Origin of the sequence: Gluconobacter japonicus, assembly GCF_015244665.1 — a bacterium.
Lineage (GTDB): Bacteria > Pseudomonadota > Alphaproteobacteria > Acetobacterales > Acetobacteraceae > Gluconobacter > Gluconobacter japonicus.
This window is the reverse complement of sequence record NZ_JABCQN010000008.1, coordinates 1-104,499: the sequence shown is the minus strand read 5'-3', so window position 1 is coordinate 104,499 and position 104,499 is coordinate 1. Positions and strand designations below refer to the sequence as shown.

At 58.2% G+C, this 104,499-nt stretch carries 107 protein-coding genes and 4 pseudogenes; 56 read left to right on the top strand and 55 right to left on the bottom strand.

Features of this window, described 5'->3' with window-relative positions; all coding sequences use genetic code 11:
• Positions 1–219, top strand: a 219-nt coding sequence (locus HKD32_RS15295) for a PIN domain-containing protein (RefSeq protein WP_337905551.1), incomplete at its 5' end; no start/stop codon positions are given.
• A 225-nt stretch (positions 220–444) separates the two neighbouring features.
• Here the strand turns inward: HKD32_RS15295 and HKD32_RS13530 are convergent.
• From HKD32_RS13530 to HKD32_RS13505, 6 genes and pseudogenes are all read right to left on the bottom strand, one after another.
• Positions 445–1,266 (bottom strand): annotated as a pseudogene (locus tag HKD32_RS13530) (IS5 family transposase); the annotation flags it as partial.
• Positions 1,267–1,330: 64 nt separating this feature from the next.
• Positions 1,331–2,104, bottom strand: a complete 774-nt coding sequence (locus tag HKD32_RS13525; RefSeq protein ID WP_145995811.1) for a hypothetical protein — start codon at positions 2,102–2,104, stop codon at positions 1,331–1,333.
• Between the two features lie 468 nt (positions 2,105–2,572).
• A complete protein-coding gene (locus tag HKD32_RS13520) occupies positions 2,573–3,778 on the bottom strand; it encodes a GIY-YIG nuclease family protein (RefSeq protein ID WP_062105648.1) in 1,206 nt (401 codons plus the stop codon).
• Positions 3,778–5,871, bottom strand: coding sequence for a DEAD/DEAH box helicase (locus tag HKD32_RS13515; RefSeq protein WP_194258258.1), 2,094 nt, complete (start codon positions 5,869–5,871; stop codon positions 3,778–3,780). Before HKD32_RS13515 ends, HKD32_RS13520 begins: the two co-directional genes overlap by 1 nt.
• Complete coding sequence (locus tag HKD32_RS13510; protein ID WP_194258257.1) at positions 5,864–8,578, bottom strand: class I SAM-dependent DNA methyltransferase; 2,715 nt, start codon at positions 8,576–8,578, stop codon at positions 5,864–5,866. Before HKD32_RS13510 ends, HKD32_RS13515 begins: the two co-directional genes overlap by 8 nt.
• 312 nt (positions 8,579–8,890) lie before the next feature.
• Entirely contained in the window at positions 8,891–12,031 is a 3,141-nt protein-coding gene (locus tag HKD32_RS13505) for an error-prone DNA polymerase (RefSeq protein WP_194258256.1), read from the bottom strand.
• Positions 12,032–12,055: 24 nt separating this feature from the next.
• Here HKD32_RS13505 and HKD32_RS13500 point away from each other — a divergent pair, with 24 nt between their 5' ends.
• A complete protein-coding gene (locus tag HKD32_RS13500) occupies positions 12,056–12,283 on the top strand; it encodes a hypothetical protein (protein WP_194258255.1) in 228 nt (75 codons plus the stop codon).
• Here HKD32_RS13500 and HKD32_RS13495 read toward each other — a convergent pair.
• From HKD32_RS13495 to HKD32_RS15475, 5 genes are all read right to left on the bottom strand, one after another.
• A complete protein-coding gene (locus tag HKD32_RS13495; protein WP_228119039.1) occupies positions 12,268–13,797 on the bottom strand; it encodes a Y-family DNA polymerase in 1,530 nt (509 codons plus the stop codon). The two genes, HKD32_RS13500 and HKD32_RS13495, sit on opposite strands and share 16 nt — an antisense overlap.
• On the bottom strand, positions 13,682–14,473 hold the full coding sequence (locus tag HKD32_RS13490; RefSeq protein ID WP_194258254.1) for an ImuA family protein: 792 nt from the start codon (positions 14,471–14,473) through the stop codon (positions 13,682–13,684). Before HKD32_RS13490 ends, HKD32_RS13495 begins: the two co-directional genes overlap by 116 nt.
• 742 nt (positions 14,474–15,215) lie before the next feature.
• Positions 15,216–15,512: a chromosome partitioning protein ParB gene (locus HKD32_RS13485; RefSeq protein WP_194258253.1), complete on the bottom strand. Its 297-nt coding sequence runs from the start codon at positions 15,510–15,512 to the stop codon at positions 15,216–15,218.
• Positions 15,509–16,171, bottom strand: coding sequence for a ParA family protein (locus tag HKD32_RS13480; RefSeq protein WP_099287553.1), 663 nt, complete (start codon positions 16,169–16,171; stop codon positions 15,509–15,511). Before HKD32_RS13480 ends, HKD32_RS13485 begins: the two co-directional genes overlap by 4 nt.
• 339 nt (positions 16,172–16,510) lie before the next feature.
• Positions 16,511–16,633, bottom strand: coding sequence for a hypothetical protein (locus HKD32_RS15475; RefSeq protein ID WP_264784651.1), 123 nt, complete (start codon positions 16,631–16,633; stop codon positions 16,511–16,513).
• On the opposite strand from HKD32_RS15475, the gene HKD32_RS13475 reads away from it, so the two are divergent.
• From HKD32_RS13475 to HKD32_RS13445, 7 genes and pseudogenes are all read left to right on the top strand, one after another.
• Positions 16,632–17,009: a hypothetical protein gene (locus tag HKD32_RS13475; protein WP_194258266.1), complete on the top strand. Its 378-nt coding sequence runs from the start codon at positions 16,632–16,634 to the stop codon at positions 17,007–17,009. The genes HKD32_RS15475 and HKD32_RS13475 overlap by 2 nt on opposite strands.
• On the top strand, positions 17,006–17,851 hold the full coding sequence (locus HKD32_RS13470; RefSeq protein WP_194258252.1) for a phosphoadenosine phosphosulfate reductase domain-containing protein: 846 nt from the start codon (positions 17,006–17,008) through the stop codon (positions 17,849–17,851). The genes HKD32_RS13475 and HKD32_RS13470 overlap by 4 nt, the downstream gene beginning before the upstream one ends.
• A 201-nt stretch (positions 17,852–18,052) precedes the next feature.
• Positions 18,053–18,313 (top strand): hypothetical protein, encoded by a 261-nt coding sequence (locus tag HKD32_RS13465; protein ID WP_194258250.1) that lies wholly within the window; start codon positions 18,053–18,055, stop codon positions 18,311–18,313.
• 114 nt (positions 18,314–18,427) lie between these two features.
• Positions 18,428–23,536 (top strand): DEAD/DEAH box helicase family protein, encoded by a 5,109-nt coding sequence (locus tag HKD32_RS13460; RefSeq protein ID WP_194258249.1) that lies wholly within the window; start codon positions 18,428–18,430, stop codon positions 23,534–23,536.
• A 95-nt stretch (positions 23,537–23,631) separates the two neighbouring features.
• A pseudogene (locus HKD32_RS13455) lies at positions 23,632–23,913 on the top strand (type II toxin-antitoxin system VapC family toxin); the annotation flags it as partial.
• 545 nt (positions 23,914–24,458) lie between these two features.
• On the top strand, positions 24,459–25,547 hold the full coding sequence (locus HKD32_RS13450) for a Hint domain-containing protein (protein ID WP_228119038.1): 1,089 nt from the start codon (positions 24,459–24,461) through the stop codon (positions 25,545–25,547).
• A gap of 128 nt (positions 25,548–25,675) precedes the next feature.
• Positions 25,676–26,634, top strand: a pseudogene (locus HKD32_RS13445) (IS481 family transposase).
• On the opposite strand, the gene HKD32_RS13440 reads toward HKD32_RS13445, so the two are convergent.
• From HKD32_RS13440 to HKD32_RS13425, 4 genes are all read right to left on the bottom strand, one after another.
• Positions 26,623–27,060 (bottom strand): hypothetical protein, encoded by a 438-nt coding sequence (locus tag HKD32_RS13440; RefSeq protein ID WP_194258246.1) that lies wholly within the window; start codon positions 27,058–27,060, stop codon positions 26,623–26,625. The pseudogene HKD32_RS13445 and the gene HKD32_RS13440 sit on opposite strands and share 12 nt — an antisense overlap.
• 311 nt (positions 27,061–27,371) lie before the next feature.
• On the bottom strand, positions 27,372–28,265 hold the full coding sequence (locus HKD32_RS13435) for a peptidylprolyl isomerase (protein ID WP_194258244.1): 894 nt from the start codon (positions 28,263–28,265) through the stop codon (positions 27,372–27,374).
• Positions 28,266–28,451: 186 nt separating this feature from the next.
• Positions 28,452–28,865, bottom strand: coding sequence for a hypothetical protein (locus tag HKD32_RS13430; RefSeq protein ID WP_228119037.1), 414 nt, complete (start codon positions 28,863–28,865; stop codon positions 28,452–28,454).
• Positions 28,862–29,116, bottom strand: a complete 255-nt coding sequence (locus HKD32_RS13425) for a type II toxin-antitoxin system prevent-host-death family antitoxin (protein ID WP_016738627.1) — start codon at positions 29,114–29,116, stop codon at positions 28,862–28,864. Before HKD32_RS13425 ends, HKD32_RS13430 begins: the two co-directional genes overlap by 4 nt.
• A 205-nt stretch (positions 29,117–29,321) precedes the next feature.
• On the opposite strand from HKD32_RS13425, the gene HKD32_RS13420 reads away from it, so the two are divergent.
• From HKD32_RS13420 to HKD32_RS13345, 16 genes are all read left to right on the top strand, one after another.
• Entirely contained in the window at positions 29,322–31,184 is a 1,863-nt protein-coding gene (locus HKD32_RS13420) for a ParB/RepB/Spo0J family partition protein (RefSeq protein ID WP_194258242.1), read from the top strand.
• A 188-nt stretch (positions 31,185–31,372) separates the two neighbouring features.
• Positions 31,373–32,053: an LPD29 domain-containing protein gene (locus HKD32_RS13415; RefSeq protein WP_063905502.1), complete on the top strand. Its 681-nt coding sequence runs from the start codon at positions 31,373–31,375 to the stop codon at positions 32,051–32,053.
• 72 nt (positions 32,054–32,125) lie between these two features.
• Positions 32,126–32,533, top strand: a complete 408-nt coding sequence (locus HKD32_RS13410; RefSeq protein WP_194258240.1) for a hypothetical protein — start codon at positions 32,126–32,128, stop codon at positions 32,531–32,533.
• Between the two features lie 196 nt (positions 32,534–32,729).
• Positions 32,730–32,858, top strand: coding sequence for a hypothetical protein (locus HKD32_RS15470; protein WP_256445653.1), 129 nt, complete (start codon positions 32,730–32,732; stop codon positions 32,856–32,858).
• A gap of 54 nt (positions 32,859–32,912) precedes the next feature.
• Positions 32,913–33,263, top strand: a complete 351-nt coding sequence (locus HKD32_RS13400; protein ID WP_194258238.1) for a hypothetical protein — start codon at positions 32,913–32,915, stop codon at positions 33,261–33,263.
• 25 nt (positions 33,264–33,288) lie between these two features.
• Positions 33,289–33,789: a hypothetical protein gene (locus HKD32_RS13395; RefSeq protein ID WP_194258237.1), complete on the top strand. Its 501-nt coding sequence runs from the start codon at positions 33,289–33,291 to the stop codon at positions 33,787–33,789.
• A 26-nt stretch (positions 33,790–33,815) separates the two neighbouring features.
• Positions 33,816–34,166 carry a single-stranded DNA-binding protein gene (gene ssb, locus HKD32_RS13390; RefSeq protein WP_099287186.1) on the top strand — a complete coding sequence of 117 codons (351 nt, stop codon included), beginning with the start codon at positions 33,816–33,818 and terminating at the stop codon, positions 34,164–34,166.
• A gap of 92 nt (positions 34,167–34,258) precedes the next feature.
• Positions 34,259–34,480, top strand: a complete 222-nt coding sequence (locus tag HKD32_RS13385) for a hypothetical protein (protein ID WP_061500341.1) — start codon at positions 34,259–34,261, stop codon at positions 34,478–34,480.
• Positions 34,477–34,647 (top strand): hypothetical protein, encoded by a 171-nt coding sequence (locus tag HKD32_RS13380; protein ID WP_169926422.1) that lies wholly within the window; start codon positions 34,477–34,479, stop codon positions 34,645–34,647. The genes HKD32_RS13385 and HKD32_RS13380 overlap by 4 nt, the downstream gene beginning before the upstream one ends.
• A 64-nt stretch (positions 34,648–34,711) precedes the next feature.
• Positions 34,712–36,205, top strand: coding sequence for a DUF3991 and TOPRIM domain-containing protein (locus tag HKD32_RS13375; protein ID WP_228119036.1), 1,494 nt, complete (start codon positions 34,712–34,714; stop codon positions 36,203–36,205).
• Positions 36,202–36,873, top strand: a complete 672-nt coding sequence (locus tag HKD32_RS13370; RefSeq protein ID WP_194258235.1) for a hypothetical protein — start codon at positions 36,202–36,204, stop codon at positions 36,871–36,873. The genes HKD32_RS13375 and HKD32_RS13370 overlap by 4 nt, the downstream gene beginning before the upstream one ends.
• The gene (locus HKD32_RS13365) at positions 36,870–38,918 is read left to right on the top strand and encodes an ATP-dependent helicase (RefSeq protein ID WP_194258233.1); all 2,049 of its coding nucleotides are present in this window, start codon (positions 36,870–36,872) and stop codon (positions 38,916–38,918) included. The genes HKD32_RS13370 and HKD32_RS13365 overlap by 4 nt, the downstream gene beginning before the upstream one ends.
• Positions 38,919–39,200: 282 nt before the next feature.
• Entirely contained in the window at positions 39,201–39,698 is a 498-nt protein-coding gene (locus tag HKD32_RS13360) for a MucR family transcriptional regulator (protein WP_062028019.1), read from the top strand.
• Between the two features lie 86 nt (positions 39,699–39,784).
• Complete coding sequence (locus tag HKD32_RS13355) at positions 39,785–40,156, top strand: hypothetical protein (protein ID WP_062028017.1); 372 nt, start codon at positions 39,785–39,787, stop codon at positions 40,154–40,156.
• A complete protein-coding gene (locus tag HKD32_RS13350) occupies positions 40,156–40,551 on the top strand; it encodes a hypothetical protein (RefSeq protein ID WP_194258232.1) in 396 nt (131 codons plus the stop codon). The genes HKD32_RS13355 and HKD32_RS13350 overlap by 1 nt, the downstream gene beginning before the upstream one ends.
• A 67-nt stretch (positions 40,552–40,618) precedes the next feature.
• Entirely contained in the window at positions 40,619–40,984 is a 366-nt protein-coding gene (locus tag HKD32_RS13345; RefSeq protein WP_194258230.1) for a hypothetical protein, read from the top strand.
• 12 nt (positions 40,985–40,996) lie between these two features.
• Here the strand turns inward: HKD32_RS13345 and HKD32_RS13340 are convergent, their stop codons facing one another.
• Together HKD32_RS13340 and HKD32_RS13335 are read right to left on the bottom strand one after the other, a co-directional pair.
• Entirely contained in the window at positions 40,997–41,590 is a 594-nt protein-coding gene (locus tag HKD32_RS13340; protein WP_062028011.1) for a nuclease-related domain-containing protein, read from the bottom strand.
• Positions 41,591–41,880: 290 nt separating this feature from the next.
• A complete protein-coding gene (locus HKD32_RS13335; protein WP_194258229.1) occupies positions 41,881–43,641 on the bottom strand; it encodes an AIPR family protein in 1,761 nt (586 codons plus the stop codon).
• A gap of 297 nt (positions 43,642–43,938) precedes the next feature.
• On the opposite strand from HKD32_RS13335, the gene HKD32_RS13330 reads away from it, so the two are divergent.
• From HKD32_RS13330 to HKD32_RS13305, 7 genes are all read left to right on the top strand, one after another.
• On the top strand, positions 43,939–44,754 hold the full coding sequence (locus tag HKD32_RS13330; RefSeq protein WP_228119035.1) for a hypothetical protein: 816 nt from the start codon (positions 43,939–43,941) through the stop codon (positions 44,752–44,754).
• Between the two features lie 741 nt (positions 44,755–45,495).
• A complete protein-coding gene (gene ssb, locus HKD32_RS13325; RefSeq protein ID WP_194258226.1) occupies positions 45,496–45,990 on the top strand; it encodes a single-stranded DNA-binding protein in 495 nt (164 codons plus the stop codon).
• A 28-nt stretch (positions 45,991–46,018) separates the two neighbouring features.
• The gene (locus HKD32_RS13320; protein WP_010505526.1) at positions 46,019–46,297 is read left to right on the top strand and encodes a hypothetical protein; all 279 of its coding nucleotides are present in this window, start codon (positions 46,019–46,021) and stop codon (positions 46,295–46,297) included.
• Positions 46,290–46,415: a hypothetical protein gene (locus HKD32_RS15465; protein WP_255308585.1), complete on the top strand. Its 126-nt coding sequence runs from the start codon at positions 46,290–46,292 to the stop codon at positions 46,413–46,415. Before HKD32_RS13320 ends, HKD32_RS15465 begins: the two co-directional genes overlap by 8 nt.
• Positions 46,416–46,567: 152 nt before the next feature.
• Complete coding sequence (locus HKD32_RS13315) at positions 46,568–46,744, top strand: hypothetical protein (protein ID WP_156476370.1); 177 nt, start codon at positions 46,568–46,570, stop codon at positions 46,742–46,744.
• A gap of 170 nt (positions 46,745–46,914) precedes the next feature.
• Positions 46,915–47,325, top strand: a complete 411-nt coding sequence (locus HKD32_RS13310; RefSeq protein WP_194258224.1) for a hypothetical protein — start codon at positions 46,915–46,917, stop codon at positions 47,323–47,325.
• A 186-nt stretch (positions 47,326–47,511) separates the two neighbouring features.
• Positions 47,512–48,180: a hypothetical protein gene (locus tag HKD32_RS13305; RefSeq protein WP_062028005.1), complete on the top strand. Its 669-nt coding sequence runs from the start codon at positions 47,512–47,514 to the stop codon at positions 48,178–48,180.
• Positions 48,181–48,383: 203 nt separating this feature from the next.
• Here the strand turns inward: HKD32_RS13305 and HKD32_RS13300 are convergent, their stop codons facing one another.
• A complete protein-coding gene (locus HKD32_RS13300; protein ID WP_063905739.1) occupies positions 48,384–48,740 on the bottom strand; it encodes a hypothetical protein in 357 nt (118 codons plus the stop codon).
• A 293-nt stretch (positions 48,741–49,033) separates the two neighbouring features.
• Between HKD32_RS13300 and HKD32_RS13295 the strand changes: the two genes are divergently transcribed.
• Complete coding sequence (locus HKD32_RS13295) at positions 49,034–49,321, top strand: hypothetical protein (RefSeq protein ID WP_194258222.1); 288 nt, start codon at positions 49,034–49,036, stop codon at positions 49,319–49,321.
• Positions 49,322–49,425: 104 nt separating this feature from the next.
• Here HKD32_RS13295 and HKD32_RS13290 read toward each other — a convergent pair whose 3' ends face one another.
• Both HKD32_RS13290 and HKD32_RS15290 read right to left on the bottom strand, forming a co-directional pair.
• Positions 49,426–50,901 (bottom strand): Fic/DOC family protein, encoded by a 1,476-nt coding sequence (locus tag HKD32_RS13290; protein ID WP_194258221.1) that lies wholly within the window; start codon positions 50,899–50,901, stop codon positions 49,426–49,428.
• A 7-nt stretch (positions 50,902–50,908) separates the two neighbouring features.
• Positions 50,909–51,124, bottom strand: a complete 216-nt coding sequence (locus tag HKD32_RS15290; protein WP_063905511.1) for an antitoxin VbhA family protein — start codon at positions 51,122–51,124, stop codon at positions 50,909–50,911.
• Between the two features lie 126 nt (positions 51,125–51,250).
• Here HKD32_RS15290 and HKD32_RS15285 point away from each other — a divergent pair, with 126 nt between their 5' ends.
• Positions 51,251–51,529, top strand: a complete 279-nt coding sequence (locus tag HKD32_RS15285; RefSeq protein WP_225198652.1) for a hypothetical protein — start codon at positions 51,251–51,253, stop codon at positions 51,527–51,529.
• 102 nt (positions 51,530–51,631) lie between these two features.
• On the opposite strand, the gene HKD32_RS13280 is transcribed toward HKD32_RS15285, so the two are convergent.
• The 5 genes from HKD32_RS13280 to HKD32_RS13260 all read right to left on the bottom strand — a co-directional run bounded on the left by HKD32_RS13280 (position 51,632) and on the right by HKD32_RS13260 (position 55,065).
• Positions 51,632–52,033, bottom strand: a complete 402-nt coding sequence (locus tag HKD32_RS13280; RefSeq protein ID WP_064275050.1) for a hypothetical protein — start codon at positions 52,031–52,033, stop codon at positions 51,632–51,634.
• Positions 52,034–52,050: 17 nt separating this feature from the next.
• Positions 52,051–52,824 carry a hypothetical protein gene (locus HKD32_RS13275; RefSeq protein WP_337905552.1) on the bottom strand — a complete coding sequence of 258 codons (774 nt, stop codon included), beginning with the start codon at positions 52,822–52,824 and terminating at the stop codon, positions 52,051–52,053.
• Between the two features lie 138 nt (positions 52,825–52,962).
• Positions 52,963–53,529, bottom strand: coding sequence for a hypothetical protein (locus tag HKD32_RS13270; protein ID WP_194258218.1), 567 nt, complete (start codon positions 53,527–53,529; stop codon positions 52,963–52,965).
• Complete coding sequence (locus HKD32_RS13265; RefSeq protein WP_062027993.1) at positions 53,529–54,371, bottom strand: P-loop NTPase family protein; 843 nt, start codon at positions 54,369–54,371, stop codon at positions 53,529–53,531. Before HKD32_RS13265 ends, HKD32_RS13270 begins: the two co-directional genes overlap by 1 nt.
• A 112-nt stretch (positions 54,372–54,483) precedes the next feature.
• A complete protein-coding gene (locus tag HKD32_RS13260; protein ID WP_064273029.1) occupies positions 54,484–55,065 on the bottom strand; it encodes a hypothetical protein in 582 nt (193 codons plus the stop codon).
• Positions 55,066–55,461: 396 nt separating this feature from the next.
• Between HKD32_RS13260 and HKD32_RS13255 the strand changes: the two genes are divergently transcribed.
• The 3 genes from HKD32_RS13255 to mobF are packed head-to-tail and all read left to right on the top strand — an operon-like array spanning position 55,462 to position 59,736.
• Positions 55,462–56,205 carry a BRO-N domain-containing protein gene (locus HKD32_RS13255; protein WP_064273030.1) on the top strand — a complete coding sequence of 248 codons (744 nt, stop codon included), beginning with the start codon at positions 55,462–55,464 and terminating at the stop codon, positions 56,203–56,205.
• A 10-nt stretch (positions 56,206–56,215) separates the two neighbouring features.
• On the top strand, positions 56,216–56,566 hold the full coding sequence (locus HKD32_RS13250) for a hypothetical protein (RefSeq protein ID WP_083956183.1): 351 nt from the start codon (positions 56,216–56,218) through the stop codon (positions 56,564–56,566).
• Complete coding sequence (mobF, locus tag HKD32_RS13245) at positions 56,563–59,736, top strand: MobF family relaxase (protein ID WP_064273031.1); 3,174 nt, start codon at positions 56,563–56,565, stop codon at positions 59,734–59,736. Before HKD32_RS13250 ends, mobF begins: the two co-directional genes overlap by 4 nt.
• A 38-nt stretch (positions 59,737–59,774) precedes the next feature.
• On the opposite strand, the gene HKD32_RS13240 is transcribed toward mobF, so the two are convergent.
• The 10 genes from HKD32_RS13240 to HKD32_RS13195 form a co-directional block, all read right to left on the bottom strand.
• Positions 59,775–60,554, bottom strand: coding sequence for a hypothetical protein (locus tag HKD32_RS13240; RefSeq protein ID WP_157091161.1), 780 nt, complete (start codon positions 60,552–60,554; stop codon positions 59,775–59,777).
• A 130-nt stretch (positions 60,555–60,684) separates the two neighbouring features.
• Positions 60,685–63,000: a type IV secretory system conjugative DNA transfer family protein gene (locus HKD32_RS13235; protein WP_194258217.1), complete on the bottom strand. Its 2,316-nt coding sequence runs from the start codon at positions 62,998–63,000 to the stop codon at positions 60,685–60,687.
• A 4-nt stretch (positions 63,001–63,004) separates the two neighbouring features.
• On the bottom strand, positions 63,005–63,445 hold the full coding sequence (locus HKD32_RS13230; RefSeq protein ID WP_194258216.1) for a hypothetical protein: 441 nt from the start codon (positions 63,443–63,445) through the stop codon (positions 63,005–63,007).
• Between the two features lie 11 nt (positions 63,446–63,456).
• The gene (locus tag HKD32_RS13225; RefSeq protein WP_194258215.1) at positions 63,457–64,605 is read right to left on the bottom strand and encodes a secretion/conjugation apparatus DotM-related subunit; all 1,149 of its coding nucleotides are present in this window, start codon (positions 64,603–64,605) and stop codon (positions 63,457–63,459) included.
• A complete protein-coding gene (locus HKD32_RS13220; RefSeq protein ID WP_194258214.1) occupies positions 64,602–65,096 on the bottom strand; it encodes a lytic transglycosylase domain-containing protein in 495 nt (164 codons plus the stop codon). The genes HKD32_RS13225 and HKD32_RS13220 overlap by 4 nt, the downstream gene beginning before the upstream one ends.
• Positions 65,093–65,512: a hypothetical protein gene (locus tag HKD32_RS13215; protein ID WP_194258213.1), complete on the bottom strand. Its 420-nt coding sequence runs from the start codon at positions 65,510–65,512 to the stop codon at positions 65,093–65,095. The genes HKD32_RS13220 and HKD32_RS13215 overlap by 4 nt, the downstream gene beginning before the upstream one ends.
• Positions 65,509–65,757, bottom strand: a complete 249-nt coding sequence (icmT, locus tag HKD32_RS13210) for an IcmT/TraK family protein (protein WP_194258212.1) — start codon at positions 65,755–65,757, stop codon at positions 65,509–65,511. The genes HKD32_RS13215 and icmT overlap by 4 nt, the downstream gene beginning before the upstream one ends.
• A complete protein-coding gene (locus HKD32_RS13205; protein WP_194258211.1) occupies positions 65,757–66,923 on the bottom strand; it encodes a type IV pilus twitching motility protein PilT in 1,167 nt (388 codons plus the stop codon). The genes icmT and HKD32_RS13205 overlap by 1 nt, the downstream gene beginning before the upstream one ends.
• Entirely contained in the window at positions 66,920–67,918 is a 999-nt protein-coding gene (locus HKD32_RS13200; protein WP_194258210.1) for a type IV secretory system conjugative DNA transfer family protein, read from the bottom strand. The genes HKD32_RS13205 and HKD32_RS13200 overlap by 4 nt, the downstream gene beginning before the upstream one ends.
• Positions 67,911–68,363 carry a DotD/TraH family lipoprotein gene (locus HKD32_RS13195; RefSeq protein ID WP_194258209.1) on the bottom strand — a complete coding sequence of 151 codons (453 nt, stop codon included), beginning with the start codon at positions 68,361–68,363 and terminating at the stop codon, positions 67,911–67,913. Before HKD32_RS13195 ends, HKD32_RS13200 begins: the two co-directional genes overlap by 8 nt.
• Before the next feature lie 143 nt (positions 68,364–68,506).
• Between HKD32_RS13195 and HKD32_RS13190 the strand changes: the two genes are divergently transcribed.
• The 3 genes from HKD32_RS13190 to HKD32_RS13180 all read left to right on the top strand — a co-directional run bounded on the left by HKD32_RS13190 (position 68,507) and on the right by HKD32_RS13180 (position 69,767).
• Positions 68,507–69,016, top strand: coding sequence for a hypothetical protein (locus tag HKD32_RS13190; protein ID WP_194258208.1), 510 nt, complete (start codon positions 68,507–68,509; stop codon positions 69,014–69,016).
• A 210-nt stretch (positions 69,017–69,226) separates the two neighbouring features.
• Positions 69,227–69,523: a type II toxin-antitoxin system RelB/DinJ family antitoxin gene (locus tag HKD32_RS13185; RefSeq protein WP_194258207.1), complete on the top strand. Its 297-nt coding sequence runs from the start codon at positions 69,227–69,229 to the stop codon at positions 69,521–69,523.
• Entirely contained in the window at positions 69,480–69,767 is a 288-nt protein-coding gene (locus HKD32_RS13180) for a type II toxin-antitoxin system RelE family toxin (RefSeq protein WP_273498699.1), read from the top strand. The genes HKD32_RS13185 and HKD32_RS13180 overlap by 44 nt, the downstream gene beginning before the upstream one ends.
• Positions 69,768–69,809: 42 nt before the next feature.
• Here the strand turns inward: HKD32_RS13180 and HKD32_RS13175 are convergent, their stop codons facing one another.
• From HKD32_RS13175 to HKD32_RS13130, 10 genes are all read right to left on the bottom strand, one after another.
• Positions 69,810–72,914 (bottom strand): ATP-binding protein, encoded by a 3,105-nt coding sequence (locus HKD32_RS13175; protein ID WP_194258206.1) that lies wholly within the window; start codon positions 72,912–72,914, stop codon positions 69,810–69,812.
• Between the two features lie 13 nt (positions 72,915–72,927).
• Positions 72,928–73,575 (bottom strand): hypothetical protein, encoded by a 648-nt coding sequence (locus HKD32_RS13170; RefSeq protein ID WP_194258205.1) that lies wholly within the window; start codon positions 73,573–73,575, stop codon positions 72,928–72,930.
• A 6-nt stretch (positions 73,576–73,581) separates the two neighbouring features.
• Positions 73,582–74,013, bottom strand: a complete 432-nt coding sequence (locus HKD32_RS13165) for a hypothetical protein (protein ID WP_015074963.1) — start codon at positions 74,011–74,013, stop codon at positions 73,582–73,584.
• Between the two features lie 103 nt (positions 74,014–74,116).
• Positions 74,117–74,650 carry a hypothetical protein gene (locus HKD32_RS13160; RefSeq protein ID WP_015074964.1) on the bottom strand — a complete coding sequence of 178 codons (534 nt, stop codon included), beginning with the start codon at positions 74,648–74,650 and terminating at the stop codon, positions 74,117–74,119.
• A gap of 10 nt (positions 74,651–74,660) precedes the next feature.
• Positions 74,661–75,854, bottom strand: coding sequence for a hypothetical protein (locus HKD32_RS13155; protein ID WP_194258204.1), 1,194 nt, complete (start codon positions 75,852–75,854; stop codon positions 74,661–74,663).
• Between the two features lie 67 nt (positions 75,855–75,921).
• A complete protein-coding gene (locus HKD32_RS13150; RefSeq protein WP_194258203.1) occupies positions 75,922–77,208 on the bottom strand; it encodes a DotG/IcmE/VirB10 family protein in 1,287 nt (428 codons plus the stop codon).
• On the bottom strand, positions 77,205–78,182 hold the full coding sequence (locus tag HKD32_RS13145) for a DotH/IcmK family type IV secretion protein (protein WP_061500999.1): 978 nt from the start codon (positions 78,180–78,182) through the stop codon (positions 77,205–77,207). Before HKD32_RS13145 ends, HKD32_RS13150 begins: the two co-directional genes overlap by 4 nt.
• An 11-nt stretch (positions 78,183–78,193) precedes the next feature.
• Entirely contained in the window at positions 78,194–78,823 is a 630-nt protein-coding gene (locus HKD32_RS13140; RefSeq protein WP_194258202.1) for a DotI/IcmL/TraM family protein, read from the bottom strand.
• Between the two features lie 127 nt (positions 78,824–78,950).
• Positions 78,951–79,997 (bottom strand): hypothetical protein, encoded by a 1,047-nt coding sequence (locus HKD32_RS13135; RefSeq protein ID WP_228119034.1) that lies wholly within the window; start codon positions 79,995–79,997, stop codon positions 78,951–78,953.
• Between the two features lie 99 nt (positions 79,998–80,096).
• On the bottom strand, positions 80,097–80,867 hold the full coding sequence (locus tag HKD32_RS13130) for a helix-turn-helix domain-containing protein (protein WP_194258201.1): 771 nt from the start codon (positions 80,865–80,867) through the stop codon (positions 80,097–80,099).
• Positions 80,868–81,030: 163 nt separating this feature from the next.
• Between HKD32_RS13130 and HKD32_RS15280 the strand changes: the two genes are divergently transcribed.
• The 9 genes from HKD32_RS15280 to HKD32_RS13085 are packed head-to-tail and all read left to right on the top strand — an operon-like array spanning position 81,031 to position 89,526.
• The gene (locus HKD32_RS15280) at positions 81,031–81,447 is read left to right on the top strand and encodes a hypothetical protein (protein ID WP_228119033.1); all 417 of its coding nucleotides are present in this window, start codon (positions 81,031–81,033) and stop codon (positions 81,445–81,447) included.
• 54 nt (positions 81,448–81,501) lie between these two features.
• Positions 81,502–81,888 (top strand): hypothetical protein, encoded by a 387-nt coding sequence (locus tag HKD32_RS13120; protein WP_194258200.1) that lies wholly within the window; start codon positions 81,502–81,504, stop codon positions 81,886–81,888.
• The gene (locus tag HKD32_RS13115; protein WP_194258199.1) at positions 81,885–82,427 is read left to right on the top strand and encodes a hypothetical protein; all 543 of its coding nucleotides are present in this window, start codon (positions 81,885–81,887) and stop codon (positions 82,425–82,427) included. Before HKD32_RS13120 ends, HKD32_RS13115 begins: the two co-directional genes overlap by 4 nt.
• Entirely contained in the window at positions 82,427–83,620 is a 1,194-nt protein-coding gene (locus HKD32_RS13110) for a hypothetical protein (RefSeq protein WP_194258198.1), read from the top strand. Before HKD32_RS13115 ends, HKD32_RS13110 begins: the two co-directional genes overlap by 1 nt.
• Position 83,621: 1 nt before the next feature.
• Entirely contained in the window at positions 83,622–85,160 is a 1,539-nt protein-coding gene (locus HKD32_RS13105; RefSeq protein WP_194258197.1) for a hypothetical protein, read from the top strand.
• Positions 85,161–85,163: 3 nt separating this feature from the next.
• On the top strand, positions 85,164–87,506 hold the full coding sequence (locus tag HKD32_RS13100; protein WP_228119032.1) for a DotA/TraY family protein: 2,343 nt from the start codon (positions 85,164–85,166) through the stop codon (positions 87,504–87,506).
• 11 nt (positions 87,507–87,517) lie between these two features.
• A complete protein-coding gene (locus HKD32_RS13095; RefSeq protein ID WP_194258196.1) occupies positions 87,518–87,940 on the top strand; it encodes a hypothetical protein in 423 nt (140 codons plus the stop codon).
• 48 nt (positions 87,941–87,988) lie between these two features.
• Complete coding sequence (locus HKD32_RS13090) at positions 87,989–89,002, top strand: thiol:disulfide interchange protein (RefSeq protein WP_194258195.1); 1,014 nt, start codon at positions 87,989–87,991, stop codon at positions 89,000–89,002.
• A gap of 26 nt (positions 89,003–89,028) precedes the next feature.
• On the top strand, positions 89,029–89,526 hold the full coding sequence (locus HKD32_RS13085) for a hypothetical protein (RefSeq protein WP_228119031.1): 498 nt from the start codon (positions 89,029–89,031) through the stop codon (positions 89,524–89,526).
• 33 nt (positions 89,527–89,559) lie between these two features.
• Here HKD32_RS13085 and HKD32_RS13080 read toward each other — a convergent pair whose 3' ends face one another.
• Positions 89,560–89,859 carry a hypothetical protein gene (locus HKD32_RS13080; RefSeq protein WP_194258193.1) on the bottom strand — a complete coding sequence of 100 codons (300 nt, stop codon included), beginning with the start codon at positions 89,857–89,859 and terminating at the stop codon, positions 89,560–89,562.
• Positions 89,860–89,927: 68 nt separating this feature from the next.
• A complete protein-coding gene (locus HKD32_RS13075) occupies positions 89,928–90,251 on the bottom strand; it encodes a hypothetical protein (RefSeq protein ID WP_194258192.1) in 324 nt (107 codons plus the stop codon).
• Between the two features lie 572 nt (positions 90,252–90,823).
• Between HKD32_RS13075 and repC the strand changes: the two genes are divergently transcribed.
• Together repC and HKD32_RS13065 are read left to right on the top strand one after the other, a co-directional pair.
• Entirely contained in the window at positions 90,824–92,068 is a 1,245-nt protein-coding gene (gene repC / locus HKD32_RS13070) for a plasmid replication protein RepC (protein ID WP_194258191.1), read from the top strand.
• Between the two features lie 52 nt (positions 92,069–92,120).
• Positions 92,121–92,405, top strand: a complete 285-nt coding sequence (locus tag HKD32_RS13065) for a DUF2312 domain-containing protein (protein ID WP_061490889.1) — start codon at positions 92,121–92,123, stop codon at positions 92,403–92,405.
• A gap of 168 nt (positions 92,406–92,573) precedes the next feature.
• Here the strand turns inward: HKD32_RS13065 and HKD32_RS15460 are convergent, their stop codons facing one another.
• The 3 genes from HKD32_RS15460 to HKD32_RS13050 form a co-directional block, all read right to left on the bottom strand.
• Complete coding sequence (locus HKD32_RS15460) at positions 92,574–92,918, bottom strand: recombinase family protein (RefSeq protein WP_273498680.1); 345 nt, start codon at positions 92,916–92,918, stop codon at positions 92,574–92,576.
• A gap of 151 nt (positions 92,919–93,069) precedes the next feature.
• The gene (locus HKD32_RS13055) at positions 93,070–94,149 is read right to left on the bottom strand and encodes an IS5 family transposase (protein WP_015075063.1); all 1,080 of its coding nucleotides are present in this window, start codon (positions 94,147–94,149) and stop codon (positions 93,070–93,072) included.
• A 16-nt stretch (positions 94,150–94,165) separates the two neighbouring features.
• Positions 94,166–94,567, bottom strand: a complete 402-nt coding sequence (locus tag HKD32_RS13050) for a recombinase family protein (RefSeq protein WP_456306031.1) — start codon at positions 94,565–94,567, stop codon at positions 94,166–94,168.
• 870 nt (positions 94,568–95,437) lie between these two features.
• Between HKD32_RS13050 and HKD32_RS13045 the strand changes: the two genes are divergently transcribed.
• Together HKD32_RS13045 and HKD32_RS15515 are read left to right on the top strand one after the other, a co-directional pair.
• A protein-coding gene (locus tag HKD32_RS13045) for an IS3 family transposase (protein ID WP_194258190.1) occupies positions 95,438–96,624 on the top strand; the annotation gives its coding sequence in 2 pieces (ribosomal slippage) (positions 95,438–95,696 and positions 95,696–96,624; 1,188 coding nt in all).
• A 244-nt stretch (positions 96,625–96,868) separates the two neighbouring features.
• Positions 96,869–96,983 (top strand): annotated as a pseudogene (locus HKD32_RS15515) (IS6 family transposase); the annotation flags it as partial.
• Between the two features lie 215 nt (positions 96,984–97,198).
• Here the strand turns inward: HKD32_RS15515 and HKD32_RS13040 are convergent.
• Complete coding sequence (locus HKD32_RS13040; RefSeq protein WP_194258189.1) at positions 97,199–97,765, bottom strand: hypothetical protein; 567 nt, start codon at positions 97,763–97,765, stop codon at positions 97,199–97,201.
• A gap of 443 nt (positions 97,766–98,208) precedes the next feature.
• On the opposite strand from HKD32_RS13040, the gene HKD32_RS13035 reads away from it, so the two are divergent.
• Positions 98,209–98,535 carry a hypothetical protein gene (locus HKD32_RS13035; RefSeq protein ID WP_194258188.1) on the top strand — a complete coding sequence of 109 codons (327 nt, stop codon included), beginning with the start codon at positions 98,209–98,211 and terminating at the stop codon, positions 98,533–98,535.
• Here the strand turns inward: HKD32_RS13035 and HKD32_RS13030 are convergent.
• From HKD32_RS13030 to HKD32_RS13020, 3 genes are read right to left on the bottom strand one after another with little or no spacing between them, the layout of a single operon-like run.
• Positions 98,532–99,197, bottom strand: a complete 666-nt coding sequence (locus tag HKD32_RS13030) for a hypothetical protein (protein WP_194258187.1) — start codon at positions 99,195–99,197, stop codon at positions 98,532–98,534. The genes HKD32_RS13035 and HKD32_RS13030 overlap by 4 nt on opposite strands.
• Positions 99,178–102,258, bottom strand: coding sequence for an HsdM family class I SAM-dependent methyltransferase (locus HKD32_RS13025; RefSeq protein WP_194258186.1), 3,081 nt, complete (start codon positions 102,256–102,258; stop codon positions 99,178–99,180). Before HKD32_RS13025 ends, HKD32_RS13030 begins: the two co-directional genes overlap by 20 nt.
• Positions 102,255–102,800: a hypothetical protein gene (locus tag HKD32_RS13020; protein WP_194258185.1), complete on the bottom strand. Its 546-nt coding sequence runs from the start codon at positions 102,798–102,800 to the stop codon at positions 102,255–102,257. Before HKD32_RS13020 ends, HKD32_RS13025 begins: the two co-directional genes overlap by 4 nt.
• A 229-nt stretch (positions 102,801–103,029) precedes the next feature.
• On the opposite strand from HKD32_RS13020, the gene HKD32_RS13015 reads away from it, so the two are divergent.
• Positions 103,030–103,170: a hypothetical protein gene (locus HKD32_RS13015; protein ID WP_194258184.1), complete on the top strand. Its 141-nt coding sequence runs from the start codon at positions 103,030–103,032 to the stop codon at positions 103,168–103,170.
• 82 nt (positions 103,171–103,252) lie between these two features.
• On the opposite strand, the gene HKD32_RS13010 is transcribed toward HKD32_RS13015, so the two are convergent.
• The gene (locus tag HKD32_RS13010) at positions 103,253–103,846 is read right to left on the bottom strand and encodes a recombinase family protein (protein WP_194258183.1); all 594 of its coding nucleotides are present in this window, start codon (positions 103,844–103,846) and stop codon (positions 103,253–103,255) included.
• A gap of 208 nt (positions 103,847–104,054) precedes the next feature.
• Here HKD32_RS13010 and HKD32_RS13005 point away from each other — a divergent pair, with 208 nt between their 5' ends.
• Positions 104,055–104,321, top strand: coding sequence for an AbrB/MazE/SpoVT family DNA-binding domain-containing protein (locus HKD32_RS13005; protein ID WP_099213473.1), 267 nt, complete (start codon positions 104,055–104,057; stop codon positions 104,319–104,321).
• The last annotated feature ends 178 nt before the right edge of the window (positions 104,322–104,499 follow it).

Here is a 104,499-nt window from a genome sequence, read left to right as displayed (position 1 = left end):
CTGATCGCGGCTCTACGCCTAGACGTGCGGCCTCTTGATCACAATTTGGCTCTAACGGCCGGATTGATGCGCGATGCGACCAAGCGGGTTGGTCTCAGTCACGGAGACCGCGCTTGTCTGGCGCTAGCCAAAAAAATGGGTCTCCCCGCGGTCACTGCCGATCGGGCATGGGCTGAAATTGCGGACGCAATCGGAGTTGAGGTGGTTCTCATTCGCTAGTCGTACGCAGTGTAAACCCTATGCAGGTTTTCTGTTCCACGGATACTTGCCCCCCAGGAGGAGCCGCTTGAAATAAGCGGACCTTCCGGTTTCGCCTCATATCCGACATTCAAATTATGTATTGGTCTCCCGAAAGCGGACATGTTTCTGCTGTCGCTTATAATTGAGATTAAATAACGGATTTATTACATAACGGCTTGCGCTTAGAGCCCTTTTGGAAATCCAAGGATGAGCGTTTCTGCGTAGCATGAGGCTTCCCATGGCGATGTGGATCATGGCCTCGGCAACGTCGATCCGTTGCTCGTAATCCTTCACAAGACGACGCCAGCGGATCCTCCAGCCGAAGGTCGGTTCAACGACCCATCGACGCGGTAGGACTTCAAACCCTTTCGCTGTATCTGATCGCCGGACGACCTCGACTGTGAAGTCGAGAAAAGCGGCCTTATCCATCAACTGGAGGCGATCATAGGTTCCATCGGCAAACAGGTGCTTCACCCAAGGCCAGCGTTTACGAATGGCATCAAGGATCATCTGTCCCCCTACGCTGTCCGAAATATCGGCTGTTGTCAGCCGGACCAAGAGAAGCCGGCCATCCGTATCAACTGCGATGTGGCGTTTTCGACCGACGATCTTCTTGCCTGCGTCATAACCACGCGTCTTTGCATGAGGCGCCTTGATACCCTGGCTATCAATGACGCTGCCCGATGGACTGGCTTCACGTCCTGCCGCTTCACGATCGAGCATCAGACAAATGCCATGAATGGTCTGGAACAGGAAACGGCGCATCAGCCGGCGAAACCACCAGTAAACCGTCTGCCACGGGCCAAAATGAACCGGAAGCATCTCCCAGCCGCAACCTGAGCGCACGAGATAGCACAGAGCATTGATGATCTCACGAAAATCGGTTGCCCGTTTCCGACCACGTCGGTTCGCAGGCGGCATCAGAGGCGCTAGGCGTTCCCATTCCTCATCTGTCAGGTCAGACGGATAGCGTTTCGTCCTGCGAGTAATATCGGCTATTCGGCCTCTCTGCTCGGGCGTCCACATCAAGAGCTTGAATCACGCGCGACACGCCCTGAAAACCCATCATGCTGAATTTCCAAAAGGGCTCTTAGGGAGCGCTTCCAATTAGTCTCCCACATTTTTTTAAAGCAGAAATCCAGTCACGATTTAAGAGGCCCGGAAGTAAACTAGTATCTTCAATCCATTTAGCTGTTTCCGGGCTAAATTTTTTGCAAAAATAAATGATATGATTAAATTCGTTCTGTAAATCCATTTTCACTATGGGATCTAAGTGTGCACATTTATTTCTTAAACGAATAATACGCTCCAGATCAAAATAGACATCTTTTCGCCTCGAAGGTCCCAGTTTATCAAAAACAGAATGAAAGCATTGTCTCCAATAAGGGTGGCTATTTGGGTTATCATAGGACGGTCCAAGCAGGGATAACCAGAAACCAAATGACAACTCAGATATTACGCCGCCGGACGTAACACCTTTAGCGCGCCTACTTGCAATAGCTATTGCATCATTTACGGCTTCTTTATAATTACCAACAATATTGTCGGACGCCTCCCATTTATTGTTCCCGTGTTTACCCCACCAATGGTCCGTCTTTAAATAATTGGACATCGCGGAATGCATGTGATTGCGGATGCTCAACTCGAACGGCTGCAAAGTTGCTAAAAACGCTGACGACAGCGCGAAATTCCATTCGTGCAACAAAATTGCATGACTATCGTCTACAGGAACCGGACATTTAATTCGGGATCGCCATGTAGCCAGTCTTTGATCATTTGCTATGGCTTTCCAATAATCTATTCTCTCGCGAGATAGAATTTTTTCAAACTCTGTTATCTCCGCCGGAGAAAAACATTGTGCCACAATTTTCCTCCTCGCATGGTATTGAATTAATGAGCGAAATTTTCTAGACTGTCAAACGTGGCCCCGGTTCACCTCTGCTTGCAAGTGTCCGGGGCTCCGCCAACATCAAAATAGAAATGCTTATTACGCTCTGAGGGCGTGCTGCTTTTTTGGGTCGTGCATGAAACTTTCTTTATGCATACCTAAAATTGTTGAGAAATTGGTTTGATAAGGTTGTGTCGTCAGACTGTCCACCATTGTGAAGCTACCCGTAAGTTTGAGCTTCTATTGCCGCTTCTCCCGTTTTTTTTCGAGAAGCGGACATTCCGTTCACCCCCCAGAGCTGCCTGAGAGACACCACGCAGGCGGCCAGATACCGTGATGAGCAACTGGGGCATTTAATGTGAAGATTTATGCAACGCACACGAAAGTGCATTTTACGTACGCGTGGGGTGAGCACCGTTAGAATTCGTGTCATCGCTCCACGCCTCAGTTCGGTACGATTTTCTGCGTCGCCACATCGTAGTGGAAGAGATGTAGCTGCCCGTCCTCGATCAGTTTAACGGCTTGGCCAACGTGTTCTGGCAGCACATAAAACCACTCTTTTGGCGAGATCTTCTTTCCAAGACGATCCACGACGAATAATTCGGCAGGGCGTGCGGATATAAAAAAGCGATGCAGAAGATCCTCAACTTTATGGCGGGAGAGGTTCTTGAGGCTGTATGTGGCGACGATATCCACTGGAGCTAGTAGAAATGTTGGATCGTTACGGGCATCAGCTACACGGCGGGCGACATCCTGACTGGTCACACCAATTTTGTGTAAGATCATCCGCTGCTCTCGAATGGCAGGATCCTCTGAGCGCGACCGGGCGACATAGATTGTGCCAGACAGTTCGAGTTGATCACTCTCCCATTCTGGATCAACCGGACCAAGACCCACCTTCTGCACGGTGCGCGCAGTCTTGTCTTCGGATAGCGACTTCCGGAAGGAAGACATTAAGGGATCGCTCTCTGTCCCGTTAGAGAAGATGACCCGTAACCGGTGATCCCGAGAGCCGCCGCGAGAGGTCATCTCAGACTTCTCAGCAATCATGGCGAGCAAACCGTTCCGGATGAAAAAATCCCCTTCTATGGGCTCAATAATGGCCCATTTCTTCACCGCTCTTACTTTTCGCTCTCCCGTCTCCAGAGCACGCTGTACGGCTTCAAAGCGCTCACGAAATTTCTCAAAATCCCGGCAGGGTACAAACTCAGCGCGATGATCGGGTATCACCCGTTCGCTTGAGGGGGTTGTGTGTTGGAAGGTGACGAGTGAGGGATCAACCTCCAGTTCGTCATCATCAAAGATATCATCGAGACTTTCCGGGATGGCCTCCTCAGGGACTTCGTCTTTCCACGAGCGAGGCGGGGCGATTGACTTTTCGTCCAGAAGTCCTAGGCGGTCGGCTGCTCGCATTTTCTCGGTTGGTGAAGTTTTTACAGCGCCCCAAGTCATCGCCAGCTTCATCTCGTCATGGGCAAGTGCCTCTGGGTCCGGCAAGCGGCCGTTCTGCTCGACAAAACGGGTAACGTCCAGCAACACCGCGACGCCACGATCTGTGGTGTTTCCACTTCGGGTACCACGTTGTTTGAGATCCAGAAGACCAAACTCGTCGTGTTCGCTGTAGATGTCATCCAGAGAGGGGCGCACCATTATTGTGCTGCCTCGCGTAGACGCTTGGCTTTTTCGGCTTTCAGCCAGGCAAGCGCTTCGGCCATGCGTTTCTCCAGTGTGTTAGCGGAGTTCACATTGGGCTCGCGGCCTTCTGTCGCGCGAAATGCTTTAATGCGCGGCCATAAAGTCCGTGCTTCGTCTCCACTCATATTCACACGCAAGGCAACCATGGCGGATTGCACATGCGCGAGGATCTCAGCATTCAACGATTTAGACGCGACTTCGAAGCGTTCCTGAAAGACGTTGATGCTATCAATCAACTCAATATCGATGTCCCGAACATTGATAAATTTCTTCACCATCTCCAGCAGAGTGTTCGGAGCACTGTCAGGTGTCTCCTCACCACCATCGTCCCCTTCGCCTGTTGTGGGGGCACCTTCGGTTGGTGGAGCACCAAGCACGGATTGCGCGCCCGTAATATCCTGCTCGGCTTGCTTGCGGGCCAATGTCAGGACGTTCATATGCGCAGCCAGATGCTGGCGAACGGATTCAGCCTCTTCTGTGTCCAACGTCTCGTAACGTCTTTCGATGATATCCGTCAGAACCATTTGCGTTGCGACTTCAGGGGCGGTCTCCGGTGAAAGCACACGGCGATCCATTTCCTGATAGGCCGTCGCCATCAGATCGTTCATGTCCTTTTCACAAATCGCCCGCGCGCGGTCTGTGGGTGGCTCCATGAGGCCTTTAATCCCGATGGTGACATTACCTTCATCATCCGTGCCAATCGGTGCACGAACATCCCCATCTTCCCGCCGGTAGAATTTCAGGTTCGGAGCGAGGACCTGCTCCATCAGCAATGAACCCGAGATTGCTTTCAGCATATCATTCACAGCATCAGTAACCGCGCCCGTTTCAACCCCGGGCTCAGCGACAAGGTTTGTGAACAAGGCGCGAGGCTTCCCGGGCGCATCACGGGTTGCACGACCGATGATTTGCACGATTTCAGTCAGGGAGGAGCGGTAGCCGATGGTCAGAGCGTGTTCACACCATACCCAATCGAAGCCTTCCTTGGCCATGCCAAGGGCGATGATGATATCAACTTTGGCTCTGTCAGCGTCATCATCACGCTTACCATCCGTTCCTCTAATTTCATGGGATAGAGCCGTCTTCACGTTGTTGCGGCCCGGACCATCATCCACTAGATCAGCAATCTTCAGAAGCCGTCCTTCTGCTGTGCGGACCAAATCAAAGCCGGTCTCAGGGTCTCGACCTTCATGCTTTCCCAAGAAATCGAGGATCCGACCCACCTCGTTGTATTTGTCATCAAATGCTTCAGATGAGCCGCGATGCGGGATATGGATAATCGTCTTTTGATTGGGGTTCAGAACGCCCTCAAGGCCGTTGATGTAATTCCCTTTATAGAAATCGTAATTGATGCCGAGTGCCTTGAGGAAGGCGTAGCTCTCCAATTGCTCGTAATAGCTGTAGGTAATCTTGGTGAAGCGGTCTTCGTCTTCCTCCCGGAGAACCGGATCTGAATCCCCACGGAAGTAGCTGCCCGTCATTGCCATGATATGGCATGCGTCACGGGTAATCAGGTTCCGCATAATAACGCCGAGGCGATTGTTGTCCGATGCCGAGACGTGATGGAACTCGTCTATCGCAATGAAGCACCGATCAAACGCTTCGATACCACTGGTCTCAATGACAGCATCAACGCCAAAACGGAATGTCGCATGGGTGCAGACCAAAACCTTTGCGTCGCTTTGTAGAAAAGCCTGAAACGCCTTGACCTTTTCTTTGCTCGCGTCATCGCCTGTCAGGCAGAGATTCCAGCGCGGCTCAACCTCCCAATTTGCCTCAAAGCCGTAGCTCATCAGATCGGTAGAGCGAAAAGAGCCACCGATTGACGTTTCAGGAACGCAAACGATCACCTTCTCCAGCCCCTGATGCAGCAGCTTATCAAGTGCCACGAACATGAGTGCGCGGCTTTTACCCGCAGCCGGGGGGGCTTTGAGAAGGAGAAACTGCGCGGCACGGGCATCGTAGGTACGAGCCTGCATCGGGCGTTGGCCTAATGCGTTCGTCTTGGCTGTTGACGTGCCATAGGTGACGTTGAGCATTTCAACCATGGGTCACGGCCTTTTTCTTTTTACTGGCAGTTTCTAGCGTTTTGATCTTGGCCGCATAGAGCTTGAAGAGTGTTTCTAGGCGTTCCGTGTCGTTGCGGAAGGGACGGCCGATATACATGCTCTCCAGTAGCTCATCGTTTTCTTTGTGCACGGCGCGAAGGTCGTCAGGCATTTTGTCCGGATCGTATAAGTCCGCGATCGTTTTGGGGTAGTGGGAGTAGCGGCATTTCAGGATGCGGCGTGCAGAGGCTGAGAGGGCTTCCAACTGCTTATCCGTGAACTTCGGGACTGGAAACGTATTCCAGCCGAGCGTGTTCGAATAGCGGAAATCGGATTTCAATTTGCCGCAGACAGTACCGATCCAGACGAGATGAAGACGGGACGCAATGAGCGCGATGCACCATTCAGGGGCGTCGTAGAGGACCTGATTGAGGTCCGATGAAATCACGTCAGCTCCCACTCGTTCCACTGGAAGGTACGGGCGGCGCTCTGAAGTAACGCGGGGGACGAGGATGGCGTGGTTTTTGGGAGCTAAAAGGTCACGGAATTGATGAGAGCGGGCGGCGAGTTTACGCCCTCCGGGATCTTTCATGCTGATACGAATATCGCGTGATTTTTCTATACGAGCGCTAATTATAGGAATTGAGCTCGCCTCAATTAGATCATGATCCATAATCCACAGGCAATAGCGTTCAATTCCTCGTACGACTTCCATGGAGCCCATAAACTTACGAATGAATTTCTCAGATCTTGGTTCAGATGCGATAAATTCTTCTCGCTCCTCGGAAGAAAGAATTAATGCACCACCTTCTGTTGGCTGGTTTCCACGAGGCATGAAAGGAAGGTTATATAAAGACTTGTTGATTCCAGTCACAAAAACATGGGGGCTGTCCACAAGGTAGGCATTTATATTCTCTACAATACTTTCAATAGATTCAGAAAATAGGCGTTTTTTTTCTTTTGAAAGTCTCCTAATCCCAATAATGGAACAAATGACGGCTGCCTTGGACGAGGCGTTATTACTCCATTTGAAATCCTTGTGCGCAAAAGAAATTTCCAGATCATCACTAAGAATATGCGGCCACAAAGCCGCAACAGATTGTCCTTGGCATATGGAGTTTGTTGATACGAATGCCGCTCGCACAGCATATTCACGCACAAAGCAGCTCGCTTTAAAAAACCATGCCGCTACAAAATCAAAGGCGGCAAAGCTCTTAACGTCTTTAGCAAAAACATAGGCCAAATCAGTTTTTTGTTCGCGGCTTTGAAAAGTTGACCCTAAAAACGGCGGATTCCCAGCAATAAAGACTTCCTCTTCTTTGACGGGCGGAGGGCAAATTTCTTCCCAATCAAGTCGGAGGGCATTTCCTGTATGAATGCGAGCAGCATCCCTCAATGGTAAGGCGGCAGGGCAACGCCCAAAAACGGCCTTAAAACTCGCATTGGCCTGATATTCAGCGATGAACAGCGCAAGTTTGGCTGTCTCAGCTGCAAAATCCGTGATTTCAATCCCGTAGAAATGGTCGATCTTGATACGCGAGAACATCTCGCTTGTGCCCATGGCATTACGGCCATCAAGCTCTTCCAGACGCTGCATGATGCGCGTCTCGCGTGCCCGGAGTTCTCGATAAGACACAACAAGGAAGTTCCCCGATCCGCAGGCGGGGTCAAACACACGGATGTGCGACATATGGCTCAGTGTTTGCTGAAGCGCGCGAGCACGATCCCAGCCTTTATGGATCTCCATGTCCAGATCATCGAGAAAAAGTGGCCCGATGACCTTCATGATATTCGGCACTGACGTGTAATGCATTCCCAGTTCAGAGCGTTGCTTGGGGTCCGCAACAGACTGGATCATCGAACCGAAAATATCCGGATTGATCTCACCCCAATCCAACCCACAGGCCTCACGCAGATAACCGAAAGCAGAGATATCGAATTTTGGCGCATCAATGGCGCCAGCAAACAGACCGCCATTCACGTAGTCCAGCTCACCGGTCCATGCGGGCAGACCTGTTCGCTCATGCTTGGGAAGGTTCATCGCCCGGAAGGCTGCAATAATCACCTTATGGGCTTCCTCACCTTTATCGCCTGCATAGGTGAAAATCAGGCGGGAGAATTGCTGCTCTGGAAAGATACCGACGTCTTCGGCAAACATACAGAAGATTAGCCGCATCATGAGTTGGTTCATCTCATGACGACGTGCATCTGTTCCCCAGTCGGGATTTGCCCTGATTAACGCGTCATAAAGCTTGGCGAGCTTACCCGTAGCCTTCACATCGACCGGGTTTTCCTCAACGGCGCGATATCGTTCTTTCCCCGCAGCGGGGAGGAAGAAGCCGAACTGATCCCCCAACTCTTTGAAGGCGCAATGAAGTGTTTCGCCCGAAGCAGTATGTTCCGCCGCAATCATCTCACCATCCGTTGCGAGCAGAATGGCGGGTTTGGCAGATTTCGTTTTCTTCGATGCTCTCAACTGCTCAAGAGTAGTGTCGCTCTTTCCGGTTGGGGCCGGTGCATAATGAAATCTCTTACCAAACAAGACCCCGCCCGGAAGTTCAGATTTATTGGTCGACCCGTTGCGAAGCTTTGAAATTGCCGCCTGTGAAGCATCTGTTGCTTCAGCAAACGAGAAGGGAAATTCGTCTGCATCAAAGGATGCCTCCACGATCTTGGATAGAGCGTCGTAGATTTCAGTCGGGTTCATGTCGGGCCTTGGGGTGCAGCAGAGTTCAGCAGGATCAAACAACTGGCGATATTACTGCAACCGTGTGTCACATATGACAAGGTAAGCCGGGACGTCAGGAGAAGGACGCCTATGTTTGTGTATCACTGCTTTTGGCTATACCGGCATGAGCCGCCCATGGACTTATGGATAGCCGTTTCACGGTCGCTCGCGTCCTGATGGACAGCCCTTCAGGCTGACCACAGGCGCGGCTCTGCCCACAAGTCCATAGGTTCAACACCAACAAGTATCTCTCTATTTTTCAAATAAGATCGGTCGACCCGATTACGCTTCCTATCGAAAGTCCCGTGCCTTCAGCAGCTCCGATCCCTGGAGCAATGGCGTTCGGTCTTCCAGACTGAGCACAACGACATGGATCACATCGCCTTCCTTCTGAAGCCTGCCCTTGCAGGCCAGCAGACGGGACGCGAGAAGAGGACGGCGGTATTTCTCCTGCACATCCTTCCAGACAATCAGATTGGCTGTGCCGGTTTCGTCTTCGATCGTGACGAACATCGTGCCGTTCGCTGTCCCTGGCCGCTGCCGCATCAGGACAAGACCTGTAAGCTGGATCCGGCGCCCATCCCGCAGGTAAGGCAAATCCGCACAGCGCACGATCCCCTCTTTTCGCAAGGCCTCCCTCAGGAAGGCGACGGGATGCCCATTCAGACTGAATCCGGTCGCCCGGTAATCTTCATGGACCGATGCCCGCTCTGACATCTGCGGCAGGGCAATTTCCGGCTCGATCACTTCCGGAAGTGGAAAGTTCCGGCCCCGATCCGCCGCTTCGAACAATGGCAAAGCCGTGTCCGCGAGCCCTTTGATTGACCAGAGCGCAGCACGGCGCATCTGTCCGAACACCCGGAAGGCATCTGCTTCTGCCAGACATTCCAGGGCCGAGACCGGCACATCGGCACGCCGCCACACATCGTCAATACTCTCATAATCCGGCATCCGAGACGCGATCAGGGCGGCACCATGGCCGTTCGCCAGCCCGCGCACCATCCTGAACCCCAGCCGGACCGCCGCGTACCGTCCATTCCGGCCGCGCTCCAGGGTGCAATCCCATCGGGAGGCATTGATACAGATCGGCCGGACCTCGACGCCATGGCGTTGCGCGTCCTGAACAATCTGCGAGGGCGCATAAAACCCCATGGGCTGACTGTTCAGCAGGGCGGCGCAAAATACATCCGGGTGATGGCATTTCATCCAGGCGGACGCATAGGCGATCAGGGCAAAGGAGGCGGCGTGACTTTCGGGAAAGCCATAGCTGCCAAAACCTTCGAGCTGGCTGAACGTCTGTTCGGCAAAGTCCTGCTCATAGCCATTGGCCAGCATCCCGTTCACCAGCTTGTCGCGGAACGGCGAGACCCCGCCTGTCGCTTTGAACGTGGCCATGGCGCGACGGAGCTGATCCGCCTCGCCTGGCGTAAAGCCCGCGCAGTGGATCGCGACCTGCATTGCCTGCTCCTGGAATAGCGGCACGCCCAGTGTTTTCCCCAGAATGCCGCACAGGGTCTCGGACGGATAGGTGACAGGCTCCAGTTTCTCTCTCCTGCGGAGATAGGGATGAACCATATCTCCTTGGATTGGCCCGGGCCGGACAATCGCGACCTGTATCACCAGATCATAGAAAGTCCTGGGATTCATGCGCGGCAGCATCGACATCTGCGCCCGGCTTTCAATCTGGAATGTCCCGAGCGTGTCGGCTTTCTGGATCATGCGATAGGTCTGCGGATCCTCCGCCGGGATCGAAGCGAGATCCATGCGGGTCTGATACACGGTGTGCAGCAACTCGAACCCGCGACGCAGACAGCCCAGCATCCCGAGGCCCAAGACATCGACCTTCATGAAGCGCAGCACGTCAATGTCGTCCTTGTCCCAGACGATGATCTGCCGTCCGTCCATGGCCGTCGGCATCAGAGGCACGAGTTCGTCCAGGCGATCCTCGGTCAGCACAAATCCGCCCGGATGCGTCCCAAGCTGGCGCGGAAAGCCGAGAAGCTGGCGGGCGAGGTGAAATGTCAGGCTGAGGCGACGATCCTTCAGGTTCAGGCCAAGGTCGGCAGCGCGCGCCTTGCACAGGTCCGGATCCGCGAGAGAGGAGGCGATGTGTTTGGAAAGCTGACCCGTCAGATCCTCCGGTAGCCCGAGCACCTTGCCGACCTCGCGCAACGCGCCCTTGGGCTGATAACGCTGCACGGTCGCGCACAGCGCCGCGCGATGGCGGCCGTAATGCCGGTAAATCCACTGGATCACTTCTTCGCGGCGGTCACTCTCGAAATCCACGTCGATGTCGGGCGGTTCCTGCCGTTCGGCCGAGATGAACCGCTCGAACAGCAGACCCGAGCGAACCGGATCAATACTCGTGATGCCCAAAACGTAGCAGACCGCCGAGTTTGCGGCGGATCCGCGCCCCTGACAGACAATCCCGAGTGAGCGGGCATGACGCACGATCGTATTCACGGTCAGGAAATACGGTGCGTAGGACAGGGAGCCGATCAGCTTCAGCTCATGGGCGATCTGCGTCTCGACCTCAGGGGGCGCCCCGGCCGGGTAGCGACGCGGCAGGGCGGCCTCGACCAGGCGTGTCAGGGTGTCCTGCGCGCTTTCGCCCGTCCGCCCGGTTTCGGTCGGATACTGGTACGTCAGGTCATCGAGACTGAAGGCACAGGCCTCAGCAATCCGCCGCGTGTTGGCCAGAGCGTCCGGAAAGGCAGCGAAGAGGCGTGCCTGCTCTTCTGGGGCTTTCAGATGGCGATCGGCATGAACGTGACGGCGGTTGCCAAGATCATCGACGGTGCAGCCTTCCCGGATGGCTGTGACCACGTCCTGAAGGACGTGCCGACGCGCATCGTGGTAAAGAACATTTCCCGTCGCCACGCAGGCCAGTCCCTGGACTTCGCAGAGAGCCGCAAGCGCATGAAGCCGCGCCACATCCCCGGGCTGCCGGAGCATCGTCAACGCAAGAAACCGGGTCTCTTCTTCGCCTTCCCTGTGTCTAGGCAGATCCAGCAGGCTTTGAACGGGCTCCGGAAGTGCTGCCAGATCCTCGGGCGGTAACAGGATCAGGAAGAGGTCCGGGGCCGCGGCGACGAGATCCTCCCATCCCAGAAGGAAGACCTCCCGCTCGCCCCGGTGATGGCCAAGGGTCAGAAGCTGGCACAGACCCGCCCAGCCCGCACGGTTTCGGGGATAGGCCAGGAGCGCGCTGCCATCGCGCAAAGCGAGGCGGCATCCGGGCAGGAGACGAAGACCGGCCTCTCGCGCCGCCAGATGGGCGCGGATCACCCCGGCTACAGTGTTCCAGTCGGTCAGACCGATGGTGTCATACCCCAAGGCCTTCGCCTGGAAGATCAGTTCATCCGGCTGACTTCCCGAGCGCAGGAACGAAAACGAGGACGTGACCTGCAATTCGACGTAAGGCGAAGTCACGGCCTAGCGCCTATGGGGATGCGGGTGCCGGCTGCTGTCGGGGGCGTTGCTGGTGGGCGCGCGCATGACCACGAAGCCGGAACGTTCGAGATAGGCGACCAGCCGTTCGGCCACCAGACGGGCCATCAGCTCGGCAGCATCATGTGTGCGCCTGCGTCCGTCGTAACAGAGCGCGTGCATCAGGACTTCGGCGACGTCCGAGGTGCTGGCCGGGATCAGATCATCGCGGGGGGCCATCAGAACACTCCCTGAAGAAACCAGTCACCCGAACCGGACCAGGCGTGGGCTCCGTCGCCTTTGCGAAACAGCCACAGGCGCAGGCCGGTCGTGGTCTCGACCTGCCAGTAGTCGCGGATCGCGCCGTAGTCGTCAGCCGATTGCCACCACTCGCCAAGCAGACGTTCGGGGCCGTCGGCCGCCGCGATGCGATGCGGCTGTCGTCTCAGGACGAACTGGCGGGGCGCACCGTCCGGGAGCAGGGCAGTCACCTGCACCCGGACGGGCAGATCGAACAGAATGTTCGGCCGCGCCCAGAGCATCTGGCTCGCGAAAGGCGGTTTTGCCATGTTGCCTGGAGAAACGCGAGACTGTCCGTCCTCTGGCCAGGCGGAAAACCGGGGCGCGAGTTGGTGAACCGAAACCACACCCGGACGATTCAGTAACCGGTCGATCAGAGAGGCCGGGAGGCCCGTTTCAGAGGATCCTGCTTCGTCTGGCAGGACAGACCGCTCGGGCCCGGCTTCCAGCGGTTCGTTCGCGCTCACGGTCAGGATGACGGTTTCAATTCCGAACTCTGGCGCGATCTGCGGGATCTGGTCCTTCAGCAGGCGTGTCAGACGCGTAATGTCAGCCGTGGGATCGGATGTTCCCACGCGGACGGCCTGGATGGATCCGTCCACGCGCACACAGAGAAAGTCGAGCTGCCGCGCCCCCTCCCCGCGCGCCATCAGCTTTTCGCAGACAACCGGCACAAGGGCTGCAATCACCGTGGCAATGGCCTCCGGCGTGCTGGTCGGCTCGACCAGAGACCGGGTCAGGGAAATCCGGTCCACAGGTTGAAACACGCTGAGCGGACTGCCCTGCCGTCCCAGAGCCTCATCGAGACAGGTCAGGAGGTCTGCGCCAAAGCGCTTGGCCAGAGGTGGGCGCGGAAGGTCTGCGAGGGCGCCAATGTTGCTCAGTCCAAGTCGGGTGAGGCTGGATAGCGTCTTCTCGGGTAAGGGAAGTGCTGAACAGGGCAACGAATGCAGAGCCTGTTTCTGCTGACCGGAAGGGACGAGACAGATCCGGTCAATCCTCGAGCGGGCCAGGGCGCGTGAGGCAGCGGCCGTATCGCTCAGCGCCACAGAGCAGGAATGCCCCCTCGCCTGCATGCGTTCCCTGACGAGATCCAGCATGGCCGTCTCACCCCCATAAAGATGGGCGCAGCCGGTGGTATCGCTGTAGAGCCCGTCCGGAGCGTCGAATGCAGGCAGCGGCGACAGCCAGATCAGCCAGGAGCACAGATCGGTCAGCGCGACCCTCTGTGCGTCGGCGTCCTCTTCTGCGGTCAGAAGATCCGGCACCAGGGAGCGGGCCTGTGCCAGCGGCATTCCGGGTGTCAGTCCGGCCGCGAGTGCAGCCGGGCTGACACCGGTGACGGTGTGGCGGTTATGTGCCAGCGCGTGCACAACGAGCGGCCTGTCGGTCGGGAAGTCTTCCGGGCGGGAGAGCTGGAGGCGCTCGGTGCGCCAGAAGGGCATCCAAAGAGCAAGAAAGCGGCGCATGATCGGTACAGTCGAGGATCCAGTGAGCAGGGCGGCCTCCCCTCACCCGCAGCAGCGCGGCAGAAAGGCGTCGGGAACCGGGAAGCGGCATAGCCAGACCCGGAAAAAATCGTGGTGATGAGGGATGAGAGAGGATCCGCCAGCGCGTAGCGCACGCGCAGGGATCTTTCCCGGGAGCGCGTGTGAGGGGGGCCGAACGCAGAAAGAAGCCTGTGTTGCCACTCGCCTCCACAGCCAGATTGAGACGCCGGATTTCCTTGAGGCTTGGGACGTGGCTGCCACTGATGACGGCCAGTGCGCGCTCTGGTCCGCGCAACACGTCTTCGGCGACAGCGAGTAGACTGGCGGTGTCTGTTTCAATGCAGACCAGAGTATCTGGTGACAGACCGGACTGGTGCAGCCCCCAGGCATTCAGTTCGGCCGGTGTATCGCTGATCCAGAAGATTGGCCCCCTGCCCTCTTTCAGGATGGGCAGCAGCATGGCGAGACTGGCCCCCGTCTCCAGAGGATCAGAAATCAGAAAGTCATGCAGGCTGCCGGTCCTGAGGCCGCCGCCGAGATGGGCATCGACGGCAGAATGTCCGGTGGCGAGTGTGTCAGTATGGGAATGAGGCAGGTCTCGACGCTCCAGGCGTCGGACCTGCTCGCGCAGTCGCGCCAGGGCGTCCGTTGTCATTTATGTTCTCCTTAACGAGAACATAAAGAGAACAGAGATTTTATGATTGCAAGTATTTTCCGAATCACCCGGTAAAACAACTTATCCGGTTTTAACAAAAACCGGATAAATCATCAAACCGGATTATTCTTTTTATACAGCTTCCAAGGGGCTTCTATGACAACGCCTTGGGTAACGCCTCGCCTAGTTGCTTCCTTAGCGATTTCGTCGGAGACGTCGGGAAATACCTTAGCGTAGTTGTCCTGTTCGAGGACTGGGTAGGCGGCCTCTACGTTTCGCTGGTTCTCTAGCTACGAAACGATGATTCGCAGCTACGCGATCAACTCGTTCGACATCGGCGGCGGAGGCGACTTTTCCGCGCGATCTGAGCTTTCTCAATTACCCGATAAACAGTATTACCGGGTTTTATAAAAAACCGGATAAACCGTTAAACCGGATTATTCTCTTTATACAGCTTCCATGCGTCTTCTATGACAACACCTTGGGTAACGCCTCGCCTAGTTGCTTCCTTAGCGATTTCGTCAGAGACGTTGGGAAATACCTTAGCGTGTAGTTGTCCTGTTCGAGGACTGGGTAGGCGGCCTCTACGTTTCGCTGGTTCTCTAGCTACGAAACCATGATCCGCAGCTACGCGATCAACTCGTTCGACATCGGCGCGGAGGCGACTTTTCCGCGCGATCTGAGCTTTCTCAATTACCCGATAAACAGTATTACCGGGTTTTATAAAAAACCGGATAAACCGTTAAACCGGATTATTCTCTTTATACAGCTTCCATGCGTCTTCTATGACAACACCTTGGGTAACGCCTCGCCTAGTTGCTTCCTTAGCGATTTCGTCAGAGACGTTGGGAAATACCTTAGCGTGTAGTTGTCCTGTTCGAGGACTGGGTAGGCGGCCTCTACGTTTCGCTGGTTCTCTAGCTACGAAACCATGATCCGCAGCTACGCGATCAACTCGTTCGACATCGGCGGCGGAGGCGACTTTTTCGCGCGATCTGAGCTTTCCCACATCAATCGCAAAAGGCTTTTTTTCGGTCATTCTGCCGCTCCTGTAAGGCGTCGGTACACAGCTTGTGCAAAGCCATCGGCGTTTTCGATAGCTGCCACAATGTTACCTTGTGGCGGGATCGAGTGAAGATCTCCACCGAATTCGAAAAGAGCGGAAAATGCAGCACGCTCCATTAAAGGCGGCGTAATCACGTCCACGCCCGAGTCCCTTAGTGAGGCTTCAATGCCTGAATGCTGTTTGGAACGAATTGCCCGTGTCATTGTAAAAACAACTGAGTGAGGAATCTTGCGCCCTAAAGATTCTTCTTCCTCCGCTACTAGGGCAAGGGCTCTTGCTCCTATCGTAGCGTCTAAGGTTGTCGCTCGCATGGGTGTTAAGACTAAATCTGCTTGAGAGATTGCGCGCGAAACCAATCTCGAGGCGACGCCTTCCAAATCGACAATGACAATTTTTCCATCAGCATCATGCCTTTTGATCGTCTTTATAATGTCGCTTTCAGAGACCCTGGTTATCAGGCTGATTCTGGGTGGCTTGGGCGCGCGGTCAGCCCATAAAGTCAGCGCTTCGTTCGGGTCGCAGTCTAACAGAGTTACCTCTGCACCGTAGTGCGCAAGCTGGGTTCCCAAGATAACAGCAGTAGTCGATTTCCCAGCGCCGCCTTTGGGGGACGCGATAGCAATCACAGGCATTATGTTCTCCGCTCAAAGACGCTGTGCTGATTTACGTTCGTAGTCTTGCTCCAGATTTTAGTAAACCGGATAAATGTTAAAATCAGATAAGAAAAAATATCCGGTAATTTAGATAACCAGATAAAATATTACAGGAACGCACTCTACTCCTCTCAATTCACTCAACAAATGGCGGATTGAGAGGTGAGATCAAGCCTGTAAACCGTATAAATAAAAATATCAGGTAATATAAAAAACCGGATAATTAAAAAACCAGATAACGGAAAAGGGAAATGGCTGGCCGGGAGCTGCCCATCCCGCAACAGGTGGGTCAACGCGTGTCCTCGCCATACTCGCCGGCTAGGCCGTCTGCGCGTGGCTGCGGGCCGCGTTGATCCTGCCGCTGCGCGGCACTGTTGCAGTCTGAACAGCCCCCAGCCGGACGCGACGATGTTCAAAAACCAGAAATGGATCGAGCATCATGCGCCGTCATTACCTTCCTTACGTCCCAACACCACGCGGTCGGCCGCCCATGCGGTGGACCGATACGCAGGAGCCTGTGTCCTGCCGCAAGTGCAATGAGCACTGGGCTGGCGGTGATCCGGCCCTGACGATCCCGTGTACGGGCTGCACCGCGCCAGCACATGAGCCCTGCCGTCGCAGTGCGGGGGGCAACGAGCGGGTGTGTGCGTGCCGGGATGAGGCGGCAACCCAGCTTGGACTCCTCTCACGCTGCGACGGCCTGAGCTGGGACAACCGGCACGTCAAGCCGCTTTTCCTGCGGGACGCTCCGATCGCCAGTGCCCTGATGTGTCGCTCTGTCCGGACAGGTGCCCCGGTGAGCAGGTTCGTGTCATGACGCCGGATCTCACGTCGTATGACAGTATCATCGTGGCTGTCTCGGGCGGCAAGGACGGCCTCGCCTGCCTTTTCGCCCTTTTTGAAGCCGGCGCCCCGAAGGACTGCCTGGAACTGTGGCACCACGAAGTGGACGGGCAGGGGCCATCCTTCATGGACTGGCCCTCCACCTCGCCCTATGTGAGCGCGCTGGCGCGGGACTTCGGCCTGCCGCTCTATCGGTCCTGGCGAGAGGGCGGCTTCGAGCGGGAGATGCTCCGCAAGGACGCACCGACAGCCCCTGTTCTTTTCGAAAGCCCTGAGGGTCTGATCCGCGCAGGCGGGCAGGGGCCGAACGGGACGCGCCTGCGCTTTCCCCAGATCTCTGCCAGCCTGACGACACGCTGGTGCTCCGGTGTCACCAAGATCGACGTCGCCGACCGCGCCCTACGTGGCCAGGACCGCTTCCTGAACCGCCGCACCCTGTTCGTAACGGGCGAGCGTGCCGAAGAAAGCCCAAACCGTGCCCGCTATGCCGCTTTTGAGCCGCACCGCACGGATACGCGACATGGCACGCGACGTCGCCGTCACGTCGATCACTGGCGGCCCGTCCATCAGTGGAGCGAGGCGCAGGTCTGGGACAGCCTGAAACGCTGGAAGGTGATGGCTGCGCTACCATACCGCATCGGCTTCTCCAGAGTGTCCTGTGCCACCTGTATTTTTGGCGATGCGCGGCAGTTTGCAACGATCCGCTGGCTCGATCCGGCCCGCGCGTGCCTCTCGGCGCGTCCGATCCCGACTGTCTTCACACCAGCCTGGGAAATCCCGGCCGGAGCGTTCGGGCAGGGCGGGGGGCCAACCTGAAAAAAAAGAAGAAAAAACAGAAGGTTGGAAAAAAGGAAAAGAGGGGAGGGGGGGCAGCACAGGCCAGCCCGCCCTGCAAGAGGTGGGTCCGTCCGTGTCCTCGCTGCGCTGCGGGCCGGGCGGTCCCGACGCTGCGCGTCGCTCTGGCAGGCCGCACTGTCCTGCGCTCGCCGGAGAGGGTCAGGAAAGGAAATAAAGACAATGTCAGACACCCTCGAACGCCCCGCACAGGCGCACGCCTTCGATCTGAAACAGGCCCACGACGAGGGCTGGACGATCCTCGAAGGCTGCGGACCCGAGAACGACGAGACGCGTCTGGTGGGTCTGCATTGCAGCGATCCGCAGGCCTGGTGGCGCGTGGCGAGGAAGGCAGGCGAGGGTTCGATCTACCACCACGAGGCGCTGTCCCGCCTGTCCGAGAACGAGCGCGAGCAGATCCGCCTACGCTTTGGTCCCCTCTGACCCCGCGCTGATCCGGGAGGCCTGACGCCTCTCTCCCCAAACTGATTCTGTTTTCCGGCCCCCCGGTCTGCCTCCGCGCAGCACCGGGCGCTGCCGCTTGTCCGGAGTTTTTCCATGTCCATGTCCCAACTGAGCTTTTTCGATACCTCAGCACTCGGCGGCAGCCAGTCCAATCTCTACTGGGGTGATCTTCCCGGAGACCGAGCCATTGAGGAAGCCGCCGCTGCGGTTCGACAGGCGACACAGGCCCCGGCTCCGATCCCCGCCGTCCTGCCGAAGGTGGATTTCGTCCTGAGCGGAACGCGTGGCCTTGCCCAGGGCTGGAAAGAGCGCGCCCGCGACAATCTGGCAGCGATCCGCCTTCTGGCCACACTGGAAGCAGAAGACCGCAACGCCAGCGCGGACGAGCAGGCCGTGCTCGCCCGTTTCACAGGGTTCGGGGCCGGAGAGCTGGCCAACAGCCTGTTCCCGCGTGCCGGAGAGACCTTCCGGGCCGGGTGGGAAGAGATCGGCAGCCAGCTTGAGGCCCTGACCAGCCAGCAGGAGCGGGCCGGTCTGGCACGGGCCACGCAGTACGCCCACTACACGCCCGAGCTGATCGTTCATGCGATGTGGGATCTGGTGGCCCAGATGGGGTTCCGGGGCGGCCGTGCGCTGGAACCGGGCTGTGGCACCGGGCTTTTCATGGCGAGCGTGCCCCCGAAGCTGGCCCCGAAAACCGCCTGGACGGCGATCGAGAACGACCCGCTGACGGCCCGCATCACGCGTAAGCTGCTTCCGAACCAGTGGGTCCGGTCGGAAGACTTCACGACAGCCAAGCTGGCGGAACGCTACGATCTGGTGATCGGCAACCCGCCGTTCAGCAACCGCACGGTGCGCGGCACGGACGAGCTGGGACGCCTTGGCCTGTCCCTGCATGATTATTTCATCGCCCGGTCCATCTCCCGTCTGCGTCCCGGAGCCGTAGCGATGTTCGTGACGTCGCGGTGGACGATGGACAAGTCCGATGCCGGCGCACGGCGGACGATCTTCGAGACGGCCAATTTCGTGGGCGGCGCACGTCTGCCAGCCGGGGCCATGCGCGACGATGCCGGAACCGATGTCGTTGTGGACGTGCTCGTGTTCCGCCGTCGCGCACCGGGAGAGGATGCGGGCGATGCGACATGGCTGGACGTGGCGGCGCTGGAGGACACCGATCAGGGCGAAGGCCCGCTGCGGATTAACCGCTATTTCGCGGAAAACGGCCAGCAGGTTCTCGGTCGGCACGACTGGACGAGCGGTCAGTTCGGCCCGGAATACACCTGCAAGGCCAACCCGCTCCAGATGCTGGACGAGGCCCTGCCGCTCGCCCTCGGCCGTCTTTCTTCGCTGGCCCGCTTTCCGACCCCGCAGACGCTCGATGTTGCGACGGTGCAGGACAATCATGCCGCCGAGGTCGGAACGGCCGCAGACGGTGCCCTGCTCAAAGAGGGCAGTTATCTGCTGCACAAAGGCGTGCTGCACCAGATCATCGACGGCGAAACCGTGCTGGTGAAGGTGAAGAAAGGCGAGCAGAAGGAAGGAATCTTCCAGAAGCACGCGGCCATCATCAAGGGTCTGATTCCGGTAAGGGACGCGGCCCGTCTGGTGCTGCGCGCCCAGGTGGAGAACCTGCCCTACAGCACCCATCAGGCTGATCTCAAGCGCGCGTATCAGGCGTTCAGCCGTCAGTTCGGGCCGATCAACCTGACGAACACCACGACACGGGTGGATGAAGAGACGGGAGAGGAGAAATCCACACAGCGCCGCCCGAACCTTCAGCCGTTCTACGACGATCCGGATGTGTGGCTGGTCAGCTCAATCGAGGAGTATGACGAGAAGAGCCAGACCGGCCGTCCGGGTTCGATCTTCAGCGAGCGCGTGATTCAGGCACCGTCCGAGCCCGAGGTTCACGGCGCACATGATGCGCTGGCGGTCTCCCTGCACGAGACAGGCGGCGTGGACGTCGAGCGTATGGCGGAGCTTCTGGGCCGCCCAGGTGAGGAGGTGCTCGCCGAACTCGGATCCTCGGTCTATCTCGATCCGATCCGCAGCACAGGCGGCCGTGAGGTCTGGGTGACGGCCGACGAGGCCCTGTCAGGCGCGGTTCGCACCAAGCTGGCGCAGGCCCGGGAGGCTGCCGAGCGCGACCGACGCTATCTGCGCAATGTCGCCGCGCTGGAAGAGGTCCAGCCCGAAGACCTGCGTCCGTCCGACATTACGGCCCGCCTGGGTGCTCCGTGGATCCCGGTGCCGGATGTCGAGGCTTTCGTCGCAGAGGTCATGGGGGTTCGCACGACCATTCACCATACGCTGGAGGTGGCGACCTGGAGCGTGGACAAGAGCGGCTTTTCCGGCAAGGCCGAGGCCACCTCGGTCTGGGGAACACAGCGCCGCCATGCCGGAGATCTGCTGGACGATGCGCTCAACCAGGCCAGCCCGAAAATCTGGGACACCTGGCGCGATGTGAATGGCGAACACCGTGAACTGAACACCAAAGAGACCGAGGCCGCCAAGGAGAAACTGGCCGCAATCAAGACCGCGTTCGAGGCGTGGGTGTGGCAGGACACTGACCGCGCCGAGCGTCTGGTGCGGCTGTATAACGATGCGTTCAACAACCTTGTCCCGCGCACGTTCGACGGCTCCCACCTGAAACTGCCGGGAGCCAGCACGGCGATCAGCCTGCGCGACCATCAGAAGCGGGTGATCTGGCGGATCATCGCCAAGGGCAGCACCTACATGGCCCATGCGGTGGGGTCCGGGAAGACGTTCTCGATGTGCGCGGCCGTGATGGAGCAAAAGCGCCTCGGGCTGATCTCCAAGGGCATGATCGTGGTGCCCGGACACTGCCTTGCGCAGATGGCGCGTGAGTTCATGATGCTCTACCCGAACGCCCAGATCCTCGTGGCGGACGAGACCAACTTCGTGAAGGACAAGCGCCAGCGGTTCCTGGCCCGGGCGGCCACGGGCACCTGGGATGCGATCGTGATCACGCATGACGCCTTCAAGTTCGTGCCGGTCGAGAGCGCGTTCGAGCAGGAGATGGTCGAGGACCAGATCGCGTCCTACGAAAGCCTTCTGGAGAATGTGAGTCGCGATGACCGTCTGTCGCGCAAGCGCATCGAGCGCCTGAAGGAGGGGATGGAAGCCAAGCTGAAAGCCCTGTCCAGCCGCAAGGACGATCTGGTGCATCTCGGCGAGATCGGGGTGGACCAGATCCTCGTGGATGAGGCGCAGCAGTTCCGCAAACTGTCTTTCGGCACGAACCAGTCCGATCTGAAGGGGATCGACCCGAATGGCAGCCAGCGCGCCTGGGATCTGTTCGTGAAAACGCGCTACCTCGCAAAGCGTAATCCCGAGCGCGTTCTGGTCATGGCATCAGGCTCGCCGATTACCAACACCCTGGGCGAGATGTTCTCGATCCAGCGCTTCATGGACCTGCCAGCCCTTGTCGAGCGTGGTCTGCACGAGTTCGACGCCTGGGCTGCAAGTTTTGGCGAGACCCGCACGGAGCTGGAGCTTCAGCCGAGCGGGCTTTACAAGCCGGTCACGCGGTTCTCCGAGTTCGTGAACGTCGCCGATCTGATGGCAATGTATCGCGACTTTGCCGACGTCGTGCAGCAGGACGACCTGCGACGCTACGTGAAACTGCCCGAGATTGCGGGCGGCAGGCGTGAGATCGTCGTGGCCGATAGCGGGGACGCCTTCCGCGAGTATCAGAAGACGCTTGCCGAGCGGATCAAAACGATTGAAGAGCGCACGGGCAAGCCCCAGAAGGGTGACGACATCCTGCTGTCCGTCATCACCGATGCCCGGCACGCGGCCATTGACCTGCGTTTCGTACGGAACTGGGCGGATAACGACAACAGCAACAAGCTGAACGTCATGATCCGCAAGGTCTTCCAGATCTGGCAGGACACGTCCGCCAATCGCTATACCGACCCTGAGACGGGACGGGAGTACGACCTGCCCGGTGCCACGCAGATGATCTTCTCGGATCTGGGCACGGAATCGGCGCTGGAGACACGCGGTTTCTCGGCCTATCGCTGGATCCGCGACGAGCTGATCCGCATGGGCGTGCCGCGCGACGAGATCGCCTTCATGCAGCACTACAGGAAGAGCACGGCCAAGCAGGCGCTCTTCCGCGACATGAACTCCGGGCGCAAGCGCATCCTGATCGGATCGTCAGCGACCATGGGAACGGGTGTGAATGCGCAGCAGCGCCTGATCGCCCTGCATCACCTCGATGTGCCTTGGCTGGTCTCGGACATCATCCAGCGCGAAGGCCGGATCGAGCGGCAGGGCAACCAGAACCCGGTGATCCAGCTCTATGCCTACGCCCTGAAAGGGTCGGTGGATGCGACCAACTGGCAGATGTTGGAGCGCAAGCAGAAGTTCATCTGCCTTGCCATGTCCGGAGACCGGACGATCCGCCGTCTGGAAGATGTGGGGGCGGAAGCCAACCAGTTCGCCATGGCCAAGGCCCTTGCGTCAGGAGATGAACGCCTGATGCAAAAGGCCGGACTGGAGGCCGAACTGGCCCGTCTGGAGCGGTTGCAGGCCGCCCATCACGACGACCAGTATAACGTCCGTCGTGCCATCGACCGCGCCGAGCGTGACCGTGAGACGGCGCAGGCCGTAATCCCGCGTCTTCAGAACGACATCGCACGGCGTGAGCCCACACGCGGTGAAGCGTTCCGGCTGGTGCGCAAGGACCGGGAGATGACCGAGCGTGAGAAAGCCGGTCTGTGGCTTCTCTCGCAGGCCCGTCTCGCCGCGAAGTCCGGGGAGAAAGGCAAGTGGACGCTTGGTACGATCGGCGGCTTCGAGATCCTGTGCGAGACCTGGCGCACCCGCTTCGACGGGGAAGAGACATGGGACGCGACCCTCGGTCTTGTGCTGGACGGGCGGATCCTCGGCATGGACTTCGACCGCGAGACAAGCCCGGTCGGGCTGGTCAGCCGCATCGAGAACGCACTGTTGCGGTTCGAGGCGGAACTGGCGGACGCACGTCGTCAGGTGGAGGAAGCCGAGCGCAAGCTGCCCGGCTACCGCGCCCGTGTGGGTCTGGCGTTCCCGGAGGCGGCGCTGTTGCAGGAGAAACGCGAGGCCATGGTGGCCCTTGAGTCGGATCTGGCAGCCGATACGCAACGCCGTAAGGGCGCGGAAGAGGCTGAAGCAAAGGCCGCGCTCGTAGCTGCGTGAAAATCGGGAAAATAGTCAGAAATGGGGGGAAAGCGGTATGTTGGCTTTGTGCTGCGCGATCGACAAAACAGGACATTCGTATGAACAATCCTTAGGTGTTCAGTGCTGCCAGTCTGTGGGAAGTCACCATCAAGGCAGGACTGGGACGTGCAGACTTCCAGATCGATCCCCATCTGCTGCGACGCGGTCTGATCGAAAACGGCTATGAGGAACTACCCGTCACCGGTCAGCATGCCATTGCGGTCGGGCAGCTTCCTGATGTCCATCGGGATCCCTTTGATCGCATCCTCGTGGCCCAGGCGACAGTAGAGGGGCTTCTGCTGTTGACCCATGATCCGCTCGTACAGGCCTATCCCGGGCCCATCACAGCCGTCTGATTCAGGACGTGTCGCGGTTGGGTTTTGGACAAATCTGGTCGCCAGAGCGTTTTTAATAGCCGTCAAAGATAACAATAAAATTTCCAGAAAACGATTTAGTTTATAATTTTATATTTGATTTTTTTTATGTTTAACGATTAAGACTTCTATAAAAGTGTTAATTAACCGTTATTTTTATTCTGTTTTTTACAAATTATTAAAGGCTTATTGATTCGATAAACACTCACCCTTATTTGGCAAAAAAAACCAAACAAAGAGAGTGAAAATTGTCTAACATTGAAATCAATGCCTCTGATTACGCGGGTACAAAGAAAACCATTTCAGAGAGTGGTTTCGATATAACAAAAGACTCATTTATTATTGAGAATCTTCAAAGCTATGTTTCTTATTTTAAGATAACTGGTGGGGATAAAAGCTCACCCCAAACTTATACGATCACTTTTTATACCGATAAATCGGGAACACCGAGTGTAACGTCTTTCAAGATTATTCTGAATATCCTGTCTGGACAGACCATTACGCATACGGCCGGATCGGATGGGGTTTTGCCTCTGAGCAGCTGGAATGATTACTTCAGCAATGTGGACACACAGATCTGCTTTCTGTCTGGAAGCCTCATCACAACCCCGAATGGCCTTATCGCGGTTGAAGACCTCAGCTTGGGTCAGGACGTTATTGCGTATCTGAACGGTGCTGCGACTACGCGTCGCATCACGTGGGCGGGGCAGGCACAGTGCACGGTTCGTCCGCATCTGCCTCTGGATCAGGCCGGGTATCCGGTCCGCGTACTGAAGAATGCGATTGCCGAAGGGGTCCCATTTAAGGATCTGCTCATTACGGCGGAGCACTGCCTCTTCTTTGATGGCAAGTTCGTGCCAGCCCGGATGCTCGTGAATGGCCGCTCTATCTTCTACGACACGACCATCACATCTTACGATTACTACCATATCGAAACCGAAGATCATTCGGTCATTATGGCTGATGGCATGCTAACCGAGAGCTATCTTGATACCGGAAACCGCCGGTCCTTTACGCAAAAGGGCAATGTGGTGTCCATCGGGGGCAGTCGCGCGCTTAGCTGGGACCAGGCTGCAGCGCCACTTATCGTGTCCCGTGAAACCGTCGAGCCAATTTTCCGCCAGATTGAAGCCCGCGCTGAAAATCAGGCCTGCCTGGTACAAACCGACCCCCAGCCTCTGACTTATGAGCGCGATCTGTCCCTGATTACGAATACTGGTGCAGCACTCCACCAGATCCGGGAACACAATGGTCGGGTGATGTTCATGATTCCTGCCGGTGTTGAAAGCGTCCGGATTGTCTCCAATGCCAGCCGCCCCTGTGACGTTGTGGGGCCTTTTGTCGATGATCGTCGCACACTTGGCGTGCTGGTGGGAGACGTGAAGCTCTTCGAAGGCAACGCGACGACAACCCTGAGCGCGCATCTTAATGAAGCGGATCTGTCGGGTTGGAACAATGTTGAAGACGGTACGATGCGCTGGACGGATGGATCCGCCCGTCTGGATCTGGGTCGGCGTCCGCTCGGTAGTATTGCCCTGATGGCACTCCAGATTCATGCCGGAGGTCCATATCTCCTTGCTGACACAGCCTCTGAGAAGAGCGCGCTCCACGCCTGACCGGCATCAGGCCCTGGCGATGTGAAAATCGCCAGGGTACGGTTGTGACAATTAAAAGTTAGGTGTTCTAGTTGTTTAGTCCCGTGCTTTGATGGTGTATTATTTTCACGAGAGTGGAAGGAAGCCTTATGGGACAGAGACATCATGGGAGCGCCACGACCACGCACGCCGTGCGAGCAGCACTATAGCGATCGCAGGCTTCGCTCGCGGTGCTGAGCAAGGCGTTCGGGATCAAGCCGGAAGCTGTTGCAAAGTGACGGAAGCGTCAGACTGTCGAAGATCAGAAGTCGGGACCAAAAGAGCCTTGATCAACGGTCCTTTCCAAGACGGACGAAACAATGATCGTGGCATTTCGTCGGCACACTTTACTGCCGCTGGATGACTGCTTTCACACCCTGCAGACCAGCATTTCCCATCTGACACGTTCGGCCCTGCATCGCTGCTTTCAGCGTCACGGGATCTCCCGGCTTCCGGATATCGAGGGAGACAAGCCCAAACGACAGCGTTTCAAACGCACTCCCATCGGCTTTTTTCACATCGATATTGCCGAAGTCCAGACTGCTGAGGGCAAGCTGCACCTCTTCGTTGCTATCGACCGGACAAGCAAATTCGCTGTCACACAACTCGTCGGGAAAGCCGATCGGAAGACCGCCTGGGAATTCCTCGAATATCTCCTGAGCATCATTCCTTATCGGATCCATACCATTCTGACCGATAACGGCATCCAGTTCGCTGATCAGCCCCGTAACCGCAATACGGCCTGGTCGCGTCCCATGCGCTTTGACGTGATCTGCGAAGCCCACGGGATTGAACACCGTCTGACAAAACCCAACCATCCCTCGACGAACGGTCAGGTTGAACGGATGAACCGGACGATCAAGGAAGCAACCGTCAAGCGCGTCCATTACGACAGTCATGAGCACTTGAAGATCCCCCTCAACGACTTCATGGCAGCCTATAATTGCGGGCGAAGACTCAAGACCCTGAGTGGCCTCACACCTTACGAATATGTCTGCAAAATATGGAATTCAGAGCCAGAAAGATTCATCGGCAATCAACCCATCAAACCACGGGACTAAACAACTAGAAATGGAGTTGGTAGATCATGAAGGTTCTGGGACGTGAAGAATACGTCCACGGGGGCTGGCAAAGTGAGATGCGCAAGGTTATCTGGGACAGCCGCTACGTTTTCTGTCCCTGGTGCCCCGACCAGCGCTTTCATGCTGATTTCGCCCTTTGACCCCGGAGTGACCATGCCTGCTGGCCAGATATCCAGTACCTTACCTTCAGGGCCAACAATCCCAGAGAAAATACGGGTCCAATAACCACCTCCCGGCAGAAAATCAGCAACATGCTCGCCTGGCTTGATCTCAGCCAGGGCAGCGATCTCAGCTCCGTGTCGACGGGTATCATCCGCTCTGTCGCCCTGACGAATTGGAGCAGTCATTGCAGACGAGATATAATTTTCTAAAGGGGCGGCATAAGCTACAGAAGACGCCAGAAGCGTGATCACGGTCCTGAGACTGCTTTGCGCATAATTATGATCCAATCATCTCATACCAAAAATACCACATAAGGTTATTATCTTGATAATGTAGCAATGTTGAAAAATATTCACATGATCATGTCCGTAGGAGAGTTTTCTCGCAACGGAACCGTATTATTCCTGTTTAAGTTGAGTAGGCGTATCATGACACGCCTCTTCGGGTGTGCGTCCAGCCAGCGGCCACGCCCATCCATGATGATGCTGCTCGGCATATTAGGTAATGTCAGAGCATCAGAGCTGATTGGACCGATCAATCACGAACCGCACTCCTCTAAAGGCTACAGCACCTCGCGCGCTGGCACCGGGACATTGCAGAGTGCGACACCATGGGCGGGATGAACAAAGAACGGGTCACTCCTAGCGGCGCGCGCAGCAAGATACGCCGCGAATGTCGCACTCTCGACGCGCATTGTCTGAACCTTCGGGCGCTCGGAGACCGGCAAGTCCGAAGCAAGCACTACGCTTTGAATACCGACGTTCTGTCGCACATCGGTATAAAACCCAAGCGGACCCGTGCCACGCGGTAACGCGTTCAATTGCTCCATCCCGACCAAAACACGCCCGACGACCGCGAGGTTTCGGTCGAGTTGCCGGGGCGCCTCACCGTTGACCACATAAAGTTCCTGTCCGTTTCCTGTATCCGGCGGCATATCCCGCGCCACACCGATAGTCCCGTAGCACTGCGCCGGCCACACGCTCGTTCCATCGCCGCCAACTGGCCATCCATCTGCAAATCCGACCTGCGCGGCATAAGGATCGGTATAGCCGAGAGGATGATATGTGAGACCATCGAGCGGGCGATCGTATTCAGCAGGCGGATGCGCGACGAAATGCGTGGGCAAAGATGCTTTTTCGTCCCTGACGCTCCATTGGACGACGTAATTATCCTGCACACGCATGATCGCTCCGCCGTCCCAGGCCCGACCTTGCGCAAGACGCACGATATTAGCGACGTGAACAGGCGCAAATTGCGGAGCGAGTTCGATTACGATCCGCCGCCCATCATTCGTGTTCATAAGCAACAACTGGTCGGGCGCGACCGTCTGCCATGCACTATCCGGAGCATGATCCACGATCTCGGCAGGCGAGGGCACCGCAGCAAGAGTGCCCCCCAACGGCAATACGAGCAATAAGGCAGGAGGAGCATTTCGCATACGAGACAGAATGCCCATTTCCCATACCGAGGACCAGCCCTTTCCAATTCTCTCTCTTAGGATTGAAGCAGAATAGGCCTTCCACGTTACTTCGCAGGTGAGTCAGAGGCAGTACTCCGTGGGGAGGGGAGTAAGCAAAAATCCGCTTCTAAGACGGACGCCAGAGATCTTGAGCGTCGGGAAAGTAGGCGTGATCGGCTTGTCTCAAGGATAGCGAGAAATACGTCGTGCCGTAGGCAGAAGCTCCCGGAATTGTTTCAGTACGGGACGCATGAACGCGTCACTAAACTGACCAAGCGATGACGTGTGCTGCAAGTAATACGAGGTAGCGGTCGGATCCAGGTTGTATTCGTCCAACAGGATCCATTGGCGCAATTCCTGATCAAGGCCTGCCCGCTTTTTCTCGGTTGCCGGGACCTCGACTGCAATGCGTGGCCCAGAGGGTTGTTTCGTCGTCAGGGGAAGGAGCAGAACATACTGACGATCATCACGTCCCACAAAGACTGCGGCAACTGCTGTTGGACGATCTTTGCGTCCTTCTGTTTCGCCATTCCCGCTCTGCCAATGCCAGAGATAGGGGTATCGCAGCACCATCCCTGGCCGAAATGTGTGGCTCATGGTTCTGTGCGGGTTTCCAGCAGGTACCCATCGATCGCATTTGCTACATCGTGCACCAGATCCTGAGGCATTTCCGTAGTGGCACCGGCAGTACGTTCTGGTGCGCTTCCCACCAATGCCTCGTATTGTTCGACACTCAGCATGACTAACCGTGGTTTGCCGCGCTGATTAATTGAAATTGGCCCTTGCAGGGCACTGGCGATGATGTCTCCGGATTTGCGGGACAAATCGCTTGTCGAGAATGTGCGCATAGCGTTCTCCTTTATTGGCATAAAATACAGCATTCACAGATTTGATGCAATTTCTGAAAGGGTGAAGGAATAAGAGGAAAGGCGGGGCTGTCACGAACCAGCCAGCCGCGCAAGGCTCAGGCCGGGCGCGCTGCGCGCGGCCTTGCGCGGCTGGCTGGCCCGTGACGCGGGAGGGACATCTGAAAAATTATAGAAAGAGCGTCCCATGGCCGAGCTTCGCCGCGTTGATCCGAAAACCCTTGTGCCCAATCCGAACAATCCGCGCTCTTCCATCGGAAGCCTTGAGGAACTGCGCAAACTCGCCCTGAATATCAAGGCGATTGGCATCCTCCATCCCCCGGCCGTCCGGGAACTGGAAGATGGCCGCCTCATGATCGTGGCAGGCCACCGTCGGACAGAAGGCGCCATCTATGCGGGTGTTCCTGAAATCGACGTGTATGTCGGGGATCAGAGCGAAGACCTCGATGCACTGGCCGCCGTCAGCGAGAACTTCGTGCGTCTCGACATGACGGAGCCGGAACAGTGGAACAGCGTCACCCGCCTGCGCGAGCAGCTTGGCTATACAGACCCGCAGGTCTGCGCAGCCCTGATGGTGACGCCGAGCTATCTCAAGCGTCTCAGCCTTCTGGCGAAGCTGCACCCGCCCATTCTGGATGCCATCGCTCTTGGCCGAGGCCCTGATGAGCGGCAGCGCAAGATCATCGCGCAGGCCTCTCTGGAGGAGCAGCGTGACGCATGGGCGGAAATGTTTTCCGAAAGCGTGGAAGACGACGAGGATCCGGCCGAGTATCGCGTGAAGGCGAAAGATCCGGAGGATACCGTGGCCTGGGGTGCGCTTGCCCGAAACCTCGAACAGAAGGAATGGTACGCCCGCGACGCCCGGTTTGGCGACGATCTTGCCCGCAAGCACAAGATTGTCTGGATGGAGGATCTGTTTGCCGAAGCCGATACGGACAGCCGCTATACGCTCGATGCCACGGCTTACGCGGCCGCACAGCAGGACTGGCTGGACAATGAGCGGCCCGAAAACTCCATCGTCCTGGTCTCGGACGAGTACGGATACGTCCGCGCGCCCGAAGGTTTCATCACCATGGGAACATGGATGGCGACACAGGAGGGTGAGGTCATGGGGTACGGCCTCAATCCCCGCACCCTGAAGATCGTGGAAGAACGCTGCCGTCCTTACAGCGCAGCAAAGCTGGACCACACGGGCGGATCTTCCACACCCGAGGCCCCAAAGGAACGACCGGACGTTTCCGGGACCGGCCACAAGATGATCGGCGAGATCCGCACCGTCGCCTTGCGCGAGGCCCTCGGCGAGGTGGCCGAGACGGCCGATCCATGGGAGCTGATCGCAGCCCTTCTGCTGGCGCTGGAAGCCGAGAATGTCCGTGTCCATGGAGATGCCAGCGGGAACAGCTGGTCAGAGCCAACCGCGCGCACGCTCGCGATGGCTGACCTGTTCCCCGAAGGCAGCCTTGTCCGCGACGAAAAGCTGATCCGACGCCATGCTGTCACCGTCCTGCAAAGCATCCTGAACTGCGATGTGTCGATGCACAGCGGCAGCGGTCTGCCCGCGCAGCTCGTGGGCGTTCTGTTCGGTGCCGACCAGAAGATGCCGAGCATGGCCTTTGAGTCGTTCCTCAAATGCTACAGCAAGCCCGGCATTACCAAGGCCGTGCAGGCAGAAGGGCTTGCGTCGCAGAACACCGGCAAGGAGATGCGTGCGGTCCTCATGAACCATGTCGGGGAGGGCCATTGGCTGCCCGAGGTGGCCTCCTTTGCGCAGGCGCAGGACGTCTGGGCGCAAAAGCAGAAGAAAAAACAGCAGAAGATCCGCGAGCTGGAAAGCGTGGTGGACGACGAGGACCTGGACGAGATGCCTGAGGATGATTTCGATGGAGCAGCCGATGATGAGGCCGACCTGTCGAACGGCCCTGTCGTGCCAGTGACGGAGCCGGACTCAGAAGAGACCTTCTCTCTGCAAGCGCCCGAGCCCGAGCAGTCGGAGCACAACGAGGCCATGCAGTTCATGCGTGACCACCTCGAAATCGTGGTCGTGGCCTGAAGCAGGGAGAGGGAAAAGAAAAGGAAGGGAGGGGAGGGGCGCTGCCATCGCGCTCCGTCCGGGTCAAAAGGTGGCTCCTCACCGGCTGCGCCGCTTCCGGTGCCGGCGCACGCGCCGCTTTTGACCCGGCCCTCCCGCGCTGACGCTGGAGAAGACATCACGAAAATCCAAAGGAAAAGGATCAGACGATGTTCGTCCCCTCACTCGCGCCCATTCAGGTCGGTACCCGCGTTTACACCCATCTCTACAGCCGGGGAGCCGGGATCGTCATGGCTGTTTACGGCAAGGAAAGCCCGACCACCGTGCGGTCCCTGTCGCGTGGCGGGGCCATCGTGTCGGGCGGGAGCGCCTCCTACGATATCGTCTTTGCCTGCGGCTCGATCTCCCGTCGTCTGCCCGAGGCCATTCTGCGCGGTGTCCAGTGGCGGATCGAAGCCGACAAGAAACTGGCAAGCGCTGAGGAGATCGCCTTCCTCCGCACCCATGCCGAAGAGGTTGAGGCTGAGAAGGTGGCAGCCGAAGCCCGCGCGAAAGCCGAACATGCCGCCGAGGTCGCAGCACTCCGCGTCAATCCGGACTATGCCGATCTGGAGCAGGGCGACGACAGCAGCGGCACGCTGGCGGCCAAAAACATCCGCCGGATGCTGAAGAAGGCTTTCCCGAAGGTGAAGTTTTCCGTCCGCAAGAGCCATTACGGCAGTGTGACTGTGCGAACCGAGGCGGATCTGGACGAGGCGGCGACCGAAACCCTCCAGGCCATCACGTCGCGGTTCAAGTCGGGATATTACGACTGGCAGTCCGACTGCCACCTGACCAGCAACAGCCCCTGGCAGGACGTGTTCGGCAGCTCCGAATTTGTGAGCGACTGAGCCTCTCTTTTTCCGTTCGCCCTTCAAGGCCGCCCGTTCCGGAGCGGCCTTTTTCAGTTCCGGAGCCCTGACATGCCCGTTTTTATTGTGACGCTCAGCGAGCGCCAGCTTCTCTCCGATCGCGTCACCTTTCAGGTCGAGGCCGAGACGGCCGAGGCAGCCGGTCAGCTTGTGCTGGACGCGACGGCCGACGAGCCGAACGAGAGTGGGCTGCGCCCGGTTCGCCTGCCAGACGGTCAGAAAACCGTTCTCGAACCCGGAGACGTGGACGGAAATGAAGTCTCGGTGTCCGTGCGCCCGGTCGATCACCCAGATGCGGTGGCCACGCAGATCGGCGCGTGCTGGCATCTGGATCTCTCGGCACCTGAAGCGCGCCGCCTTCTTCCAGTCCTGACCGGTGCGGTTGTGGACGAGGACGATCCTGTGACGCGCGCGCTCTGTGCCCGCCTGGCGCGGCAGGTGGCCAATCTCGCGCAGTAGGAGACGGGAAAAGAAAAAGGGGGAAGGGGGAAAAGGAGAGGGCAGGCACCACACCGGAGCCTGTCTGGCAAAGGGTGGGTCGGCCGTGTCCTCGCTGCGCTGCGGGTCGTCCGATCCCGCTGCGTTGCAGCGCCTTTGCCAGCCAGTCTCCGCTGCGGTCGCCGGAAGAGGTCATGAGAGAAAACAGGAGAATGACATGGCCGACATTTCCGATCTTCGCCCCCGCAACCGCACGGAATGGCTCGAACTCGCAGGGTTCGTAGCGGGCGTCGCGCTGTTCGCAGCCTTCATCGTTCTGGTGGTGGTGCTTCCCGCCTTTCTCTGACCGATCCGAGATCAGCCGCCCTGACGGGCGGCCCTGTCCTGTGTGGAGATCACCATGCCGACATACACTCTGGCTGCTATTCCTGCGGCCTCTCACGGGAGCTTAATCTCCTGTTCATCTCCGGGCCGCTACAGAAAGACACGGATCGAGGCGCCTGATCTTGCCGGGATCCGGGCGGCCGTTGCCGAGTACGGCACGCGCCTGCGCGGCGACTATCCGGAGGCCTCCTTTCTTGTGTCAGTGACACCCGAGCGTGGGAGCGATCATCCCGAGGGCTTCTGCGACGCCCGCTGGAAAGGATCTCTGGGCACCGAGCAGTGGATCAGGGTGATTCCTGAAGAGACGCCGTTCAAAGCCTACCTCACTCAGGTCGAGGCGATGCTCGCCCGCGAGGTGCGGTCATGAACGGCTTGGAGCCAGCGTCCATTGCGTGCCCGTCCCTGCGGCGGCCGCCGATCGGGCCTCAGGGCCTCAGGGCCTCACCGCAACGCAGTTCAGTGACACAGCCGAGAAAGCGAAAATCGGGAACGCGCTGCTGGCCTTCATCGCGCGCGGGTTTCCGCAGAGCGCGTGGAACCGCACGCTTTACAACCGCCTGAGCCAGATGTTCGGGCATATCGCCCATTACGACATCCACGGCTTCTGGGGGGCGCAGTTCTCCACGACACAGGCGCGTCTGGGCTTCCTGCGCGGCATCGTCCTGTACGGCTGTTATGGCGATCCGGCCTGGACCTGGTCGGACGTCGAACGCGACATCCGCAACCGCATCATCGGCAGTGGGCTGATCGACGCTTACACGCGCGCGCTTGCCGCCGAGCAGGAGGCACGCGACCGGGCCGATCTGGCCCGTCTGGCGCAGCGCTTCCGGATCGCCCTGCCATCCGAACACCAGCCTCTCCCTGCCGCGCCCGTGCAGGCCGAGCTTTTCTGACACGGGCCAGAGAAAAGGACAGACCAATGGTTCAGACCCTCAGCCTTGCCATCGTCATTGGCAACCTTGGTGCGGATCCCGAGATCCGCACAGGGCAGGACGGACACCGCGTGGCTCTCTTCCGTCTGGCGACGGACAGCCACCGTACCGACACGCACACCGGTCGTCGCGTCCCGCAGACCGTGTGGCACAGGATCGTCTGCCACAACGACTTTCTGACAGATCTTCTGGAGCGACGCGCCCGCAAGGGCCAGCTCGTGTTCGTACGCGGCGCTTACGAACCCCGTCCCCGCACAGATCAGGCGCCCCCTGAGACCGAGATCGTCGTGAGCGCCCAGGACGGGGATGTGATGATCCTGACCGATCCGGGACGCTGACGTCCTCTTTCTTCGAAACACGCACGCAAACCGGCCCTGGAGCCGGTCTTTTTATACCCGCTTCCTGAAGGAGGCGGGTTTCAGGAGGCTTTATGTTCTATTCGACGCCCGCTCCCCTCACAGTCCCTCGCAGTCAGGCGCGCGCCCTGAGTGTGCGCCTCATGGCAGAGGCCGTGTTACTGGAAGACACGGATCAGTCCCTCATGCTGCCATCGCGCCTGACGGCCGGTTTCCGCCGCAAGGCCGCGACGCTGCGCCGCCGCTCGCAGGAGAAGCTCCTGGACAGCCTCGATCGTCCGGAAGGTGTGGCATGAGGACGGCGACGGTGGACCGCCGCGCGTATTCACGTCGTTTCTGGGAAGGAAAAACGCGGTTCTCACAGGCCGTGAGACGCACACTGGCGGAGCTGGAGCGACAGAAAGGGCAGACGAAGAAGGACGAAGACGGGATGGCCGACACAGGGCCTTCGAAAAAAAGCTGAGGCCGGGGGGCATCAGTCGCAGATGGCACGGGCAGACTGGTGACACTTCTTGAAGGATCCGTTCATGCCGTATCATCAGACGTCGCCGCTTCAACCACCCCTTGCTGGGTGGCACGGAGCTGTGTTCCGACCTCGCCGTCATGCGATCAGTGTGACAGTCACGGTCCGAGGGTCTCAAGACAACCCTTCGGGCTCCAGACCGCGTCTTTCGTCAAAAGAGGGCCGCGTTCATCGCAGGACGGTGTCCCGCGCTGCCCGCAACCCGCTTTTGCCGATCCGCAGTCTTCCGGTCCTGACACCCTCGGCCCGCAACTGTCGTGTTCCTGGCAGGACGGGACGAGAAAAACGTCTCCACACATCTCCTTTCAGCGGCAACACCGGGGGCTGCGCTGCCCCCGAGACCCCCGCAGGACGAACAAGAAAAACTGGTTTTTGCCGCTCTGGACGCAAGAACTATTTCACCCAATCAAGTAAATATATTCCGCGCTATTCTGTTGTATTCATTGGATATTATGGCGGGAATTTACTATACTTTTCACAGATCGAAAGTAACGGACGTTCGGGAGGATATTCCGCCATGGCTTACCAGAACTCGCCCCAGCAGATGAACGACGAACTCCAGAAGTTTCGTGACGAGATCAGTTGCATCGTGGTTCTGGAGAAGGCCGGTTACAGGTTCGACCGCTCCGAAAGCTCGGCCCGTCACATGCGCTTTCGTCGGCAGAAGGGCGAGAGCATCATCGTGACCCACGGCGGCAAGGGCTGGTGGGATCCGCACAATTCCTCTTCGATCGTCAAAGGCTCGGTCATCGACCTGGTCCGGTTCCTCAATCCGGGCATGTCCCTTGGCAACGCGCGCGTGGAATTACGTGGAATGCTGGGCCTTGCGCCGAGCGGGGCCGAGTACGTGGCAGAACCGAAGGAGCGCAAGCCCGCGCGTGATCCGAAATATATGTGGAAGAACCGTCAGGCTCCCCGTCCCGGGTCGGCCGCCTGGATCTATCTGACCCGCGACCGGGCGTTGCCGGAGAGCATCCTTCATCTGGCCATCAAGCAGGGTCTCCTGCGTGAAGGCATGAAGGGCACGGCGTGGTTCGCCCATAGCAACAACGCAGGCGAGCTGACCGGCATGGAAATGCGCGGGCCGGACTATCGCGGCTTTTCCTCGGGCGGCGGTGGCAAGATGCTCTTTCGGATGAGGACTGGCGAAAAAGGGGAAACGCCCGTTCGTCTGGTCATCGGTGAGTCTGCCATCGACGTGTTGTCCTATGCAGCCATGGACCCGTTCAATTTCGAACCCAGCCTGTATGTCTCATCAGGTGGCGGCATGAGTCCCGAGGCCCTGGAGGAGTTCCGTGCGCTTCTTGGCACCCTTGAGGCAGGCGGCCGCGTCATGATTGCCGTGGACTGCGATGCCCAGGGCGACCGTTACGAAGAGATCTATGCACCCATGATCCGTGAGGCCGGGCTGAAACCCCTGCGGTACTCACCCAGTGCCCGGGACAAGGACTGGAACGCCGTCCTGCAGCGCCGCGCCCGTCAGGACGTGGCCGCATGAAACAGAGCAAATCCCGTCTGAGCTGGCAGGCCATCACCCTGATCCTGTGGCGGCAGGACGCAGAGGCCATGAAGGTCTGGAAGCGTGCCGGGGTGGGATCTTCTGCCCCTGAAGTCTTCTGTGAGGCGCAGACGCCCGAAGGTCTGGTGCAGGGGGTCGTGATCGGCGGTGATCGCCTGAATGACGCCTGGGACCGCGACGGCGAGCTGGTCGTCTTCACCCGCAAATCCACGATCGTCCGTCTGAACGGACCTGAACTCCCAACGCTCACTTTGTCAGCCTGCCCCAAGGCTTTTGAGGACGTCATGATGTATAACGACACCCGCTCTGCGGCCCGCCAGCATATCGACCAGATGGTTCTCAAGAGCGGCCTGACCTTCAACATGCTGGGCCATGAAAAGGCCTCTGCGATCTGGATGGATCATGCGCGCCGCCTCGGCTGTACGGATCCTGAAGCGCCGGAGATGCCGGTCCCGCATCAGCTCGTGTGGCTGGGCAGCGGCCTGAACCGCGCACTGGCCCTCGTCATTGCCGGGCGTTGGGACGGCCCTCATGAGGGCTTCAATCTCTATCATCCGCTGACCCTCTTTACTGACAGCAGCAATGTCGTGGCTGTCGAGGATCCAGTGGCCTCTGAAGTCTATCCGGTTGAGCAGGTGCCCGCATGAGCGCCTATCCCCAGACCCTCGCACCCGTACTGGATCCGCTGACCCCAGTGCAGCGTGAGGCCGCCATGGCGCTTGGCCGCGTGCTGGTGCTGGCCGGGGCCGGAACGGGAAAAACGAAGACGCTCACGGCCGGTGTGGCGTGCCGGATCCAGATGTATGGGATGCGCCCGTCACAGATCCTGTGCGTGACCTTTACCAACAAGGCTGCTCAGGAAATGCGCGAGCGCATCACGAGCGTCTTAGGCGAGGGACAGGCTCCGTTCTGGCTTGGCACCTTTCACGGCCTCGGCGCGCGGCAGCTCCGGGCAGAGCCTGAGGTGGCGCAGTTGCACCCTGGCTTTGACATCCGCGACGCAGACGATGCGACGGCGCTGATCCGTCGTCTCATGAAGGCCATGGACCCGGATACTGTGCCCGAACCGGACACAGGCAAGAAGTGTGACGTCAGACAGGTCAAAAAGATGGGCGAGCGGATCGGGCATATGAAGGAGAACCTCGTGACACCTGAGGCCGCACCGGCCTGGGTACGCGGGCTGATCGAGCGCCGCCGTGCGGGGCGTCAGATGGTCGATGTCGAAGGCTGGGAGTTTGCTGTCCGGCTCTACCAGATCTATCAGGCCACCCTGCGCGAGCAGAATGCCGCCGATTTCTCGGACCTGCTGATGTGGCCAACGCTTGCGCTGATGAATGACCGATCCTATCGTGACAGGTGGTCGCAGCGCTTTACGTCTGTGATGGCCGATGAGTTTCAGGACGTGAACCGTGCACAGATGCTGTGGCTCACCTATATGTCTGAATACTCACGGGAACTCTTTGCCGTGGGCGATGATTCGCAATCAATATATTCTTGGCGTGGGGCCAAAATTGGCTTCATCCGGAACTTCGTTCGGGAGTTTGACGGGGCCAGACTTTTCAAGCTCGAAGAGAACTTCCGCTCGACGCATCATATCCTCCAGGCTGCCAACGCCATCATCGCGCGAGACCCGGGCCGGATCCCGAAGACGCTGTTTACCCAGAAGGGCGACGGTCAGAAGATTGAGGTGCTCTCCTACGATTATGCGTCAGATGAGGCCGACGCGATTGCAGCCGAGATGGGACGTCGTGCGGCAGAAGGTGTGGCCTGGCATGACATGGCGATGATCTACCGGATCAACCGTCTGTCCCGCTCTCTGGAAGAAGCGCTGCTCAAGGCACGCATCCCCTACGAGATCATCGGCGATGTCGGCTTCTATCATCGCGCCGTGGTGAAGGACGCGCTCGCTTTCCTGATGCTGGCGGCCTGCCCTGACAGTCGCCAGTCCGATGAGGCGTTCCGGCGCGTGGCCAATGTGCCCAGGCGAGGCCTTGGCGCCAAGGCGCTTGGCCAGATCGAGCAGGAGGCTCAGGATCGCGGCCTCAGCCTGTGTGCGGCCGTCACCACGGCAACGCTTCCGGCCAAGGTGCGTGACAGCCTGCTTGCCTTCCGTGAGACGGTCTCCCGGATCGGGCAGATCCCGGACATGCGGCTTTGCGATCGCCTCGATACGCTTCTGAAAGAGACGGGCTATTATACGATGTGGAGGGAGGCCGGATCCGAAGAGGGGGAGACGGCCTTGCAGAACCTGTCCGAGCTGGTCGGGCTGGCCGAGGGCTTTACCCGGCTTCAGGATCTTCTGGAGCACGCAGCCCTGGCCACGGCCTCACCGAATGAGCGTGGGCGCGATCGGGTGCAGCTTATGACCATGCACCGCGCCAAGGGTCTGGAGTTTCCCCACGTCTTCCTGCCAGCCTGGGAAGAGACAGTCTTTCCGGGGATGGGCGAGCGCAATTATGAGGAAGAGCGCCGTCTGGCCTATGTGTCGCTGACCCGGGCCATGCAGCAGGCTACGATCAGCAGTGTCGGCTATCGTCAGGGTGTTTCAGCGAGGCCGTCAGGATTCATTGAGGAAATCCCAGCCGAGCATCGCGTGACGGGCTGGCTGCGCCAGCAGGGGCAATCGAAGAGAAGAGAGACAGGGGGCCGGTTCCGCCACACGGCCGCCGCTCTTGATGCCATGGGGTTTTAAGGGATGTCCGATCATCACAGTCCTGACGACAGGCCTTACATCTCTCAGCGGCCCAGGACGAAGTCTGGCTGGCTTTATGACTGCGAGATTTGTGGAAAGGGCGCGGCTTTCGGGTTCACCGGACCGAAAGGCGATACGCACTACTGCTCCGAACACCGTCATCTGGGACGAGGCGTGGCTCCGGCCCCCATGCCGCGAACCACGCGGCCGCAGTGACCTGTCAGGTTATCTTTCGTATAGGGTGCGATCCTGCACAGTCGAAATTTGAAAAGGGAATTTGCAATGACCTCAAATAGTGAGACAGATTTTCGGCGTCTGACAGCCAATATTGTGGAAAGCTATGTGAGTGCCCATGAACTTCCCGCAGAGCAGATTTCTGATTTGATCCGCAGTGTTCATACAGCTCTTGCGTCGGCCGGCCAGCCGCCGGAGCCAGAGCCAGTTGAGCTGGTCCCGGCCGTCCATCCGAAGCGGTCCGTGTTCGAGGACTACATCATCTGTCTCGAAGACGGAAAGAAGCTGAAGATGCTCAAGCGCCATCTCAAGAGCGTCTATAATCTCACCCCGGATGAGTACCGCTCAAAATGGGGACTGCCGTCCAACTATCCCATGACGGCGCCAGGATATTCACGGCATCGGACCGAGCTGGCTCATCAGATCGGTCTTGGGACCGCGAAGGGTGGTCGGAGCCAGCCTGCACCTGAGCCCGAAGAGACCGAGCCTGAGGTGCCCGTGCGGAAAATCCCGGAGAAGCGTCGCGGACGCCCTGCAAAGGGCTGAGTCTCTTTTAGGAAGTCGCAGAAGCGGTCTTTACCTTTGCGGGGTAAAGGGATCTTTTCAGATCCAATGAACCGCAAGGACAGACCGTGACCCGCCTTTTTTCTTCTCTCGCCCTGGCAGCCGGCCTCACGGCCGCTGCCCTTTCGCCAGCCATGGCCCTCGATCCCGCGCTTGGGAGTATGGGGTTTGCGCCTCCGACACCGACATCCAAAGGCCACGCGGCCTCCGTGTCCACGTCTTTTGCCGCCATTCCCGAAAGTCTTCAGACACTGCTCGATGCCGGCTACGTTCTTCGCACGTCGGCTGGCGAAGAAGGTAATATCCTGACCCTTGAGAAATTCGTGGATCGGACCTCCCCGTCAAAATGGGTGCGGTGCGAGCTGATCGGCGATCACAACGGCAATACGCGTCTGACCTTCAGTCAGCATGTGTCCTCTTTGTGCTGGAAGCTGAACTGATGAGCGATGTGATGCCGGTTTCAAAGGCAGGACCGTTCCGTCCGCAGACCCAGCAGGTTGTGGATGCACTGAACACGGCCTTTCCTGGCCTGTATGCGGGTGTCTGCAAGGCCTCCGATCTGCCGTCAGACGCCGATGAGGCTGAGGATGACGACGATCTAGAGGATGACGGCCTGCTTAGCGATTTCGTCTTTTTGTCGGATGGTTGGGCTGTGCGGGTCGATTACGATCCTGAAGATCCGGATCTCTGCCTGGGCCTGTCTGCTGGCAGCACGGAGGCCCCTGCGGATGGCCTGGAAGTCGATCTTGATGACGGTGAGGAAATTCCGGATGGCGTCCTGAAAGACGTCACGGACTTTATTGACGAGCAACGCCAGGCGTCCGCAAAACACTGACCTGTCCCGATAAGGGAGGCCCCTCTGGCGCTTCCCTTATCCATCTCAGCAAGGAAGGACTGGCCGCGTGACTGGTGAACCGATCTATCCCGCCCCCTGCACATATGAGAGCCTGACCGAGCAGCAGAAAGAGGCTGTTGGTCAGTTCATGTCAGAGCGTCTGAAGCAGAAAGCCCGAGGGATTCTCCCGGGAACGCTGCATACGGTGGTCGAAAAAGGGCGGCTTCATGCGTTCGTCTCCTGGGACGAGCATCATGTTTATGAAGTCAGCCCGATCACCAGCCTTCGCCTGGTGCTCGATCCTGATGGGCGCCCTCTGGGCTGCCCGAAAGACGGGCTTCTCTATCTCTCCGACGTTAGCGGGGAGGTGGTGGTCAGGATCCTTCCGACAACCCGGTATACAGCGGCCGCCATCGGTATTGCCGTGGAATAAGGCGTTGCGCGCTTAATTCTTTGTGTGATGGGCGACGCGCACGATCCTCTGCCACAAGCCCATCATCAGTCCTGACGCCTCTCCGCAGTTGTGTCGCAGTTCGTCGGCGAGGGCGTCCGGGGTTCTGACACTGGCCTGAAGGGCCGGGCTGACGCTAGCGCGTCCTGTCAGGACCACGCGATTCAGGATCTCCACATCCAGACAGGCCTGTGACGTCACAGCGCGGACGGCTGCGCAATGGCCCGCATTCTGGCGAAGAGGGCTGTAGATCAGCCGGCCCTCTTCTTCTTTTCCGATACGCTGACGCCAGTATTCGTCATTCGGATGCCCACTCAGGTGGCCCGCATAGTGCTTGGTCTCGATGACCATGAGGGCACGGGGCAAAAGGACGAGATGGTCAATCTGGGTTGTGCCATCACCAGAGGCCTTGGGAAGACGAACGTCATGGAGGCTTGGCCGTCCCAGATCGTTCAGGAGGGTGCGGATCCTGTCTTCGCCTTTCGCGCCTTTGAGTTCGGCCTGAAGGCTCTTCCAGGCTGCGTGCGCGCTGTCGCTCCGCTCGATGCGAGAGGGGCCGCCACGCGGCCGAAGTCTCAGGCGCACCATACGAAGGCGCGCCTCCAGGCGAAAGTATGGGGCTTGGTAAAGCGCATGGCATGTCTCTGGTCTGGCAAACGATATCCTGACTCTAGCGACGTGCTTTGCGACTTTGCGGTCTCTCTATTTGGCACCGCATCGCGAGAACATCTGTCACACTCTGCCGATGCCAACGCCTAATTAGGGGGGGGGAGCGGAATGACTGCTTTTAGGTGGGAGAGTGCCAAAGCAGTCATTCATTAAATCAATATATTTTCCCTGCAAATTTCATAATAATATAATTACGAAGAAATATTATATTATATATTAATTGTGCCCAATGAATTATTTTTTGGCGGCGGATTTTCTTTTCGAAACTTAAGGGTATTTTGTTTAATATTTTGAACTAGAGTCGTTGACTTTAAATTGTCAGAATTTATATTATCTATTTCTACGATTTCTGAGCAAAGTCGAGATATAATTGAAACAACATCTTCTTCGTTTGATGAAATAAATTTTTCTATTTTTGCACATTGTTCTTCAATTTTTCTCGAATTTAAATGAATTTTTTGTTCACCTAATAGATAATATTTTATTGCCATAATTATATGCCAGCGAAGCTTGCCAAATTTGGCTTCAACACGACCATTGCTGATCAACATTTTTATTCTATACAACGAAAATGCTGATACATAATATACTTCTTCATTATACGAAGGATTAAAAACGATATCAACAGAATCTTTCGTTAATTTATTCGGATATCGGCTGGCAATTTCAGGCTTATCCAAGAACATAGACGAAAAACACCGCGCGAGTTCTCTTATGTCAAATAATCTTACGGCTTTAACGTTTTCATGAGAAGCATATTGGTTAGTTCTACGTTCGAAATACAGACGATGATCAGCGTCTTTTCCCCGGATGTTGAAATATTGTTCAATTTTCTTTGTTGTGTTTATTGTAGAAAGAAATTGGTCTTCATTAACTTTTGCCTGTCGGTTAGTAGATTTTACTATATCGTCTACGACATTTTGGTCCGATGTCTCCACTACCTTCAACATAAGTGTTGTGTCATCGTCAATCGAATGAGAATGTTCAAATAGTACGTTTGATGTCTGGCATCCATTCACAATCTGAAAATCTTTTATAAACAACTCCAATCCTGACATTCGAATATCTGGTGATATGAGAGTTATCCCATTATTTAAAATTCCAAAGCGGACTTGTTTACTTTTGTCATCCAAAGTGGAAGAAATTTCTGAGTTTATTTCTGCATCACTACCTAAAAAATCTCTCACGTTTTGATCAAAAACACTCTGCCTTAACTTACCGGTCTCGTCTTTTAGGACATTATTTATAAAATCGTTAGCCCTACAGGTTATAACGTAAGCTTCTGATATATTTGGCGCTTTTATGAAGGCTGCGCTGCCAAGAATAGGAAGTGTTGTTTCTGTTCCACCAGAAGTAGATTTCCAGAGAGGTATAAGACTATCTCTATTCAATAAAATTACGTCCACGTTAGAGAAGAGTCCTGTGTCAGAGATCGATTTCCTCATGGCGTCTCTTGCTGCTAAAATCTCCTTTGTGGTGGCGGGAGGTGCTGTCGTTGAAAAATAACAATCGGCAATCGGTTTTCCACCTTTTATTTTTCCCACATTTTTCAAAACTTCTTCAAAAATACATTTTTGGTTTTTCATGTATTCGCTATGAGGATATAAAGAGCTTTCTGATAAAAAATCTAAAATAGCAGACTGGAAATTTGTTATTTCTGATTTATCCCATTTTTCTGAAGTCTTCGCCTGTGTAAAAATTACAAAAACTTCCATTTCGCGTTTGCGTCCAGAAAAAGCCTCCTGCACCTCTTCTGGAGAAGAAACATACTCATCTCCAATAAAGATCATAACACCATCTATTCCAGGATCTTCACCATCATATCGCAAAACATTTGGATCAATATTATTGAGGCAAAATTTTCTAAAAACCGAAAAATTTAAGAAGGATTCAAATATCCTATCTTCTGTCCCTGTGATGGAATATTGTTCTTTAAAATCATTAAGGTGACTTTTTACTATTCTGTGCATAAATAATCTCTAAGGCTATTGAAAGTGGAATTTCCTTTCCTTACAATGACTGCTTTATGCGAAAGCGTCTAGCCCAATAAACGACCGGGACGAGGCGTAACCAGCCGTCAATCGTGCACTCCTCGGACGCGTACTTTGTAAATAAGAAAAGAAAAAACAGGGAAGACGCGCCACAGGCCGTCTGGCCGCCACAATGGTTCGGCCGCACGCGGCCCGCGCCCTGGAGGGCGCGCCATTGTCCCGTCCAGCCGTCTGCGCCTGCGGGAAAGCATCTGAAAAAAGAAAAGGATGCTCCCCATGGCGACTCCCGTCACAACAGTCTTCACGCTCACCGGCCCGCAGGACCGTCTGCGCCAGATCGCCGAAGAGCGTGCCTACCGGACCTGTGCACCAAACCAGATGGCGTGGGAGAACGACACAACGCTGGTGATGACCCTCGAAAACGGGATCGGAACGTCGTTCCTTGACCACGGGCATGGGCTGTCCGACGACTTCCCGGACGTCAGTATCCGCGGCATAGAGTATTTCGACTGCTTCGATGATCCGGGCTTTGCCAAATGGCAGGGCGGTCAGCTTGTCTATGAAGCGGATCTCATCACAGTCTTCGGAATCCTGTTCCCGACCGACGCCTCAAAAGACTGGCCGGGCTGTAGCGCCAGCTTCTGGCACAGGTCTCCGCCTCTCTCGGCGGCCATAGCTGAGAACTGTCCGGACTTTGACCTGATGCCGCTGCGGCAACGGGCAGGGCCAGCGCCCGGATGGGTCGAGACCTCGGATGGCTTCGCCACCCTTTTCCTCCGGCTGCCCTCAACACCCGATGCGCAGGATGGTCTCGGCGTGATCATCTATCCGGGGATCGGCAGGAGCACCCTGCTGACAGGTATCGACCGCTTCGGCGGCGTGGCCCGGTTCCGGCGTCAGGCCTATGGACAGGTCAGCGCACAGTGTCCTGAACTGCGTGCTGTCCTGCGGGACTGCTGGAAGGCTGACGAGAAGAAAAGGCGCAAGGCTCGCCAGGAGCGGAAGATTCTGAAAAGGAAGACGAAGAAGGAGAGCCGGGAGGGAAAGGACATCCTTTTCGATCTCTTCGATCCTGACCCGTGGGTGATGTAATGGGCAGAAGAAAAGAAGATCGGGGCGGCCCTGAAGGGTTCGTTTACTCTATCTCACTAGGCTCCTGCGTCGCCAAGTTCGACCGAGCCACAGTGTCCAGCCGCCCTCAACCGGGCGTCTGGCCCCTGCGTCTCGGCCCTTCCGGGTAACGGTTCACCCGCGTTCTTTTCCGATGACGGACGGTCCTGGTCTGGGGATCTGTTCGTGAGACGGCTCCTCAACCTCCCCGGCCAGTCCTGCGGACCGGCCGGGGAGGCACGTTCCACGACGGCGGCCTCGCATCCAGCGTTCAGTCTGACAGTCGCCGTGCCAGTCCGTAAAGCCACTGCGCGACCCTCGGCGGCAGGTGTCAGGCCCGCGTCTGCTGCAGGGCCGCACGCGACCCCGCATCAGCCGCAGACCCGCCCCCCTTGCTCAGGACGCTCCGGGCTTGACGGCTTGTCCCGTCGCCCGTCTTGGCCAGTGGCAGGATGGGCTCAGGAAAACGCCACCGTCATTCCACTCTCGTCGCCGTCAGTGTGCTCGCCGCACGGGCAGGATGGGTCTAGGAAAACATCAAATACCCTTTCAGTAATCAACAAATAAAACGCCTTTACATTCAGTTTTATTTCTTCGGAAATGGCGGTTTCCTGCCGTTTCTCGTTGACTGATACCAAGTAAAAACCTATTATCTATTCATGGACAGAGGCAATAACGCCGAACAAGTCCAGTCGATACGTTCCCTAAGTCTTGGAGGCTCTCATGGCTGGTTCCGTTAACAAAGTCATTCTCGTTGGCAACCTTGGTAAAGACCCGGAAGTCCGTCATACGCAGTCCGGGTCCAAGGTCGTGAGCTTTACGCTCGCCACGTCTGACACATGGAATGACCGCCAGAGCGGCGAACGCCGTGAGCGCACCGAATGGCACCGGGTCGTCATCTTCAATGACCGTCTGGGTGATGTGGCCGAGCGCTTTCTCCGCAAAGGCCGCAAGGTCTATCTCGAAGGCGAACTCCGCACCCGCAAGTGGACCGATCAGGGCGGTCAGGAGCACTACACCACGGAGGTTGTTATTGACCGTTTCCGGGGTGAGCTGGTGCTGATCGACAGCAACCGAGGCAATGGCGATGAGGGCGAGGGCGGCTTTGCTGGTGGAAGCAGTGGCGGCCGGTCCGGGGGATCGTCTGGCAATGGAAACCGCAATGCGGGCTGGGACGCACCGGGCGGGAACGACCTTGATGACGAAATCCCATTTTGAGTGCCGGGAAAAAGGAGCCTAGCGCCAGATGAACAAAGACCGCCTCATGGCGCTGCTGCCCCCGCCGCAGCGCTCCAAACACAAGGAAGACCGCTACAAGGCGATTGCCAGCGTCCTTCAGACATTCGCCCTCAGCGCGTGGGGGCTCGGCATCGTGACCCCGCTCATCTCAGGGACAGGACCGTTGACCCCCATGCGTGCCGTCACCTGCTTTTTTCTGGGAGCCGCGCTTGAGGCAATTTCTTTGACTTTTCTGGCGTATATCCCCTATCCTGAGGACAAGACGGAGGCGAAAACCAATGGATAACGTAACCCAGAGTATCCTGTTTATTCTTCTTCCTGCCGCTGCTTTCACCATCGGTCTGGGGCTTGCGATCGGACCCATTGCCACCCGGCTGGCAAAGCTGCGAACGTCCCATCAGTGACACCGACAGGCGGCCTCCGGGCCGCTTTTTTTTGTCCGCTCGCCCGGTTCAGTCAGGCGGGCGCGCCTCCTCGGCGCGAAGTGTCTTGCCCCCAATGCTCGCCCCCCACAGGGGGGCTGCGCCAGGACAGAGAAAAAGACTAGACTGGCCCCATGTCACGACAAACAGTCATCCGCGTCGGTGCGCTGAGTATCCAGCTCGCCATTCTTCTTCTGATCTGGCAGGGCTTTCTGCATCCCATCAGAGGAGGTCTGCTCGTGCTTGCCGTCGGGTTTGCCGCGTTCTTCCTCACGCGGGACTCTTCAGGCAGAAATCAGGGCCGTCAGTAGAAAAAGCAAAAGAAGGATCGGGGCGGCCCTGACGGGTTCGTTCACCCTATTCCGCTAGGCTCCTGCGTCGCCAAGCTCCACCGAGCCACAGGGTCCAGCCGCCCTTGATCGGGCGTCTGGCCCCTGCGTCTCGGCCCTTCCGGGTAACGGTTCACCCGCATTCTTTTCCGATGACGGACGGTCCTGGTGTGGGTGATCGGTTCGTGAGACGGCTCCTCAACCTCCCCGGCCAGTCCTGCGGACCGTCCGGGGAGGCACGTTCCACGACGGCGGCCTCGCATCCAGCGTTCAGTCTGACAGTCGCCGTGCCAGTCCGTAAAGCCACTGCGCGACCCTCGGCGGCAGGTGTCAGGCCCGCGTCTGCTGCAGGGCCGCACGCGACCCCGCATCAGCCGCAAACCTGCCCCCCTTGCTCAGGACGCTCCGGGCTTGACGGCCTGTCCCGTCGCCCGTCTTGGCCGGTGGCAGGATGGGCTCAGGAAAACGCCACCGTCGTTCCACTCTCGTCGCCGTCAATGTGCTCGCCGCACGGGCAGGATGGGTCTAGGAAAACAACAGGTATTCATAAAGTAACCAAGTAATCTTTTTACTTGTCATGCAAAAATAAAGCGCGTTTTATGGCGGTTTTCTGCGTTTTTTCGCTTGTCATGAAAGGCCAGAAAGGCTATCTTTTACTTGTCGAGAGGGATTGGCCCTCAAGACAAAGCGCCCCGGTTAGTGCTGGAACACCAAGCCGGGACTTCGCTAGACTAGAAAAGGTGAGTTTCATGTCCGACGCAGCAACCACAATCGCACCGAAGGCCCAGAACCGCAAGGCTGCAAACAAGGCCAGCCCCGCCGCCGTCCGCCGTTTCAACGAAGCCCGCGAGCGCACCAAGGCCATTGCCGCTCCCACGCTGGCAGACGTCATGCGCCTCGCCCCCAACGATGACAAGATCGCCGCTATCGTTCAGCATTTCGGTTTCGAGGCTGGCGACTATGACGAGCTGATGGGGGCCGGTCTCAGCATGATCCGCGACCAGTACACGCTTCTTGAGGATGTGCTTGTCGTCACCGACTTCCGGGGCGAGCGCAATTTCAAGGCCATGGAAATGCACCTTGGCCGCATCGTGGACGGCCTGATCCGCTCTGCCTATGGTGCCGCCAACTTCTATGAGAACAAGCGCCAGATTGCCCGCGACGAGCAGAACTCTTTCAGCAACGAAAGCCGCGACGAAGACCGCCAAGGCATCGACGGCGGGGAAAACCGCGTAGATCGGGCCGTCCGTTTCGCTGCACAGCAGGCCCCTAAGGCTTACGCGCTCGCCGTCATGGCTCAGGGCGCATGTGACGCCTACCGCGAACTGATCGGGGAAGACTGGAAGCCTTACGTCAAGGACAACGCCCGCAGCCTCACCGAGAACGTCCGTGCCGCACAATGGGGGGCCGTTCTCTAACCCCCACAGGCCGGGCCAGCAGGTCCGGCCACTCACCGGGGCCGCGCTGACGGCCTCGGCGTTGCCCTCGGCCTCTTCTCCCGTTCGCCCTTTTCATTCTCCCGTCGTTTTTTCCAGGAAGGCGGACGCGCCTCGTCGGCGCGAAGTGTTTTGCCCCCAATGCTCGCCCCCCACAGGGGGGCTGCGCCAGGAGCGTGCCCGTTTCAGTAATCCTCAATCGCGTTCGATAGCAGATCCAAAAACCATCCAGTCATGCCGGAAATGAACGCAGCCTCAAGGCAGGTCATGCCTTCCTTTTCATGGCCCATTAGCGCCGCTCCAAGCGCCATCGCTCCAAGCAGCGCTGTCAGAGGGACAGCGAGAAAGAGACCATAGCGCGTGCTGCGTCTCACCCATCCCATGGCCGTGTCGAAGACGGCTCTTGTCAGTGAGTGAACGAGGGAAGTTGCGCCATAACCGCTTTCAGAACCGTCTTGCGTCGCCGAGACGGCAGTCTTGAATAGAATCTGAACCACGAAAAGGGCTGTAAAATAAGGCCATACGGTGGGAAAGTGAGGCATCGTCTCGATCTCCAGACGCAAAACACTGGCCCGTTCGGGGCGCAGTTCGGTTCTGTGGCGTCGAAAGAATCATGCGTGAGCAGTTTGTGACTGAAAACTCTGTCCGAAGTTAATTTCCCGAGCCAGAAGTGAAAGAAGGATCGGGGCGGCCCTGACGGGTTCGTTCACCCTATTCCGCTAGGCTCCTGCGTCGCCAAGCTCCACCGAGCCACAGGGTCCAGCCGCCCTTGGTCGGGCGTCTGGCCCCTGCGTCTCGGCCCTTCCGGGTAACGGTTCACCCGCATCCTTTTCCGATGACGGACGGTCCTGGTGTGGCTGATCGGTTCGTGAGACGGCTCCTCAACCTCCCCGGCCAGTCCTGCGGACCGTCCGGGGAGGCACGTTCCACGACGGCGGCCTCGCATCCAGCGTTCAGTCTGACAGTCGCCGTGCCAGTCCGTAAAGCCACTGCGCGACCCTCGGCGGCAGGTGTCAGGCCCGCGTCTGCTGCAGGGCCGCACGCGACCCCGCATCAGCCGCAAACCTGCCCCCCTTGCTCAGGACGCTCCGGGCTTGACGGCCTGTCCCGTCGCCCGTCTTGACCAGTGGCAGGATGGGCTCAGGAAAACGCCACCGTCGTTCCACTCTCGTCGCCGTCAGTGTGCTCGCCGCACGGGCAGGATGGGTCTAGGAAAACAGGGGGCGATCAGCCGGGGCCGGGTGTTCGGGCAGACGAAAGAGACGGGTGGCCTGCCGGGTCCGTTGTGGAGGTCAGGGCGGGCTGGCCGGTCAGGGTCTGGATCAGGGCGCGGCCCGGTTCAGAGGTGGGAGTCCGGCTGGCATGGCGGGCGATGTCCCGATCCGTCCCGGCCAGTTCTGTCAGGATTTCTGCTTCCCGACCGTGAGCGGCCCCAAACGCAAAGGCCTTTTCCCGACTGTCGCCATAGGCTGCCATGTCCTTCTGCACCTTGCCCAGCTCGCGCGCGAAGGTGGGATTATGGCGCAGTTCTTTTTCGATCTCTTTCCCGAGCGCCGCATGACGGCCTCCGGCCTTCATGCCGGTGAAGGCCTGTGCTGCATCGCCGCCCTCCTGGCGGATAGCGGCCTCGATGTCGCGGCAGACGAGGGAAGGCGGGGCCGACCAGAACGCATGAAGAGAGGCGGCGGCCTTGCGGCCTTCTTCCTTGGCCTGTGCCAGGAGCGCGCTTTCGCGCTTCTCTTCCGCAGGCCCGAAGACAGCCGGAATGACCGGACGCGGTACGGGCCGAAGCACCGGAGCAGTAGAGGCCGTCAAAAAATCGGACTGCACGGTGACAGTGTATCCGCCATCCTGTCGGACGGCGTTTCGCAGATCCGCGACAGGCACCGCCACGATCCCGTCAGGCGTTTCAAACGCACCGGAAAGGCTGGTCCGTGTCTTGAAGATCCCCGAAACGGTTTCCCCAGGCGCGGCCGTGCGGATGACGAGGTCATCCAGCGGCCTTGCGGCAGGGCCAGAGCCCATGTCCTGCATCAGCTCCTTAAGGGCACGCGCACGGGTGGGATCGGTGGCATCTGTCAGCAAGGCCCCCATAGCAGGGTGATCCGGATCCTGCGTGCCGGCAATGGACGCGGACACCATGCGGGCTTTTGTGATGACGGAAAGGTCCACGTTATGCCCGTAATGACGGCCGAGTTCTGAAAGAAAGGCCTCCTGCGTTCTGCCGTTTCCTTCTCGGAACGGGTGGACATAATTGAGTTCGTTTAGAACCTTTCCGGCAACGGCCGCGAACTGCTCCGGCGTGGAGTTCTTCAGCACATCCGGGTTGCGGATGGGCTTGAAGGCCTCGTTTAGCCCCATGTCGATATGGGAGCCGGGGAGGAAGGTTGTTGACCCTTTCCGCATGGAGCCGATCGGTTCGACCCGTGCTCCGTCCACGACCGGCCTTTCGTGGCGCATGTGACCGGCCCACTCATAGACGTCCTGGAAGATATGCCGATGGATGGCCTTCAGGTGGTCGGCATCGAAAGAGCCGGACGGCCCCAGACCCATCCGGATTTCCAGAATCCTGTGACTGGTGCGGCGGTACTCTTCGGGGTGAAGCTCGGAATGGCGGCGCAGGCCGAGACGGTTTCGCAGAACGTCCGTCTGGTCAGGATCATCCGAGACATTTGGGTAGGTGTAACCGTGGGCGGGAGGCATTGACGCGTCAGAGGGCGGGATTCAGTCTCCGCCCCAGTTCGGCGAGGTCGATCTGTCCCGCGACGAACGACTGGCAGGCATCCTCGATAAGGGGATCATGCGTGTAGCCCTGCCGTCTCTGGGCCGCGAGGGTCCATTCGACCGCATCCTGACGGCGCGCGCGCTCTTCATCCGAAAGGGCGGAAAAAGGCGTCGGAGCGAAAAGGGTTTTGGCTGAACTCATAGGAAGAAATTAGCGGTTTTTGCGAGAAATGGCAAGGTTTTCCGGGCTTCGCGGCCTATCTGGATGCGTATTTTGAAGGAGCGATTATTTACGCTCAGTCGCAGAACGCGGCGGCACGATACCCTTATGACGAAGAGCCTTTCCCCTCTCGATAGCCGCCCGAAGCACCTGACCGGGCCGCGCCTGTCTCTTGCCCTGTTCCGGATCGGATGGTCCGAGCGTCAGGCCGCCGAGAAATGCGACATGCACCGCAACCAGTTCCGGCGCTGCCTGGAGGGCACGTCCTCTCTTCCGGCTGATCTGTCTTTGTGGCTACTGGATCTGGAAGCGGCCCATGTGGCCCATCCCTGTCCCCGGCAGAGAAAGGCCGATCCCATTCTCGCCGAGATCCGCAAAGCCGGGTGACATTGCCCGCGACGTGGTGGCTTCCGGTGTCTCCACGTCCAGGCTCAGGGGATATGAAAAAGGCAGCCCGGAGGCTGCCTTCAAATCGCAAACTCGCCTTCGTCAGTGCTGGTGGTGCTTGAAGTCAAAGCCGAGCTTTCCATTGCTCATCACATAAGGCGTGCATGTCACTCCTGGGTGAACAACCGAGTACGGCTTTAGCCACCTCGTGCTGATCCATGCAGGCTGGAGCGTGTAGGTCATTGTGAGAGCGTAGCCATTTTTCTGTGGCTCGACGGTATCAATAGCCATGACCACCGAAGCGTCAGAAATGACGGTAGCTGATGGAGCAGGGGCTGACATGAAAGAGATGGGATGGTGAGTGTCCATCATGACGTCATCGGGCGCATCCAATGCCATACAGACATGATGGTCGATCGGCTTTACCGGAGTGACGTTCGCGGCATGAGCTGTCCCAAGGACAGAGGCGAAACCGGCAACCGCTAAGAGGATTTGTCTGTTCATTGTCTCTCTCTATCACATTACGATGAAAGGACAGGGCTCGTGGCTCCGGTCCTCATTTTGTCCGCAACGGACTGCCTCCACTGTCCTACGGTCATTCCGCTTGTAACGCCGTTGCTGCTCATCTTGCTGCTGGAGATGTAGTCGGACATGAGGTCGCTTGAGTTTGCCTGGGCAAGGGCGTTTCCAGTTGTTGGGCCGAAATTATAATAGCCACGGGTATCAACGGCGGTCGGATTACTGACGCCGGCTTTCTGAAGAGAAAGGGCTGCGTCTTTAAGATATTGTGCGGCCGCAACAGCCTGTGTGGCCGGGTCCTGCTGTCCGGCAGTCCCCGAGGTGATGGTGCTGGCCAGTCCCGGGTTGGCGGCGAGCGCTTTGCTCATTTCTTCTGAATATGTGCCGTTCGACATCTGAAACGCTCCCGTGATGGTGTGGCCTGATCCGGTGGCCGTATAGACATTCTGGCAGCCTGATTCGACCTGACAGGTTGCGGCCAAGGCAGCAGGGTTCACGCCAATGGAGGACGCATTGTCAGCGGCCTGATAGCCCCATGCGCGGCTATAGAGCGTTTGCAATGAATCCGATCCGGTTGAGACGGGCTGCGTGGTCTGAATCACTTTCCCGTCCCCGCCGATCTGCTGAACTGTCCCGGCTGGTACCGTAAAGTTTGGCAGGCCGACTTCTGGATAAACGACATGCGGGACTTCAGGCAGGCCGTTAGGCACCTCAATCGACTGCGCCTGGCACGAACCGCTGAGGCCAAGTCCGACCGAGAAGGCCAGACCTGTCATCAGGAACTGTGGTTTAAGAGGGGGCGGCATTGAACACTCCTGTGTTGGGGTGGTCAGTATCCGCCCGTAGTCTGCGACTTTGAGTATTGTCTGAACAGCGCTTGTTGGCCCGAGGTGGTGTGTCCGTTTTGGACACACCTAAATCAGGTGATCGAGGATAATTCCGAAGACGGTTCCGCCCACGATCATGGTAGCGAACCATCCGGCCCGCTTGCTGATTTCGTCCCGTCGAACACGAGTGCCCGCCATCACGATCTGCGCTTTCATGCTTTCGGCGATTTCGCCTTTAACGGTGCCAAGGACTTCCGCGACCTTCGCCTTGACGGTCTTTTCGTCAATCTTCTGGAGCTGGCGAGAGGCTGCCACGCCTTCATGAAGAGCACGCCTGACCTCAATAACCTCTTCTGTTGCCGAGCGTGTGCATTGATCCAGCAGGCTCTCGCACTTGGCAACGCACTGCTCCATTCGTGTCTCGGCCTCCTGAAACAGCGCTCTATGCGCTGCCTCCGAGTGTTCACGATCCTTGAGAAGGAGGGCCTGATGAAGATTGTTCATCTCCATCAGGATCATGAGGCCATCCAGAACCTTGGCCTCAGGTGAACGCGGCCGAAGCGTCCAACGATGCGTCTGCTCGCGCAGCGCATCCAGTGAGCTTTCGAATCTGGCCTGACAGTCGGAAATCCTCTGGGTAAGGCCTTCAGACATTACACGTCACTTTCGGCCGGAACAGGGAGGCCCTTAGGCATATTCGGCAGGCGACTGGCGCCGAGTTCCTGAAGAAATGCGGGAAAATCACGGCGATACCAGCGGTCCATGGCCAGTCGATCAAAAATGGAGCTAGTCGGGAAGCCGTCCTTCTGCTCGCCTGCGGCGTAGGCCGAGAACGTCATCGCCCGGTCGCACACGTCTTTCATTGGCTCAGCGGCCGGATACATGAAGATGTCCGCGCCATTCTCCATCGCCTCTTCGACGGCTGGATGGTGGGAAACGACATCAACAACGTCATCCACGTCCAGTGAAGGAGGGATGAGGCCTTCATTGATGATGATCGCGGAATTGCGGGGCGAGAACTTCTTCTTTTTCTGGAGATCTTCCAGATAGTCCAGATCAGCCCGCTCATGCCCGATCAGAAAGACCACCGAGAGCGTGATCCCCATCATGTCAAGCGCGCGGCTTAGGGATTCCGTGTTGATCAACTCGTGCAGGGCTGTCCATCCGCCGCCGATGTCGAGAATGGCGTCATGGCGACTTTCCATAAGAGACTGGATTTTTTCTTCCAGCCATTTTCTCTGGCGCTTTGTGTCGCCTGCGGCCGGACTATCCGCGTCATGGAAATTCGAGATTGAGTGTGAGCGGTTCAGGAGATCGGTGTTCCAGATCTCCGGCGTTCCGCCCTGGTCATGAACGGTCTGTGCGAGAGCATTAAGCAGGGTCGTTTTGCCAACCCGCTGACGACCGATGATTGTGAAGATAACGGGCTTTTTCTTGGCGGTGGCCTTGGGGGCCGGTGCAGACGGGGTGGCTTTGACGTCAGCGTCCTTGGTCACAGTCAGGCTCCTGTTGAGGTGATCCGCCTCCCGATGAGACGGACTGGTGTTCCTCTTTCGAAAGCCATGATGACCGCTTGATCTGCGACTGAGATGCTCCTGGGTAAGAAAATCAGTCTGGTGTCAGACGGTACTTTTCCTCTTTGCGGGCGCGGATCTTTTCGCGCAGGCGCTTCAGTGAGTCTCTGCTGTGCTGCGGAATTTTCTCATTGTCTTCGATTGCCACGGGAGGTGTCGCGCGGATCGGATGAGCCGACACCAGCGCCTGTCCGGTTGCGTCTTCGGGGCTGCTCAGTTCACTTGGCCTCACTGAAACAGGCTCCTCGCGTTCAGCCCAGTGAGCCTCAATTTCGTCCGGACGCCAGTCGGGAGCAATCTTGCTCGGAGGCAAAATCCTTTCTGGCCTCACTGCCGAGGTGTCTGACTTGGCATCCACCGGAAGGCCCTGAGCCTCATTCTGAAGACGGTACCACTGTTTGCTGATGACGTTCGCCATCCGCGGACTGACCTCGACGTTCAGGCCCGAGAGACGCGCCGCGCCGAGAATATCTTTCCACGTTGCGACCCCGGTCTCACGAAGGTCGGCGACCTCGGCCATGTTGGTGCGCAGCCACCTGTAGAGTGGGCTCGCCCGGTCCCGCAATGCGCGCTTTCCATTCCTGGAAGTCTTCAGGTCGTGGAGTGGATTTGTCACGGGCGGTCTCCTCGAAGTGTGTCCGTTTTGGGCACAGCGCGGGACTGACGGCCTCTGCGTGACATGGTCCCAGAGCCCAATACAGCCGTCTGAAGCTATACACACGGCGTTTTCACGGCGCAAGTCCGGCGCGTTCACGGCGTTACCACGGCGCTCCTACGGCGTTTCTACGGCGACCCCACGGCGTGAGCGCGGCGAAGGCACGGCGTAAGCACGGCATAGAAAAAGAGCTTCTTCATACACCATTGCACCGTTGGTGCGGACGGCTTCGCCGCCGAGAGGCAAAAGAGGAAAAGGGTGCGGTTAGTAGCCGCACCCTTTGGTCGCGCTTCTGATGGTCGGCTCAGTCGCAAACCACGCTGTCATGATGACTGTCCCACCCCGAAGGAGACACCCGTGACACTGGCAGCAGAGACAATCTATGAGCAGCAGAAGGCAGGTAGCCTTCCACTTGAAACATCGTCTGAGTTCATCTTCGCCGGAGCGACGCTGCGCTCTGTCTCCCACCAGGGACGGCAATGGTTTCTGATTGCGGACATCTGCGGAGCACTCGAAATCAAAGGGCCTGCCGATGCGGCGAAGCGACTGGACGATGACGAAAAGACTCTCATTCGAGTACAGACCGCAGGTGGCCCGCAGCAGGTGGTGTGTGTCACCGAGAGCGGCGCGTATCATCTTTCTTTCGTATCCCGGAAACCAATCGCTAAACGCTTCCGCCGCTGGATTACAGAAGAGGTTATTCCTCGCATCCGGGAGACAGGTTTCTACGCGCTTCCAGGAGGTTCATCTGAAAACCTTGAAGACCAACAGCATCTAAAGGGGCGCTTCCAGGCACCAGGCCGCTATGTCGTTTTAAGCCTGCCGAATGCGCCACTCGTGATCGAGACGCGCGACATGGACGAGATCTTACTCGACTTCGATCAGGCCGACATGCAGGCTTTGGTGAGTTCCGCACAGCTGGTGGGATCGCTGTGGCGGAGCTATCGCGCTGAGATTGCGATCCTCAATGAACCGCTGACACTTGATGAAGGCCTACAGCAACTCGATCAGGCCATCTCCCTCAGCACCCGTCTGGCACAATGGGTCCAGCGAGCTTCGGAAAACAAAGCCTTGGCGCTAGCGAAGGCTGGGACGAAATGATCTCAGTCGCATGAGGGCTTTCTATCCTGCCCTCATGACAGATCAAACCCAGACCCCCGACCGCGCTCCCGAGACCGATGTTTCGGATCGGGAGCTTCTTCAGACCCTTCTCGCCCGCTCTGACGAGCAGGGCGAAGAGATCCGGTTCATCAGCGAAAAGCTGAGTATCCTGATCGAGCTTCTTACCCCCTCGGAGAAGGGGGACGGCCCGACACTGGACGACATTCTCGCGCGCCTGGTCGAGCTTATGAAGGATCAGGAGCCGGTCATCAGGCGTATCGACCACACGACCGCTAGAAACAACGACCTTCTTGAAGGCCGTAAGGTTCGTCCGAAGACAGAGGACGGCCACACGTCATGATGACCTTCCGAAAGATCTCTGCTGCGTGTCGAGGCAGCATTGTCGCGGCCTACTTTACGGAAGGCGCGCCCGACCCCGAACACGATTTCCGAAAAGACGGAGGCAAAGTTCCGGATGGAGATGGCAAGCGGCTAACCAGCTACTACACCGGGCGTGACAGTCGAGCTTCATGGCGTCCCGATATGTCGCCTCATGTCGCGCAGGCTCTGGGCGTGGACTTGCGCTCCCCGCCCCGTCATCAGGATCTCAGCCGACTGTATGAAGGTAAACGGGCTGACAATGGTGAAGCATGGTCGAAATCAGAGCGAAAGATCAGTGCATATGATCTGACCCTTGCCCCTCACAAGTCCATCAGCCTGGCCGCTGAGCTCGCGCCGACCGAGGCGGAGCGCGCCGCGATCTGGCACGCCATTGATCAGGCCAATGATGACACAATGCGCTATGTCGCCCGTGAACTTGGATATGCTCGCAGAGGCCATGGCGGGGAGGGAGGCGCAGAAAAAGGAGATGTTGCCTGGGTCTCATATCGGCACACGACCGCACGCCCTACCGTGGAGGCAAGAGACCCTGAAAGCGGTCTCACTTATCTGATAGACAGTCGCTCGGGCGGCGACCCGCATGACCATATTCACAACACGTTTTTCAATGTCGTAGTGACAGAAGACGGCCATGTAGGATCTCTCGATACGAAAAGGCTGCGATCTCGCGTGCACGAGTTCGGTGCCTTTTTCCAGGCACGGCTGGCCGGCCGGCTCCGACAAATTGGAGTGGCTCAGGGGTACGACGCCAACGAACAGGCCACCGTGGCACTTGGCGTCTCGAAAGACCTTTGCGATTTCTTCAGCAAGGGCCGCAGACAGGTTGTGCAGGCTGCAAAGGATTATGCTGCGAAAGAAGGTCAGGACTGGGAGACCATGCCGATTGAGAAGAAGCAGCGCATCCTCTCAATGGCAGGTCTTGCCTCCCGGCACGGGAAAGAGCGCCATGAAGATGAAGTAGAGACCTGGAAGCGACAGGCCCGTGAACTTGGCTGGGAGGAGGGCTCATTACTCGGGTCCCCGCTGGAAGAGATCGCTGATCCCAAAGACCGGCATGAGCAGGCCTATGCGTTCGCGGCCAGGCATCTCGGCAAGGAATTTGAGACGGCAGCCGTTCTCGATCATGACAAGCTGAGGATGTACGCCGCTCGCGGCCTCATCGGAGCGGGCATCCCCGGGGGCATTGAAGACATTGACCAGGTCGTCAAACTGATCGAGGACAAAGGCCTTGAGGTTCGAGGCGAACAGGTCAGTCTTGTGTCCTGCGTGAAGAATGACCGGGTCCGCGTGACCAACACGGCCCAGATCCGTGTCGAGGAGACCCTTGCCAAGGAGGCCGTTCGGGCCTCGGCAGATCGTAGTGCTTCCCTCTCGGACGCCCAACTCACAGAGGCCATCGAACGATGCGACCTCGATTTCGACAACGAACACGGCCAGTCCCAGAAGGCAGCGATCTATGCCCTGGGGAAGGCCGGAAAGATTTCGATGCTCACGGGTGTTGCCGGCTCTGGCAAGACAACGCTGCTTCAGCCGCTCGTGGATGCCTGGAAGCGGGATACCCGGTTCTCGGAGAAAGGCCGTGAGATCATCGGTCTTGCCACGGCCTGGCGTCAGGCCGATGCGCTTGGTGATGCCGGGATCCATCAGCGCTACGCCATGATGCCCTTCCTCAGCCGCCTTGAGAAAGGCGAGCAGACCGTGGATGAGAACACGGTTCTGGTCATTGACGAGGTCGGCCAGATCGCACCGCGCCAGATGCTTCAGCTTCTGGAACTGCAACGCGTGAGCGGCTGCACCATCAAGGCCTTGGGCGATCGGGAGCAGGCACAGTCCATTGAGGCCGGTGATACTGTCGAGATCCTGCGCAGGGTTCTGGCTAAGGAGGACATGCCGGAGCTGCTGTCCACGGTCCGCCAGACAACGGCCCGCAATCGTGAGATCGCCGGACTGTTCCGTGGCGAGACACCGGATGCAGATGCACTGGATGCGCTTCGCCCTAAAGGGAAGGCTGCCTATGCCAACCGGGATCAGGAAAACTGGGACGATCCGCGCAACGCCTTCCATTTTGAGGAAGTCCGCCGCGCCATCGACATGAAGCGCGAAGACGGCACCATCCGTCTGGTCGGCGGCGATCAGGACGAGGTGCTGCAAAAGATTGCCGAGCTTTATGTAACGCGCCGCGACGCTCTGGCCGCGTCCGGATCCAAGCGCGGGATCAGCATGTCGGCCCTAACCAACCAGGACGCGGCCGACCTCAGCCGCGCCGTGCGTAAGATCCTGCAGAACCGTGGCGAAATCTCCCGGGACGAAGTGAAGCTGGATGCGGTCGATCAGCGCGGCGAGACTTACGAGCTTCAGGTTGCAGCCGGCGACAGGTTGCGCCTGTTCCGGCGCACCTGGGGGGCGGTCGAAGGGAAAGGGACGACCGTTGGCAACAACGGCGATGTCGTGGAGGTTGTCTCACACGGCAAGGACGGCCTGAAAGTCCGGATGAAGGATGGGCGGGAAGCGGATGTTGAATGGCGTCGGCTGAAGGACCACAAGACCGGCCGGATCCTGCTTGGCTTCGGCCATGCCATGACCATTGATGCCGCCCAGGGCCTCACCTCAGACGAACATATCAACGCGCTTCCGCGAGGCGTGGCGACGGCAACCGGGTTTACGTCTTACGTGGCAGAGAGCCGAGCCAAGGGCACGACCTGGACCATGATCTCAGACGGCGCGACGTTTGAGGCCGTCCGCAACGGGCGCGCGCTCGGTGATACGACGGAGATCACCAGTGATGATCTGTGGAACCATGTGGCCAAAGGCATGTCCAACAAGCCCTACAAGGCGCTTGGCATGGATCTCCCATTCACCTCGCAGGAGGAACGGGAGAAGCACGTTCAGGAGTTGATCCGCCTTGGTAAGATGCAGGAGGAAATGGCGCAGGAGGGCCGCGACTATGGGCGCGAGGTGGCCAACCGCGTTCAGGCGATCACCTTGGAAAAGACGGCTGCTCCGAGGCTGAGGGAATTGGACCAGCAGATCGCAGAGCTTCTGGTGCAAAGCGGTTCTGCTATGTCTCAAGCGGAACAGGAGTTGCGTGAGAGTAGATTCATGATTGCCAAGACCGCCTCGCCAGCGGTCTAAGTTAGGGCACGCAGTTCAAAATCGGCTGCCCTCAGAATTTATGAACCCTGCTTCTCGGTGAGATACGGTGAGATCTGGAGGTACGGCTTCATGACTTCTGGAAGCCCTGTCTGATAAAATCGAGGCAGGAACTCGTCAGAGTTAGCTATCATCTCTCGATGGAATCTCTGGGTGGGGTCGCGTCTTGAGAAGTCACTTGTGAAGATTTTGCTTGGGCCATTCTGCTCCACCTGCTTGTTAATGGCCTCGGTCGAAATTAATTTCGAAAAGATCTGGCGCCTTGCGACATCGAGAGCAGACTTAACCTCAGGTCCAAACAGAAATAGTGATCCCTCGCCATGCGAGATTAAATCATTTTCATTTTCTTTAAGTAAAAAGATACGATCCGAGTTCTTTTTATAATCGGAATATCTTTCTTCGTCGTCGATGTAGAAGCTAGCCGTAGGTGTTAGCTTGTGTGCAGCTACGGCCATTCTCAGAAACAAGTCGTATGTCTCAAACCGTTTTTCAAACAGTTCTAATCTATGTTTGTCCTCAGCGATGCGCTTTTGTCCGGCAGCAGTCTGGTGTTGTTGCCATCCAATGTAAGCTGTTATGAGGCCAATAACGAGCGCGGGTACTGCCTTGAAGACATCCTCATATTTGAGGCCCTGTGCGTGATCCAAGAAGATAGACGGGAAAAATAATACAACCGTCATCAAGACCAAGCATATCGTCAGAAAAGTGTCTCGGCTGCCTGTCATTTCATGTTTCTTGCAGTAAGAGGTTGCCCAGACAAAGCTTTCTCCTCTTACTACGACACTTGCAACCGTCGCCATCTCCTCTTTTTTGAGGGGCAGGTGATCTGTTCAGAGGCCAGATAGGCTCTATTGGTGCAAGCAAATTGCTTTCGACTTACGCTTAATGAGCACTTTCCAGCCGCCATTAAGCGTATAAGGGGTTTCTCGCCTAAGCCTGAAGCCTGTCCCCTATTTTGCGAAAGGCGGCCAAGATTTCCTTCTCGCTGGCCCCTTTTGCTCCGGGTGTATTGGCCGGTAGAGTTCTGAGGTGATCGCGGGTCGCCAGGACGAGCACAGCGCGCCGACGAGGCGTCCGACCGGTCTGACTGCCCACAAGCCGCTCCAGTTGCTCAATCTGCCCCAGAAACGCCCCATCCATGGGTTGCGCAGGCACAAGGCTTTCGTCCTTGTTGTCGTCGCGCTGGAAGCGTCCCCAGGCCAGCATCCCCGCGAACGGCGTGTTGCCTTCTCCATGGCCGTGAGCCGTGGTGGCCCGCAAGAAAGCCGTCAGATCGGTCAGGCTTGTACTGACATCGCCCATGAGGGCCTTGCTGTCCCGATGGTTTTCATTCGCGATCCTGCCAATCAGGGCAGCGACCGCTGGCGGGAAGGCCGAACTGGCCGTCTCGATCTGGAAGTCGCCGTTTTCCAGCGTTTCGACAATGCCCCATGTCTCGGCATCCGGATCCACACCATGGCCGGTCTTGGGAGAGGGCAGCATGACCGGACGGGCGCGTCGTACCTCGCCTGAGCGTCCATTGATGTCGGCAAAGAAGGTCTTGGAATGAATGACCCGGCCGCCGAACATCGTGACGGCCTCACCCTCGATCAGGCTTTGCAGATCGTTCCAGGGCAGGCGGGAGACCTCGCGGACCTCAGCGCCGGAGCCGTTGTAATATCCGTAGCCATCGTTCTCCACGCGGGTTGCCTGTGTGACTTCGACCTTGTCGGCCTGCTGTTCCAGCCATTCACGGGTCTTCATGGCATCCTGAAGCCGCAGCGCATGGGTCAGGTTCGCGTTGCCGAGAAGGGAGAAGGCCTTTTCGCCGATCCGGGCCGTCAGGCCGGGCAGATCCTGGAACGAGATCCAGAACATGCAGTTCAGGCCACGGCCCATGGCGAGCATCCGGTCCATGCCGTCCGTTACATAGGCGGCCAACTCATCGAAGAAGATTTGGAACGGCGCATCGCCGGCACCGGCCTTCAGCTTGAACACTTCGCTGGCAGAGCCGTGCAGCTTGGCCCCGAGAAGCTGGGCCATGACGCCGCGCAGCGAGGCCACGACGATTTTCCCCAGGCCCGCCAGACTGTCCGAGGAGTTCTCCAGAGACGGCAGGATGACGATCAGGATGCGGCGGTTCAGCACCACATCGCGCATGATGATGTCGGCCGTCTCGGCGCTGAAGATATGTCCGAGGCTGACGCCAAGCTGGGTGAAGACGCGCGAGAAATACATCTTGGCATAGCCGTGCTGTTCGGACGGCTTGTTTTCCTTCTGCGCGTTCCATTCCAGTGAGGAATCATAGCCGGGCAGTTCGCCGAGATACGCCTGAAGCGGCCAGAGCACATCGTCCGGGATGTCCTCAACCCTTCGTTCGATGGCCTGATTGGATCCGGGATTGCGGATAAGGAAGACCTTGTGCCGCGCAAGGGTGCCGATCCAGCGGAGGTCGGTGGCATAGCGGATCGCGTCGATATTGATGGGAATGCCGTGGGTGTCGCGCATCCAGACGAGGGCCGGAACCACCGTTCCGATGAGGCCGACAGCGCGGTCACGAAAGACGCCGTTGGAATCATTGGCCGACTGCTCGCCAAGCTGGCTGACCAGCATTTCGCGGATGGCATCAGCGTTTCCGGTGGCAAACGGATTGAACGTGTTGGAATCCCGCGTGCCGGAGGCGGCGAGAAAGTTCAGCGCCAGCACCTGATCATCGAGCCCGAACCGCCGTGCGAGGGCCAGCACATCGCCATAGACGGTGTTGTCGCCCTTGGCGTCCACGAGAATGCAACCGGAGCCATGGGCCAGGGCGTTCGTCATCAGGGAGACAATGGCCGTGGTCTTGCCGGACCCGGTGGTGCCCGGAATGGCCGCGTGCTGACGGGCCGCATCCGAAGACATCCAGAGCTGACGACGGGTGCGCGCCTCGGTGCCGAGATAAAGAATGCCGTTGGCCTGGCGGGGTTTGCGATCCTTGGGATTGAGATCGTTCGCATCCTTCAGCCCGCTGTAGCGCGGCATGTGGAGCGGAAGACGCTCAGGACGGAGGACAACCCAGGCTGCCACGGCCGGGGCCGCGAGGATCAGCGCGCCATCAATGGCAGGCACGAACCAGCCCAGACCGACCCCCACAAGGCCGAGCCAACCGGCCAAAGGCGAGCGAAGCTCCTCCTTCGTCTTTGTCCAGAACGGGCGGGTGTCGCGGTATGTCTTCCCCCGCTCAACCTGCTGGTGGCCAAGCGGTGCGCCAATTTTGCGAGCCGTCATGGCCTCAGTTCTCCAGACCGAACGGCGAGCCGGCCTGTGCTGGCGCGGGTGCTGGGGACGGCATTTCCAGATGGGCGGGCTGATGCAGCGCCTTCAGGATCTGCTGTGGTGCCGTGGGTGCCTGAGCTTGCGGCTGAGTCTCCAGCGGGCCGCTGGAAGGCAACGGCGGAAGAGGCGCAGATTCAGGCATCGCAGGCGCCGAGGCGTGCAGGCCGCCAAAGGTGTACAACAGACCTGCGCACACGGCGGCTGTCGCGGCAACCGGCAGAAAGCGGCGGATCCTGCTGACCGGAGCGGCCTGAGGTCCAACCGGGGCGATCTCGGCCTGAGGGGCGGCCACAGGCAGGGCTTGCGAAAAATGAAGATGGATCGGGGCCGTGCTCCCCTCCTCGATGTCGAGCGTGAGGGGTGCGTTCTGGCCATGCTGGAGAATGATGCGGGTCATGAAACTGTCCTTCAGGCGGAGCGGAGCGTGGAAAGGGCGCGATCAAGCACCGGGATGTAGAGGGGGCGACGCAGGCGCTGTTCCTCGGACCAGTGGGCGCGGGCGCCAGCGGCTTCGATCCGGGGATTGGGATGCACGTCTTCGTTGGGGTTTTCACTGGGGTAGCCCAGGGAGTGCAGGGCGTACCAAAGCGGCCGGTCGATTAGCTTGACGATGGCAAAGGCAGGCGGCGCCAGCACGCCCGCTTCAAATCTGGCATCGCACAGAAGCGTCATGAGGGCGGTCGTGGTCCATCCGTGACGGTCACAGCTTTGCGCGATCGTGGCCTGGACGTCAGGGTCTGCAAGGAAGTCCTGCGCGTCCTTCAGGACGTTTGCGGGCACCTTCAGGCTGACCTTCGGGCCGGTATCGCCATCAAGGCCTGCGTCTGCCAGACCTTCAGACAGTTGCCCGAGCAGGGTCATGGCCTCATCGCGACGCTTGAGTTTGTGCAGCGCAAAGGCGGCAAAAAGCACCTGAGCCGCAGGTGGGGTCGCGACGGGTCCGGCTGTTGTGTAGTGCGGGCCGAGCTGACGCTCGAACGCCTCCTGTGCGCAGACCTCACTGAAACTGCCATCAGCGGCTGTGGCAAAGCGGCTGCGCCACTCGTCGGCCGTCAGGGCCGGATCGGCCGGGAGGGGTGCCCCGGTGGACGGCGCAACCAGTCGGGTGATGCGGCGCTTGGCAAACCCGCGCAGGGTCGGAAACATTTTTGCCTGCACGGCAATCAGCCCTTCGAGATCGAGGACGGCCCGCAGCGCCTTGTTCTCCCCGAAGAAGAGGCACAGACCTGCGCAGATCCCGCCGACCAGGACGGCAACCCACCGAAGTTGCATCCCGACGATGGACAGGCCGTAATAGAGCTGAATCAGACGAATGGATGCCGGATGGTGCAGGGCCTGATGAAGCTGGAGATTCAGACGCGCCAGCTCTGGGGTCGGCGAGAGGATGCCGATCTGCCAGATCAGGGCCTCGCAGTAGAAGCGGCTGATCTGCGTGTGGAATGTTGACCAGACCATATAGGCCAGAACAACCATGCCCAACAGCGCAACACCGGCCAGCATCAGGGTGATTTCCCCTGACGAGCGCGTGCCTGAGGACCGCGAAGCTGTGCCACTCATGCCGGGTCTCCTTGATGGCTGGTGCGGATCAGGGTCTGGGAAATCTCGTAGAAGCGCTTCAGGTAGGCCGTGCCAAAACGAGGCGTATGGGAGTGATAGCCTGCGACGGCCTGCCAGAGATCGCCCCGGGCCTTGGTCATTTCCTGCCCGAGGATCCAGCCGCCCGCTTCAAGATTGGCGCAGGAATTGTTCCGCAATGCCGCGTAGGCGCGGGACGGGGTGGTGTGCCAGTGGCGCGCAATCTCGGGAACATGGATCGTATTGACCTGCATGGGGCCAAGGTCGGACGTGCCGTTGGTATTCTGCACGGCCTGACCGGGATGGCCGCCTTCGACATAGAGCAGGACCAGCATGACGCCCGCTGGCACATGCGCGTTATGAGCGGACTCCTTCAGGCAGGCCGCAATCTGGCGTCCGCCGTCGTCGGCCGAGGCAGCCGGGGCCGCCATGAGGGCCGCGAGGGCCAACGGAAAGAAAAGGCGGGTTTTCATGCGGCCTGCTCCTTCTGGACGGAGACAGGCTGAAGACGTGCCATACTGGCCTGCCAGAGGCCGGTCAGATCACACAGATTGATCTGACCGTTCTGAACCGGAAGCGCGTCCAGCACATCGAGCAGGCAGAGCAGGACCGTGACGGCTGACTGCGCGTCATGGTCGATGACGGTCACGCCGAGGGCGGCTTCAGGATCATCGACCAGCTTCAGGCCAAAGCCGTGCCGCGTCATTTCAAACCACAGCGCCTCGGCGGTGATCAGGAAGGCTGGCAGGAAACCGCTGCCGGACGCCGCGACCGTGCTGGCGCAGGGGGTTGAGTTGGTGGCATCGCGCAACAGAACGCTGAGGCCCTTGCGGTCGATGGCCCGGACCAGAACGTCTGACAGCAGGCCGATGGCAGGAGAGGCCGTCATCCGTAGCGCCTCCGCTTCCAGGTCGGCCGACCGGACCGGACGGGGCCGGTGACAAGGCGGCGGACGGTTCTGAGGGCCGCGGGCAGCGTCAGGCCAAAAAAGCTGATCGTTGCAAACAGGGCGGTCCCCAGAACGCCAATATACAGCGTCGTCCAGCTCCAGTACGTGACCGTCACGAGAAGCGGCAGACAGGCCCGGCCATCAAGGATGGCCAGACGGACAGGTTTTGCGGTTGCGCGCCACATCAGGCGTCTCTCCTCCAGGCCTCATTGGCCGTCTGTTCGGTGATCAGCCCGTCTTCCAGGGCCTTGCGGATGGCGACCGCGTAGCTCTGGCCGTCGCTTTCGATGGCCTGAGCCACGAGATCGGGCCAAAGCTCGCTCTCGGTGCGCATGAGCTGACGGCGCAGATCCTGATGAAAGGTCAGGTATTCGCGTACCGCGACACGGCCGCCGCCGACCCGATCCAACAGACGCTGGTTGATGACGAAACGCAGCGACTGCGCCAGAGCGCTGACGAGATTGTCCCGTTCGGCCCGGGGGCACAGCGCAATGGAGCGCTGGATCATGAGGGGGCCGTTATCGGCATGGATGGTGGTGGAGAGCTTGCCGCCCGTGATGGCGCAGTTGATGGCCGCTTCCATGGTCGGGCCGTCACGACACTCGCCAAGGACCAGATCCGAGTTTTCGCGGCGCATGGAGCCTTCGACAAACAACGGCGGCGTCATGTTTGGCGGTCGGATCTCCGTCTGGGTGATCCGGTTGCCGTTAGGAGGCTTGAGGCTGTCGAAAAGGAACTCGATCGGCTGCTCGCCCGTGGAGATGTTGCACGAGACGGTCGGATCCATCAGACGCTCATGGATCAGCCCGAACTGCAACGTGGTCTTGCCCGATCCGGTCGATCCTCCCGTGAGCACCATGCCGCTTCTGAGCAGGTTCGTGTCGCGGATCTCCTGCTCGACGCGCTGCTCATCCAGGCTCTTCGGCAGGGTCGGGATCGGCCGCAGGACAAGATTCATGCCCGGGCCGCGCATGGTCTGTACGGGAAAGATGTTGATACGAAAGCGCAGGGACTCACGACGGTTGAGCGTCACGCTATAGGCCGTATCGAGCTGAAGGCTGATCAGGACGCGCGCCGAGCCGTCCGCGCCATAGACGTGATCCACGATCTGCTTGAGATCCAGCGATGTCGTGGGGTCCATGGTGGCGTAGCGGTTGCGGCCATGAACCGTGAGCGTGGCACGGTGTCCGGTCAGCAGGTCGATGCGCGACGCGCCGAGGCCATGCGCCCATTTCAGGAAGTCATCGAGACCGGGTGCATGTTTCCGGGCTTCAGCAACCCACGGGTACTCGCGCTTCGCCCGTTCGTGTACCCAGGTTTCGGTGTCGCGCAGTTTGAGGACGGCGCTCATCGGCAGTCCTCCGGATAGGCGACGCGGGTGCGGGCCTGGAGGCCGGGCTGTCCGGTGATCCGGATGACACGGTCGCCAAGATGCAGACTGTCGCCGCCGCCCACGGCCTGACGGTTCTCGAACACCACGCGTGGCTCTTCGACGCGACCGGCCCGCAGAAGCACGCGGTAGCGGGCCATGCCCGTGATGTCGCGCTGAAGACGGGAGAGATCGGACAGGTAGATCTCATCTGCCACCTTTTCTCCGGATGCCCAGCCCTCAGCCACCCAGTCGTTCCAGTGCCGCACTTCCTTGTCCGTGTGAGGCAAAGCGGATGAGGCCGGATGACGTGGCTTGTTCCAGGAGCGGACGAGATAGGTCCGCCAGTTCGGTGCGGCGGACGTAAGCTGTGCCTCTCGGGTAATCTCGAAGACGCAGCGGCTCTCATGGGCAATGGTGCCGGTATCATTCAGGGCAAAGGCCATCTGCGCCTGACTGACGATCGGGGGCTGCATCAGCGTCTGACCATCACCGACCGGCAGGACGAAGGGGCGGAAATCGAACGTCGTGTCGAGGATTGGCTCGTTGTGGCGCAGCATTTCATTGATGGCGAAAGACCGCGCTGCCTGTCCGCCCTGTGCGCCGTAGGTCAGCGCGGCCTGCCGGATCTGCTCGCGTCGGCCTGGCTTGAGGTCGTCGCCGGCTTCATCGTTCGGTCGCGCATCCTGCAAGGCTTCGAGAGACGGTGGGGCCTCGCCGCCTGTGATGCGGTCGAGCTGAAGCGCGCCTGTCACCGGGGTGTTGGCAGGATTGCCGAGGGCCTCATCATTGGTGTTGACCTGATCCGCGCCCGGTTCAGGCGGGTTGGGCATGGACACGAGCGTTCCGCTCCGGGCTGGCGGAGGAAGGGAGCTTGTGGACGGCATAATGGTGCCGGTGTCGGCCGCACCTGCGAGAGACGGGAATGCGAGGAAGGCAGCCGTTGCGAGGCCGCAGAGCAGGGCGCGATCAGCCATGGTACGTCACCGAGATTGCGTGGGAGAGGGGATCGACAGAGACGGTGGCCTGATCTCCCGCCTGCTCGCCGAGCGCGCGCAGGTGGTCAATCACCGGGGCCACGGCATTGATCTGGACAATGACCTTCCGGTGGGGGCCGAACGTGGTCACGCTGTAGCCGATGTCTTTGCCGAGCTTGCGGACCGCAGGCTCAAGTGGGCCTTGCCAGACAAACCAGACCTGACGCTTGAGGTCAGCGGGCAGGCCGGGGTCCGGGGTCATGGGCGGCGGGGTCGGGCGCAACGTGCCGAGTTGGGCCAGATCCGCGTCGGTCGTGGCAATGGCGCGTTGCAGCGCAAGCTCGGGATTGGCCATGCCTGTTGTCGCCACAGGCTCTGGCGGTTTGGTGGCGCAGGCCGAGAGGGCTAGCAGAAGAACGGGTGTCAGTAGGTAGTGGTGTCGCATGGATCCCTCCAGATGTTGGAAGGATCATCGCGGCTCGATCTGCGACTTAGACGGAAAAATTACTGTTCACGCTCCAATATGTGGGCGTTACATAACGGGCACAGAGATACGACAGTGTGCGGCACCCGATCAGGAGACGGTGGATGAAGTATCGAGCAATGTGGACAGCAGTGGCCGTTCTCTCACTCAGTTCGCTCACGACCGCAGCAAGCGCGGCAGACTCCGCTGGTGTCACCGCCTTTATCCGTGATCGCCACCTCACGCGTTACAGCGTGGCACTTTCCGACCTGAATGGTGACAAGCAGTCTGAGGCCCTGATTTATGCCATGGCGACGACTGTTGGTAACGGTCAGGCTGACCTATGCGGCAGCGGCGGTTGTACCCTCTATGTCTTGTCGCTGACGCCAACCGGGTATCGTCTGGTAACGAGCATTTCGGTTACCCGGCCGCCCATACGCGTACTATCCAGCACGACCCATGGCTGGCACGATCTTGGTGTGTCTGTCGCAGGCGGCGGTATTACTGCCAGATACGAAGCGCGGCTCCGTTTCGATGGGCATCGCTACCCCTCCAATCCGACCGTACCACCCGAGACCAGGGCGACTGGCAAAATCGGAAAAATCATTATTGAAAGCCTGCCGGAAAACAGGTGAGTTCCTACCTACGACCTATTAGTCAGAAAACCGCACGGGAAGGGGCTCTTATTTCCTTGTATCCGTAAAACATTTGTTTTAATTTTGTTTTACAACAGTGACGGATCCATAAAATCAGATTTTGGCCCGGTGTAAGGTGATGTGATCCTTGTGAGATCTGCCCCCGAGAATTGCCCTTGAGAGATGTTGAGTAGAGAGAGTCCCGACTCCATGCCCCAGATCACTGCAAACACAGCCCATTTCGGAATGCGGCTTGAAGCCGATTTCAAAGAAGAGTCCTTCAGGAAGGTCAAGGAACTCGGAACGACGCCTGCTGACCTGTTTCGGGACGTTCTTGAATATGTCGTCAGAAACAACCGTCTGCCGATCCGCAAGGAAGTCGTGAGCGATGATGACGCCGTTCTTCTTGATCTGGTCAAGAAACGCCTGAAGAACCCGGGGGAAATTATGAGGAACGTGAACCTTGACGATCTACTCTCTGGACATCCCGGACGTCGTAAGGGATGAACTGTACGCGCTGGATTACAGCGTTGCGGAGCGGTTCGTAAAAAAGCTCCGCAAGATCCTGCATAACCCGCATGTTCCAAAGAACAAGCTTCGCGGTTTACCGAATTGTTATAAAATCAAACTGCGTGATGATGGCATCCGTGGGGTGTATCAGGTCCACGATCAGGAGATCACGGTTCTTTTGATCGCGGTCGGCAAGCGCGACAAAAGTGCCGTTTACGAAACTGCTAAAGACCGATTGTAAAAGGAGGGGGCCTTATCCCCCCTCTTTCTTTAATCGTGCGTCTTACGCAGCGGCCCGCTGCTGCTCATCCATGGCCTCAAGGCGCTCGTACAGGCCGCCTGCAATGCCCTGTCCTGACAGGATCTCATCCACCAGAGCGTCCATGACACCCTGCTGAGCCTGTTCGTCCTGAAGAAACGAGCTTTTCATCGCCAGGGCCTTGCGGCGTGCCAGTTCCTTTTCCGCACTCCCGCCTGGAAACACGATGGCAAGGCACCGCAAGGCGCGGCTTGAGGGCATCCGGGCAAAGAGGCGAGACCGCAGAGCGGTATCGTTCGGCGTGCTGGAGAAGGCCCAAAGTTCAATGGGGCCGAGCACGTTGACCAGAAGCTGCTCATATTTACCCTCGGCCGCGTTCATCACCACGAAGAACGGCGCACCGTTGCGGCCTGGACCGGGCAGGCGGTTGCGCACCACATAGGCGCTGGCAGGCGTCAGCTTGAAGTTCTCGATCATCTCGTTGGCCTCGCGCTCGTCTCCGCATTTCAGGATCCAGCGGGCCGTGGACTGCCCTACGAGATCGGCGCTGAAGTCACCGCTGCGCTGGCTGATGAACGAAAGCTGCACATTGTGCTTACGGCCTTCACGAACGTCGCGGATCGCCTGCTTATCGACCTGCGGGGCCTCCTTGGGACGATGCCATTCTTCGAAATCGAGGCGCTTGATCGTCTCCTTCATCTCGGTGAAACGGCTGCGATGATACTCCCGCACGTTGTCCGGCATGACCGGCAGATCTGCATATTCCGGGTGCAGGAAGAAGTTCCGGCCGATCAGGTAACGGCCGAGCATGTACATCAGGGCCGTCTGCCGGTTTGCGCTCTCTGACCCCTGAGGCGCGACACGGGCCAGATCCAGCACGATGATCCGGGCGTCGCCTAAATCCAGCTGGGTCGGCTCGGAGAGCGTCGGATATTTCTTGATCGCCGCCATGATGTAGCGTTCGAACGCATCAATGAGCGTCTCGTGCGTAGGCAGGACGATCTTGGAATAGCGATTGAAGATTTCCGGCGCGCGGGCCGCTGCAATCAGATCCTGAAGAACCGGAACGGCATGACGTTGGGCAATCCCCGCCAGACGATGCTCGCCCGCAGCGATCAGGGCCGTCACAACGTCACGCCACCAGGTCGGATCCGCGCTGTCGAGATCGCCTTCGGCCGCAGCGTGGTGCGGGAGCTGGAGGCCGAGGCGGTGGATAGCCTCATCCACCAGAGGCTCGATGCCTTCGCGGTAGTGCTTCGGATTGCCGCCTGCAACACCCGTGCACTGACGATAGGCCTCCGCAATCACGTCGCCGACGAGCTGGTCCATCCCTTCGAAAGGCTGACCATCAAGGGGTGTGGCCAGCAGGGACACAAAATTGTCGATGGCGACCTCTTCAAGCGGCAGCGGATACTCCAGGCCCACCTGAAGGTCGAAGATATTGACCTCAAAGCCGGGTGCCATCTGCATTTCCACGAAGATGGCCTCATGGGCACGATCCGGCCCGAGCGCGTTGCGGACCATTTCGATAAAGCCGAGAGACGCATGGCCGATGTCCAGCTTCGCCAGCAGCGGCAGCTTGACGCCATTATTGCCCATGGCCGCAGAACTCAGGAGCAGGCCGAGAAGAATGGTATTTCCAAGCACCGTCTTACCGCTGCCTGGAGGGGCGACGATGATATCCGCGATATGCTCACGGACACCGCCGCCAGTCGGATCGAACGGCCAGATCCCACCATCGGGCTTACGAAAGAGGATGGACCCTTGCGGGAAGGGGGAGGCGCTTCGCATCCACGGCATCATGCCCATGGCATCCCCCAGAGGCGCAAGAGCCGGGGTGGCCGTGGAACCCAGAGAAAGCACCGGCACCGACCCCATGGCGGCCTCAAGCGGATCACCCGGCACACGGGTGGTCTTGCAGCCGCCCCAGCTTTCGAGGCCCTGAGATAAATCGGCCGCACGGCGACGCAGTAGCTTGTCTTCGCCGACCGGTGCCCAGGTGCTGGCGGTCATCCGCATCCGGACGGAATTATGGTTTTCCGTCTCGCGCATCCGCTTGATGGCCTGAAAAGCCCGCGTGATGTCTTTGTTCCCGGGAAACATGCCGAGCATGGTGGCCCCTGTTTCCTTGATGGCGAACGCAGCCTTGCCACCGCCTTCGAGGATCATGGAACTGCGCCAGGGCAGACGCTTGCGGCCCAGAGTGTTGAGCAGTTCCGAGAACGGGCGCGGATCCTCGGGGCCGAGAAGCATGTCCACGGGGGCATAGGTGTAGTCACCGACCGTCACGAGCTGGCCGCCCTGATTTTCGGCATCCGCGTTGAAAATCTGATCGCGCAGGGAGGGCCAGAGCAGGTTTTCGGTCTTTTTGCTCTGTTTTTCGTCATCCGGAAGACGCGGCATGACAGGATCGCCCACCAGCGTGGGCTTCCAGCCGCTTCCGGCCGTCTCTCGGTAGAGCGTTTCACGCGCCAGGGTGATGGACTCATCGGCCCGTAGCAGCGTTGTGGAGATGCCGAGATTGGACATGCTGTCCTGCACACGCGCCACAAACGCATCATGTCGGCCTGCCATGAGTTCGGAGCGCAGGGTAAAGCGCTGACCGCTCCCCGCTTTTGGCCACGCCTTGACCTGCTCTTTTCGTTCGGCCGCCACCTGCTTCTTTTCTTCGCGGGTCAGAACGGCCGGTCGGGTCCACAGGATGTAGCAGGCATCCTCCCACCGCATCACCTGAGGCCATCGCAGGCGGCGCTCATTGATGATGTCGTGGAAGTCAGCGTTCATCATGCGTGAAATCTGCTCGCATCCATTGAGCGCCAGCAGATCCACGGCGACGCGGGCCTGATCCGGGTCGGAGATATACCAGCCTTCGATCACATGACCGGTGCCTTCGAGCAGGCCCTGAAGTTCGATGCGCTGCTGTTCGGCGACGGCCTCCACGTCTGCACGCGAGCACATGGTGCGCAGACCATTCACGCGCAGAACCGAGACATACTCGCCCCGGAGTGTCACGAGCCGGTCCTGATGGACGGCGTCCGTATGATTGGTCTCGACGTCGCAAAAGGATTCGAGGGGCTGACGAAGGAAGAGGCTCGCGCTGGCAAGCAGTTCGGTCAAAAAGCCAGACATTGGAAACTCCGCGTCAGGATGGGATGAGGGCAAGGGCCTTGTCGAGGAAGGCGGGATAAACGTCAGCGCCAGCGTCAAGCAGCCTGCCGGTCGGCAGAATGCGCAGGCCTGCGCGGAGGAGAGCGAGATTGCGTTGGACGGCCTCATCGGCGCTGCCACACAGGCGCATGGCCGTTGTGATCTGACGGATGGAGCCGGATTGCAGGCGATGCTCGGCTTCCGCACGTCGGGATTCCAGCAGACGCAGCAGCGTCATGGGCGTCCGGAAAGAGGGGGAAAACTGCGTGCCAAGCAGAGGGTCCGGAATGGCCTTCAGGAGGGTGTCCCAGAACTGGATGTCAGACTGACCCTGCTGTCTGGCCATCAGGCGGAGCGTCTGGTGGGCGGTGCGAGCAAGAAACATCAGGCGCGACTGGGACATTTCCGGCCACCAGACCAGCATGGCCTCGGCGTCGATGGCCGCACGCGATGTGTCCTGCAGGAGGTTGCACACCTGGCAGACCCTGAGACCGGCCCCTGAGGAGGAACCAGTCCAGGGAAGACCTGCACCGGGCGACGGCAGACCGCAGCACGAGCAGGTGAACGAGCCATCCGACCCGTCTTTCCCGGGCCGGATCTCCTGGTCGAGACCAGGCTGGAGGAAGAACGGATCGGAGGTCATGTCAGCTTACTGGAACTGGTAGCTCTTGGCGGTATTGCTGATTTCAGCATTCCCGTTGGAGGCCGTGTTCGCAGAGTTGTTGATCCACTTCGGGCCTGTAGCCGCCACACCGGCCAGAACGAAGCAGACGACGCCGGCAATCGCCATGCCCGGGCGCTTGGTCTCTTCCTTCTGGGACTTGTAGAACAGCACGATACCCGTCACGAGCGCGACAATGGCCAATGCGTAGAGGGCTGCGGCAGAACCGACACCGATGGTGTCCGTACCTTCCTGCGCCATGTTCTGGATCTGATGGCCAAGACCGTTGCTGGAGGCCGTACCCCCTGCGGCAGCAAGGGCGGTGCCAGCCATCACCATCGGCAGCATGGTTGCTGTCGCGACGGTTGCGCCGATCTTGGTGAGCGCGCGGGAAGAAGACGGGGCTGTCTGGGATGTCATGAGTTGTTTCTCCGTTGTGAGGGACAATCCCCTCTGCCAACCAATCTGACCGCGTGATCTGCGACTGAGGCGGGCGAGGGGTCTTTTTTTTCGTCAGCCCGTTTCAGGGCCAGAAAGAGAGGATCCAGGTGGCGTCCTTGACGGGATTGAGGAGCATGACGCCAAAGACGTATTGGATGCCGCAGCCAAGGCGCTCGCGGTTTGAGCGTCCTCTCTGGATGGCAAACCAGGTCAGGACGGCGAAGAAGCACGTCCAGGCCCCGAACATCTGAAAGAACAGGGCAAAGTCCTTAACGATCGCGAGGATCGCGTCTTTGGGGCCGGTACCGGTGATCAGACTGTCCGCCGTACTGTAACTGGTCGCCGCGTCGCCCAGAGTGACCTGCACGTCGGTTCCGGCCGAGGCCGTGCTTTTGGTAAGGATGACGTTGAACGAGGCGAAGACACCGCACAGGACGAGCGACAGATAGGGCAGCCACGGCTTGTCCTGCAGCGCCTGGATGGTCGGGTGGTAATACTGATAGATCCCGACCAGACTGAAGATCAGGCAGCTCACGGCCGCAGCATAGCAGGCCGTGGGCAGAAGCCAGCCCATGGCAACGGCGATTTCATGGACGAGATTGACAAGGCCTTCCATGCTGGCCTCCTCAGTTCAGGTCGCCATGAGCCGTATGCAGAACCCAGGTGGCGCCCTGCTGGCTGATGGTCAGGACTGCGCCGTAGCCGGGAATGACCGTGCCAACACCAACCTCGAACTGACGGGCCTGTCCGCTTGGGGCCGCGCTGTCTTCGATCATGGCGAGCTGCGGGGAGGCCGCAACGATCCGGTAGTGATGAATCCAGGCAGGCTTTGGAGCCGGGCCGGCCACGGCGGCCGGAGCGGGTGGAGCGTTCGAAGACGTCGGGGCCGCAGCCGCAGGCCTGTTCATGGCAGCACTCAGGGCCGCACGCGCCTTTTCGGCTGCGGCGTGGGCCTGGGCGGCCTCATCCGCTCCGGAGTTTTCAGCACCCGTGACGGCGTGATTGGCTTCAATCAGGGAAATCCGGCGTGTCAGATCGTTCAGGCGGTCTTCCTCAGCTTTGCTGCGCCCTGCCAGAGATTGCCGCAGGCTCTCGACCTCGCCCCGCTCACGTTCGATGACGCGGGCCTCTTCGGTGACGAGCTGAAGCACGTCGATCTGCTGCTGGGTCGCCATGGGCGCGGCCTGGAGGGTCTGCGCTGTCTTGACCGGATCGGCAGGAGGTGGGGGCGGAGCAACGACCGGGGCGTCAGTCCGGGGGGCGTCAGTCTGGGCTGGCGCAGACTGCGATGCGGCTGACGGCGTGGCAACGGCGGCCGCAGGCGGCGCTTTCGGGGCGGTCGCAGAGGCGGGCGGGTTCGCCGCAGCTTTCGGGTGGCCGAGGGTCTGCATTTCCGCAAGATCGGCGGTTGCAGGAGGGGCCGCCACCGGAGCTGGTTCGGGGGCCTGAGCCACGGGCGGTGCCGACTGATCCATGCCGACCTCCTGACCAGGCGCAGAGACAGGGTGTTGGTGGTGCCCGCTGGCCGCCAGAATCCCCACGAGCAGGACGCCGCAGATCCCGAGACCCGAACCGCCGTAGAGCTTCTGGCGGGGTGTCAGTGCCTCGTAGCGCGAGATCAGGGGCGTGAGAAAAGAAGGGGAGCCGGATGATGCCGGTTCGACCGTGTGACTGTCAGCGTGGGCCGTTGGGTCGGCTTCGTGACCGTCCAGATCGTCCGCCACGGTGTCGTGCTGAGAAGGCAGCGGGGGAGCGGCCGACGCGGGCTCCATCCGACGCGGCGTGGTTTCGGTGTTCAGGTGATGAACTGTGGAACTCATAAAAAAGATCCTTCTGGCTGAGACTGCCAGAAGGATCGGGGAACGATCTGCGACTGAGTGCGGAAATTCAGGGCTTATCGACAACGGGATCCATGAACATGACGCCGACATTCACATTGGCGGCCAGAATGATCCGCGAGCGGGTTGGCGTGTCCTGTGTGAGGGCGCTGTTGACGGCCGAGGCGGCACTTCCTGCGGCGACGCCGAGCTGCTGGCCCATGTTCAGACGCTGGATATAGTTCATGCCACCCAGAGCGCTGTAGCTGCCGGAAACGTTCGATGTCGTCTCGATGGCCTGGCCGAGGCCCTGCACGAATGCAGCCGCTGCTGGCATGACGAACCGCTGGAAAATCAGGGGATCGACGCTGGAGGCGACACCCTGCTTCATGGTGTCGGGAGCCATCACCACACCGTTCGTTGCCAGATTGCGGCCCTGATGAATGATCTTGTTGACCTGCACGACCAGGAGCTGCTCGTTTCCGGGTGCCCTTGCGACAGTCGCAATCATGCGGTCGCCGGCGATGGGACCGCTATCGGCCTCAAGTACGATCTGACCGGACAGGTCGCTGTCCGTCGCAGTGACGGTATGGGCATAGATCCCGCGACCGGCAGGAATCAGAGCTGGCGGAGCTGCCGTATCGTGTGAGGCCGTGGCCGCTGCGGATGCGCCCGTTGCCCCACGCGTGGCCATTGTCTTCTCGGCCTGAGGCTGGCCGTCCTGCTCTGGCTTAAACACGGCTTCCTGAAGATCCGAGACAGGGGGCCGGGTCTGAAGTCCGCTTTCGATGCGCGCGATTTCGGCGACATAGCGGGCGCGGCGCTTTTCACGCTCCTGCTGCTCGGCCTGAGAGGTTTCGCCATTACCAGAAGAGGAATAGGCCGGATCGGTCTGCACAAGCGGTGCCTGCGGTGCATTTTCGATATGCGGCGGCGTTGGCGGCGGTGCAGGAGGGGTAATCGGCTCGTTGTACCCGACTTCCTGCGGCTGACCATGCGCGCCGTCATAGGACAGGACGGCATCTTTCTTTTCGCCCTTGTCGGCACGCGCAACGGCCGGTGCCAGATCCGGCGTGTAGGACTGGCCAGCGCCTTCGGACTTCTGCGCGGTTTCGATGTTCTGCAGATGACGCAGACGATCCTGTTCCGGATTGGTGTTGGTTCCAGCGGGCAGAGCGTTCATCTCTGCGATCTGACCCGGGTCTGACTTGGGCATCTGCTTGGTCTCATGATGTGAGACGACAAGCACCAGAGCGATCACGGAGACGGCCGAGGCGCCGAGCAGGACCAGGCGGCGGTTTCCGCCGCGTGTCGCGCTCGACAGGACGGATTTGAATTTAGGAAGCTTCGGCATCATGGCGTCATGTCCTTGAGAGACGCGGACACGGTCCGACCGGAATCCGACAGGAGAATGTAGGGGGTCTGGCGGAAGGCATAGAGGGTGTAGCCGTCTTCACCGCGCTCAGAACTGTCCCAGGCAGGCGTCATGAGCGCCAGCCGCGTGCGGATGTAGAGTTCATTGCCCATCCGCCACGCCCGCACGTCATCTGGGGAGAGACCTTCGACGCTCTGGGGAACGGCAGAGGCCGGAGCGATCCCCGACAGCATGGCGTTCATGAAGGGCTCTGCCGTGCCAGGGGCGGCTTCCGGTCCCATTTCCTGTTTGGCGTTAGGGCCGTCTTCGTTCACGCGCACTGTCAGGTTGTCGTCATAGGTACCCCGACCGGCCAAAAGCAGGAACGAGATCGGCTTGATGGCGCCTTTGAGCGTGACGAGCAGGCCACCACGCGGAGACAGCGACAGTGGCTCGATGTTGATGGTGTTGCTGCCAGCATAAGGAACGCAGGTGTAAAAACCCGTGGTCTGCACGGCAGGGGAACCCCCTTTGCCCCCGTCAGACGAGCAGTTCTTCAGACCATCCGGATTGGCGGACGTGCTGGTCGTGTTCCACGCAATCGGCCAGGGTGCTCCGGAGCGATCCACGAAAGAGACGGCCGTGGGATAGCCCTTGGTCGTGAAAATCAGCGATGTCTGCTGGCCGGGTGCGAAAGACACGCGAATGGCCGGGCGGCTTGTCGGAGCCGCGACTTCCGTAGCGACATCCTCACGCGCTTTCTGGTTCTCCTTGAGACGGTTGCCGAGGCGACGGATCATCTCCGGCGTCAGGGGGATGGCTTCATCTTCGGCGGCCTGCTGATCCTGTTGCTCGGCAGAGAGAGGGGGAGACGCTGGTGGGGTCTCCGGACCAGGGGCGGCCGACTGTGCCAGCGCGGTGAAGGGCATGAAGCCCATGAGGCCAAGAAGGGCTAACGAAAAGGAACGGGTTTTCATGGCACGGATCCTCACTGCGGGCTGGCCACAAGCTGGGTGATGGCAATGCCGTCAGGGTGATCAGCGTCATCGACACGCTCGACATGCACGGTTGCAATCAGGGTCTGGGAGCTTTCCACATTGACGTTCTCGCAGGTCTGAACGAACGGGAACTGCACGACGTAATGGTGATGACCGTTGACCATGTTTTGCTGGCGAATGGTGGCGGCACGCGTCGGCTGCGCGTAGCAGAGCAGCTTGGCCTCTTTCATTTTCGCCAGATTGCCGTCCTGGACGAAGGACTGCGCGAACGTATTCCAGCCATTGATGGTGAAATGCGATCCGGCTGCGTTAAGCTGCGACGGATAATCCCGGTAATTGATGTTGTAGGGCTTGAGCGACCACTTGATGACCCACGACAGGAAATCTTCCTGACTGAGGATCGGGCTATTTAGCGCGATAGCCGGGCGAGGGGCGTTGATCCCATCCACGAAGAAATACTTCGGGAGTGGATGATACGACCAGGCGCGGGCCAGAAGAACGGCCAGAACGACCACGACAGCCGCGAGGGCGATGGACGTCTGCAAGGAACGCTCAACGATCTTTCCCTGAAAATCAGGATCGGTCAGGCGTCGGCTCAGGGATCCCGAGGAGCGGCTCATGGCGCGATGTCTCCGTGGAACGACAGCGGGGCTGCGGATGGCATTTCAAACCTCATGATGACTGTGTCATCGTCACCGTGACCCGTTGATCTGCGACTGAAGCTGATAAAATGGAGAAATTTGCGGATTAATCGCCCGAGCGCATGACGGCGGTCTGCTGGTGCAAGCGGCTGATACGGCGGCCGTTACGGCGGGTGGTCCAGAAATAGAACCCGGCCTTACCGAGGCATTCGCGGCGCACGTAATCCATCTTCTTCAGATAGACCTCATACAGGTCCGGATCGAACGTGTTGCGCATGTCTTTCTTGGAGCGGCGCGGCAGATGGAGCCATCCGGACTGACTGACGATGGTGCGATCGGTCAGGAGAAAGTCCTCGGCCACTGCGTCAGGAGACTGGTGGGCAAAATGCCGCATGGCCAGCTCGTGCTGCATTTCCACGGACCAGCGCGTGGTGCAGGCATTCCGGCTGAAGCCGATGACCAGCCCGGTTGGTGAGTTCCGGACCTGCCATCTGCGGCCCCGACGCTCTTCTGGCGTCAGGCGTGACGCCTGTTCCCAGGTCAGGACGACGGATGGGTCGGCCGGAATGGCGCAAGAGTCAGCACCTGGGCGGAGGCTGACGAGCTTTCGTTGCAGGCTGCGGACACTGCGGCCCATCTGTTTGGCAATGCGCTGGAGCCCGATGCGACGCTCACGGTGAGCCAGAAGAGTGGCAACGTCGGCGTCCGTCCAGACCACCTCGGCATAGCGTTCCCGCGCGGGCAAGCCGAGGGCAGCGCGCTTTTTGCGAACCGCCATGACTGTGCGGTCGAGGCGCTTTGCTATGGCGGAAAGGTCTTCGCCCTTGGCCCATGCGCGGCTGAGGCGGCTGATGTCGAGAAGAGACCATGCCCGAGGCCCATTTCTGAGCGGGGTGCGCTTGAGAGGAAGTCCTTCCTCTCGCGCAATGGCCTCGATTTCCAGGCGGCTTATGAAAAGCGCGGCCGCGATGTGTGCGACGTTCACCCCATGAACGACCATCTTTTTCAAAAGGGATCGTACCTGCCCGGCTGGGCCGAACGGCGAGAGGCCAGACGAAGGAGAGGTGTCTCGGTTCTTACTCGGAAGCTGCATCCCCGAAGCCAGATAGGCCTGGGTGGACAGGGCAAATGACGGATGGAGAGCTACAGACATCGCTAGACGCACCGTTATCGTTATGAACGATACGCTTATCTAGCGATGAGACCTGTAATGCAAGAAAAAACCGCAGCAAACGATAACCTTATCGTCTCGTCAGTTTATAACATCTTTCGTGACGCGCTGCAGAACGTCCAGCTTATCGAACAATATCCTTGCCTGTTCGGATGTGGATAGGATTCCGCTGTAAAGGCCCCGAACACGAAAGAGAGCAAAAGTGGCGTCTACCTTCGGAAAGCCTGCGAATAGCAACGCTGTCGGTACACGTAGAGCCGCCGCAATCTTTAAGAGGGTATCGAGATTGGGGTTTCGCATTCCTATCTCAATAAGATGGATTGCTGGCGCATGAAGTCCGCTGGCAGCAGCCAAGTCAGCACCGCTCAGTCCTCTGGCCAGGCGAATGTCGCGTATTCGTTCGCCAAGCTCTACGAGAACTGGCTGTCTCTTGTCGGGCGGGACTTTTTTGCCCTCATTAAGAGTTTGGTCTGTCTTTATCCTCTCCACTTCTGAAAGGATTTCAAGCAATGAAGCTCTGTTCTTTTCGAATATCTTACTGAGCGAAAGGCAGACCTGTAGCTCCTCATCTGAGGCTTGGCCTTCCAACGGTAATATTTCATGTCTGTCGGGAGGTAATACGTTTTCAGGAACTTCTTCAAGACCTTGAATTAGTTTCCATAGAGAGTTGTAGGCGGGCGCCTTACCTTTCTCCATGTTCTGAACTGTATTTACTGACAGCCCACTCATAAAGCAGACTCGTACCACATTCAGTTCCCGTTTCTCCCGAACTTCGCGTACTCTATCGCCTAACTCAGTCAGATATCCTTCAACAGAAGCATCATTTGCCTGCGTCTCTGTTTTCTTGTTCATGGCTAGTTCTCTCTCTCGGCAGGCTTACGCACCGGACTTCGGGTCCGGATACTGCAAAATACCTACGAGAGCGCCCCTGACAACTGAGTTCGAATTTAACATCTCTCCTCAGTCGCATGTCGATCTGCGATTTAGAATATTAAGTTATTTCAGGAGAAACCGAGTGTTTGTAATGTTGCCTCCCGCCCATGTGCAGCCAGCTCCAGCAATGCCCAAAGCAATACTGACGGAAGCGGCCTTCGAGATCAGCCATGCGCCCCCGCCCCTTCCTTCACCAGCCCCTTCGGGACCAGTCTCTCTGGCACCTCCCGCAGAGCCATCCGTGCAGGCCGAGCCGCCGAAGGTGGTTCATCACTTCCGCATGACGTCCGGCTATGGCCATCAGGTGCCGTTGTCGTTCGCTGTGAGGCAGATCGTTCCATCAGGTGTCCGTGTCACTTACGGTGCGGGCGTTGATCCAGGCGAGGCCGTGGACTGGCAGGGCGGTCGGGAATGGAACAAGGTTCTGGCCACCACGGTCGGCCCGCTTGGCGAGCGTATCGAGGTCGGGCGCGCACACGTCACTATTTTGAAGAAATAAGCGTTAGTCGCAGATCGAGCTGCTTTTCTGCTGGGACTTACCCAGGAGAGAGGCATGTCACCAGACGATCCAACACCGCACAGGGACACCCCGCAGAGTTCTCTGGCCCCTAACCTTGCTCTTGCACGGCACAATCTGCTTGAGCATTTCCGTGTCCGGAATGGACACACTTCCGGCACGGACGGGGCGATCATCGCCTCTCTGGCCGACCTTCTTGTGTCTTTACCGAACGAGGAGCGACGGACCTTTGTTGCCGAAGTGGTCTCGACCGTCAGCGGCGGAGAGGATCTTGTAGCATCTGCGGTCGCCAGCCGTGCTGAACTGGTCGCATGGACGGACAACCAGAAGCGGGCAGAGCTGTCCGCGCGCGTCTTCTCTGACGATCGTCTCGCGCTTCTGCGCGACCTTCTCGATCCAGAAGCAGAAAGGGTGGCCGCATGAAACGGACATCCTTTCTTTTCGTAGCCGCTGTTTTGTCGGTCCCTTTGAGCGCATCTGCCGCATCACAGGGCAGTCAGGCCTGCGCAACCCTCACGCAGGCGGCAGCGGACGCCGTAAACGGGCGCATCAAGGCTAACAATGCTTATGAGAAGCAACCCGAAAGTGTCAGTGGCCTCTCCTGCCTGGACAAGTTTTTCAATGGGACGGGCCTCAATCTCCTAACGAACATTGCGAACCCGGCAGCGCTGATCAATGACGTTGTCGGGCAGGTCGAAGGAGAAATCTGCTCGGCCGCCCAGACCGAATGGGACAATACCGTCGGGGCCGCGCAACAATGTGGCCTGAGCCTGAACGGTGTGAATGTCGGTCTCGGCCTGTCAGGCGGAAACGGCCTCATGTGCCCCTCCCTGAATTTTGGTGGCAGCGGCCCGCAGCTTGCGGCCGGGAGCCTCGGGAACGGCGATTCAAACGGGTATGTCCGGGGGGAGCCACGTCTGCCGACCGGCTACACCAGCACCTCTCTGGATGGGGTATTCTGATGAAGATCCGCCTCAATCCGACAATCGCAACGATGCTCCTCTGCACGACCGTTCTTGTTGTGATGCCGAAGCCTGCGAACGCGTTCATCGGTGAAGCCGCCGTGGTTGCGGCCATCAGCGGGCTGCAAAAATTTACCGGCAACGCTTTGTCTTCCATGACCAAGACACTGACGTCCCAGATTACGAGCTCAATGGAGAGCCTGAGCAACCCGAACTCCGTTAGCTCGATGCTGAACAAGGGTTTCACTCAGCTCAGTAACTACGAAAAGGCGGGTGTCGCCGCCGAGCAGCGTATTGCGGATGCGTCCAATACAGCGATGGCGGAGTTTGCTCGCCGCCAGCAGGATACGACGATCCGCGACGAGCATATGATGAACCCGGAGTTCTGCACGGGGATTGACGGGGCGCAGGCCACCCAGGGCGCGTCTCAGTCGGCCAGAACGGCAACCCGCGCGATTGCGACGATTACGGACAGTCGCGGAGAGGCCGACGCCGGCACGCCGTCTTACTATGGCAAGGGCCAGGGCGTGGCATCGAGTATGGCGTTGCACGGGCGGCGGTATTGCTCGCAAGAGGACGTCACAGCCGGTCTGTGCTCGGCTCTTTCCCGTCTGCCCAATGCGGACCAACGGGCCATTTCCCTGTTCGGACAGGATACCCTGTCGGCTGACGGCGGTGTGGACGCCGCAAACGACTACAGCACCACACTCATACAGCCTGTAGCCCCTGCCGCACTGCGCGGCGAGCAGCTTACGTCCACGTCCGGACGTGAGGCCGCGTTGCGTCGTCGCGCCTACAACGCCCGCATGTCGCTCTCGCGCTACGTGATGAATTTCATCACCTCGCTGGAGATCCCGTCGATCAACCTGACCGATGTGCAGAAAACCGAGATGCAGGCTGAGGGCATGACCGTCGCGGATCAGGCCTCGTGGCTGACGTCGATGAGCCTTGAGGTCAACCGCCGTGTCTCAGGCGTGACCTGGAACAAGAACCTTCAGCAGATGCCGCCCGCAACGGTCATGCGTGAGCTGGCGATCGAGCAGGCTCAGGCCAACTACCTCGCCTTGCAGACTTACCGTCTCGGCCTTTTCCAGTCTTCGCTCGCAGCAACGCAGGTGGCGCAGCACGAGGAGGAAAGCGAGGCCAAGAGACTTGCCCCCATCCCATCACCAAACGTCAATCCCGGAGGCTGACATGGCCCAGAATGATACGCAGATCCCTGCCCTTGCCGACGTCTTCCAAAGCCTGGAGCGCGTGCGACCGCAACTTGAGAAGGATGCGCCCCAACTGGCTGGGCAGATTACCTTGCTTGCCCAGAAGCATCAGGATCCGGACCTTGCATCCAATGATCGGTTTCGGACCAACGTGGCCTATGTGCTTCAGGACGCCGAGCGTCTGGTTGGGCCTGTCCTGCCGCAGGAAAATGGGCTGCGCGAAGAGATGACACAGCGCGCCATGAGCGTGCCCGGCCTGACGTCCGAGACCCTCAAGGGCTTTATGGGGCAGACCCCCGATCTGATGGATCAGCGACTGGTGGACACGGTGCGCTCTGTGTCGGAGCGCGTCGCATCCATGGGGGCTGATCAGCAGGGTAATCCTGAGATTGACGAGGTTCTTCAATCCCTGTCGGAGCAGGTTGCCACTGCCGCACGGTTCTCGACACACGACCCTGACGCGCAGGCCGTTACACAGGACGAACAGGCGGACGTCAGGCCTGTGGAACCGGCTTCCGAGTTTGATGGCAGCCCTGAGCCACCACCTTTCGATGATATTCCGGACGCCCCTGAGCCAGAGGATGGTGAGGATCCACGCGTGCAAGAGGGTGAAACCCCAACTCACCCCTCGGAAGAAAAGGCTGATCCACGGATGCACGCCTCTCCTGGCGGAGGCGATCCGGGTGCAGATCACCCACAGGCCCAACGTCCCGGGCGGCCGCCCGGGACTGAGGGGAAAGAGAAAGCAGCTCCTGAAACGCCAGACAACGGAAAGGCTGGCTCGAAGGCGAAGGCCAGACCTGGGCCGGAGAAGGAAGAAGCAAAAACTCCGGAAGACGAAGCGAAGGAGCAGGTTGTCTATCAGGTGCGCGGCCCGGGTCTGTTTACCCGTCTCGCACAGGCCATTCGTCCTGAGGCCGTGCAGCAGACCGTCACGCCCGGGTCTAACTGGATGGCCAAGGCCCAGACGATGAATGCAGCCCATGGCCAGCAGGCCGATGCCAATCATCTGGATCAGACCGAGGCCCTGGGCCTGAAGGCCCAGAGTGCTCTGGAGGCCGTGCAGAATACACCGGCATCGTCAGTCATGCGGGAAATCGCGGAGGCCGCAAAATCCGAGCCAAACGGCATGGATGGTGTGCTGAGCGAAATGCGGCCGGGAGGTCGGCATGAAGGCCTGCAATCGCGATTTCAAGCCGAACGGAGCACCAACCAGGCGTTCTCAGCGCAACTGAAGGAAGCGGGTGAAGCCGTCGCGGCCTATGGTGCTCATCGTGAGAAAGCCGCCGATATTGGGGTGCAGCGTGGGACAGAGGCTCAGGTCGAGCAGCGCTTCAACGGCCTGGACAGCAAGATTGGCGAACTTGCCAAGGGGGTGCCGGGAAAGGAAGCCGGGACCAGCATGGTCGAAGATCTCTCAGAGAAGGCGCGTGAACTGGTGAAAAAGGCGGTTGAGGCCGTGGCCGCTGTCTTCCGGCCGTCTCCGTCCGCATCCGCCAGCGTAAGCCCGGGAATGTAACTGATGACCTTCTTCAAACGGTTCAGAAGAACAGGCGGGGCGCTCTGCGCCCTGCCCATCTTACTCGCAACAGGGATGGCTCACGCACAGTCGGTCACAGGCAATTCGACGTCGGGAAACTCCACCTATGGCGTGACGTGGAACATGCTTGACCCCGGTGACGACTGGGCCGCGACCATGATCAAGTCGGTCTTTCCGGTCTTCGGATCGTCCTCGACGTCCACCGGCACAGAGGCCACGGTCATCGGGACTATGCTCGGCGATCTGTCCGGCTTCGTCATGGCGCTTGCCATGGCCTTTGTCTCTTACGTCATGATGATGAACATGCACCGCTCGGCCGAGACGTCGAAGGTGCTTGGATCCAATCAGACGTCCATGAGTATCGTGCGTATGGCTTTCGGCGCCATCATGATGCTTCCGGTTGCAGGCGGTTTCAGTGCCGGTCAGGCCGCGTTCGTTCAGGGCTCGCTCTGGGGTGTCGGCATGGCGAAGACGATCTATTCCTCCGCCGTGCAGGCGATTGGTCCGGACGGAAAAACCATCGCCCAGCCCATGGTTCCGGGAACGAAAACCATTGTGGCGGGTTTGATCGGCAACGAAATGTGCCGGGATCTGGTCAATCTTGCCTCGTCCAATTCCAGCCTTGTACCGGCACCATCGGGTCAACGCGTCTGGGCTGTTCCTGGGGCGGATGTGGGCGTCATCACATACCCTTACCAGATGACGACTGGGGACGGTCAGCCAGTTTGTGGCTCTGTGACCATTCAGGCTCCTCGGAGCGCGACCAAGGTTCTGGGAATTACTGTGGATACGGCTGCCATGCAGCAGCAGATCCTTGATAGCGTTCTCGTCGGGGAGATCCGGCCACAGGTCCAGCAGGTTGCAACGCAGTTCTGGCAGACCAAGAAGTCCTCCAGCCTCGCACCGCTCGTGCCTCTTATGACGCAGGCGACCAATGACTACACCAGCAAGCTGACCGCCAAGGCTGCCAGTATCCGCCAGCAGGTTCAGGCCGCCGTGATGCAGCGGAGCACAAGCTTTCAGGCGTGGGACAGTGGTACGAACGGCAGTGCTGCCAGTACCAAGAACCGGCTTGATAGCCTCGGCTGGACGGGAGCAGGGGCCTATTATCTTGAGTTCGCTCGTCTCAATGGCGAGACCATGTCTTTGATGGCATCGACCCCGAGTGTCAGCGCACCCACCTATGTGGGCCTGGGCGAAGACCTGCATGGAGATATTGCGCCACTGATGCAGTCCACGGGCGCGCTTTTGGCCAACATCTCCAACATGGTCGCGACGCAGGATGGCATGAATGCGCCAGGGGGCAGCAGCGACCTATATACTGGTGTCACACCAACCGGCGACGGCGCAGGCATCCTGTCGCGGGTCGCGCGGTCTTTGCATCTGAGTGACTACACGCTTCAGACGGTCATGGCCTTCATCGAGCCCTCTGGCGCTGAAGGTTACTGGACGGATCCGTTCGGAAACCTCATGGGCCTCGGGAACTGGATGATCACCACAGCCCTTCTGGTCATGGCGTCCGCCGCACTTCTTAGTTCAGACGCAGGATCGGCAGTCACAGCGGCTGGCGCAGCTCTAACCGGCAATTTCGCGGGGGCTGCTGGCATTGGTGTGGGGCATGTCGTCGTGCAGTTCCTCAGCACGCCAATCCTCACAGGCGCAATGGCGCTTCTGCTTCCGGGCCTTACACTCGCGTTCGTGCTGCCGATGATCCCCTGGGTGATGTGGATGGCGGGCGTTGCTGGCTGGCTCATTCTGGTGTGCGAAGGCGTGATCGCTGTTCCGCTCTGGATGCTGGCCCACATGACAATGTCCGGCGAAGGTCTGCATGGGCACGCGAAAGCAGGATATGCGCTGATCTTCAACGTCCTTTTCCGACCGACCCTGATGCTGTTCGGGCTTTTCCTCGGCTACTTCGTATTTGACGCCATGTCCTGGCTGATCCACCAGACATTCGGTGTGGCAGCAGGGTTCGTTCTGTCACATGGCTGGATCGTGACCAATCTTATTGGTGTCGTCGTCATGCTCGGCATGTACGTCACGGTCCATATCACGCTTGCTCTCATGTGCTTCAGGCTGATTGCGATCCTGCCAGAGCGTGTTCCTGCCATGATCGGCTTCCATGAAGGGAACCGTGTCGATCTGGATCAGTTTTCTAGGGACGCGGCCGTCGTTGGTATGGCGGGCACTTTACAAGGTATCCAAAGATCACTTGCGCCGCAAAAAGGTTCCAACGATGGACAACGACCCTCGGCACAGTTAGTGAATGGGGTACGTAATTCTCCCGCTGGTGGTAACGATACGACCATGCAGCGCATTACTTAAAGGTGAAGGTAATGGCTGAAAGTGAGGGCATGGGTGCGTTAGCAGGCTATATGCTTGGTCGCGCTTCGGTTCAGCAGGACCAGTTTATAGAGAACTGGTCTTCGCGGCTGCGTAGGCGTCCAGGGCCAACTTACGAGCAGCTTACCCATGAGCTTCTTGCTCAGAGAGACGCCCTAAACAGCACGTTAGCCAACCTACAGGAGAAGCTGCATCAGGCTTCCTTGAGAGAACGAGCACTTGAGACAGAGCTGTCTCAAGTGCGTTCCGACTATGCAGGGCAACTCTCTCTGACCAAGCAGTGGAAAGATTTCGGCGATAAGTCGGAGGCTAACTACGACGAGTTGAAAGCTTGGGCGGAAAAGGCCGAGGTTTCACTCAAACAGTATCGCGCCCTCTACGGCCCTCTTCCAGACGCTCCAAAAAGCAGCTCTTAGTCGCATCTCATCCCGATAGGGTCTCCTTAATTCTTCAGGAGACCCATTATGCGTTCTCGTACCTCTCTTTATCTCGCCGGATCTCTGTTCCTGGCAGCACCGGCAATGGCGCAGACCCAATGCGCTGTTCCTTCTTCGCCTGCCCAAACATCAGCACCTCAAAAAACTGCTCCGCTTGGGCCTCAGCCGACTGACGCGATCCAGCGGCTGGTGCAGGCAGGCAGCGAGATCCTGTGGGCAGAGCCACAGCACGGCCTCCAGACAGGTGTTGCTCATGGCGATAACCAGCTTCTGGTATTCTTCACGCCTGAAAATCACAGCTTCATCATTGGCGGAACACTCATTCCCGTCCCCTATGACCGCCTTCATGAGTTGATGGGCAAGCGGGCGATAGATCTTGAGGTCTGGCGCGGCACCAGAGGCATGTTTGTGCGCAATGGCGACCGTTTTCAGGTTGTCTATGCGACGCCAGACGGTCAGGCCGCGATTGCGGGCACAATATGGGATACCGCAGGCAAAAACGTCACAAGGCAGCAGATCCGCTATATCCCCGGGGCAGTCCCCACGGTTCGGATCGACGTCCCGGAAGGCGGAAAGGCCCCGGCCGGTTCGTTGTCCGAGCAGATCTATGCTGGTGTGATCGGCCAGAAGGGTGCGGCGGAAGTGATCATGTTCATTGATCCGCGCTGCACGTTCTCGATCCGGGCCATGCAGCTCCTTCAGCCCGCCGTTGACAGTGGGAAGCTACGTTTGAGGGTCGTGCCGCTTTCGCTCCTGGACTATGAGGATGGCGGCGCAAGTACGCGTTACGCCAAGGCCATGACCTCGCTGCCTACGGATGCGAGTATGGTTCAGGCCTGGACGTCTGGCGGCCTCTCGAATGTGCTGGATCACCCGTCTCCTGAAGCGCAGTCTCGACTTGATGCCAATATGGCAGCCGCTAAAGCGGTATCGCTGACGGGCACACCGACCTTTTTCTGGAAGCATCATGATGGGTCTCTGGGGCGTCTCGACGGCGTGCCTCCAGACCTGAACAAGTTCCTGATGGATGTCAGCCAGTGAGTGGGGCGAACGAAAAGAAGGGAGTCTTGGCCAAGACAGGCCGGGCAGCCCGGTTTGTTGTAGGCTCTCCATCCGTCGCAGTCGGGGCCACGAGTATTCGGGATGGCTACAGTCTGCTTCGGACACTGTGGGGCATTGTCCGGAGAAAGCCTGAAGCGGAAGACGGGTTTCGCGTTGATGATTCGGGTCGCATTGACATTGTTGCGACGGCTGACGTGTATGACGTCAGTCCGGCCGCGGTAGAGATCTATCTCCAGAACCAGCAGGCCAGGACGTATCAGCGCGCCTGGGCCGCAGCTCTCATCGGGGCTTGCCTTCTCGCTGCGTGGATCATTGTCGGCCTCAGCGGGTCGTGGCGGAACCAGACGCTTGTAACTGCGATCGAGATGATGCCGTTCTGGTTCGCTCTGGGGCTCTATATTCTGCAGAATGGGTGGATGAACTGGCAGTTTCGTCAGCGGAGGAAGGCCGGGATGCTGGCCTATATCAGAGAGGCCGATACCCTCTTCCCTAAACGGTCCTGAAGCAGGAAGCGGCTCCATAGGGCCGCTTTTCTTTTAGAAAGTTCCGGGTGGGTGCGTGGAGTTGTTGTTGGGGCCACCGACGGCCCAGGCCGCGTGCTCGTAGTCTTCACGGCCTCCAGAATTGCGAGGATCTTCCACCTTTACGATATGGCCTTGCCGATCATAGACAGGGGGCGCCCAGACCGCTCGGGCTGATCCATAGGCCGCGCCCGGCTCATAGCGAGCATGTTTGAGTGGAGGCGGCTTGGGGCCATGGCCATGATCGGCGGAAACGTTGCCTGAGCAGGCGGTCAGAATAAGAAGTCCGAAGACTGGCAAAAGACGCGTCATCATATGTGAATCTCCTGAGTGGAGATCAGAGAATTGCGCAAGCTTCTGCGACTTAACGGGAAACTTCTATCTCAGTCTGGCAGAGAGCCCGGTTCTTCTTCGAAGCAAAGACCCGCTTCGAGAATAGCAAGACAATTCAGATACTCTCGTTTCAGGTTTTCGCTCTCAGGGTTCTCGAACGAAAGTGTCGCAACTTGGGTTGAGAGACGACGAGCAGCCTCAAAGCATTGAAAAATTTTTTGAATATCTGTAGCCGTAATGGCGAAGGAACAAGAAAGCTGGTGTGACTGTTCTTTAATCAGCATTAAGCTACTGTGGAAGTCTTTCAGTATCTCTCGTGAAGTATAATCACGCAAATTCACAGCACTATTGACTGAAGGAACTGTCGAACCCATCTGGCACCTTTACAACTACAAAACTCTTCGAGAGATATAGGCAAAACCGTTATAGCATCGTCAAGTTTAACTTTGCCTTTATCATTTCTCTTGTTCGCTCGTAGCACGGGCGGCCGCAAAGAAAAAAGGTTTCCTTAACGAATTGTGAAAAAAAATTACGGAAGGCCGCTTTTGTTCTCATCGCTCCCTTGCGGGCGTGGAACAGACTCATGTTACAGATGAAAGTCGCAGATCCTTGTGGCGATATCTCAGCGGCCGGGAGACTCTGAAAAGGGCCTTTCTTTCTCGCTACAGGAGAAGCATAAAGGCAAATCGCCTATTTGGGCTTGAAGAAGGAATTGTTTGAGTGAGTTAGCCAGAGCCCAGATACGTTTAAGGCCCCGCTTTCACGAGGCCCTAAGAACGTAGTCCCATCGGTCGCCAAACCGATTGAACTGGATTGAAATTTCTCTGCTGAATTTTCAATCCTACATTTCAGCTTCGAATGCAAGAGTTTCTTGCAAACGGGAGGGGCTTGTTTGAAGGGTTGGAGAGCAGGGCTTCGGAAATCCCGAAATCCTGAGAAGTTTTCCATGACCTATTCTCTTTCGCATGACCCCCATCAGGCTGGGGTGAGACGCATCACTCCGGCCATGATTCTGGCTGAAATGCAGTGTGAGGCCCTGCCCCGCAGCGGTGCCACCAAGGCCCAGATCCTCAGCGCGTTGCATACGGAGCCCCGGGCGCTTGGCCTTCAGCCGCGCCAGTCCGATCTGCTGGGCTTTCTGATCAGCCGCACCAAGCCGGTGGATTGGGAAGATAACAATCTTACCATCTGCTCTGTGCGCAATCGCGACATCTGCGAGCGGTTTGGGATCGAGAGATCCACGGTCAAGCGCTGGCTTCGCGGCCTCAGCGAATTGGGCTGGATTATCATGCGCGATAGTCCGAATCAGCAGCGCTGGTTAAGGCGCGACGGCCGCAATGGTGCGATCCTGGAGGGATATGGGTTCGATCTGTCGCCGCTGTCTCGGCGCTACGACGAAATGCTCCAACGCGTTGAGGCCTTCAGAGAGCGGGAACGCGAAGGGAAGCGTCTGCATAAGAGAGCCATGGTCTTAGGTCGCCGCATTACGGCCCTTTGTGCCACGGCCCTGGAAACGACGGCTGACAGGCCGACGGTCATGAGTATCCAGCAGAACGGGCATCAGCTCCTGGCGCTGCGTGGCAATGACCACGACCTGGACATCCTGTCGCCGCTGGTTGAGCAGATGGAGGCTTTGGTCGAGCGTCTGGAGGCCATGATTGCAGGGGCAGACCCTGTGGAAATGGACCCCATGGGGCGCACTGATGGACCCCATAATACTGATACAAACCCAAATACTATAACTAAAGTTACTGTAAGCGGAGCCGGCTGCGCCGGCGTTGGCATAGAGGAAGAAGTAGTTGGGTCTGACAGTGCCGCCCGTTTCAAGGCCTCACCGCTTCGGGGCTTTAAGGCCGGACCGAACTTCCTTCTTCAGCTCGTCCCGGATCTGCGCGATCTCTGCTCCAGCAGTCGCCCACATGAGGCCGAGCTGATCGAGGCCGTCGAGATGCTGACAGGTTCTCTGGGAATTTCCTCTCATGCCTGGCGTCAGGCGTGCAGCGTCATGGGCCGATACGAGGCCGCCGTCGCCGTCTGTGTGATTTCTGCGAAGTCCCGAAAAGGGAAAGTGCGGTCCGCTGGTGGCCTGCTTCGGGCCATGATCGAACGCCACCTGGACGGAACGCTTGCTCTGGACCGGACCCTCTATGGGCTGGCCTCGGATCTTTCGACCGACCGAACCTACCATTGATGCATCAGTCGCAGATTGAGCCTGCAGAATGGGCGAGTGAAAGGAGAACTGTATGTTGGCACATGAAGAACAGGACACAGCATCTGCTGAAACCACCGTTCAGACCGGAGGAATTGCAGCGGATCGCCTGAGATCCATCATTGAGCGGGTTGAACGCCTGGAAGAAGAACGAAAGGCGTTGGCCGGAGATATCAAGGACATCTTCAGCGAAGCCAAGTCGGCCGGGTTCGACGTCAAGATCATTAAGCAGATCCTGAAGCTTCGGAAAATGGAGCCTGCCCAGGTTGAGGAACAGGAAACCCTTCTGGACATCTATCGTCGTGCTCTGGGAATGTGACTTACCGGTGTGTCCATTGCGGACACACCTTAAAGGAGAAGCCAGATTTCCACGCCAGCAATGACGGCAATGTCCTACCGTGTGGCCATGGTATCCGGGATTGTTGGGATCAGTCTGATCTTGGCCGGATATGCACGGGTGAAATATCTGCGGTCTAGCCCATCCCCATCAGGCCTGTCGTCTGCGGCGGTTGAGAGGCTTCTTCTGATTGTTTTCTGCGGTACGCTCGTCAACATCACCGTCGCCTTCCTCACTCTCTGAGCGTGGTTGCCAGCCTATCCGCTCAAGAGTGTTCAACAGGGTTGTGCGTGGAATTGTGAGACGTCGCGCAACGGAGAGCTTACTCTCACCCTTGTTGAGGTAGTCGAGCGCCATGTCCAAACGCTCCTGACTGATTGACGGAGGCCGTCCGCCTATTCGGCCTCGACGTTTTGCGGCCGCAAGCCCTGCCATGACACGCTCATGAATCAGAGCGCGTTCGTATTGAGCCAAAGCGCCAAACAAGGAAAACATCAGCTCGCCATGAGACGTGGAGGGATCGAAGAACCGTTGGTTGATGCGCCTGGCTCGTGATTTCAGGCTTTTGGCGATTTGATTGACGGTTTTTGGGGGAGCTTTTGATCTGCGTTTTGAGCAGATCGGGGACTGCTCTCCCGCTGGATGACTATGCGCTCGCGTTCAATCTTTCGAGGAAGAGGAAGCGGCGCATGTTGTAGACGATATTGGCCAGCCCGATCCTCATGGTGGCCCGGGTGATACCGACAGTTCGGATGAACAATCCCGTCTGTGATTTCTGGTCGGCAAAGACGTGCTCGACGCGCGATCGGATCACGGACTTTCCAGCATTCGATTTCTGGATATGTCGGGGCATAGGCTTGAGATGCGGCTTTTTTCTGTGAACCTTTGAGACAAAACCCTCTTTGTCCATGAAGTCCTCATTCGCTTTCGAGCGATAAGCTGTATCAGCCCAAACGCTTGAGGCCGTATTGGTTTTATCTAACAGCCCCTCTCTCAATCGCGCACCATCACTGGCGGCGGCATCCGTCGTCTTCCATTTTCGGATGAACCGAAACTTCCGGTCGATGGAGACGTGGGATTTGTAGCCAAAGAACGGGATGGCGAGATCGCTCGACGGTATGGTTCCATCGTCCTGCCGCTTCGCCTTCGTGAACTTAAGTGTCCATCGTGCATGACGATCCTTATGCGACATCTTTGCGGGCTTGTCCTGCCAGTCTTCTGGAATACGTCCTGCCCGGAGATCCGCTTTCTCAGCCTTCGTATTGCGCTGCTTTGGAGCAGCCACCAGTGTTGCATCCAGGATCTGGCCGGACATCGGGAGATAACCGGCGTTCCGCAGGGTCGCGTCAAATCGGTCAAACAGCCTTTCAATGGCACCCGCCTGTGTCAAACGCTCACGAAACAGCCAGACCGTTTTGGCATCCGGCACGCGGTCCGACAGCCCCAATCCCAGAAAGCGCATGAACGACAGGCGGTCGTTGATCAGATACTCTGTCCGTTCATCAGACAAAGTGTTCAACGTCTGGATGACCAGAATTTTGAACATCAGCACCGGATCAAACGGCGGACGTCCGCCTTTACTTCCGTCTGAATAGGCCAGAGCCAGCTCCAGATCAGGGCGGAACACCTCAAAATCCACAGTCCGGGAAAAGGCCTCCAACTGATCGCCAAGCCCGCTCAGCCGAGCAAGGCGCTCTTCAACATCAAAGAAACCAGGCTGCTTCATCTTCCACCATCCCCAATCAACGCCGAAGAAATGGAATCACACAGAACAGCTCAGAGCCAAGGGTTTTTCGAACCCTCCACGTTGTTGTGTCCATCTGTTCGGTCAGGGAACGGAAGGCTACGGATTTGGCCTTCAGATCTTCTATGATCGTCAGGAGATGTGGAAGAGATCGCCCCAGCCGATCCAGTTTCCAGACAACGAGTGTGTCACCACTCTTTATATAAGAGAGACATTTTTTAAGACCGGGTCTGTCATCGCGTGCCCCAGAGGCCTTGTCCTGGAAGATGTGTCGCTCATCGACGCCCGCCTGCACCAGAGCATCGCGCTGCAAGTCCACTGACTGGCGCTCATCGACGGAAGAAACGCGCATATAGCCGATAAGCATATCGGAAAACCCTATTTTTACCGTTCCCGTCACTTACACCAATCCGACAGAGTTTGTCGCCACCCGGCATGGAAATTTTGTCTAGGAAACATGCGAGCACGCCAGACTGGCATTCCCCCCTGTCGGGAATCATCTGCTTTGCGACAGGAGTAATACTCACGCTGAATGACCGATTTGTGATGACGGTATATGGCCATCTGAGTACAGAAACGGGGGGAGAACGGAATGTCTGCTTTGAGACTATCTCATGGGAAATCCGACATCGTTATGAGCACAGTTGACCTCAATTCAGAGCGTAATCCGGTCTGTCTGACTCATATCCCGCAGTAGTAAAACAGGTGCTGGACTACCTTGAGTAGATATCATTAATGACGGAGCATACGGCATCTCGTAGGATTTCGACAGTGCGCGGTGCTGCTCGTCTGAACCATGCCTTTCATTAGCCTCAGTTGATCAGTGAAGACTTGGAGTTTCGTGCCCGGTCTGCCGCGATCCGGCGTGTCCATACCGGTCGCATCGTCTTTTTTTTGCAGCCAAGGACGCGCTGTCCATGCAGGCCCGGTTCCGGGCATTGTGACCAGACTTATGAAGATGGGGCAACAGCGCTTGATGTAGGTCACCTTAGACGTCGGCGGCATGCAAATCGTGCAGCCGACGCCAGTAGGTAACGCCTGAACCACAGCCTATCTCGCACCGCAGCATCTGGGGATACCTGTGGCCAGGGCGAACAGGATCCCCGTCAGCGCCGCGCGGTCGCGCAGACACTTGGTCTGCCACCTTTCAGACGGGCAGGAACGACAGGTAACAACTGTACTATCACTGCCCACAGATCATCGGAGAGGTGGACCCCATTTTTCGGACAGGTGTCTAAGCTATAATCCGACCTGAGAGAGGACGGGTTTTATGGGCAAGGTTACGCGCAAGAGGTATGCGGCGGAGTTCAAATCACGGGTTGCCCTGGAGGCGATCCGTGGGGAGCTGACGCTGGCGGAACTGGCTTCGAAACATGGTGTGCATCAGACGATGATTGCCCAGTGGAAGCGCCAGGCAGTCGAGGGCATGGCGGCAACCTTTTCGGGGAAGGCGGTGTCTGAGCCCCCGGTCAGCCCTGCTGATGTGGAGAAACTACACGCGAAGATAGGCGAGCTTCTCGTGGAACGGGATTTTTTACGCGATGCCTCTGCTCGGTTGGGCGTGATCAGAGGCGGCAGATGATTGACCCGAAGCGAGCACGTCTGCCGATCATCCGGCAATGCACGCTGCTACAACTCAACCGGTCGGGCGTGTACTATCGGCCTGTGCCACAGAACGAGGCCAATCTGGCGTTGATGCGGCTGATCGACGCCCAGTTCCTGGAAACGCCGTATTATGGCTCGCGGCAAATGACATGGCATCTGCGCCGTCTGGGACATGAAGTCGGTCGCAAGCGGGTCCGCCGGCTCATGGCGATCATGGGGCTGCGGGCGATCTACCAGAAACCACGCACGAGTGTGCCCCATCCAGAGCATCGGAAATATCCGTATCTGCTGCGGGATCTGGTCATCGACCGGCCCAACCAGGTCTGGTGTTCCGACATCACGTATATCCCCATGAAACGGGGATTTCTCTATCTCGTGGCGATCATGGACTGGTTCACGCGCAAGGTCCTGTCCTGGCGTCTGTCGAACACGATGGATGCGGAGTTCTGTATCGAGGCGCTCCGGGATGCGCTGATGCGCTACGGCACCCCGGAAATTTTCAATACTGACCAGGGCTCACAATTCACGACGCCCCGTTTTACCGGGCTCCTGGAAGAGCGTCAGATCCGCATCAGCATGGATGGACGTGGGCGCTGGCTGGATAACGTGTTCATCGAGCGTCTGTGGCGGTCGCTGAAATACGAATGCGTCTACCTGCACGCCTTTGAGACCGGATCAGAACTTCGAGTGGGGCTCACGAAATGGATCACCCACTATAACGGGCAGCGTCCGCACGCAGCACTGGCTGGACGTACGCCCGATGAGGCGTATCATGACGTGCCCACGCCCTCTGGTCCGGGGTTAACCCCGGACCAGAGGGCCAACAGCAAAGCCGTCAGAATGGCGGCATAACAACAACCGGGTATAGCTTATTCAAACCCAAAAACTGTCCGAACGGACGGGACCACCTCACCATCCGGAAGGCTGGGGAGGTTACTGAGGATGTGAGCCGACCGTAAATAATCGCGGCAGGTCAGCGCCCCAACTGAGAGGTGAACCTTCTGACCACCACCGAGGCGCTGTTGCAAAATTGGCCCCCTATGCCTGAAATCGCTATCTGTTTTGGCACAGGGCGCAGTAAATGAGCGATTTGTAGGTGCGGCATCTACGGGGCGAGGTGATCCTGTGTGCGGTGCGTTGGTATTGCTGCTATTGGGATTAGCGATCGTGGCCTTGAGACCGTTCTGTACAAACGCGGCGTGAGCGTAGACTGAACCGCGCCGAGATCGGCGGAGCGTCGGGCTCGCACATTGGCCCACCACGTCAGCTTTCCGTAACCCTAGGCGCACTCCTCTATGCTCGGGTTGTAGGCACCTATCACCTGTTTGCTCCCACAATGTAGAACAGACAGGCAGTTCAGGGGGGGTAAGCGGATCGTCCGCTTTCTAATTTTTTTATAAAAAAACGTTCTACAGTTATGTGTTATTTAATATGGACTCTGTGGAACCTGAAGAAATTTTTTCATATATTCTGCGGACTTTTTTGATAAAAGATATGTAGATTCTTGGAATTCAATAAAACATTTATTTGTATTTTTGTTGTTAAATTCTAACGTTTTTATCAAGTTAATTTGTTTTCTTATTAAAGATCGCAACTCGTCTTCATCTTCGTATTTCCCTGTAGAGAGACGAATTTTCTTTGCCTGCAAATTATTTTTGGCACCAATTAATTCCCCCATGGTTTTTTGTGATTCTTTCTCAAAAAACACAAATCTCTTGTGACTTTCAATCAACTGCGTCAGACTCCCCAAATTTCTGGTCCGTAAAAAACCAAGTTTTTCGATTTTTGGGAAAAGAAATTCGCATTTTTTTGCAGACTCTATGATTTTGTCATAGGCAGATGCTTTCGCGTGTGCTGGAGAACCTAATGTATTTATTGTCAATAAAACTGATTCATACTCAATGAATGCAGAATATCTTCTATCAAATAAATCTAAATTGTATTTATTTGATGCTATTATTTTTTGAGTGGAAGCAATTCTATATGCACCCAACGCTATTGCGCCTGTTATTAAAACAGGCCCGAATGTCTTTACAAAAAATAATAACGTCCACGGGTTGGGTTGGTCACATAGTTGTGGACTTATAATACACACTTTCTACGACTCACTAAAAGTTACGCCGCTTTTTGTGTGGTTGCGAGTGAAGAAAATCAAGATTTTTTGACCGAATTAAAACGAAAGATTTGTTACCCGCTTTAGAATGGCAAGTAGGAGCTCAAGCTGTAACATCTTTAGTGTCCGGAATTGGGAAACGCTTTGACCACTCGCTACGTCCGGGATGTAGGCGAGTACCGCCTGTCTGCTTCATATTCCTTGAGCGGACAGGCAGTTCAGGGGGGTAAACGGAAGGTCGGCTTTGTGTAGGGCGATCGGTAAAACCGGACATTCACATGGACGACCCTTGCGAAGGTTTGCTCGGGAGCTTGTTGAGCGGAATGAACACCTCCGTGCCGGTCACGGCGGCGGGCGTGGCTGTCGTCTCGATGGCAAGGGTTGTCATGGTCTTGCTCCTATTGGGCTTGGGTTTCCGCGTAGCGGGAGCGCCGCGCTTCACCCTTGACCGCGCCAGGGGGCAGCGCCCCCAAGCAACCGCCCGGCGTAAGCGTCAGCCGGACATCAAGGCTATACTCGGCAATTTGCTATGCCTGCCCATTCGCAGCCGCCGTTGTGGCCGTTCTACCGTCACGGGTCTTCATGCATCGGTTATCGACGGTACATTTGCGCCCATGGGCTTGTGTGAGAACAGACAGCTCATGGGCTAAGTTGCTTTGATCTGAGCGGCCGGAATCATATCTACAAAAATATGTTTTAGACGAATCGTGTGACTTCCGCTTTGTGTTAATGCGCCTTCCAGGACGGCCAACGAAAGTGCATGAGAAGCCTGAGGGGTGAGACCCGCAGATTCTCCATAAGTCTTACGGATACGGGCATCGATTGCTTCGACCACATCTGACGCGGGCAAAGCTAAAATGTAACCCAGCATAAAACCCCAATCATGCCCGGCGGCGTATTGGCTAGTAACAAATCGATCTACGCCCTTGGCGACATAGCTTCCGTTCAAGGTAGAATCGCCTGCTTGCACCCGCTTACACTCGACTGCAACATATGCGTCCTCGTCTCCAAACTGATGCAAGAACTGTAAGGTTATATCGATCCGTCCAAGGAGAGCTGAGTCATTGGTGGACATGTCTTCGAGTTCGACCTCGCCACGTATTTGCAAGTTCGTAAGTCCAAGCGTCTTCTTTACTCGCCTCATAGCTTTGCGAACGACGATGGTGATCGGAACTTCAAGCATGCCGGTGGTCAGGTCCGGGCGGGCCGCATCACATCCCCGGCATACCAGATCCACGACTGTTGCGATCTGATCGTCAGACAAGGCAAACGCGGGATGGCCGAATGGAGCGTCAGGCGTGAGTAGCGACATCCCGCCTCCGCATCCAGTGGTCAGCGAGGATGATATCGGCGTCGTTCAGCCCCGCCGTCCGCGTCCAGTAGCGGATCTCCGCCGGCTTCAAAATGAACAGATCTTCAGGACCGTAAAGTCGCATTTGCCGACGTTCGTTTAAGTACGGCGGTATGTCAGCTTCGAGCTGGCCGCGCAGGAGCGCCGAAAGAGCTTGAAGCTCGGCTGGGTTTCCGTCGCGAACAATGGGTACATCTGCAGGACCACCGGGAGCCATAACGAATCTCACGGCCGTGACACCGGGAATACCGGCAGCGAGATCGGCTTTGCTTAAACGCACCGGGTAGATGACGGCCTCAAGATGACGCTCATTACGTGCTCGCAGATAAGCGTCAACGGTGCCCGCGACTTGGCCCGCATAGGCGTGAAGGCTGGCGGTATCTGGCGTAGCAACAAGACCGATCCGTTCGGCCCGGTTCTCGAAGATCAGATATCGCGCGCGCGCGACGCTTTCGCGAGCCAATATCCGTTCATCAGGCTCAAGTCCGTAGAGTTCGAAAACCGTGTCATCCAAGCGGTCAAGGCGGCTTATGTCGTCCGGAGTTGCGGCGGCCTCTTTTTCGGCATCTATCACCGCGTTGATGACCGCCGGATCACATTTGTCGAAAAGTGGGATACGCAAAGACAAGAGGTCGTGTGGCTCGACCGTCGGCCGTTCTAGACCCCATGTCGGGCCGCCCAAAGCAAACTGAAAAGCCGTCAGACTGGAGTTCAGAATGCCCGACAGAAGAAATGCAAGACGCGGGTCAGCGTCGGCGAACGATATCCCGAAGTAGCCCTGGGTGTAGAGTACGTCGTCTCCGTTCAAGGCAGCGCTGTATCGGCCTCGCTGCGCGCCGGCATTTGACCCTACCTTTGAGCACAAAAGCAGAGGCCCGCGAAAGATCGACCGGCTGCGCACCCTATGCAACGTCTCATGCGTGAATCTATCGAGCTGATCGGCAGTTAGCCGGAATGGCGTAAAATTATCCGGTGTGACGACAGCGAGTTCGGCGTAGTCATCAGGACTCTTGGTCTGCTCGCGGCCTTTTACCTTGAAGCCTTGGCCTCGATTTATCCGCTTCTTGATTCCAATATTCGTCAATGCTCGATCAAGCGTAGGGAACTCACGTTCAAGCCGTTCAATTAGCCAACCGTCACGCACCGTCCCAAAAGTAGCCGCCTTAAGAAAGGATGGCGTCGCAAGAACCCTTTTCAGAGGAACGGAACGAATTTCACCGGGTCCGAGATGGAAAACTCCCGTTCGCCGAAAATCTGGCGTCCAAGGTATCGAACCAACGAGTAAACGGTCCGCGTTTGGACCCAAAGCGCAACGGGCAAAGAAAAGGAGCGCCGGACCGATCGCGTTTGGAAACAGGTCTTCGCGACGAAGGTAGGAGAGATTGATAAGCGCGACAGGAGCCAAACGCTCAAGCAGATGGGTGCGCGCCGCGATGGCGTGGATATCCTTCGAGAAGAAGGGCGTAGCCTTCATCACCATGCCGATCCGACCATGGTCGCCCGCCAGATCCGCCCCCAGTGCCAAGAACGCTTGATCTGGGCTTCGCCTCGGGCGCAGAGTGGACGTGTCGGATGAGCGGCGCTTTTGCACGCTACCCTTTGTGACGAACGTCCACGGCGGATTACCTACGACTGCATCGAAAGTCCGGCTGGCGATCTGGTTCGGAAGCTCGCTACCGAGTGAGTCGGCCTCGAACAGTGTTGTGTCGATGAGGCGATCGAACTTGAGGTCGATGATGTCCTTGACCGGCTCCTCGTCCAACTCAAGCGCGGCCAGGTAGAGACTGAATGCCGCAATTCCGAGGGCCGCGCGATTGATGTCGATTCCGAAAAGCTGATTATACAGAACGTGGCGGACGATCTGCCGGCTCGCTGGCTTCCCCTCGGAAGCACGCCACACCAATCGACGAAAAGCCTCGACCAGAAAGGCACCCGAGCCACAGGCTGGGTCAATAATCCGCGCATTTGGCGTCAGTGCCTCAAAGACGGGATCGAGCGTCAAATGAACAAGTTCAACTGGTGTATAGTGAAGACCCTGAGAACGAGCTTCGTCGGCCGCGCTGGTGCGGGCAAACTGCTGATAGATCGAGCTAACTAGGTCGATTGGTATTGCGTTGAACCGAAAGCGAAACAGTCGTCCTTGTCCAGACCGTTCTGGAATGAGGCTACGGCCTTCGATAAAGTCGCGAATCAACGCCAGATGTTGCGAGGTTAGTTGCTCGCGCTCGGCGCCAGGATCGTCCATCGGAAACAGATCGCCGTTGAACGTCGTGCGGAGCCAGTCGAACAGCGCGAAAGCGTTGGCGGGCGTGGCGAACATGGCACTGAGGTCGGCAGGCAAACCCGACGGCAAAAACGGCTGCGCGATCCCACGATCCAAGAGATACCACGTGAAGATGCAGCGCCCAATAAAACGCTGAGCAATGTCGCGGGCGTGGGTTAGGGCTTCATCGGTTTGAGGCTCGCCGAGCACGGTGAGACGGTCCTCAAGCGCGCTGATCTCCGCGAGCAGTTCGCGGTCAACGCGATGCCTGCGGTCGATCTTGGAGCCGATAGCGCTTGACCAGAATGCACCTGTTTCGGTGGCAACGCGGCCGCATTGGGCATCCAGGGCACGCAGACGATCCGCAGAATCAAGAACGAAACGGTCAAGAGCCTGGGGTGCTCGGTCCGTCTGAGCGTCGGCTTGTTCCGGCAAGGAGTAGCAGTCGTAAAGCCGGACATCCGCAGGCGTGATGATCCACAGAAGCGGCGCAACGCCAACATTCCATGCCGCCTCTTGCCAATGGCGAAGGTCTGCTTCGCTTGGGTTTGCGTGGCCCGCGTCCTTAAAAATACTGGTCGGCGCGTTCTGCGCGGAGAAGACGGCGTCTGCGTTTAATCCAACGCGGTCATCTGAGAATACCGCACGCATTCTAGCAGCGCGCGGATCGTCTGCGGACACGAATCCAGGTGCGAGCCGGCCGTTAGCGCCAAGATAGCCAGTGGCTTCCAGCGCCTGCTTGAAAGCCGCGCTCGTCAAGCGGACCTCCTACGTGTGGGCGAGACAGTGTTAGCGTTTCGTTTTCGAGCAGCAGGCGCAACCAATGGCCTCGTAATCGAGTCGATCGAACGCGCGGGGAAAAGCTCCAACTGTCCGACCGACATTACAGGGAGGGGCAGAGCAAAACCGACCGACAAAACCTCAAGATGCGGCTGCAAGACTATGATTACGGCATCGCCAACCAGTTGCGATGCCTCGCTGCCCTCCATCAGAGACCAGCGGTCGCCACCTTGCAGCGCCAGCGCCTTGCCCCAGAGCGCAATGAAAGATGTCCGTCGAAAGCCGGCCTTGAGGCTCGCGAACAAGGATTGATGGGGCTGAAGCTCAAGATGGAATCGGTCTCTTAAAGTAGCGGCGATCCGGAGGAGAAGAATCGTCTGCCAAGTAAAACTTGCCGGTGACCCTTTGCTTTTGGGAGGTATATCAGCGGGAATCAGGGCGCGACGGCTCGTCCACTCTCGCAGTGTTGCTGTCGAGAGACCTGTGAGCGCCGTTGCGTCGGGCGTTGTAACGAACCTCATAACCATCCTAAAAAATCGGGGCTTGTACCCGATCTCGTTCAATAGAACGGGTATCATACCCGACCTTGATCGTAAATGGTCGGCCGACTTAAACGATTACAAATCGCGCCCAACCGGGCGAACCCGTATCCGGTCACAATGTGGCACTAGAGGGCTATAGCGTAGACGTAGTGCTCATCCTCGTCGGGCGCGGCCCGCCTATTTCGCAGTGCGGGCTGGAACATGGCTGATGCAGAACCTGCCGGTCGAGCGCGCTCATGCATTGCAAGGCATCATCGGGCCGGTCAGCCTGTTCGCGATGATCGCGCTGAGCTTCCGCGGGCAGACGTTGTTTCAATGTCTGAAGTGGATGGGGCTATTCCGGGTATAGATTGAGGCGTCCCCTTCGTCCGCTTTGCGGAAGGCAAAACTAAAACAGAAATGTCTGCAAAGAGGCGATAGCGGACCTGCCGTTAGGAGGAACCGGCGGGGGAGTTTTCACTTCGAACCCGCATGATGGTCTGCCGACTTGTAGAGAATTTTCTGGCCAGTGCAGACACGCTCATACCCTCTGCCAGGTCCTTGAGGACGCTTTGCTTCTCACCTTCTGACAGTACGGAAGGCCGTCCCAAGGTTTTTCCTTCTGACTTTGCTCGCCTGAGGCCGGACTGCGTCCGCTCAATCAGTAGATCCCGCTCAAACTGTGCAACAGCATTCAGAACCTGCATCGTCATTGTGCCGGACGAACTGGTCAGATCAGCACCGCCAAGAGCGAGGCAGTAAACCTTCACTCCCATGGTCCCCAGCATTTTAACCGTGGTGCTGACATCCATTGCATCGCGACCAAGACGATCAAGCTTGGTCACGATCAGAACATCTCCTGCTTCCAGCCTATCCATGAGGCGAGCAAAGCCACGCCGCTGCGCGATGGAAGTACTTCCGGAAATAGTTTCGGTAACGACCCGACGTGGCTCAACCCGAAAACCGGCTGCTTCAATTTCCTGAATCTGGTTTTCGGTCGTCTGCCCGACTGTTGAGACGCGAACATAGGCAAAGGTGCGTGGCATAGGGCTCATTTCGTCCGAATAGGATGTCCGAAATATGAACTATGTCCGAAACACTGTAAAGGTAATTTCCGGACAGATCACTCCGCCCCTGTCCGAAAACGATCGTTTTCGGACACCCGAATGTTATGGCATCAAGAATAAAAATGACCTAAACACGGAAAATGACCCGAAACAAAGTTGCAACCTTTTCGAACAGGAGATCAGTTACATGATTCGTGTCAACGTTATGCCGAATGGTCGACTTGTTCTGCCGGTTGGCTTGCGTAAGTCGCTTGGCGTCGAAAAAGGCGGCCAGCTCATGGCGGAGATTGTAGATGGGCAGGTTCGCTTAATGACGCCTGATGCCTCGCTTGATCGGGCCAGGGCACTGTTCCGAAAATATGTCCCGGCCGGCACCTCGATTGCTGACGAAGTCATTGCTGAGCGACGCGCTGAAAATGCGCTCGACAGCCATGACGATGGGGTGAAGCGCTGATGCCGATTTGCGTTATCGACACATCCGCTGTCTTTGCGGACCTGAACGAGGAAACAGGAGCTGAAGAAGCTAGGTACTGGCTGCGCGATGCAGCCATCTCCGCGATCAACCTGCAAGAGATCGTTTCTAAAGCTGTTGATAAAGGCGTCCCGGCCGAAGGAGTATCCGAACTGATCGC

Coding starts and splice junctions, on each gene's coding strand:
- HKD32_RS13320 (WP_010505526.1), top strand. CDS start 46,019: ATGAACAAAGACCGCCTCATGGCGCTGCTGCCCCCGCCGCAGCGCTCC.
- HKD32_RS13315 (WP_156476370.1), top strand. CDS start 46,568: ATGTCACGACAAACAGTCATCCGCGTCGGTGCGCTGAGTATCCAGCTC.
- HKD32_RS13090 (WP_194258195.1), top strand. CDS start 87,989: ATGCGTTCTCGTACCTCTCTTTATCTCGCCGGATCTCTGTTCCTGGCA.
- HKD32_RS13080 (WP_194258193.1), bottom strand. CDS start 89,859: ATGATGACGCGTCTTTTGCCAGTCTTCGGACTTCTTATTCTGACCGCC.
- HKD32_RS15460 (WP_273498680.1), bottom strand. CDS start 92,918: ATGTTTTCCTTGTTTGGCGCTTTGGCTCAATACGAACGCGCTCTGATT.
- HKD32_RS13350 (WP_194258232.1), top strand. CDS start 40,156: ATGAGCGATGTGATGCCGGTTTCAAAGGCAGGACCGTTCCGTCCGCAG.
- HKD32_RS13220 (WP_194258214.1), bottom strand. CDS start 65,096: ATGAAAACCCGCCTTTTCTTTCCGTTGGCCCTCGCGGCCCTCATGGCG.
- HKD32_RS13295 (WP_194258222.1), top strand. CDS start 49,034: ATGACGGACGGTCCTGGTGTGGCTGATCGGTTCGTGAGACGGCTCCTC.
- HKD32_RS13175 (WP_194258206.1), bottom strand. CDS start 72,914: ATGTCTGGCTTTTTGACCGAACTGCTTGCCAGCGCGAGCCTCTTCCTT.
- HKD32_RS13035 (WP_194258188.1), top strand. CDS start 98,209: ATGAACACCTCCGTGCCGGTCACGGCGGCGGGCGTGGCTGTCGTCTCG.
- HKD32_RS13030 (WP_194258187.1), bottom strand. CDS start 99,197: ATGTCGCTACTCACGCCTGACGCTCCATTCGGCCATCCCGCGTTTGCC.
- HKD32_RS13015 (WP_194258184.1), top strand. CDS start 103,030: ATGCAGAACCTGCCGGTCGAGCGCGCTCATGCATTGCAAGGCATCATC.
- mobF (WP_064273031.1), top strand. CDS start 56,563: ATGATGACCTTCCGAAAGATCTCTGCTGCGTGTCGAGGCAGCATTGTC.
- HKD32_RS15285 (WP_225198652.1), top strand. CDS start 51,251: ATGACGAAGAGCCTTTCCCCTCTCGATAGCCGCCCGAAGCACCTGACC.
- HKD32_RS13480 (WP_099287553.1), bottom strand. CDS start 16,171: ATGCCTGTGATTGCTATCGCGTCCCCCAAAGGCGGCGCTGGGAAATCG.
- HKD32_RS13310 (WP_194258224.1), top strand. CDS start 46,915: ATGACGGACGGTCCTGGTGTGGGTGATCGGTTCGTGAGACGGCTCCTC.
- HKD32_RS13135 (WP_228119034.1), bottom strand. CDS start 79,997: ATGTCTGTAGCTCTCCATCCGTCATTTGCCCTGTCCACCCAGGCCTAT.
- HKD32_RS13100 (WP_228119032.1), top strand. CDS start 85,164: ATGACCTTCTTCAAACGGTTCAGAAGAACAGGCGGGGCGCTCTGCGCC.
- HKD32_RS15475 (WP_264784651.1), bottom strand. CDS start 16,633: ATGATGCTCGATCCATTTCTGGTTTTTGAACATCGTCGCGTCCGGCTG.
- HKD32_RS13510 (WP_194258257.1), bottom strand. CDS start 8,578: ATGAACCCGACTGAAATCTACGACGCTCTATCCAAGATCGTGGAGGCA.
- HKD32_RS13055 (WP_015075063.1), bottom strand. CDS start 94,149: ATGAAGCAGCCTGGTTTCTTTGATGTTGAAGAGCGCCTTGCTCGGCTG.
- HKD32_RS13170 (WP_194258205.1), bottom strand. CDS start 73,575: ATGACCTCCGATCCGTTCTTCCTCCAGCCTGGTCTCGACCAGGAGATC.
- icmT (WP_194258212.1), bottom strand. CDS start 65,757: ATGTGGCGCGCAACCGCAAAACCTGTCCGTCTGGCCATCCTTGATGGC.
- HKD32_RS13470 (WP_194258252.1), top strand. CDS start 17,006: ATGACGCCGGATCTCACGTCGTATGACAGTATCATCGTGGCTGTCTCG.
- HKD32_RS13420 (WP_194258242.1), top strand. CDS start 29,322: ATGGCCGAGCTTCGCCGCGTTGATCCGAAAACCCTTGTGCCCAATCCG.
- HKD32_RS13495 (WP_228119039.1), bottom strand. CDS start 13,797: ATGCGCCGCTTTCTTGCTCTTTGGATGCCCTTCTGGCGCACCGAGCGC.
- HKD32_RS13300 (WP_063905739.1), bottom strand. CDS start 48,740: ATGCCTCACTTTCCCACCGTATGGCCTTATTTTACAGCCCTTTTCGTG.
- HKD32_RS13270 (WP_194258218.1), bottom strand. CDS start 53,529: ATGTCTGAAGGCCTTACCCAGAGGATTTCCGACTGTCAGGCCAGATTC.
- HKD32_RS13065 (WP_061490889.1), top strand. CDS start 92,121: ATGTTGGCACATGAAGAACAGGACACAGCATCTGCTGAAACCACCGTT.
- ssb (WP_099287186.1), top strand. CDS start 33,816: ATGGTTCAGACCCTCAGCCTTGCCATCGTCATTGGCAACCTTGGTGCG.
- HKD32_RS13280 (WP_064275050.1), bottom strand. CDS start 52,033: ATGAACAGACAAATCCTCTTAGCGGTTGCCGGTTTCGCCTCTGTCCTT.
- HKD32_RS13430 (WP_228119037.1), bottom strand. CDS start 28,865: ATGAGCCACACATTTCGGCCAGGGATGGTGCTGCGATACCCCTATCTC.
- HKD32_RS13365 (WP_194258233.1), top strand. CDS start 36,870: ATGAGCGCCTATCCCCAGACCCTCGCACCCGTACTGGATCCGCTGACC.
- HKD32_RS13415 (WP_063905502.1), top strand. CDS start 31,373: ATGTTCGTCCCCTCACTCGCGCCCATTCAGGTCGGTACCCGCGTTTAC.
- HKD32_RS13335 (WP_194258229.1), bottom strand. CDS start 43,641: ATGCACAGAATAGTAAAAAGTCACCTTAATGATTTTAAAGAACAATAT.
- HKD32_RS13375 (WP_228119036.1), top strand. CDS start 34,712: ATGCCGTATCATCAGACGTCGCCGCTTCAACCACCCCTTGCTGGGTGG.
- HKD32_RS13360 (WP_062028019.1), top strand. CDS start 39,201: ATGACCTCAAATAGTGAGACAGATTTTCGGCGTCTGACAGCCAATATT.
- HKD32_RS13490 (WP_194258254.1), bottom strand. CDS start 14,473: ATGACAACGGACGCCCTGGCGCGACTGCGCGAGCAGGTCCGACGCCTG.
- HKD32_RS13425 (WP_016738627.1), bottom strand. CDS start 29,116: ATGCGCACATTCTCGACAAGCGATTTGTCCCGCAAATCCGGAGACATC.
- HKD32_RS13385 (WP_061500341.1), top strand. CDS start 34,259: ATGTTCTATTCGACGCCCGCTCCCCTCACAGTCCCTCGCAGTCAGGCG.
- repC (WP_194258191.1), top strand. CDS start 90,824: ATGACCTATTCTCTTTCGCATGACCCCCATCAGGCTGGGGTGAGACGC.
- HKD32_RS13190 (WP_194258208.1), top strand. CDS start 68,507: ATGAAGTATCGAGCAATGTGGACAGCAGTGGCCGTTCTCTCACTCAGT.
- HKD32_RS13110 (WP_194258198.1), top strand. CDS start 82,427: ATGAAGATCCGCCTCAATCCGACAATCGCAACGATGCTCCTCTGCACG.
- HKD32_RS13370 (WP_194258235.1), top strand. CDS start 36,202: ATGAAACAGAGCAAATCCCGTCTGAGCTGGCAGGCCATCACCCTGATC.
- HKD32_RS13115 (WP_194258199.1), top strand. CDS start 81,885: ATGAAACGGACATCCTTTCTTTTCGTAGCCGCTGTTTTGTCGGTCCCT.
- HKD32_RS13005 (WP_099213473.1), top strand. CDS start 104,055: ATGATTCGTGTCAACGTTATGCCGAATGGTCGACTTGTTCTGCCGGTT.
- HKD32_RS13095 (WP_194258196.1), top strand. CDS start 87,518: ATGGCTGAAAGTGAGGGCATGGGTGCGTTAGCAGGCTATATGCTTGGT.
- ssb (WP_194258226.1), top strand. CDS start 45,496: ATGGCTGGTTCCGTTAACAAAGTCATTCTCGTTGGCAACCTTGGTAAA.
- HKD32_RS13235 (WP_194258217.1), bottom strand. CDS start 63,000: ATGACGGCTCGCAAAATTGGCGCACCGCTTGGCCACCAGCAGGTTGAG.
- HKD32_RS13290 (WP_194258221.1), bottom strand. CDS start 50,901: ATGCCTCCCGCCCACGGTTACACCTACCCAAATGTCTCGGATGATCCT.
- HKD32_RS13465 (WP_194258250.1), top strand. CDS start 18,053: ATGTCAGACACCCTCGAACGCCCCGCACAGGCGCACGCCTTCGATCTG.
- HKD32_RS13240 (WP_157091161.1), bottom strand. CDS start 60,554: ATGGCGACGGTTGCAAGTGTCGTAGTAAGAGGAGAAAGCTTTGTCTGG.
- HKD32_RS13155 (WP_194258204.1), bottom strand. CDS start 75,854: ATGAGTTCCACAGTTCATCACCTGAACACCGAAACCACGCCGCGTCGG.
- HKD32_RS13410 (WP_194258240.1), top strand. CDS start 32,126: ATGCCCGTTTTTATTGTGACGCTCAGCGAGCGCCAGCTTCTCTCCGAT.
- HKD32_RS13515 (WP_194258258.1), bottom strand. CDS start 5,871: ATGGTTGAAATGCTCAACGTCACCTATGGCACGTCAACAGCCAAGACG.
- HKD32_RS13305 (WP_062028005.1), top strand. CDS start 47,512: ATGTCCGACGCAGCAACCACAATCGCACCGAAGGCCCAGAACCGCAAG.
- HKD32_RS13435 (WP_194258244.1), bottom strand. CDS start 28,265: ATGGGCATTCTGTCTCGTATGCGAAATGCTCCTCCTGCCTTATTGCTC.
- HKD32_RS13075 (WP_194258192.1), bottom strand. CDS start 90,251: ATGGGTTCGACAGTTCCTTCAGTCAATAGTGCTGTGAATTTGCGTGAT.
- HKD32_RS13520 (WP_062105648.1), bottom strand. CDS start 3,778: ATGGTGCGCCCCTCTCTGGATGACATCTACAGCGAACACGACGAGTTT.
- HKD32_RS13010 (WP_194258183.1), bottom strand. CDS start 103,846: ATGCCACGCACCTTTGCCTATGTTCGCGTCTCAACAGTCGGGCAGACG.
- HKD32_RS13230 (WP_194258216.1), bottom strand. CDS start 63,445: ATGACCCGCATCATTCTCCAGCATGGCCAGAACGCACCCCTCACGCTC.
- HKD32_RS13475 (WP_194258266.1), top strand. CDS start 16,632: ATGCGCCGTCATTACCTTCCTTACGTCCCAACACCACGCGGTCGGCCG.
- HKD32_RS13185 (WP_194258207.1), top strand. CDS start 69,227: ATGCCCCAGATCACTGCAAACACAGCCCATTTCGGAATGCGGCTTGAA.
- HKD32_RS13460 (WP_194258249.1), top strand. CDS start 18,428: ATGTCCATGTCCCAACTGAGCTTTTTCGATACCTCAGCACTCGGCGGC.
- HKD32_RS13165 (WP_015074963.1), bottom strand. CDS start 74,013: ATGACATCCCAGACAGCCCCGTCTTCTTCCCGCGCGCTCACCAAGATC.
- HKD32_RS15290 (WP_063905511.1), bottom strand. CDS start 51,124: ATGAGTTCAGCCAAAACCCTTTTCGCTCCGACGCCTTTTTCCGCCCTT.
- HKD32_RS13120 (WP_194258200.1), top strand. CDS start 81,502: ATGTCACCAGACGATCCAACACCGCACAGGGACACCCCGCAGAGTTCT.
- HKD32_RS13330 (WP_228119035.1), top strand. CDS start 43,939: ATGGCGACTCCCGTCACAACAGTCTTCACGCTCACCGGCCCGCAGGAC.
- HKD32_RS13400 (WP_194258238.1), top strand. CDS start 32,913: ATGCCGACATACACTCTGGCTGCTATTCCTGCGGCCTCTCACGGGAGC.
- HKD32_RS13020 (WP_194258185.1), bottom strand. CDS start 102,800: ATGAGGTTCGTTACAACGCCCGACGCAACGGCGCTCACAGGTCTCTCG.
- HKD32_RS13215 (WP_194258213.1), bottom strand. CDS start 65,512: ATGACGGCCTCTCCTGCCATCGGCCTGCTGTCAGACGTTCTGGTCCGG.
- HKD32_RS13140 (WP_194258202.1), bottom strand. CDS start 78,823: ATGAGCCGCTCCTCGGGATCCCTGAGCCGACGCCTGACCGATCCTGAT.
- HKD32_RS13150 (WP_194258203.1), bottom strand. CDS start 77,208: ATGATGCCGAAGCTTCCTAAATTCAAATCCGTCCTGTCGAGCGCGACA.
- HKD32_RS13340 (WP_062028011.1), bottom strand. CDS start 41,590: ATGGTGCGCCTGAGACTTCGGCCGCGTGGCGGCCCCTCTCGCATCGAG.
- HKD32_RS13105 (WP_194258197.1), top strand. CDS start 83,622: ATGGCCCAGAATGATACGCAGATCCCTGCCCTTGCCGACGTCTTCCAA.
- HKD32_RS13250 (WP_083956183.1), top strand. CDS start 56,216: ATGAGGGCTTTCTATCCTGCCCTCATGACAGATCAAACCCAGACCCCC.
- HKD32_RS13200 (WP_194258210.1), bottom strand. CDS start 67,918: ATGGCTGATCGCGCCCTGCTCTGCGGCCTCGCAACGGCTGCCTTCCTC.
- HKD32_RS13225 (WP_194258215.1), bottom strand. CDS start 64,605: ATGAGTGGCACAGCTTCGCGGTCCTCAGGCACGCGCTCGTCAGGGGAA.
- HKD32_RS15465 (WP_255308585.1), top strand. CDS start 46,290: ATGGATAACGTAACCCAGAGTATCCTGTTTATTCTTCTTCCTGCCGCT.
- HKD32_RS13160 (WP_015074964.1), bottom strand. CDS start 74,650: ATGGAAGGCCTTGTCAATCTCGTCCATGAAATCGCCGTTGCCATGGGC.
- HKD32_RS13380 (WP_169926422.1), top strand. CDS start 34,477: ATGAGGACGGCGACGGTGGACCGCCGCGCGTATTCACGTCGTTTCTGG.
- HKD32_RS13195 (WP_194258209.1), bottom strand. CDS start 68,363: ATGCGACACCACTACCTACTGACACCCGTTCTTCTGCTAGCCCTCTCG.
- HKD32_RS13275 (WP_337905552.1), bottom strand. CDS start 52,824: ATGACAGGTCTGGCCTTCTCGGTCGGACTTGGCCTCAGCGGTTCGTGC.
- HKD32_RS13145 (WP_061500999.1), bottom strand. CDS start 78,182: ATGAAAACCCGTTCCTTTTCGTTAGCCCTTCTTGGCCTCATGGGCTTC.
- HKD32_RS15470 (WP_256445653.1), top strand. CDS start 32,730: ATGGCCGACATTTCCGATCTTCGCCCCCGCAACCGCACGGAATGGCTC.
- HKD32_RS13130 (WP_194258201.1), bottom strand. CDS start 80,867: ATGAACAAGAAAACAGAGACGCAGGCAAATGATGCTTCTGTTGAAGGA.
- HKD32_RS13205 (WP_194258211.1), bottom strand. CDS start 66,923: ATGAGCGCCGTCCTCAAACTGCGCGACACCGAAACCTGGGTACACGAA.
- HKD32_RS13485 (WP_194258253.1), bottom strand. CDS start 15,512: ATGACCGAAAAAAAGCCTTTTGCGATTGATGTGGGAAAGCTCAGATCG.